Here is a 114,395-nt window from a genome sequence, read left to right as displayed (position 1 = left end):
GCTGCAGCAGCTTGCCGACCGCCTGGCGCTGCGCGGCACGCAAGCGCTGCAGCAGCTTCCCTGGTCCTGGCGCAAGCTGGCCTTTGCCGCACTCGTGCTGGTGCTGCTGTTGCGGCTGACGACCCATCTCAACCCCTTCGTCGATGTACTGGCGGTGGCCGACATCCTCTACGCGACCCCGGTGAGCAGTGAAAGCCAGGGGTCGACCGAGATCCGGCAATGGCTGACCTCCCCCGACCGCGCCGATCTCGTGTTGCTCAAGAGCCGCTTCGGCGAGCTCTTGCGTGGCGCAGCCGAGGTTGCCCTGGTGGTGGTCGCGGTGTGGTATCTCGGCGCTGCGTCCCCCTGGCGGCTGTGGCTGGCACTGCCCTTCATGGTCGTCCTGGTGGTCTATACTTTGTTGCTGCCGATGGCCTATGGCGTGCTTGTGCGTCCGAACGAGTATCCCCTGGTTGCCGTCAGCAGCGACAGCTCGCTGCTGGCTGGAGTGCGCGGTGACCTGTTCCTGTTGCGCAGGACCGGCGACGAGTTCGTCTTCTGGGACAAGGCCGCCCGCCGGGTGCTCTGGGTGCCGGCGTCACAGGTTGCCGGTGTCAGCGCGCGCGCCAGCCGCCTGCTGTTCAAGGAGTGATGCGATGACGCTGCACCGACCGTTCCGCCTGCCCCTCTTCGCCCTCGCCTGGTTGCTGCTCCTCGTCGGCGCCGCCTGCGCGCCGCTGCCCGCTGGCGATGCCGGCGGTGCGGCGATCGGCACGCTGCGCGTCGCCGGACCGAACGTCTTCCTCAACGGCGCGCGGGCGCGCGATGGCGCGAGCGTGCACGAGGGCGATACCGTCACCACCGGCGCCGCTTCGAGCGCTTTCGTCGCCTTCAACGGTGGCGGCTTCGTCCAACTCGACGAGAACACCGATCCGCGCTTCTCGTTTCGCGTCGAGACGCGCGGCGGGCGGCGCTGCATCCACATCCAGATCGACATCGGGCAGGTGTTCATCGACAAGGATGTGCAGTGCTTTTCGACCCCCGACGTCAACGGCAATCTCGGTAGCCGGGTCAACATCCGCGTCAGTGGCAAGGAGACGATCGTCACCGTCCTCGCCGGCCGGGCGCTGATGTTCGGCGAGCGCGAGCAGAGCGTGCCGGCGGCGGGCGAAGCGTCCTGGCAGCGCGGTCGGCAGGTTGGTCCGCTGCGCCAGCTCGACGCGGCGGAACTGGCGGCCACGGTCGGCTGGCGCGAGCGCTATCCGGGCTGGTGCTGCGTCGGCGAGCGGCTCGAGCAGCGCCTGCCGGAGCAGTGCGAGCGGCAGCAGTTCTGGTTCGACCGCCGCCAGGCCGAGGCGGGCTGCCGGCAACGGGCGGCGGCCGGCTGGTGCTGTCAGGCCGGCGGCCGGGTGGTGCAGGTGCCGGCAGGGCAATGCCGCGGCTTCTTTTCGCCCGATGAGGACGAGGCGCGGCAGCGCTGCCCGGCACCGCCCCGTTCCGGCTGGTGTTGCCAGGATGGCCGTCTGAGCGAGACGACGGCCAACCAGTGTCGCGGCTATTTCAGCGATGAACGGCGCGAGGCGCAGCGTCGCTGCCAGCCGGAGACCGGCTGGTGCTGTCTGCGCGGCAAGTTGGCCGAAATGAGTGCCGAGCAGTGCCGGCGTGCCGAGGGGCGTTTCGCCGCCGAGCGCAGCGAACTCGGAAGCTGCCGGCCGCGGGTGATCCCGCTGTTGCCCGAGCGTCAGCAGACGCGTCCGCTGCCGCCGCGGACACCAGCCGTCATCGAGTAGCCGGTCGGGAGAGATCTTGTGGCCAGGGCCTGTCCGGGAAAGTCGGTTGCGGGCGTCATCGCGGATGTTGTCGGCAAGTATTTGGCCGGCCATGGTCGCCAGGAAGAGCAGCCCGAACCAGGCCATCGTTCGCCGGAGTCGTCTGCGGCGTCTGCGGCGGGACACGAGTGCCGTCAGCACCAGCACGACAAGCGCCAGAAAAATGAAAAGCGGTGTAGCCAGAGGGCCGGACAACCCATTCCCTGAACCGCCGGCCGACCACATGTCACGGGCAAGTCAAGGCAGGAACAGCAGCGGCAGGAGGGCCGGCAACAATCCGGGCAGCCGCCATGGACGGCCATCGGGTTTTCGTTGCCGGGCGGGATTCACGACTACGCGTGCGTGGGCGCAGCAAGTGAACCTGTCAGATCCGGCAGCTTTTCAGGCCGGCAGCCAATTCGTCGGCAACGCGCTGGCGCAACGCGGCCGGCTCCACGACCGTGCAGTCGGCGCCGTACTTCATGATGTCCATGATCAACTTTCAAACGAAGAATCGGCAAAAATCTGACATCGCAGCGAGAACGGCTGCCAGAGGTGGGAAGCAATGGACGTTTTCGAGTTCAGGGAGAAGTTGGTCGGCGAATACCGCCAGTTCACGCGCAGCTTCACCCGGATCCGGAGTGATGACATTGCGCGCTTCGTCGAGTCGGCCCATGACTCGCAGCGCTACTGGCCGGAACCGCTCATCCAGATCAATCCCAACTTCAAGGCGGGGCATACGGTCGACGAACTGGCGGCGGCCGGAGCACTGCACCCTGCGTGCGGCCGCATTTTCCGGGCAGGCAAGAGCGCCGGCTCGGCCGGCGTTTCGCTCCGCCTCTTCACGCACCAGGAAGAAGCCATCAGCTTCGCCAAATCCGGTGCCAGTTATGTTCTGACCACCGGTACCGGTTCAGGCAAGTCGCTCGCCTACTTCATTCCCGTCGTCGACGCCGTACTCAAGGCCAAGGCAACTGACAACACGCCGCGCACACGCGCCATTGTCATCTATCCGATGAATGCGCTGGCCAACAGCCAGCTCGAGGAGCTTGGCAAATTCCTTGGTGACTATGGCGATGCGCCGCCAGTCACCTTCGGGCGCTACACCGGGCAGGAGGGCGACGAGGAGCGCCAGCGCCTGGCCGCCAATCCGCCCGATATCCTGCTCACCAACTTCATGATGCTCGAGCTCCTGATGACCCGTCAGGACGACAAGGACAAGGCGGTCATCGGGAACGCGAAGGGCCTGCGTTTCCTGGTCCTTGACGAGCTTCACACATATCGTGGCCGCCAGGGTGCCGATGTGGCGCTGCTGGTCCGCCGTGTGCGCGAAGCCGTGGCCGACAACCTGCAATGCATCGGGACCTCGGCGACCATGGCAACGGGGGGCAATGAAGCCGACCGCAATGCCGTCGTCGCCGAAGTGGCTTCGCGCCTGTTCGGCACCCCGATTCCGCCCGCCAATGTCATCACCGAGACCCTGCGGCGCGTGACGCCGGAAGCGACATTGGTCGAACATGTTCGCGGTCGGCTTGGGGCGGTGCTGCGCACCAGTTTGCCTGCTTCTCCGGGCTTCGCCGAGCTTGCGCAGCATCCCCTGGCGGTATGGACCGAGCTGACGCTCGGCTTGACCCGTGACGAGGGCAAGTGGCGGCGCGCTCGGCCGGTCACGCTGGCCGCCGCCGCCGAACAGCTCGCTGCCGACGCTGATATTCCGGAAGCCGAGGCGCGCAAGGTACTCGCCGATTTCCTGTTGCTCTCGTACCGGACGACGGACAAGCCGGCAGCAGAGGGCGGCCGCAGCCTCTTCGCCTTCAAGCTTCACCAGTTCATTTCCGGCGGTGGCAAGGTGTTTTCGACGCTCGAGGCCGCGGGCAAGCGCTACCTGACGCTCGACGGTAGCCAGTACGTTCCCGGCGACCGCGCCCGCAAGCTCTACCCGGCGCATTTCTGCCGCGATTGCGGCCAGGAATATCTTCCCGTCTGGGACGAGAACGGCGCTGCCGGCCGGCAGTTTGTGCCGCGCAACCTTGAGGACCGGGCGCACGAGGACGAAGAGGTGCGCAATGGCTTTTTCATGCCCGACACGACCGGCATCTGGGCGGACACCGTCGACCGCTACCCGGAAACCTGGCTCGAAGCGGCCGGCGACGATCTCCGCCTCAAGGCGGCCTACCGCAAGCGGCGACCGGTCCCGGTCACCCTCAACGGCGAAGGCGCACTCGACAACGGAGGCGTGCGTGGGTGGTACATCGCCGGCACGTTCGCCTTCTGCCTGAACTGTGGCGTCACCCACAGCACGTCCGGCCGCGACTACCTGCGCCTGGCCGGCCTCTCCGGCGAGGGGCGCAGTTCGGCGACGACCATGCTCACCCTCGCATCGCTGCGCTACCTCTACGAGCAGGATGCCCAGCTGAGTGCGGAGGCCAAGAAGGTTCTCGGTTTTTCCGACAACCGGCAGGACGCCGCGCTGCAGGTCGGCCATTTCAACGACTTCCTGCAGATCTTGCTGCAGCGGGCGGCGCTTCTGGCTGCCGTCCAGGCCAGGTCGGGCAGGGAGATCGACGAGAGCAGCATCGCGGCGGCCGTTTTCGCGGCACTGGGCTTCGACCGCGACGATCCCGGCGTCCGCGCCGAGTACATGCAGGACCCCGATGTACGCGGCAACGCCCGGCGTCAGGTTCAGGACACCCTGCGCAATATCCTCGGCTACCGCATCCATTACGATCTGCGTCGCGGCTGGCGCTTCAACAACCCGAACCTCGAGCAACTGGGCCTGGTCCGCATCGCCTATCGTGACATCGGGGACCTCGCCGCGGCCCCCGACATGTGGCAGGACGCGCCCCTCATCCTGCAGGCGGCATCCCCTGCCGTGCGCCAGCGCATCCTGGAAACCCTCTTCGACGCCATGCGCCAGGGCCTATGCCTGGCATCGCGCTACCTCGACCGCGCTGAGCTCGACCGGCTTCGCATCGCCAGCTACGCCAATCTGCGCGAGCCCTGGGGTTTCAGCGAAGACGAGCAGCCGGTGGCCTCGAACTGGTTCATCACGGTCGGCAAGCCGCGCGATGAAGACCGCCGGAACGTCGATTACCTGGTTTCCGGGAGTGCCCGCTCGAAACTGGGCCGTCTGCTCAAGCAACCGGCTAGCTGGCGCGAGCCGGATGAGCGCGATAACCCGCACGCCGCGCGGATCAAGGACGAGCATTATCAGGAGATCATCACCGCGCTGCTCAAAGCCGCCCGCACTTATGGTTTGGTCTTGTCCGAGGAAACTGAGTTCGGTATGACCGGCTACCAGCTCAACGGCACCGCTGTCGTCTGGCGCCTGAGCGACGGTCAGAGCCGCCGCGGCGCCGATGACAACGCCTTCTTCCGTGGCCTCTATGGCAACGTCGCCGCGCTGCTCGCCAACCCCGCGCACCGCCTGTTCGACTTCGAGGCGCGCGAGCATACCGCCCAGGTCGAGCAGGACGACCGCCTCGAACGCGAGGCGCGCTTCCGCTTTACCCGAAAGGATCGCGACGCATGGCTCCAAAAGACCGGCAAGCCGCTCGAATGGCTGCCGGTCCTGTTCTGCTCCCCGACCATGGAACTCGGCGTCGACATTTCGTCCCTCAACACCGTTTACCTGCGCAACGTGCCGCCGACGCCGGCCAATTACGCGCAGCGCAGCGGCCGCGCCGGGCGGGCCGGGCAGCCGGCGCTGGTCATTACCTACTGCGCTGCCCAGTCGCCGCACGACCAGTATTTCTTCCGCGACCCGGTGCGCATGGTCCACGGCCAGGTCAATCCGCCGACCCTCGATCTGGCCAACCGGGAACTCATCCAGAGCCACCTGCACGCCGTCTGGCTTGCCGAAACCGGCGTCAAACTCGACAGCAGCATCCGCGGCTTGCTCGACATGGGGACTGACGGGGCGCCACTGGCTGCGCATCTGCGCGCCGGACTCGACGCCGACGCGCCGCAGCGGCGGGCGCACGAACGCGGCTTGCGCATCCTCGGCATGCTGTCGGGCGAGCTGGCGCCGGCCAAGGCGCCCTGGTACGACGAGCGCTTCGCCGAACGTGTGTTTGCCACTGCCTTCGCCTCCTTCGACCAGGCGCTCGGCCGCTGGCGTGACCTCTTCGCCGCGACCAAGCGGCAGATGGAGATCAACCAGCGGATCATGAACAATCCGGCCGCGAGCGAGCGTGAGCGGCGCGATGCCAAGCAACGCCACGACGAAGCCTTCCGCCAGCAGTCCCTGGTGCTGCAGGAGTCGGGGAGTGCCAACTCGGACTTCTACACTTACCGTTATCTCGCCAGCCAGGGATTCCTGCCCGGCTACAATTTCCCGCGCCTGCCGCTGATGGCCTATATTCCGGCGCGCAAGGGCAAGATCGGGCGCGAGAACTTCCTGACCCGGCCGCGGTTCTTGGCTTTGAGCGAGTTCGGCCCGTACAGCCTGATCTATCACGAGGGCAGCCAGTACCGAGTCGTCCGCGCCATGCTGGCGGTTTCCGGGGACGACCAGGTCAAGCACGGCGCCAGTCTGCCGACCGAGGTTGCACGGCTGTGCCCGGCCTGCGGCTACGGACACTTCCGCAGCCAGCGCGATGCCGACCGTTGCGTGTCGTGCAATGCGCCCCTCGCTGATGCACGCGCGGTCCAGAATCTCTACCGCATCGAGAACGTATCCACCCGCCGCGCCGAGCGCATCACCGCCAACGAGGAAGAACGTACGCGCCAGGGCTACGAAATGCAGACCACCATCCAGTTTGCCGAGGCCGACGGTCGGCTCCAGCGCCTCGACAGCATTCTCGCCGATGGCGAGGGAACGGTCCTTGGCTTGCAGTACGGCGCCGCGGCAACGGTCTGGCGCATGAATTTCGGCTGGCGCCGGCGCAAGGAAAAGAGCGTCCTCGGCTTCATGATCAACCCGGTCACCGGCCATTGGGTCGGCGGTGCCGAAGAGAGCGGCGAGCCGGATCCCGACGCGCCGCCCGACCGCACGCCGCCGCAGCGCATCGTTCCCTACGTCGAGGACCGCCGCAACGTGCTCATCGTGCGCCCGCCCGAGACCCTCGATGAGGCGACGATGGCAACCCTGCAATACGCCCTCAAGCGCGGCATCGAGGCAGTCTACCAACTCGAGGAGAGCGAACTGATGGCCGAGCCGCTGCCGGGTCGCGACAACCGCCAGGCCATCCTCTTCTACGAATCCGCCGAAGGGGGGGCCGGCGTGCTCACCCGTCTCGCTACCGAGCCGGGAGCGCTTGCCCGGGTTGCCGACGAGGCGCTGCGCATCATGCACTTCCTGCGCCCGGATGACGGACGGTGGGACCGTGCACGCCTCGCCCAGGAAGTCGACGGAACAGGCAAGCCACTCTGCGAGGCCGGTTGCTACAAGTGCCTGCTCTCGTACTACAACCAGCCCGACCACACCGTCATCGACCGCCAGGATGCCGGCAACGACGGCAAGGCTCTCGACATCCTCTGCCGCCTGACGTGGGCGCAGGGGGTCACCGGCTCCTTCGGGCGCACCCCGGAACAGCAGGCCGGCGAACTGTCGCGCCTGTCGGGCAGCAGCCTCGAGCAGGCCTGGCTGGCGCACGTCGATGCCCACGGCTACCGGCGCCCGGACCGAGGCCAGGAGAGCATCCCGGAGTGCTTGACCTGTGCCGATTTCTTCTACGCGGACTGGAAAGCGACGATATTCATCGATGGTCCGCAGCACGAGGAAGCGACGCAGCACGAGCGGGACGAGGAAAGCAACCGAAAACTGTCGGCAGCCGGTTACTACATCGTCCGTTTCCCGAAGGAGCAGGAGCGCTGGCCGGCAGTCTTCGCCGCCCACGCCGGACTCTTCGGCAGCGGCAGCCGCGGCAATTGACCCGAGAATGATGAACACCCAGACCCGCTTCCAGCCTGGCAGCCTCGTTTCCGCCCGCGGCCGCGAATGGATCGTCCTGCCGCAGTCCGACAGCGACACCCTGCACCTGCGCCCGCTCGGCGCGGCCGAGGACGATGCGACGCTGATCTTCCTGCCGATCGAGCGTCAGCCGGTGACGCCTGCCAGCTTCCCCTGGCCGACCGTGGCGCAAAGTGCCAGTTACGCAGCGGGCCAGTTGCTGCGTGACGCCCTGCGGCTCAGGCTGCGCAGCGGCGCCGGGCCGTTCCGCAGCTTCGGCAACATCGCCGTCGAACCGCGTGCCTACCAGCTCGTGCCGCTGCTCATGGCCCTCAAGCAGGAAGTCGTGCGCCTGCTCGTCGCCGACGACGTCGGCATCGGCAAGACCATCGAGGCGGCGCTGATCGTCCGCGAGCTGATGGACCGCGGCGAGATCGGCCGCCTGAGCGTCCTCTGCCCGCCGCACCTGTGCGAGCAGTGGCAGCGCGAGCTCAAGGAACGCTTCCACATCCAGGCGGTCGTCGTCCGCAACACCACGGCGGCGCGCCTCGAGCGCGGCCTGCCGGCCAACCAGTCGGTTTTCGAGGCCTACCCGTACACTGTGGTCAGCCTCGACTACGTCAAGTCCGACCGCCGCCGCGACGAATTCCAGCGCGCCTGCCCGGAATGCGTGATCGTCGACGAAGCCCACACCTGTACCGTCAGCGGCCAGGGCCGGCAGCAGCGCCATACGCTGCTCAAGGGGCTCGCCGAGAACGCGGAGCGCCACCTGATCCTGCTCACCGCAACGCCACACTCCGGCGACGAGCAAGCCTTCTTCAACCTGCTCGGCTTGCTGAACCCGAGTTTTCGCGAGTTGCAGGATGCCGCACCCGGCGCCCGCCAGCCGCTGCGCGAGCAGCTCGCCCGTCACTTCGTCCAGCGCCGCCGGCCGGACATCGAGGAATGGCAGGACCGTCAGGTCTTCCCCGAGCGCCTGACCGCCGAGATCACCTATCAGCTCACCGGCGCCTGGGGCCGTCTCTTCGACGAAGTGCTCGCCTACGCCCGCACCCTGGTCGAGCGCGCCGAGGGCCAGGGTGCCCTGCGCCAGCGCATGAGCTGGTGGGCGGCGCTCGCGCTGCTGCGCTGCATCTCGTCGTCGCCGGCGGCTGCCGTCAACGCCTTGCGTACCCGACTTGCCAGCGGCACGCTCGGGGAGGGCGAAGACGCCGCTCAGAGCCTCGAAGAGGCTGAGGCGCTGGGCCGCGAGCGCGTGCTCGACGGTGCCGAGGACGACCTCAGCACGCAGGACATCGAGCCGGCCGCCCGCACGGAAGACAGCGCGCTGCTCAGCGAGCTGATCGACGAGGCCGAGTCATTGTCCGGGCCGGGACAGGACCCGAAGCTCAAGCGCCTGCTCGACCACCTCGGCGAGCTCACCGGCGCCGGCTTCCAGCCGGTTGTCTTCTGCCGCTACATCGCCACGGCGCATTACGTTGCCGAAGCTCTGCGCAAGGCGTTCAAGAATTACCGGGTGCAGGCGGTCACCGGCGAATTCGCGTCCTCCGAGCGCGAAGCGGCGGTCGACGCCATGGGCGAGGCAGAAAAGCGCATCCTCGTCGCCACCGACTGCCTGTCCGAGGGCATCAACCTGCAGCACCTGTTCACCGCCGTCGTCCATTACGACCTGTCGTGGAACCCGACCCGCCACGAGCAGCGCGAGGGCCGCGTCGACCGCTTCGGCCAGAAGGCGCGCGAGGTGCGCAGCACGATGCTCTATGGCCGCGACAATCCGGTCGATGGTGCCGTGCTGCAGGTCATCCTGCGCAAGGCCGAGAGCATCCGCAAGGAACTCGGCGTGCTGGTGCCGATGCCCGACGACGAAGGCAAGCTCACCCAGGCACTGGTCGGCGCCGTGCTGCTCAGGAAGGGCAGCGTCGCCAGCGTTTCGCCGCAGCGAACGCTCGACTTCGGCCAGCCGGCGCTGGAGATCGAAACCGCCTGGCAATCGGCCCGTGAGCGCGCCGCGCGCAACCGTACCCTGTTTGCGCAGCGCCGCCTGAAGCCCGAGGACGTGCTGCCGGAATGGCAGAAGACCGTCGCCGTCCTCGGCGGCGAGGAGGACGTTGCCCGCTTCGTCCGCCGTGCCGCCAGCCGCCTTGGCGCGCCACTGGAAGCGACCACCGGCGCGGTCGCCGGCCACTGGAAGCTGCACGCCGGCAGCCTGGCCTCGCCCGCGCTGCGCGAGCGCCTCGCCGGCGAGGGGCTGGTTGGCACCCTGCGCATCGACTTCCACCAGCCACCGGCGCCGGCCGCGCGTTTCATCCACCGCACCCATCCGCTCGTCGCCTGCCTCGCCGATCACCTGCTCGAGCATGCCCTCGACGACGAAGCCGTCGCCGATGCCGCGACCGACATCGCCCGCGCCGGCGCCATCTTCACCGCCGCCGTCAGTGTCCGCACCACGGTCCTGCTGCTGCGCCTGCGCCACCAGCTCACGGTCACCCGGCGCCAGCGCTCGCGCCTGTTGCTGTGCGAGGAGACGGTCACCGTTGCCGTTGCCGAAGGGCAGGGCGACGGCCTGTTGGCCGGCGATGCCGTGCGCGAACTGCTTGCGGCCGAACCCGACCGCAACATGCCGCCACCGCTGCGCGATCACCACCTGCAGCAGCAACTCGACCGCCTGCCCGCCCTGCAGCCGGCCCTCGAAGGTCTCGCCCGCGACCGTGCCCAGGCATTGCTCGACGACCACCGCCGCGTGCGCGAAGCTTCCGGCAGCACCGGCGACTACCGCGTCACGCCGAGCCTGCCGGTCGACGTGATGGGGGTCTTCGTGCTCGTTCCAGCCTAGCGCCCGGTCCGATCACGACACGACAAGGCCATGAATTCTTGGGTGTTTCAGGTGGCGGTCAGGTTGAGCGTCGACCGCCGTGCCTAATCCGACGGAACAGTACAACTCCCCGGGCGGGCTTTCGGCATCCCGAATTGGTTTTGCAACAAACGGTTTTTAAAGGGATTTTTGAAATAGACTGGATAGCGTAAGAAAAATTACGTAAAAGAGATTTATGACATCCTGGAAGTTCTACGGCCGCCGCGACGAACTGGAGGCAATCAAGCTGCTGCTCACACGCGGGCGCTGGTATTTCTGCGCGATCAGCGGCCGCCGGCGCATCGGCAAGACCTCGCTGATCCGCGAGGCGCTGCTGGCAGCGGGGGGTGAAAGCGGCTCGGCCGCGGCGCTTTACGTGCAGATTCCCGATAGCGACGAGCGCGATGTCGTATCGGTCTTTGCCGATGCGCTCGCCGCCTTTGCCGATGCCAACCCCGGTCGTCTGCCGGCTACTCTGGCGCTCGACCGGCTGCGGCGCTTCTCGGACATGGCACGTGCCATCGGGGTGCTCTGCCGAGCCGGCATCTTTGTCGTCGTCGACGAATTCCAGTATTTCAACCGCAAGTCGCTCGCGGCATTCACCTCCTTGCTGCAGGCCGAAGTCGACGCGCTCACCGGTTCCGCCAGCGGTGGCATCTTCGTTCTCGGCTCGATCCATACCGAGATGACCGCGCTGCTCGAGGATCGTGGTTCGCCGCTCTATGCCCGCGTGACCGACCGCCTGACGCTCGACCACTGGGATTTCGCCACGCTCTTTCAGGTCTTTGCCGACCAGGGGCTGGACAGCCCGCGCGACTGGCTGACTTTCTGGGCAGTCTTCGAGGGTGTTCCCAAGTTCTACCGCGACTGTGCCTATCAGGGCACTTTCGCGGCCGATGGCCGCAGCGCTGCCGACCGGATCATCGACACCCTGTTTCTTTCGGCCCGCGCGCCGCTGCTCGAGGAAGCCGGCACCTGGTTCCTGCGCGAACTGCGCGGCGCCGGGGTCTCGCTGCTGCGCCTGCTTGCACGCCAGCAACCCTGCGCCCATCAGCAACTCTCCGCCGCCTATGCTGAAAGCCTTGGCGACAGCCGCTCCTTCGCCACCTATCTGGCGACGCTGATCGACCGCTACCGCCTCGTCGAACGGCTCAATCCGGTATTCGCGCCGGCGAGCAATCGCCAGGCTCGCTACCAGATCAGCGACAACTTCCTCGCCGCCTGGCTGGCGGCCATCGAGCCGGCGGTGCAGGCGGCGCGCGTCCAGCCACCGGGGCAGGCGCTGCGCATTGGCGAAGTTCGCCTCGAAAACCACGAGGGCCCCACCTTCGAGCGCATGGTCCGCAAGCTGATGGCCGAAGCGTCACGGCGCGGGGTCGCCGATTTTCCGCTCACCGAGTTGGTGCACGGCTACTGGAACCGGCCGCGCGATGCCGCCCGCCTAGTCGAGATCGACATCGTTGCCGTCAATGAAAACGACCGGCGTGTTCGTTTCGGCAGTTGCAAGCGCGCTGCCGCCAAACACACTCCGGCAGCACTCGCCACCTTCGGGCAGCACGTCGACGATTTTCTCGCCACCGCCACCGGCCGCCGTTTCAAGGGCTGGCAACAGGAGCGCGCGCTGTACTCCCCGGTGTTCGCCCCCGCCGAGCGCCAATCCCTGGCAGCCCAGGGCTACGCCTGCGTCGACCTCGCCGACTATCACCGCTGGCTGACGCCGACCGATTCCCGCTGACTTTCTCCACGCCAGGACGACCATGGCCCGCCGTACCAACGAACTCGCCTTCACCGCCCTGAGCATCGAGGGCGCACTGCTGGCGCCCGACTTCCTCAACAGGATCGCCCACCTCGAAGCCGCCGGGCAGGGCGAGGCCGACTACGACATCCCGCGCGGCCTCAAGCTGCGCGACGAGATCGGCCGTTACTGGAAGATCGCCGAGAACCTCTGGCAGGACTTCGCCGCCCGCCGCGCGCGTGCCGACCGCGATCCGTTCACGACCACCGCGCACCATTTCCTCGTACCCTTCTGCCGCCAGGTGCTCGGCTTCGGCGACATCCGCCGCGTCGGCGCGGTCGACCTCGCCGGGCGCAGCTTTCCTGTCGGCTGGGCCGCCGCCGACGGCCGCGTGCCGCTGATCTTCGCCGGCCACGACCAGCCGCTCGACAAGCCCGGCCCGCGCCACGGCGACGGCAGCCGCCGCCGTTCGCCCTTCCAGCTCGCGCAGGAGTACCTCAATGCCCATCACGCCTCGCTCTGGGCGTTGGTCGGCAACGGCCTCCGGCTGCGTGTCCTGCGCGACAACCCGAGCCTGACCCGCCCGGCCTACGTCGAGGCCGACCTCGAAGCCATCTTCAGCGAAGGCCTCTACCCCGATTTCACCGCTCTCTGGCTCTTCGCCCACGCCAGCCGCTTCGGCCAGGCCGGCGCCGAACCTGCTGACTGCCCGCTCGAAAGCTGGCGCAACGCCGCCCAGGAAGACGGCATCCGCGCCCGCGACCGCCTGCGCGACGGCGTTGCCGACGCCCTGCGCGCCCTCGGCACGGGCTTTCTCGCCCACCCGGCCAACTTTGAGCTGCGTCGCCGCATCGAAGCCGGCGAACTCGCCACCCAGGCCTTCTTCGAGCAACTGCTGCGCCTCGTCTATCGCTTCATCTTCCTCGCCACCATCGAGGACCGCGAACTCGTCTTCGCCCCCGACGCCAGCGCCGAGGCAAAAGCCCGCTACCTCGCCGGCTACAGCCTCGGGCGGCTGCGCCGGCTCGCCGCACGCCACCGCAGCTACGACCGCCATGCCGACCTCTGGCAGGCGCTGACCATCACCTTCGCTGGCCTCGGTTCCGGCCAACCGGCGCTGGGTTTGCCCGCCCTCGGCGGCCTCTTTCACGCCGCCCAGTGCCCGGAGCTCGACGCCGCCCAGCTCGACAACCATGCGCTGCTCAGCGCGCTCTTCGGCCTCTGCTTCTTCCGCGAGGGCGCCGCACTCTCGCGCGTCAATTACCGCGACATGGATTCCGAGGAACTCGGCAGCGTCTACGAAAGCCTGCTCGAATTGGTGCCGGAGATGACGTTGAGCGCAAGCGTCCGCCGTTTCGGCTTCGTCGGTGACGCCGAGGCCGGCTCGAGCCGCGGCAACGCGCGCAAGCTCACCGGCTCCTACTACACCCCCGACAGCCTGGTGCAGGAGTTGATCAAGAGCGCCCTCGACCCGGTCATCGCCCGCACCCTCGCCGACAACCCGCAGGCGCCGGTCAGGGCGCTGCTCGAGCTCACCGTCTGCGACCCCGCCTGCGGCTCCGGCCACTTCCTGCTCGCCGCCGCCCGCCGCATCGCCGAGGAAGTCGCGCGCCTTTCCGCCACCGATGGCAACCCGCTGCCCGCCGACTATCGCCATGCCCTGCGCGACGTCGTCGCCCACTGCATCCACGGCGTCGACAAGAACCCGATGGCCGTCGAGCTCGCCCGTACCGCGCTCTGGCTCGAAGCCTACTCGCCCGACCGCGCGCTCACCTTCCTCGACCACCACCTGCGCTGCGGCGACGCGCTGCTCGGTATCGTCGACCCCGCCGTGCTCGACGCCGGCATCCCGGACAAGGCCTTCGACGCCCTTTCCGGCGACGACAGGGAAGCCGTCAAGGCGCTCAAGAAAGCCAACCGCGACGCCCGCAAGGCCATCGACAAGGCGCGGGCGCAGGCTGCGGTCAACCTCACCCTGGGCCTCGAATCCGCCGCCGACGCCGCGGCGCTCGACGCCTTGCCCGACGCCACGCTGGCCGAGCAGGAAGCCAAGCGCGCCGCTTTTGCCGACGCCGAGGCGAAAAGCTACGCCTCGCGCGCCCGCCTGGCGGCGGACATCTTCGTCGCCGCCTTCGTCCTGCCCAAGACGGCGGTCACGCAAGCGACGGTGCCGACCAGCCAGGACCTCTGGCTGGTGATGAATGGCGGCGACCCGCGGCCCGGTGTTGCCAAGACGGCCGGCGATGCCGCGCGCTCGGCGCAGGCCTTCCACTGGTGGCAGGCTTTTCCGCAGGTCAAGGCCAAGGGCGGCTTTTCGGTGCTGCTCGGCAACCCGCCGTGGGAGCGCATCAAGCTGCAGGAGGAGGAATTCTTCGCCAGCCGCAGCCCGCTCGTCGCCGAAGCGCCGCACAAGGCCGAGCGCGGGCGGCGTATCGAACTCCTGCGCGAGGGCCGGCTGCTGCATGTGCTCTACCCGGAGGTCGAGGCGGCGCAGGGGCTGCAGCCGCCCAATGCCGCCGAACAGCAACTGCACGCCGATTTCCTCGCCGCCCGGCGCAGCGCCGAAGCGGCCAGCCTGTTCGCGCACGACGCCGGGCGTTACCCGCTGACCGGCGTCGGCGACGTCAATACCTATGCGCTGTTCGCCGAGACCTTCGCCCAACTGGTCGCGGATACCGGGCGAGCGGGGTTCATCGTCCCGACCGGGATCGCCACCGACGACAGCACCAAGGCCTTCTTTGCCGACCTGACCCAGAGCGGCCGTCTGGCCAGCCTCTACGACATCGAGAACCGGGAAGCGGTATTTCCGGCGGTCGATAGCCGCATGAAGTTCTGCCTGCTCACCCTCGGCCGCGCCGCCGCCGCTGACTTCGTCTGCTTCGCCACTCAGGTCGCGCAACTGGCCGACCCGCGCCGCCGCTTCCGGCTGACGCCCGACGAATTCCGCCTGATCAACCCCAACACGCTGACCTGCCCGGTCTTCCGCAGCGAGCGCGATGCCGAGCTGACCAAGAAGCTCTACCGCGCCGCGCCGGTGCTGATCGCCGAAGGGCCGCCCGAGCGCAACCCGTGGGGTCTTTGGCTCCATTCTCGGTTGTTTCATATGGCTGAAGACAGCCAGCACTTTATTGACTCCGCAGGTTCAAATCGGCTGCCCCTCTACGAGGCGAAGATGGTTCACCAGTTCGACCATCGCTGGGCGACCTACGGTGCTGACGGCACCAGCGGCGATGTCGCGGTCGACGCCAAAAGAGACCCGAATTTTGCGGTAACGCCGCGTTACTGGGTCGACGCGGCAGAACTCGAATCCCGCCTCGCTTTAAGAAGATGGCAGCGCGGCTGGCTGATGGGCTGGCGGGACATCACCAATGCGACCAATGAGCGCACGGTGATCGCGTCGGTGGTGCCGCGGGTTGGGGTGGGGAACAACCTGCCGCTGATGTTTTTTTCGCCGCGCCAGGATTGGCGTCCATGTGCCGCGCTGCTCGGCAATCTCACCTCGCTAGTCTTCGATTTCGTCGCCCGCCACAAGACTGGCGGTACGCACATGAACTATTTCATCTACAAGCAGTTGCCGGTGCTCCCGCCCGACCGCTACAGCGCATCCGACGTCGCCTTCATCGTCCCGCGTGTCCTCGAACTGAGCGACACCGCCCACGACCTCGCGCCGTGGGCCGCCGACCTCGGCTACGTCGGCCCGCCCTTCGCCTGGGACCCCGACCGTCGCGCCGTCCTGCGCGCCGAACTCGACGCCTGCTACGCCCGCCTCTACGGCCTCAGCCGCGACGAACTGCGCTACATCCTCGACCCCGCCGACATCATGGGCGCCGACTACCCCTCCGAGACCTTCCGCGTCCTCAAGAACAACGAAACCCGCGAATTCGGCGAATACCGCACCCGCCGCCTGGTCCTGGAAGCCTGGGACCGGCTCGCGGCCGGCGGCTGCCAAGGTAACCAACGATGAACGAGATCAGGGATTTTGTGATGGCATCGAGTGTGTTCATCCGCCGGGTTCGGGCCAAGAATTTCAAGAGCATCGCCGCCTGCGATGTCGAACTCGGGCCGCTGAGCTATCTGGTCGGCCCGAACGGCTCGGGAAAGAGCAACTTTCTCGACGTTCTGCACTTCGTCAAGGACGCCTTGCAAGGCTCGCTCGAGAATGCGCTGCATTTGCGTGGCGGCCTTTCCGAGGTGCGGCGCCGCTCTGGCGGGCATCCGAACCATTTCGGCGTGCGTCTGGATTTTCGTCTGCCGGATGGACGGGATGGCCGTTACGCTTTCAACATCGGGCCGCGGCCAGCCGGCGGTTTCGAGGTGCAACAGGAGGAGTGCGCGATTGCCGGTCCGGGTGGCGGTCCGAGCTATCGGGTCGTGCAGGGCGCGCCGGAAAGAACGAGCGAAGAAGTCTTTCCGGTCAGCACGCCGGATCGCCTGGCCTTGGTCAACGCCGGGGGGCTGCCGGCATTCCGGCCGGTATTCGATGCCTTGAGCCGGATGACTTTTTACAACCTCAACCCGCGAGTCATTCGTGATCTGCAGAAGCCGCAGGATGGCTCGGCATTGAAGTCGCTCGGTGAGAACATCGCCAGCGTGCTCGCCTTCATGGAGCGTCAAGCACCGGAAGACAAGGCGCTGGTCGAGGACTATCTCAAACTGGTCGTGCCGTCGGTGCAAGGCGTCGAGCGAGCCGGCGTCGGGCACATGGAGACCCTGGTATTCCGTCAGGACATCGCGGGCTCGAAACAGCCGTGGCGTTTTCCGGCCAACAGCATGTCGGACGGGACCTTGCGGGCGCTGGGTATTCTCGTTGCCTTGTATCAGGGTGGAGGGAGCGGCCGCCCCAGCGTGGTGGGCATCGAGGAACCGGAGGTGGCGCTGCATCCGGCGGCGGCAGCGGTGGTGCGCGATGCGTTGACGCGGGCAGCGACGCGCAGTCAGATACTCGTCACCAGCCATAGTCCCGAACTGCTCGACGATGCTTCCGTTGCCGTGGAAAGTCTGCTGGCGGTTTCCGCGCGTGCGGGCGTTACCAAGATCGCGCCAGTTGACCAGGCGTCGCGCATGGCTATTCGCGAAGGCTTGTTCACGGCCGGCGAATTGCTGACCCTGAACCAGCTCGAACCCGATCCGAGCCGTCTGGCCGATCCGGAAGGGCGGCAGCTGAAGTTGTTCGGGGCCGAGCAATGAGCCACATCGTCTGTATCGTCGAAGGTGACGGGGAGGTCAAGGCGGTTCCCCTGTTGCTGCGCCGGATTGCCGAGGCGAGAGGGGTATTCGACCTGAACGTGAGTCCGCCCATCCGCGTGCATCGGCATCGCTTCCTCCAGCGTGAGGAAGAGTTCCACCGTCATGTGCGGCTTGCCGCGGCCAAGGCCGGGGATGGAATGGTACTGGTTCTGTTGGATGCCGATGACGATTGCCCGGCCGAACTTGCGGCGGCGATTGAGACACGGGCCCGGGAGGTTGCGGGACCCGTCCGGCTGGCGGTCGTGCTGGCCAATCGCGAGTATGAGGCCTGGTTTCTTGCCGGTGTGGCTTCCCTGGCGGGCAAGCGCGGGTTGCCGGAAACGCTGCAGGCGCCGGTTGCTGCCGAGGCGATTCGCAACGCCAAAGGATGGTTGGGTGAGCGCATGGCGAGCAGGGGCTATCACCCAGTGAGTGACCAACCGGCCCTGAGTGCCATGCTCGATATCGATCTGGCGTGCGCCCACAGCCGTTCCTTCCGCAAATTCGTGAAGGAATGCGAACGGGCGCTTGCCGAATGAGCATCGAAAACAAGGGGGGTTGAGTGGATCTAACGAGGACCGAGGGCGATCGTCAGGCGCAGGACTTGCTTTGGAACAGCTTCCTTGCGAAATTTCCGCTGGCAAGCTTGTCATCGCTGACGCTGAGCGAATACACCCAGGCTGGCGATCCCGATTCCTTCACCAGCTGGATCGAAAGCCGGCTGGACGGGATGGGCAGCATCTGGGGTGGCTCCGCCTTCAAGTTCGGCATCTATTCGCGCAAGGACAAGAGCGACAAGGCCGGGGGCGAAGGCAACAGCTACTCGGAGGGCTACGGCTGGTATTCCAAGTACGGGGTGGATGAGGAAGCCGCGTTCGGTCAGATCCGTAGCCTCGTTGCCGGGGTGGCCGCGGCGGCGGCAAGGGGCGATCTGGCGACGATCGAAGCGGCCGATCTCGGACAGGCGTTCAAATGGAAGATCGCGTTCCATTATCAGGACCGCCAGAACCCGCGCATCGTCGCCATCTTCACCACCGCGCCGCTCCTGGCGTTTCTCGGCTCATCCGACACGTCGCAGAGCATGGCCGACCTGCAGGCGGCGGTCATGGCGCAGAAGGGCACAGACGAGGAGGTCCTGGATTTCGGCGCGCGCGTCTGGAAGGTCTGGAGCGAGAAGGCGATCAAGGTGTTCAAGCTGTCGCACGGCAACGATGGCAGCTTCGCGCCGGGGGAACGCGAAAAGCTGGCCGAACAGCGCATTGCGGTGCTGCATCGCGACACCGGGGCAGGGCAGGCGAAGAAGTTCCGGGAGGCGGCGGAAGGCTCCGTGTTCTATCTCTGTTACGGCAACGACGTTCGCGCCCTGGCACGGCTTGCCGGACCGGTCCGCCCGTCGGCCAAGGGCGAGGAGTGGATCGAACGGCCCTATGAGCTTCTGCTGCAGTGCCAGGGAAACACTGCTGATGCGGGGGCCAGAAAGAAATGGGCGCCGGGCGGTAACTCGACGTTCTGGCAGGTGCCGCCGGATCAATTGATGCCCTTCGAGGAAACACTGCTCAAGCCTTGCTTCGGCATCAAGCTGGAGGATATTCCGGAGCTGCAGCCGATGGGGCCCGGCGGAACAGGCGGCCAACCAGGAAAAATGGAGCAAGAAATGCAAGGACCATTGAACCGCATCCTCTACGGCCCGCCGGGCACCGGCAAGACCTACCGCGCGGTGGCCGAGGCGGTGGCGATCATCGAGGAGAGACCGGTTCACGAACTGAAGGCGGTCGACGCGTATCCCGGAACCAAGAAGCGCTTCGACGAGTACCGCGCCGGCGGCCAGGTCGAGTTCGTGAGCTTTCACCCGTCCTACACCTACCAGGATTTCGTGGTCGGCATCCGGCCTTCGACCGAGGGAACGAGTGTGGTCTATTCGGTCGAGCCGGGGCCGTTGAAGCGCCTCGCGGATGCCGCCGAGGAGAACTGGCGGGCTTCGCGGCTGACGGCGGGCAACGCGCTCACCGACATGCAGCGCTTCGACCGGGCCTTCGACCGACTGCTCAAGGACATCTCGAATGCGTCGGAGCAGTTCGTCGAGATGACGCTGCACGGCGGCAAGAAGACACAGGCGCGGGCCGGCAAGCAGGGCAAGGGAGTGATCCTGAGCAAGACCGAGGAGAGCCTTCGCTACAACGTGGCGCGCCAGAGGCTGGCGGCGCTGTGGCCGCAAAGGGAGAAATTCAAGGCGCCGGGCGACATGGAGACGTGCACCTACAATCAGTCCTTCTTCTTTGCGGTGCTCAAGCATCTGGAAGCGCTCGACGGCAAACTGGGTGTGCCCGAGGAGCGTTCCCCGGAGCCCTTGAGAAACTTCGTACTGGTCATCGACGAAATCAACCGCGGCAACATCGCCAAGATTTTCGGCGAGCTGATCACGTTGATCGAGGACGACAAGCGGCTCGGGGCGGCCAACGAACTGAGCTGCTGCCTGCCCTATGTCGACCCGGAAGAGGAACCGGCATTCGGTTTGCCGCCCAATCTCTACATCGTCGGGACGATGAACACGGCCGACCGCTCGATCGCGCTGCTCGATACGGCGCTGCGCCGCCGCTTCGTGTTCGAGGAACTGATGCCGGATTTCAGCGTGCTGTCGTCTGCTGCGGTAGACGGCGTGGAATTGCCCAGATTGCTCGACACGTTGAACCGGCGCATCGCCTACCTGTTCGACCGCGACCACACGCTGGGCCACGCTTACTTCATGGGCATCAAGGCGTTCGCCGATCTCGAGCATTGCCTGCTGCGCAAGGTGATCCCGCTGCTGCAGGAATATTTCTTCGAGGACTGGTCGAAGATCAGGCTGATTCTTGGCGACACGCACAAGAGGAAGGAGGCACAGATCGTCCGCGTGCTTGACGTCGATGCGGCGAAGCTGTTCGGCGATGGCGCGGAAATCGGCGATGGGCGGTCGATGTTCGAGGTGGCGCCCAAGCTGACGCCGGGCATGGTCAAGGCGATCTACGAATGAGCCTGGTCAGCTTCCGGGAGTACGAAAGAATCCCGGTCGTTGAGCGCTTGGCGTCGCCTGCCGAACGGAAGTTGTCGGTCGCCGAAATCGATGCGCTGGATGCGCTCGCGGCGCGACTGAAAATTCCGCTCATCGAGCACCTGTCGCGCAGCCGGGTGCGGCCGGCGCAGTACGTCGGCGCCGTGTTCGTGGCGGGGCGGACGATCGAGCTGCTGCCCAAGATCGAGCGGACGGAGGGCGAATGCGAACTGCCCACGGTGCGCCAGAACCTGCTGAAGATGCTCCTGGTGGCCTGCGACCTCGACGGGGCGACGCCCGGTCAGGCGGCGCTGGAGCATTCCGACGATGGCTGGCTGGACATCCTTCTGCGCCTCTTTGCGCGGGCGCTGGCCGACCAGCTGCGGCGCGGGCTGATCCGCCGCTACCGCGCGGAGGCGGACGACCTGCCGGCCGTGCGCGGCCGCCTGCAGATCGAGGAACAGCTGCGGCGCAACCTCGTCCATCGCGAGCGCTCGGCCTGCGAGTTCGACGAGTTCGACGAGGATCATGCGTTGAACCAGCTGTTCCGCGTGGCGATCCGGCGGATGTTGCGCGTGGCCTCGAACACCGTGACCCAGCAGGCGCTGCGCGAATTGCTGCCGGCCTTCGAGGGTGTTTCGGATGTTGAACCGACCGGCGACTGGCTGGCCCGCGTGACGCTCGACCGCATCGACGAGCGCTTCGGTCTCTGCCTCGGCATGGCCAGGCTGTTCCTGCAGGGAACGACGACCGGCCTCTATGCCGGGGGCCGGAGTTCGTTCGCCTTGCTGTTCGACATGAACGACCTCTTCGAGAAATTCGTCGCCCGCACCCTGCGCCGGCAATTGCGCGGTTCCGGGCTCGAGCTGTCGATTCAGGACGTGCGTTTCCATCTGGTGCGCGATCCGCAGACCGAGCAGCGCCTGTTCCGCCTGCGGCCGGATATCGTCGTGCGCCATCGGGAGGCGGTCTGCTGCGTCGTCGATACGAAGTGGAAGCGGTTGTCGCCGGAGGAACGCAAGCTCGGCATCGCGCAGGGCGACCTCTACCAGGTGCTGGCCTACGCCGAGGGCTACGCGAGCTCGGCGGTGCTGTTGCTTTACCCTTGGGACCCGACCGGCGGCGCCCATGAGAGCGTGCGCAAGCGGCTGGTTTTCGAGGGCGGGCGACGGTCGACCGTGACCATCGGCGAAGTGGCGCTGGATGAGCTTGCCGCAGTTGGCGAACGGCTGGAGGATTTGCTGCGGCGCGCGGCGATGCTTGAGGAGGTTTCGCTATGAATGGTGAGTATGAACAGCTGATCCGAGACGCGTTCGATGGGCTCGGTAGTTACTCAAAGCTGGCGAATGGCTTCAGATTGAAGTCCCGGCACGGGCAGACCTGCGCGGTGTATTTTTCCGGCAATGCGCCGGGCAATGCGGTCGAGATCGGCCTTGCTCCCACGGCGCTGGCGCCGTTGCTCGGACGGACGCGGGGGGAATTGGCCGAGTGGCTGGGCAGCCAGCCTGCCGCCGGCCGGGAACGAACGGTCTCGGGCCAGCGCGGCAGCTACCCGGTCGGGCTGGCGTTTGCTTCGCGCCGCGATCTGTCAGCTTTCCTTGCCGCTTGGGAAGCCTTCCGCCACAGTCGTGGCGACGCGGTGGCCGCCGCGCCCGGCGGACTGCTGGCGACGCGCATCGAGAAGGCGGCGCAGGACGCGGGTTTCGACCGAACGCCTGAGGCGCGTGACGGCTGGCTGGTTTTCCGCGCGACCGCCTTCGCCGAAGAGCTGGGTGTCCACGCGCTGGCGGCGGATGCGTTCCGGGTCGGCTTTTCCTCCACCGCCTGGGCGGAAAAGGTGGCGGCCGACTGTGGTCTCCCCCTGTCGCGGTCGACCGGCGGCTGGCTGGCCTTGGTCGACGGGGTCGCTGGCTACGCGGCGCTGCACGATTTGCTGCAACGGGCCGGTACGGTGGCGCGTCTGCTGGCCTGGGAGGGCGCCGCAGCCTTCCGGCGCGCGACGCAGGGGCTGCCGGCGACTACCGAAGCCGAGCGGCTGACCGTGCAGCGGGTGGGCCAGGATCTCTTCCGCCAGGCGCTGATCGACTACTGGCAGGGCCGCTGCGCCGTCACCGGGCTGGACATCGTGCCGCTGCTGCGCGCTTCCCACATCAAACCCTGGGCCGACTGCGCGACCGATGCCGAGCGGTTGGACGTGTTCAACGGCCTGCTGCTGGCGCCGCATCTCGATGCACTGTTCGATGGCGGCTGGATCGGTTTTGACGACGCTGGCCGGGTGATTGTTTGTTCAGGGCTATCCGACGCGCAGCGTGCGCTGCTCGGGGTGGACGCGGCGTGGCGGTTGCGCGGGGTCGCGGATCGCCACAAGGCATATCTGGCGTGGCACCGCAACCGGTGGAATCGGAGTCGCCGCTCAGGTTGACCGCGAGACAGATGCCTTCCTCCAGGCTGTAGACGCGCAGGCCGCAGCAGAGGGCGATGGCAAGCGCTTCTTCGCCGACCCAGCCCTGGCCGAGCCGGCGCAGCGCCCGAGCGTGACGACTTCCCACTGGTCTTGATGGCGGGCACGGTTGGCGAAGCTGATGCGACCCGCAACGGCGCAGTGCTTGATGTAGAGATTGCTGGTCAGGTCGTCCGACAGAAGGGTATGCTTTGCAGACGTCGGCAGCGGCGTAGAACGGTTTCGGTCGGCTTCATGGCCCGTCCTTCCTGTGTGTCGCTGTGCGGCGCATTGAACCGTTGTCGTTGGCAACTTGCCGTCTTGACTTGCCGCCAACCGTTGGATTCTGCGGGGTGTGTATGCCGTATCGCGTGCTTTTCGTCTGCATGGGCAACATCTGCCGTTCGCCGATCGCCGAAGCGGTCGCCCGCACCCTGGCGCAGCAGCAGGGTCTCGGGCGCGCGCTCGACTTCGATTCGGCCGGCACGCACGGCCACTATCACGCCGGCGAGGCGCCCGACCCGCGCGCGCGGCGGGTCGCAGCGCGCCGCGGCTACGATCTTTCGCGCCTGCGGGCGCGGGCGGTCATCGACGCCGATTTCGAGCGTTTCGACCGTATCCTGGTGATGGACGAATCCAACCTGGCTGCGTTGCGGCGGCAGTGCCCGGCGGCGAACCGGGGCAAGCTTGGCCTGTTCCTCAACTACGCCACCGGCCTCGGCATCTCCGAAGTTCCCGATCCGTACTATGGCGCCGAATCGGGTTTCGAGCGCGTGATCGACCTTTGCGAACTCGCGGTGCGCGGCCTGCTCGCCGATCTCGCCGGTCGCCGCGACGGTTGCTGAAAGCGGCGGGCGATCAGGCGGACGCCGGCGGCGCTTCGCCGGCGAGCGACCAGCGCGCACGCACCGCTTCGCGCTGGCCGGCAAACCAGAACAGCGCAAGCAACGGCCACGCCGAGTCCGTCTTCCCCTGTTGCGCGAGCAGCAAGGCCTCGGCCGCCGGCAGGCGGACGACGCGGATGTCCTCGCCTTCCTCTGCCAGTCCGTGGATGCCGCCGGCGTTCGCGCTGTCCACCCGGCCGAGGAAGAGGTGGGTGCGCTGCGAGGTCTTCGCCGGGCTGGTGTAGAAGCTGCTGATCGGCAGCAGGTCGAGCACCGTGCAGCCGGCTTCCTCGAGCGCCTCGCGCCGCGCCACCTGTGCCGGCGTTTCGCCGGCTTCGATCAGGCCGGCGACGATTTCGAGCAGCCACGGACCGCGTGCGTCGTTGCGCGCGCCGATGCGGAACTGCTCGATCATCACCACCTCGTCGCGCAGCGGATCGTAGAGCAACACCGCGGCGACGTCGCCCTTCTCGATCACCTCGCGGACGATCGGCGGGCCCATGCCGCCGGCGAACAGCCGGTGCCGCAGGCGCAGCCGCTCGAGGCGGTAGAAACCCTGGTAGCAGATTTCGCGTTCGATGATCTCGACTTCGTCCTGGCGCATGCGTCGCTCCTTTCCGGATGGGGCGAAGTGTAGCGCAGGCGGAGGCGCTGGCCGACGCCTGCCGTGCCAGCGGCAAGACGCGGCGAAACGAATTGACGGCGCCTGCTCGGGTCCATAGCATCAGCAGTCCCGGGCGGCAGCCCTTTTGTTGGTGATGTGAAGCATCGATGGCATCGTTCCGTTCCCGGCTCGGCGAGCTTAAGCAACTGGTTGCCAGGCGTGCCCCGGCCCTTGCCGCGCGCCTCGGCAGCAGCGTCGACGCCCTCCGTCACCCGACGCGGCGCGGGGTGGTCCGCGCGCTGCTGGCGCTGCCGGCGCTGCTGCTGCTCTACGTCCTCATCCTGATTCCTTTAACGCCGGGGATCAGCGACATCCGCAAGGTGTCGTCGGAGCAGCCGGCGCAGATCCTTTCGGCCGACGGCCGGAAGCTGGCCGAGTTCAAGCAGTCCAATCGCGAGTGGGTGCCGCTGGCCGGGATCTCGCCGCACGTCATCGACGCCCTGATCGCCACCGAGGACCACCGCTTCCGCGAGCATTTCGGCCTCGACTGGCGACGCACCATCGCCGCCGCGCTCAACACTTTCAGCGGCGACCGCCAGGGCGGTTCGACGCTGACGCAGCAACTCGCGCGCAACCTGTACCCGGAGGCGATCGGCCGTGATCCGACGTTGATGCGCAAGATCAAGGAGGCGATCACGGCGTTGAAGATCGAGGCCGTCCACAGCAAGGACGAAATCCTCGAGACCTACCTCAACACCGTCCCCTTCCTGTACAACGCCTACGGCATCGAGATGGCGGCGCGCACCTATTTCGACACTTCGGCCGACCGGCTCGACGTCCTGCAGGCGGCGACGCTGGTCGGCATGCTCAAGGGCAACAGCTACTACAACCCGGTTCTCAATCCGGAGCGCTCGCTGCAGCGCCGCAACATCGTGCTGCAGCAGATGGTCCGGCGCGGGAAACTGGACGCCGAGCGGTTCGACGCGCTGCGCGAGAAACCGCTGCGCATCGACTTCGAGCGGCAGAGCGAAGTGCCGGGACCGGCGCCGCATTTCGCCAGGCAACTGCGCAAGTGGCTGATCGCCTGGGCCGACCGCAACGACTACAGCATTTACGGCGACGGGCTGATCGTGCGCACGACCATCGACTCCCGCCTGCAGGCGGCGGCCAACCAGGCCGTGTTCCGCCAGGGCAACGCCCTGCAGAGGATCGCCGACGCCGCCTGGGGCAGACGCTCGGCGTGGAGTCCCGACGTGGACCTCGTGCAGTCGTTCATCCGCGAATCGCCGGAGTATCGTGCCGCGATCGGCAAGGGCCGCACCCCGCAGCAGGCAATGCAGGACCTGCAGGCCGACAAGGCCTTCATGCGCGCGCTGCAGCGACAGAAGACCCAGATCCAGATCGGCTTCCTGGCGATCGATCCGCGCAACGGCCACGTCAAGGCCTGGGTCGGCAGCCGCGACTTCGAGCAGGACGCCTTCGACCATGTGCAGCAGGCGCGCCGCCAGCCCGGCTCGACCTTCAAGCCCTTCGTCTATGGCGAGGCGTTTCGCCAGGGTGCCAAGCCCGGCGACCGGCTGATCGACCAGGAGGTGGCGATCGCCGTCGGCGGCAGCGAGATCTGGCGGCCGACCGATGGCGGGCCGCCCAGTGGTGAGTCGATGACTCTCGCCGATGCGCTCGCCCGCTCGAAGAACACGATCACCGCGCAGCTCATGCAGCAGGTCGGCGCCGCCAGGGTCGCCCGGCTCGCCCGCGACATGGGCGTGCGCGAGAGCAGGCTCGAGGCCGTGCCTTCGCTTGCCCTTGGCACCAGCCCGGTCACCCTGAAGGAAATGGTCAGCGCCTACGGCACGATCGCCAACGCGGGCGTCTACCGCGAGGCACTTCTGGTCAGCCGCATCGAGGACCGCGACGGCCGGGTCATCGAGGAATTCGGCCCGCCAGAGGCCGAGGCGGTGCTCAAGCCCGCGGTCGCCTACACGCTGCTCGACAGCATGCGCGGCGTGATCGACCGCGGCACCGGTCGCGCCATCCGCAATCGCTACGGCATCCGCGCCGACGTCGCCGGCAAGACCGGCACGACGCAGGACAACGCGGATGGCTGGTTCATCCTGATGCACCGGCAACTCGTCGCCGGCGCCTGGGTCGGTTTCAACGACGGTCGCGTCACGCTGCGCAGCGACCATTGGGGGCAGGGCGCGCACAGCGCGTTGCCGGTCGTCGGTGACTTCTTCCGCAACGTCCTGCGCGCACGCATCATCGACCCACGGCTTCGTTTCTCGCCGCCGGAAGAGACCGGATGGTGGGCGCGCATCAAGCGCTGGTGGCGCGAGCTGTTCGCGCCCGAGCCGGCCGTCGCGCCCGAGCGCCGCCGCCGGCCGGTCGAAGCTGCGCCAAGGCCGCAGGCGCCCGACCTACCGCCAGAGCCCGCAACCCGCGGCGTGCCGGAGCCACTCGGGAGCGATCCGCTGCAGGAGAAGATCGACCAGATCCTGCGCGAGAGCGAGGAAGGCGAAGGGCCGCGCGAGGATTCGCCGGCGGCGGCCGAGGCGGCCGGTTCCCGGTGAGGTGGGCGGTGCGTTGCTTGCGGAGGCGATCGGGGCGATCCGCGTCGGTGTCGTGGCGCAGCACCCGAGGCGAAAGCATCGAGCACGCCTTGCCGTTTATCGCCGGGCGATGGCGCTTGCCTGCCGTCGCCCGGTTGCCTCGGCAAGCGGAGGTCGAGGGCGTTGTTTTGTTCCATCAGTTGCACGTTGGCCCCCCCAAGTGGCGAGAGCAAAGGAATCGGGAATGTTCGAAGAGGTTCTGACCTTCTGGTTCAAGGAAATTCAACCGAAGCAGTGGTGGATCGCTGATCCGGTATTCGATGACCTGATCAAGGAGCGCTATCTGGGTCTGTTGCAGCAGGCCGCGGCGGGAGAGCTTGATGAGTGGCGTGTCCGGCCACATGGACGCTTGGCCGAGATCATCGTGCTGGACCAGTTCTCGCGGAACATTCATCGCGGTACGCCGCAAGCCTTTGCCCAGGATCCAATGGCGCTGGTTCTGTCGCAGGAGGCCGTTGCCGCAGGGGCGCTTGCTGTTCTCGGCAGCGATGAGCGCAGCTTCTTGCTCATGCCGTTCATGCACAGCGAGTCGCGTGTGATCCATGTGCGGGCCGAGTCCTTGTTCAAGGCGTACGCACCGCCGGGCAATTACGAGTTCGAGCTTCGCCACAAGTACACCATTGATCGGTTTGGGCGGTATCCACACCGCAATGCAATCTTGGGCCGGTCCTCCACAGCAGAAGAGGTTGAGTTCCTCAAGCAACCGGGGTATGGTTTCTAGAGCCTTCGTCAGTTCAACTTGGCTGTGGCCAACAATTCGCTGCAGGCACGATGTCCCTGACGGGCCGCGGCCTGGGTTCACGCGTTAGCCCTTTTTCTGACAAGGAGGCTACCATGCCCTTCGACATTTCTGTTCTGCCTGTTTTCCTTGCGGCGTCCTTGGTTCTGCTCCTCACCCCCGGACCTGATGTGGCATTCATCGTCGCAACTGGAGTTTCAGAAGGTCGGAGGCCTGCGCTTTGGGCTTCTGCCGGTATTTCATTGGCCATGTTTGCTCATTCCGTTCTTGCTGCTGCCGGGGTTGCGGCAATCGTAGCCACGTCGCCCATTGCTTTTGATGTCATCCGCTTTGGGGGCGCCGCTTACCTGATCCTTCTCGCTTACAAATCCTTTCGCTCAAAGCCTTTCGTCGCAGGCAGTCAAGTCACTGCTCGCTCGCCGGTCGAAAATTTCCGCCGTGGGTTCATGACGAATCTGCTGAACCCAAAGGCCATCTTGTTTTCTGGTGTGTTTCTTCCGCAATTCGCTGCCCCATCCTTCGGGCCGATCTTCCAACAAATTGTCGGCCTTGGTGCTCTCTTGGCTCTGCTTGGCCTGCTATTTCAGGCGGCTTTGTCAATAGCCAGCGGTAGCCTTGGCCAATGGCTCTTGTCGAGTCCTCGCCGTCAGTTGCTGCTTGAACGACTGATGGGTTTTGTCTTTCTCGGCCTCGCTGCAAGGCTTCTTGCCATGGAGCGAAAGGGCTGACCCGGCAGTCGAGACCATGGGCCAGGAGACCCGTCAGCGGTCGTGTTCCCTTCGTTCAGCATGCCCGTAGCCAGTGCGTCGACGCGACAGGTGCTGCGGCACCCGGCGCGCTTCGTGCTGCGTGCGCTGCGCCGCTTCAGCGGCAATCAGGGGCTGCTGCTGGCGGCGGCGATTGCCTACTATGCGTTGCTGTCGGTCGTGCCGCTACTCATCCTGTCGGTGATCGTGCTGTCGCACCTGGTCGACGAGGCGGAACTGCTGGCGACGATCGGGCGCTACCTCGAATGGCTGGTGCCCAGCCAGTCGCACGCCTTCCTTGCGGAGATCGCGAAATTCATGGAACAGCGGGCGGCGGTCGGCGCGGTCCTGCTGCTGACGATGCTGTTCTTCAGCTCGCTGGCCTTTTCGGTCCTCGAGAAGGCGATGGCGGTGATCTTCGCCCATCGCAACGCCGGCGGGCAACGCCACTTCCTGACCTCGGCGCTGCTGCCTTACTGCTTTGTCCTGCTGCTGGCTGTCGCCCTGCTCGGCGTCACCATCGTTTCGATCACCCTCGAGACGGTCGCCGCTGCCAACCTGCACTTCTTCGGCTGGGAGTGGTCGCTGCGCGGGCTGGCAGGCAATCTCCTCCACCTCGTCGGCCTCGGTGCCGAAGTCTGCATCCTGACGGCGATCTACCTGATCATGCCGGTCGGACGGGTGCGCCTGCGCCATGCGCTCTCCGGCGGCATCGCTGCGACGCTGATCTGGGAGGTGATCCGCCGCATCCTGGTCTGGTTCTTCACCACTCTGTCGAAGGCGAGTGTCGTCTACGGGCCGCTGGCGACGGCGGTGGTGGCGATGTTCAGCATGGAGATCGCCGCCACCTTGCTGCTCGTCGGTGCGCAACTGATCGCCGAGTACGAGTGCCTGGGCCGCGAACGCGCGGCGGCGAACGCGACACCGGCCGCGACTGGCTGAACGCCGGTGTGCGCCGGGGCATTGACCCCGGCTCGCCGGCGCGGCGATACTGCGCTGCGGTGGCGGCCTCGGCCGCTGGTCGCGAGCAGGCGTCAGAAGGGTGAGGATGATGATGAGTGCAGACACGGATGCAGCAGGCGGTGCCGACGGGGCACTGCGCGCGGCCTACGAGCTGGCGACGGCCTTTCTCGCTTCGCTGCCGCAGCGCGCGGTGAGCCGGGTGCCAACACCGCAGGAAATGGCCCTGGCCCTCGATGAGGCGTTGCCCGAGAACGGCTGCGACGCCGCAGGCGTCGTCGGCGAGTGGTTCGCCCGCGCCGAGCGCGGCATCACCGCTTCGCCAGGGCCGCGCTTCTTCGGTTTCGTCAATGGCGGTGCGACGCCGGCGGCGCTCGCCGGTGACTGGCTGGCCTCCGCGATCGACCAGAACGCCGGCCTGTGGGCGGGCAGCCCGGCGGCGGCGCAGACCGAACTCGTCGTTCTGCGCTGGCTGCAGGAGCTCTTCGGCCTGCCAGGGGCCTGGCAAGGCGCGCTGACCAGCGGCGCGACGATGGCCAATCTCGTCGGACTCGCCACGGCGCGGCAGTGGGCGGGTCGGCAGCTCGGTTTCGATGCGGCCGGCGATGGCCTCGCCGGCCGGCCGCCGATCGTCGTCGCCGGCAGCAGTGAAATCCATCTCAGCGCCGTCAAATGCCTCGGTACGCTGGGCTTCGGTCGCAACCAGGTGCGCCGGGTGGATGCCCGCCACGGCGAGGTGGACCTCGATGCACTGGCCGGTCTGTTGCGCGACGTCGACGGTCCGGTGATCCTCGTCGGCAATGCCGGCGAGGTCAACAGCGGCCACTTCGACGACCTTGCGGCGCTGGCCGACCTGCGCGACGGGCATCCGGGCGGCGCCTGGCTGCATGTGGACGCAGCCTTCGGGCTGTTTGCAGCCGTTTCACCGCGGCTGGCGCACCTCGTCCGCGGCATCGAGCGCGCCGACTCGGTGGCGGCGGACGGCCACAAATGGCTGAACGTGCCGTACGACTGCGGCTTCGCCTTCGTCCGTGACGGCGCCCTGCTGCGTGAGGCTTTCGCGGTTGCCGGTGCCTACGTTGCCGCTGGTGCGGGTTGGGATCCCTTCACCCATGTCCCCGAGATGTCGCGTCGCTTCCGCGGTCTTGCCGCGTGGTGTGCACTGAAGGCCTACGGTCGCGCCGGCTATCGCGCGCTGGTCGAACGCTGCGTCGACAATGCCGCCGCGTTTGCGCGCTGGGTCGAGGCGACGCCGGGGATCGAACTGATGAATCCGGCGCCGCTGAACATCGTCTGTTTCCGGCTCGTCCGCCCCGGGCTCGACGGCAGCGCGAACGACGAACTGAACCGGGCGGCGGTGCGTGCGATCCAGGCCGATGGCCGTGCCTTCGTCACCGGCACCGTCTGGCAGGGCCGCGCCGCCATTCGCGCCGCGTTCGACAACTGGCGGACGACGGCTGCCGATGTCGGCCTGCTGCAGGAAGCGGTGGCGCAGGCTGGCGCTTCCCTGTCCGCCTGACGCGGGCGCCGGCCGAGCCCCAGCCGAGCCCTTTCGTCGTCGCCGCCTCGGTGCTATACAGTCGGCTACCAACAACTGCGAACCAGGAGATCCTGATGAGAACGAAGATGAGCGGTCTTCTGCCGCTGGCGGCAGCACTGGCGAGTGCCGGCATCGTGCCGGTGGCCATGGCGGCGCCGGTGAGCTACGAGATGACGCTGAGCACGCATTCCGGCTTTGCCGGTGGCGGCGGAATGAGCGGCATGCTCGGCATGATGAGCGGGCGTGGCAGCAGTGTCAGCCGGATGATGGATCTGCGCCTGACGAGCCCGGTTGATCTCGCCGGCGGGGCAAGCGCCGAGCACATCGTTCCCGAGGCGATGCGCATCGGGCCGGTGCTGCCGCTGCGTGGCGAGCGGCGCGGCAAGGGCGAGGGTGGCGCGGCCGATGATCAGGGCGGCAAACTGCTCCTCTACTGGGGTTGCGGCGCCAGTGTGCCAGCCGGCCAGCCGGAAGTGATCGACCTGCGCACGATCGACAGCCGCGTCTCGCCAGAGGTGGCGGCGATGGCGCGCCACAGCCGGCAGGGCAAGGGTGGCGCCGACGGCGGCGAGAGCCTGCCGCCGCGCACGCTGTGGTGGCCGCAGGGCGATCCGTCAGGCGGTACCGTGCCGGCCGACGCCTCGGCGGTCGGCGAGCATCTGGTGCGGACGAGCTTCATGCCGCAGGAGATTCGCTATGCGCTCGACCAGCAGATGGACTTCCTCGAGCCGATGGGCCTGCGCGCCGGCAGCGGCAGCCTGAGCGCGGCGATTCCCCTGCAGTGGGCGGCCCTGGCGCGTGCCCGTGGCTACAACCTGAACGCCGTCGGCGCCGCCAACGAGCGCGAGGTGATCATCTGGATGGCGTCGAGGAACCAGGCGCCGATGCTGCCGGCGAGCCAGAACACGTGCACGATTCCGGCGGGCATCTTTGCCCGGACGCAGGGCGCGATGCTGATGGGCGAGGCGCTCGGTCCGACGCGCAGCTTCGCCCATCCGCCGCAGAAGGCCGGCGAGAAAAAGCCGCCGATCTGGACCGCCCGCGTGCGCGTCAACAGCTTCGACTCGGCGCTGCTCGGCATGGGCGACATGGCGCGGGAGGCGGCGGGAGACGCGGCTGCCGATTCGGTGGTGCCGGGCGGAGCGACGATCATGAAGTCTCTGAAGGGCCTGTTCGGCAACTGAGTGCAGGAAGGAGCGGCGCTGCTGGTGACTCGCTGCCTTCGCCGGCGGTCGCTGCCCCGTGCGGTTGCAGGAGTATCATCACGTCGTGCCGGCGACGGTCGGCACGGATGCCGCAACCACCTTTCTCGTGAGGTCCCAACATGAACCCGAATGTCTTCCAGCGGCTTGGCCGCGCTGCACACGTCCTTCTCGTCGTCCTGATCGCCGGCCTTGCCGGTTCCTTTTCCGCCGTTGCCGCCGACCGGACCGCGCTCGAGCGGGACGCGCGGCAGGCCTACCAGAAACTGACGGCGCGAGTGCCGGCGGCGAAGGCTCTGGCGCGCGATGCGGTGGCCGTGCTCGTCTTTCCGAAGATCACCAAGGCCGGTTTCGTCGTCGGCGGTCAGTACGGTGAAGGCGTGCTGTTCCGCGGCGAGGCCGTCGTCGGCCACTACAACACGGCCGGTGCCTCCTTCGGCCTGCAGGCCGGCGCCCAGGAGTACGGCTATGCGATGTTCTTCATGAACGAGAGGTCGCTGGCGGCGTTGACCGAGACCGACGGTTTCGAGGTCGGCGTCGGTCCGTCGGTGGTGATGGTCGACCAGGGAATGGGCAAGTCGCTGACGACGATGAACGCCAAGGAGGACATCTACGCCTTCGTCTTCGGCCAGAAGGGACTGATGGCCGGCATCGGGCTGCAGGGCAACAAGATCACCCGGCTGAAGGACTGAGCGGCCTCGGCCGCGGCTGCAGGCGCGCGCGGGCAGGGCGCGGGCCGCCTCGAGCGGTGGCTGACGGCGAGTCGCAGTCGAACTGCTCGGGCGGCGGGAAATGCTCGGCGTAGCGGCATATCCACTCGATCGCCGCGCCGTCGGCGTCGAGCCGGCGCCCCTCGTGGCGCAGGACGTCGACGCGGTAGCGTTCGATCAGCGCGATCTGGGCGAGCATGCGGGCAGCAAAGGGATCGATCGGTGGCATCTCTCGGAGTTTCCTGGAGGGGCTGCAGGTATCTCAAGCAAGGGCCGTGCCGGCCCACATGGGGGACGAGAAAGCATGATGAATCAGCAGGATGCGTGCATCTGCCGGGAGGTTCCGACGGGCAGGTGTAAGTTTGCTCGACACCCTCCGGCAGTTTCCGGCGGGTGTGCACCGGACATCTGCCCGTCGCCGGGCCGGCGGGCTGGCGGTGCTATAATCGCGCCTCCGTCTTCCGGGTGCAGCCGATGCTCATCACCCGTCGCCTCGAGTTCGACGCGGGCCACCGCATTCCCGACCACAGGAGCCAGTGCCGTCACCTGCACGGCCATCGCTACGCGCTCGAGATCACCCTTGCCGGCGACATCATCAGCGAGGCGGGCGACCCGGCCAATGGCATGGTGATGGACTTCTCGCAGGTGAAGGCGCTGGCCATGCAGCATCTGGTCGATGCCTGGGATCATGCCTTCCTGGTCTACCGCGGCGACCGGCCGGTGGTCGATTTTCTGGCTTCATTGCCGGAGCACCGGACGGTGGTTCTCGATTGCGTGCCGACGGCCGAGAACCTGGTGCGCACGGCGTTCGCGATTCTCGATCCGGTGTACCGCGACACCTACGGCAACCACTTGCGCCTCGAACGCCTGCGCCTCTATGAAACACCCAACTGCTGGGCCGAGGCCGTTCGCTCCTGACGTATGGCGTCGCCGGCTGTCGCGCGGGAGGCGGGGCAACGGCCGGCATGGCGGGCACGGGCCGGCTTGAGCTACCGTTTCCTTTCCCTTGGCGATGCCGCGCTGACCATCGAGTTCGGTGATGCCATCGATCGCCGCCTGCTGGCCGAAGTCGCGGCAGCCGATCAGGCGCTGCTGCAGGCGCTTGCCGATGGGCAGTTGCCCGGGGTCGTCGAGACGGTGCCGACCTTCCGTTCGCTGACGGTGATTTACGATCCATTGCGCAGCACGCGGACGCGACTCGAAGCGGTGATCGACGCCGCGCTGCGGCAGGCTTTGCCGCTCGTCGTGGCGCAGCAGCGGCGGGTCTGGCAGCTGCCAGTCTGCTACGGCGACCAGCTCACCGAGTGCGGGCCGGATCTCGACGGGTTGGCGGCGGCCTGCGGCCTCAGAGCCGCCGAGGTGGTCCGCTTGCATGCCGGCGGCTGCTACGAGGTGTACATGCTGGGCTTCCTGCCGGGCTTCGCCTTCATGGGCGATCTGCCGCCGGCGCTGGCGTGCGCGCGTCGCAGCGAGCCGCGGACGCTGGTCCCCGCCGGCAGCGTGGCGATCGCCGGCAGGCTGACCGCGATCTATCCCTGGCAAAGTCCGGGCGGCTGGCAGCTGATCGGCGCCTGCCCGTTGCCACTGTTCTCACCGTCGTGGACGCAGCCGGCGCTGCTGCAGGTCGGCGACCGGGTGCGGCTGCGCGCCATCGATGCCGGCGAGTTCGCCGCGCTGCAGGCGGCGGCGCCAGCGCTGCGCCGAGCGACGCAGCCGCCGCTGGCCTTCCTGGCGGCGGCCGCGGAGTGAACCTGCGTGCCGTGCTCGAGGTGCTCAGCCCGGGGGCGATGGCATCGATACAGGATCGCGGGCGCTTTGGCTGGCGGCGGATCGGGGTGCCACGCTCGGGGGCGCTCGAACCGGGCTGGCTGCGCCTGGCCAACGCGCTGCTCGGCAACCCCGAGGACGCGCCGGCGATCGAGTTCCTCACCGGCGGGCTGGCGGTGCGAGCGCTGCAATGGCCGCTGCAGCTGGCCCTCGCCGGCCATTTCACGGCTGAACTGCGGTACACCGGCGGTCGTCGCCGCATCGCTTCGTGGCGCAGCGTCTGCCTCGCGCCGGGCGAGACGCTGCACTGCGGCAGCATCGCTGCGGGCCGCGTCGGCTACCTGGCGCTGGTCGGTCTGGTGGTGCTGCGGCATTTTGGCAGCGCATCGACCTACGCCCGAGCCGGCCTCGGCGGCGTCGACGGTCGCCCGCTGGTGCCGGGTGTGCGGCTGTCGGTGGCGGCCGGCGGCGGCGGTGAGCGGATGCTGTGGCGCCCGCCGGCGGTCGACGAGGCGGCGATCCGGGTCGTCGCGGGACCACAGGACGACCACTTCGATGTCCTGGCGATGCCGACCCTGGTCGGCGAGGCTTACCGCATCTCGCCAGCCGCCGATCGCATGGGCATCCGTCTCGACGGACCGCTGCTCGGACACCGTCCGGAGAAGGGTGCGGAGATCGTTTCCGATGCGACGGTGCCGGGATCGATCCAGGTGCCGGGCAACGGGCAGCCGATCGTCCTGCTCGCCGATGGCCAGACCGCCGGCGGCTACCCGAAGATCGCCACCGTCATCAGCGCCGACCTGCCACGGCTGGCGGTCATGGCGCCGGGACAGGCGGTCCGCTTCGCCGCCGTGTCGGTGGCGGCGGCCGAGGAGGCGGCGCGCGCGCGGCAAGCGGAACTGCAGGCGCTGCTCGCCGGCATCGGGCCGCTGGTCGAACCTGGCGAACACGATCCGCAGGCGCTCTACACCGCCAACCTGATCAGCGGCGCCGTCGATGCCACAGCAGCAGACGGCTCGCCGATGTCGGCCTACCACTTGCCGGGCGAGCCATGATGGCGCAGGCGATCAACCTCAACGCCGACCTCGGCGAAAGCTTCGGTGCCTGGCGGATGGGCAGCGACGCCGAACTGCTGCCGATCATCGCTACCGCCAGCATTGCCTGCGGCTTCCACGCCGGCGATCCGCTGGTGATGCGGCGGACGCTGCGGCAGGCGCTGGCGGCGGGCGTCAGCATTGGCGCGCACCCGTCGTACCCCGACCTGCAGGGCTTCGGGCGGCGCGTGATGCGGCTGCCGGCGGACGAGCTCGAGGCGCTGCTGATCTACCAGATCGGTGCCCTTGCCGGCATGGCGCAGGCGGAAGGTGCTCGCCTGACACACGTCAAGCCGCACGGCGCGCTGAGCAACATGGCATGCGCGGAAGCGGCGATCGCGGCTTCGGTCGTCGCGGCGATCCGCTGCTTCGATCCGCAGCTGATTCTCCTCGCGCCCGCGCTGTCGCAGCTGGCGCTGGCCGGGGCAGCAGCGGGTCTGCGGGTGGCGAGCGAGATTTTCGCCGACCGGACGTACACTGATGCCGGCAACCTGCTGCCGCGCGGTCAACCGGGCGCACAACTGCATGCGGCCGCCGATTGCGTGGCGCACGTGCTGCGCATGCTCGACGCCGGGGGCATCGTCAGCACCCGTGGCAAGCGCATCGCGAGCGAGGTGCACAGCATCTGCGTACACGGCGATGGGGCGCAGGCGGTGGCTGTGGCAACCGCCATCCGCAGCGCGTTGCTCGCTGCCGGCATGCGGCTGCTGCCGCTGCCGCAGGTGCTGGCGTCGGCCGAGTCCGTTCCGCCGTCGACGATGGTTTAGAATCGCGGCAGCGATGCGGTGATGCTGGCGCCCGGCGCGGCAGCGGCGGCTGCCGCGGTCGCCCGGCCCGCCGCGGCAGCGCGTGGGTTTGCCTGCGAAGAGCGGAAGGACGCCGATGCCTCACAGAGTTCTCAAGGTCCCCGAGCGGGGAATGATCGAAGCCTACGAGCGACTGCTCGCGGCGCGCGGTTTTCAGGCCGATTCGGCGCAACGGGCCGCTGCCGAGCGTCTGCAGCGGCTCTATTACGAACTGCTGTCGTTCAAGGTCGGGCGCCGCAGCACGCTGCGGCGGTTCTTCTCGCCGCCGCCGCTGCCGACTGGCGTCTACTTCTGGGGTGGTGTCGGTCGCGGCAAGAGCTTCCTGATGGATTGCTTCTTCGATGCCGTTCCCTACCGGCGCAAGCGGCGCATCCACTTCCATGCCTTCATGCATGGCGTGCATCGCCAGCTGAACGAGCTCAAGGGCGAGAGCGACCCTTTGCTGAAGGTGGCCGAGCGCATCGCGAGCGAGCTGCGGCTGCTCTGCTTCGATGAATTCCACGTTTCCGACATCGCCGACGCGATGATCCTCGGTCGTTTGCTGGAAGCGCTGTTCGCGCACGGCGTCGTCTTCGTCATGACTTCGAACTACCCGCCGGACGGTCTCTATCCGAACGGGCTGCAGCGCGAGAACTTCCTGCCGACGATCGCGCTGATCAAGTCGCGGCTCGACGTCCTGGTTATCGACGCCGGCATCGACTACCGGTTGCGCACGCTCGAGCAGGTGGAGATCTTCCACCACCCGGTGGATGCCGCCGCCGAGCTGAAAATGGCGGAGTACTTCAGCGCCATAGCCGGCGACGCCGGCACACAGGGCGGCAGCATCGAGGTGCTCGGGCGCGACATCCCGACCTTGCGGCGCGGCAACGGCGTCATCTGGTTCGATTTCAAGTCCTTGTGCGGTGGGCCGCGTTCGCAGAACGACTACCTCGAACTCGCCCGCGGCTATCACACGGTGCTGCTGTCGGCGATCCCGAAGATGTCGGCGAGCATGTCTTCCGAGGCGCGCCGTTTCACCTGGCTGGTCGACATCTTCTACGACCACAAGGTGAAGCTGATCGCGACCGCGGATTGTGGTCCGGATTTGCTATACACCGAAGGGACGCAGGCGAGCGAGTTCTTCCGCACCGCCAGCCGGCTGACCGAGATGCGCTCGCGCGACTACCTCGGGCTGCCGCACCTCTCGTGAGCCAGCGGCGGGGGGGTTGCTCCAAACACTGGCGACCGCTGCTGTGGCTGCTCGTCCTGTTGCCGGCGCTGGCTGGGGCGCAGCAGGAGTTGGAGATCATCAGCCTGCGTCATCGTCCCCTCGATCAGGTGCTGCCCGCGTTGCAGCCACTGCTCGAAGCCGGTGGCACACTTTCCGGGATGGGCGATCAACTGTTCCTGCGCGCGTCGCGCGCCAACCGCGAACAAATCAGGCAGGCGCTGGCGGCGATCGACACGCCGGCGCGGCGTCTGCTCATTCGCGTCAGCCAGGATCGCCAGGCAGTGAGCCGGGAACAGGGCGGCGGAATATCCGGGCAGGTGGTGTTCGACCGCAACGGACGGATCGTGCAGCCCGCCGCCGGCAGCGGTGGCACGCGCATCGAGGTCCGCCGGGGAGATTCGGTCCTCGTCGGCGAGGCCGGCGATTGGCGCGGCTCGGGCAGCAGCGGCAGTACGCAGGTGGTGCAGGTGATCGACGGTGGACGGGCGTTCATCCACGTCGGTCAGTCGCTGCCGGTGCCGCTGCGGCAACTCGTCGTCGGGCGGCATGGCGCCGTTCTCAACGAGACCGTCGTCTATCGCGATCTAGGGCAGGGCTTCTACGCGCAGCCACGGGTGGTCGGCGAGCGCGTGACGCTGGAGATCAGTCCGCAGGCCGACCTGCTGCGATCGCGTGGCGATGGCAGCAGCGACACGCAACGCCTGACGACCACCGTCTCCGGACGCCTCGGTGAGTGGATCGAACTCGGAGGCAGCAGCCAGCAGGCGGATTTCGCGCGGCAGGGCAAGCTGCACGGTGCCGTCGGCCAGGCGAGCGAGCGGCGCAGCGTCTGGCTGCAGGTCGAGGAGATGCGTTGAAGCGCGCTTGCGAGTCGGCCTAGAACAGGTCGAGATCGACGCAGAGACGGTTGCAGCCGGAGTCGCGTGCGCTCGCCAGCAGCGACTCGAGGCGCTCGATCAGGGCGGGCTGGTCCTCACCGCTGTACTCGCTGACGCCGCCGCTGATCGTGATGCCGGCGTCGCCACCCTGCGTGCTGCCCACTTCGATCGTTTCGCGCAGGCGCTCGAGACCGACCATGGCTTCGTTGACCCGTACGTTGGGCAGGATGATCAGGAATCTGTCGGCGCCATGGCGACCGATCATCTCGAATTCACGCAGGCTGTGGCGCAGCAGGCGTGCGGCGCGCGCCAGCACGCGCTCGTCGCCCTCGGCATGGCAGCGGGTCGGGAAGTGGTCGATGGCGATCAGCGCAACGGCGAAGGGGGTGCCGTAGCGTTGTGCGCGGCGTCTTTCGTCGTCGAGCAGGACGTCGATGTAGCGCTGGGTGAAGACTCCGGTGTGCGGGTCGTGTGCCGGCAGGTGGTGCCGGTCGCCGGCGATGCGGCCGCGGCGCGGCCCGTCGGCGAGGAGCAGCAGGATGCGGCGCAGGCTGCCGTCGGCGGCAAAGACCGGAAAGGCGCTCGCGCGGCACCAGATGACCGCGGCCGTGGCCTGCGTCCGGATGCCGACCGCCCGTTGATGAACCGGCCGCAGTGTCGCGCGCACCTGCAACTCGGGACGCTCCTCGTCGCGTAACGGCCGCCCGTTTTCGTCGATCCACTCGGGCGTGCCGTCGCCGAGCAGCTCTTCGGCGCGGGCGTTGTGCTGGCGTGGCGTGCGGTCTTCGGCGAAGGCGATGAGTGCGACGCCGAGGCTGTCGAGCAGCGCGGCGTAGTGCTCGATTTCTGCGTCATCGGCACGCAGATCGACGAGCGGCAGGTGCTGCAGGCTAGCGGACATTCGCGGGCGGACAGGACGGTCAGCGGTATGTCTATGCTATAACGAAAATACTGTCCTGGGCCGACGGCGGGGCGCGGCTGGTGGCCGCGGCGGGCAGCTCGCGCTGCCCGCACTGGCGATCAGACCGTGGCCAGCGCCTGCTCGAGGTCGGCGACCAGATCGTCGATGTGCTCGATGCCGATCGATAGCCGGATCATCTCTTCCGACACCCCGGCCTTCGCCAGTTCGGTCGCACCGAGCTGGCGGTGGGTGGTCGATGCCGGGTGGCAGGCGAGCGATTTGGCGTCGCCGATGTTGACCAGTCGGGTGAACAACTGCAATGCGTCCTGGAAGCGGGCGCCGGCCACCGATCCGCTGCAGTCGGTTCCCTTGACGCCAAAGGTGAGAATCCCCGACGCCTTGCCGTCCATGTACTTTTGCACCAGCGGATGGTCGGGATGATCGGGCAGGCCCGCGTAGTTGACCCACGCCACCTTGGCGTGCGCGCGCAGGTATGCGGCCACCTTCTCGGTGTTGCTGCAGATGCGGTCCATGCGCAGCGGCAGCGTTTCGAGGCCCTGCAGGATGAGGAAGCTGTTCAGGGGCGAGATGGCGGCGCCCATGTTGCGCAGTGGGACGACGCGCGCGCGGCCGATGAAGGCGGCCGGTCCGAGCGCCTCGGTGTAAACGACGCCGTGGTAGGAGACATCGGGTTCGTTGAGACGCTTGAACTTCGACTTGTGCTCGGCCCAGGGGAAGCGGCCGCTGTCGACGATCATGCCGCCGATCGAGTTGCCATGCCCGCCGATGTACTTGGTCAGCGAGTGCACGACGATGTCGGCGCCATGCTCGAAGGGGCGGCAGAGATAGGGCGAGGGAACCGTGTTGTCGACGATCAGTGGCACCCCGTGGCGGTGCGCGATCTCGGCCAGCGGCTCGAAGTCGGTGACGTTGCCGAGCGGGTTGCCGACCGATTCGCAATACAGCGCCTTGGTCCTGCCGTTGATCAGTTTCTCGAAACTCGCCGGATCGGCGTGGTTGGCGAAGCGGACGTCGATGCCATACTGTGGCAGGGTGTGCGCGAACAGGTTGTAGGTGCCGCCGTAGAGCGTCGACGCGGAAACGATGTTGTCGCCGGCCTCGGCGATGGTCATGATGGCATAGGTGATCGCCGCCTGTCCGGAGGCCAGTGCCAGTCCGCCGATACCGCCTTCCATCGCCGCCACCCGCTTCTCGAGGACGTCCTGCGTCGGGTTCATGATGCGCGTGTAGATGTTGCCGGCGACCTTGAGATCAAAGAGGTCGGCGCCGTGCTGGGTGCTGTCGAAAGAATAGGAAGTCGTCTGGTAGATCGGCACGGCGACGGCCTTGGTCGTCGGCTCGGGGCTGTAGCCAGCATGGACGGCGAGGGTTTCGAGTTTCATGTGGAGTCTCCGGGGAAGGTAGGCGCGCTGCCTGAGTGGGCGAATCTTAGCATTTCGCCCGACCCGCAGCAGGCCGGCGCAGCGATCTCCGGGCCTACTCGCCGAAGCAACGGAGGCTGGCAGGGACCGGTTGAACGGCAGGCTGTGGTCGAGCAGGTACTGGAAGCGGCTGCGCTTCATGTCCAGGCCGTCGATCACACCCAGCCAGTGTTCGACCGCCTCTCCCTTCATGCACACGTAGCCGCCGGTCGCGACCCGGCGCACGCTGGCGTCAGCTCGCACGTGCGACAGTTCGGCGCTGCTCGGCTGGCGCGCCGAGGGCGAGTTTCGCAGCGTTTCGTCGAGTGCTTTGGGGCACGCCGTGGTCATCGCAATCCCGGAGATGGATGCCAGAATGTCCTGCAGAAGACAATCACAGGCGGCAACATCGCCTAGACTACGCTGTAGATCCGTTTCAGGAAGCTGCCTGCGCGTGCCGGTGATGCTGCAGCAGGTGACGACAAGCACCGAAACTGGATTAGAATCGAAGTGTACCGACACAAGACAAGGGCACGCCGCGCGCACGGAGCGGTCGATGCACCGGAGGAGACAAGATGCCGGAGTTGGTTTCCCGGCAGGCTCTGGATACCTTTCCACGCCTGCTGGTCGAGCATGCACGGGTACGCGGCGGCAAGCCGGCGATGCGCGAGAAGGACCGGGGTATCTGGCAGTGCTGGACCTGGGCCGAGGTCGCTGGGGAGGTGCGCGCGCTGGCCAGTGGTCTCGCCGAGATGGGTCTGCGGCGCGGCGACAATCTGGCGATCGTCGGCGACAACCGGCCGCGCATGTACATGATGATGACCGCCGTGCAGTGTCTCGGCGGCGTGCCGGTGCCGCTCTACCAGGATGCGGTGGCGAGCGAGATGCTCTTCGCCCTGCTCGACGCCGAGGTACGCTTCATCTTCGTCGAGGATCAGGAGCAGGTCGACAAGGTGCTCGAGATCCGCGAGCAGTTGCCGCTGCTCGAACACCTCTTCTACGATGATGCGCGCGGCATGCGCCACTACACGCTGCCGTACATCCACGACATCCGCGAGCTGATGGCGATGGGGCGGATCCACGATCGCAACCATCCCGACCTGCTCGACGGCGAGGTCGCTGCCGGCGCCGCCGACGACGTCAGCGTCATGCTCTACACCTCGGGCACCACCGGCAAGCCGAAGGGGGTTCGCCTGACGCATGCGGCTTTCATCAGCGCGGCGCGTGGCGGGGCGGCATTCGATCATCTGGGCGCTGACGACGACATCCTGTCGTACCTGCCGATGGCGTGGGTCGGCGACCACCTTTTTTCCTTCGCGCAGGCGATGGTGGCCGGGTTCACGATCAACTGCCCGGAGTCGGCCGAGACGGTGATGAACGATCTGCGCGAGATCGGTCCGACCTACTACTTCGCACCGCCACGGGTGTTCGAGAATCTGCTGACGCAGGTGATGATCCGCATGGAGGACGCCAGCCGCATCAAGCAGAGGATGTTCCATTTCTTCATGGCCGTTGCCCGGCGCAGTGGCGCGGAGATTCTCGACCGCAAGCCGGTCGCGCCGCTCGACCGCATCCTCTACGCGCTCGGCGACCTGCTCGTCTATGGCCCGCTGAAGAACGTTCTCGGCATGAGCCGCATCCGCGTCGCCTACACCGCCGGCGCCGCGATCGGGCCGGACCTGTTCCGCTTCTATCGCTCGCTCGGCATCAACCTGAAACAGCTCTACGGCCAGACCGAGACCTGCGCCTACGTCTGCCTGCAGCCCGACGGACAGATCAGGTTCGACAGCGTCGGCAAGCCGGCGCCGGGCGTCGAGGTGCAGATCGCCGACAACGGCGAGATCCTGGTGCGCGGTCCGATGCTGCTCAAGGAGTACTACAAGCGTCCCGACGCGACGGCCGAGGCGATCAATGCCGATGGCTATTTCATGACAGGCGACGCGGGTCTGTTCGATGCCGACGGCCACCTGAAGATCATCGATCGCGCCAAGGATGTCGGCAAGCTGGCCAACGGCGCGATGTACGCGCCGAACTACATCGAGAACAAGCTGAAGTTCTTTCCGCACATCAAGGAAGCGGTGGTCTTCGGCGACCGGCGCGAGATGGTCTGCGCCTTCATCAACATCGACATCGGTGCCGTCGGCAACTGGGCCGAGCGGCGCGGCCTTGCCTATTCGGGCTATACCGACCTGGCCGCCAAGCCGGAGGTCTATGGACTGATCCAGGAATGCATCGAGAAGGTGAACGCCGAACTCGTCGGCGAGGGGCCACTTGCCGATTCGCAGGTGCACCGCTTTCTCATCCTGCACAAGGAACTCGACCCGGACGACGACGAACTGACGCGGACGCGCAAGGTCCGCCGCAACTTCGTCGCCGAGAAGTACGCGCCGCTGATCGATGCCCTCTACTCCGGCCGCAGCAGCCAGTACATCGAGACCGCGGTCAAGTTCGAGGACGGGCGGCAGGGCAAGGTCGCCGCCGACCTCGCGATCCGCGAGCCGAAGACCTTCCCGATCGAGCGGAGGGCCGCCTGATGAGCCGTGAATTCGGCGACGCCATCCTCGACCTGCGCAACGTCTCGCTCGCGTTCGGCGGTGTCAAGGCGCTCACCGACATTTCCTTCGACGTCCGCGAACACGAGATCCGCGCCATCATCGGCCCGAACGGCGCCGGCAAGAGTTCGATGCTGAACGTCATCAACGGCGTCTATCGCCCGCAGCAGGGTGAGATCATCCTGCGCGGTCAGCGCTTCACGCGCATGAGTCCGTACAAGGCTGCGCGTGCCGGCATCTCGCGGACCTTCCAGAACATCGCGCTGTTCAAGGGGATGAGCGTCATCGACAACCTGATGACCGGGCGCAACCTGAAGATCCGCAGCAATCTGCTGCAGCAGGCGTTCTGGTGGGGGCCGGCACGGCGCGAGGAACTGGCGCACCGGGCGAAGGTCGAGGAGGTGATCGATTTTCTCGAGATCCAGCACATCCGCAGGACACCGGTCGGGCGCCTGCCCTACGGGTTGCAGAAGCGCGTCGATCTCGGTCGCGCGCTGGCGATGGAGCCGAACATCCTCCTCCTCGACGAGCCGATGGCCGGGATGAACGTCGAGGAGAAGCAGGACATGTGTCGCTTCATCCTCGACGTCAATGACCAGTTCGGCACGACGATCGTCCTCATCGAGCACGACATGGGCGTGGTGATGGACATCTCCGACCGGGTCGTGGTGCTCGACTACGGGCGCAAGATCGGCGATGGCATTCCCGACGACGTCCGCGCCAACCCCGATGTGATCAGCGCCTACCTGGGCGCCAGCCACTGAGGAGACAAGCGCATGGGCTTCTTCATCGAAACCTTGATCGGCGGCCTGATGGCCGGCATGCTGTACTCGCTGGTGGCGCTGGGGTTCGTGCTGATCTTCAAAGCGTCGGGTGTGTTCAACTTCGCGCAGGGTGCGATGGTGCTCTTTGCGGCGCTGGCGATGGCCCGCTTCGCGGCCTGGATCCCTGGCTGGCTCGGCATCGACAGCGCGTGGCTGGCGAACGGCATCGCTTTCGTGCTCAGCGGTGCGCTGATGTTCGTCGTCGCCTGGCTGATCGAGCGCCTGGTCTTGCGGCACCTGGTCAACCAGGACGGGGCCACGCTGCTGATGGCCACGCTGGGGATCGCCTATGTCCTCGAGGGAATCGGCACCAGCATCTTCGGCAGCGACATCTACAAGATCGACGTCGGCATGCCGAAGGAGCCGGTGATGATCCTCGAGGGGAGCTTCGAGGGTGGGCTGCTGATCAACAAGGAGGACTTCGTCGCCGCGCTGATCGCGGCCCTGCTCGTCGCCCTGCTCTCGCTGTTCTTCCAGAAGACCGCCACCGGCCGCGCCCTGCGGGCAGTCGCCGACGACCATCAGGCGGCGCAGTCGGTCGGCATTCCGCTCAACCGCATCTGGGTCATCGTCTGGTGCGTCGCGGGACTGGTGGCGCTGGTTGCCGGCATCATCTGGGGATCGAAGCTCGGTGTCCAGTTCTCGCTGGCGACGGTCGCGCTGCGCGGCCTGCCGGTGGTGATACTCGGTGGCCTGACGTCGATCCCCGGTGCGATCATCGGCGGCCTCATCATCGGCGTCGGCGAGAAGCTCTCGGAAGTGTATCTCGGCCCGTTGATCGGTGGTGGCATCGAGATCTGGTTCGCTTATCAGCTGGCGCTGCTCTTCCTGCTGTTCAGGCCGCAGGGGCTGTTCGGCGAGAAGATCATCGACCGCGTCTGAGCGGGAGGCAAGAGCGTGCTATACAGGGAAAACGGGCAGTTCAAGACTTCCTACGCGGCCGATCAGCAGATCTTCCCGATCGCCCAGGACCGCTGGGCGATTCTCGCCATTCTCGCCTTCGCCTTCATCGGCGTGCCGCTGCTGGTCGATGAATACCTCTTCCGCGCCATCCTGATACCGTTCCTGATCCTCTCGCTGGCGGCACTCGGGGTCAACATCCTGGTCGGCTACTGCGGCCAGATCACACTCGGCGCCGGCGCCTTCATGGCCGTCGGCGCCTATGCCGCCTACAACTTCCACATCCGCATCGACGGCCTGCCGCTGCTCGTCTCCTTCCTGCTCGGGGGCATCACCGCGGCTGCCGTTGGCATTCTTTTCGGCATCCCGAGCCTGCGTGTCCGCGGGCTCTATCTGGCGGTGGCGACGCTCGCCGCACAGTTCTTCACCGACTGGGTCTTCCTGCGCGTTCCGTGGTTTACCAACAATGCTTCGTCCGGGTCGGTGTCCGTTGCCAATCTGCAGGTCTTCGCCTGGCAGATCGATTCGCCGGTGGACAAGTACCTGCTCTGTCTGATGATCCTGGTGCTTTTCGCGCTGCTGGCGAAGAACATGGCGCGCTGCGCCATTGGCCGGCAGTGGATGGCGATCCGCGACATGGACGTGGCGGCCGAGGTGATCGGCATCCGGCCACTGTTTGCCAAGCTTTCGGCCTTTGCCGTCAGTTCGTTCTTCGTTGGTACCGCCGGCGCCCTCTGGGGTTTCGTCCACCTGGCGTCATGGGAACCGGCGGCGTTCTCCGTCGAACGTTCGTTCCAGCTGCTGTTCATGGTGATCATCGGCGGCCTCGGGTCGATCATGGGCAGTTTTTTCGGTGCTGCCTTCATCGTCATCCTGCCGATCGCGCTGAACCAGTTCCTGCCGGCGATCGGCAGCGTCTTCGGCATCAGCATCTCGACTGCCGGTGTGTCGCACGCCGAATTGATCATTTTCGGCGCGCTGATCGTCTTCTTCCTGATCAAGGAGCCGCACGGCATCGCCCGCATGTGGTCGACCGCCAAGGAGAAATTGCGGCTCTGGCCTTTTCCGCATTGAGGGAGCTGATCCGCTCTCACCCGTTGCAGCGCCACCCTGGCGCATCTTGCTGGACGTACCACGGTCAATACAACCAGAGGAGACATTGATGAAACTGCAGCAACTCGTTCGGATGGCGTCTGTGTCGGCGCTGGCGCTCTCTGCGTCACTGGCTGCTGCGCCGGTTCTGGCGCAAGCCAAGGAGCAGTTCTTTCCGGTCCTGGTCTACCGCACCGGCGCCTACGCGACCAATGGCCAGCAGTGGGCGAATGGTTATGTCGATTACCTCAAGCTGGTCAATGCCAAGGGGGGCATCAACGGCGTCAAGATCAGTTTCGAGGAATGCGAGACCGGCTATGCGACCGACCGCGGCGTCGAGTGCTACGAGCGTCTCAAGGGCAAGGGTGGCGGCGCGACGGTGTTTCAGCCCCTGTCGACCGGAATCACCTTCGCCCTGACCGAGAAGGCGCCGGTGGACAAGATCCCGCTGATCACTGCCGGTTACGGGCGCAGCGAGTCGCAGAACGGCGCCGTCTTCACCTGGAACTTCCCGCTCCTCGGCACGTATTGGGTCGGCGCCGACGTCGCCATCCAGCACATCGCGAAGAAGGAGGGTGGTGTCGGCAAGCTCAAGGGCAAGAAGATCGCACTGGTGTATCACGACAGTCCCTACGGCAAGGAACCGATCCCGATCCTGCAGGAGCTGGGCAAGGCCTATGGCTTCGACGTGCAACTGCTGCCAGTGGCGCATCCCGGCGTCGAGCAGAAGTCCACCTGGCTGCAGATCCGGCAGCAGAAGCCCGATTACGTGCTGCTCTGGGGCTGGGGCGTGATGAATTCGACGGCACTCAAGGAGGCGCAGGCGACCGGCTACCCGCGTGACCGGATGCTCGGCATCTGGTGGGCTGGCGCCGAACCGGACGTCAAGGATGTCGCCGACGGAGCCAAGGGCTACAGCGCGATGACCCTGCAGCACGGTGCGGAACCGGGCTCGAAAGTGGTCAAGGAGATCCTCGACCTCCTCTATGCCAAGGGGCAGGGTACCGGGCCGAAAGACGAGGTCGGCAACGTGCTCTACATGCGCGGTCTGATCTCGGCGATGCTCGGCGTCGAAGGCGTGCGCAAGGCGCAGGAGCGTTACGGCAAGGGCAAGGTGATGACCGGCGAGCAGGTGCGCTGGGGTCTGGAGAACCTCAACCTGGACCAGAAGACGCTCGATGCGATGGGTTTTGCCGGCGTCATGCGGCCGGTGCAGACCTCGTGTCTCGACCACATGGGCTCGTCGTGGGTGCGCGTGCATACCTGGAACGGCAACAAGTGGGAGTTCAGCTCGGACTGGTATCAGGCGGACGAGAAGAACCTGCGGCCGATGGTGATGCTGGCTTCGGGCAAGTACGCCGACGAGAAGAAGATCAAGCCGCGCACGCCCGAGGAGTGCAAGAAGTAGTCCGCAGACTCGCCCGGTCGCGGTTCGCTGGCCGGCCCGCCTGCGTGGCAGGCGAGCCGTGCCGCAATTCCGGCGCAGGAGGCTCATGAGCACCGACAACACACTTCTCCGCGTCAACAGCATCGAGGTGATCTACAACCATGTCATCCTCGTCCTCAAGGGGGTCTCGTTCAGCGTTCCGGAGGGCGGTATCGTGGCCCTTCTGGGCGGCAACGGCGCTGGCAAGACGACGACGCTGCGCGCCGTCAGCAACCTGCTGCGCGGCGAGCGCGGCGAGGTGACGAAGGGCACCATCGACCTGCGTGGCGAACGGATCGAGGCTCTGACGCCGGCCGACCTGGTGCGGCGCGGTGTCATCCAGGTGATGGAGGGGCGCCACTGTTTCGCCCACCTGACCGTCGAGGAGAACCTGCTCACCGGCGCCTATGCGCGCCGTGATGGCAGGGCAGCGATCCTGCAGACGCTGGAGAAGGTCTATTCGTATTTCCCGCGACTGCGCACACGACGCAGCAGCCAGGCCGCCTACACCTCGGGTGGCGAACAGCAGATGTGCGCCATTGGTCGGGCGCTGATGGCGAATCCGCGCATGGTCCTGCTCGACGAACCGTCAATGGGACTGGCGCCGCAGATCGTCGACGAGGTCTTTGGCATCGTCAGGGATCTCAACCAGAAGGAGGGAGTGACCTTCCTGCTCGCCGAACAGAACACCAGCATGGCGTTGCGTTATGCCGATTTCGGCTATATTCTCGAGAACGGCCGTGTCGTCATGGAGGGCGCGGCCAGGGATCTGGCGGCCAACGAGGATGTCAAGGAGTTCTACCTCGGTCTGTCGTCGGGTGGGCGGAAGAGTTTTCGCGACGTCAAGCACTATCGCCGACGCAAGCGCTGGCTGTCGTGACGGGAGGAGCAGTACGGAAAAGGCAACGAGTGCGGTTCTCTGCGTCCTCCTGCTGTTCACTTCGCTCATCGCCGGTGCCGCACCGCCCGCGTCCGGCGAGCGTCGGCTGCCGCAGCCGGGCGACTGCGTGCTTCTGCGCGAGGGCGGTGACGGCTGGGTGCTGCGGGCGCCGACCTACTGGCTGCGGGGTACCATCGCCGCGCTCGTGCCACAGCGACGCAGGGCTGAGCTCTGCCCGCAGATCGGCAAGCCGCTGGCGGCCTACACGCGTGCCGACCATGCGCGCACGGCGGCGACGACGCCCTGTGTGCTGACTGCGGCTGCCGTCGGCGAGGTCGACGTGCTGCGGGTGCACGTGCGGGTCGATTCCTGGGAGACGCCCTGGTCCCACCAGCACAGGCCCCCCGGCTGGCTGTTCCGCGGGCAGTTTCTCGACCAGACGCTGCACAAGGGAATGGTGATCGACATGGATGCCAGCTGGCTCGAGCCCTGCGAGGCCGGATCGTGAGCGGTGCGCCGCTCGGCGGCGTGCGCGTTCTCGACCTGACGCGCCTGCTCCCCGGCCCCGTCGCGACCCTGCATCTCGCCGACCTCGGCGCCGACGTGATCAAGATCGAGGACCATGCGGCCGGCGACTACGCGCGCATTCTCGGCGATGGCCCGGACGGCGTCAGCGTGTTCTACCGCTGCGTCAATCGCAACAAGCGCGGGCTGCGCATCGACCTCAAGCAGGCGAAGGGAAGACAGGTCTTCCTGCGCCTCGTGCGCGACGCCGACGTCGTCGTCGAGAGCTTTCGGCCGGGGGTCAGCGACAAGCTCGGAATCGGCTACGCTGCCCTGCGGGCGATCAATCCGCGCCTCGTGTACTGCGCGATCACCGGTTACGGACAGACCGGGCCGCTGGCGATGGCTGCCGGCCACGACCTCAACTACATCGGCCTCGCCGGCGTTCTCGACCAGATCGGCGTCGCCGGTGGCCAGCCAGCGATTCCCAACCTGCAGGTGGGTGACCTCCTCGGCGGCGCGCTGACGGCGGTGATGGGCATCCTGGCGGCGCTCTTCGATGCGCAGCGCAGTGGTCGGGGTCGCTTCGTCGATGTGGCGATGAGCGAGGCGGTGCTGGCACACAACCTGTTTCCCTTCTTTGCCCTGCAGACCGCCGGGCGCGTACCCGAGCGCGGCGGCGACCAGCTCAGTGGCGGCGATGCCGGTTATGGCGTCTATGCCACCGCCGATGGTCGCTTCATGGCCGTGGCGCCCCTCGAAAGGAAGTTCTGGGACCTGTTCTGCGACGCCGTCGGGCGACCCGACTGGCAAGCGCGGCACGCGGCGCGTGGCGCCGCGGCTGCCGCCCTGCGCAGCGAGCTCGCGGCGCTCTTCGCCAGTCGGGACCAGGCGAGCTGGAGCGATTTCTTCGCCGGCATCGACTGCTGCGTGACGCCGGTGCTGGATGTCGAGCAAGCGCTGCGCCATCCGCATTTCACCGCCCGCGAGATGGTTGTCGAGGCTGACGGAGTGCGCCAGTATGCGCCGCCATTGAAGCTCTCGGGCTGGGTCTTCGCCGTCGAGCGCGCAGCCCCGGCACCCGGCGAGCATGCACGCGAGATCCTGCGCGCTGCCGGTTACAGCGACGAGGAGTTGGCTGCACTGCAGCAGGAGTCGGTGATCTGAGGCTGGCAGCGCCGGCGCGCCGCGGCGTGGACGGGCTCGTCTCGTGCCACTCGCCGCCGGCGCCCGGCGACCGCCGGGGTCTCAGGTCTTTGGCGGGTCTTCCTGCACCTGCCTGGCCTGCACGGCTGCCGTCGCGGCCTTCTGCATCTGCTCCTGCATCTGCTGCAGCAGCGTCAGCGGCCAGAGCGCGGCCTGTTTCAGCGCCTCATTGCCGCTGCCGGGCTCGGCCAGGCTGCTGCCCTGGGCCTCGTCGCCGACGGCGGCCGTACCGTAGCTGCTCGCCATCTGGCCCATCGCGCGCACGGCGTTGAGGGTCACGCATTGCATCTCGAGACCCTGGATGGTCATCTGCAGCATCGACAGGTTCATCTTCAGCCAGTTCTCGACTGCCTTGAGGTCGCGGATCTTCTTCTCGATATCTTCGACGTTGAGGCTCGGGGTGACCATGCCGGGCAGGGAGACGCCCATGCTGCCCCACATTTTCCTGGCAAAGCTCAGGGGATCGGGTACGGAATTGAGGTTCGACATTGTTCTTTCTCCGGTGTGATGGGGTGAGCCATCTTAACAAAGTTGTACCGCTGGGGCTTCAAACACGGTAACAGAAAAGGCGGCTATGCCGGCGGTCGCCGACATCGACCTGGTGCGTGACGGCGACTCCGGGCACGGCGAAGCTGTTGCTGATGAACAGGCTGCCGGGGCGCATCTCCCGGACCACCTTCTCCCACAGGGCCGCCATCGGTGCTGGCGAGAGGAAAGCGTAGACGACGTCGTAGGCGGCAAGATCGGCTTGCCAGAGGTCTCCCCAGCGCCAGGAACAGTTGGCGATGGCTGCCGTACGCACGCGGCCGACCAGCCAGGTGGCCGGCGCGTTCTCGATACCGGTGAAGCAGGCGTCCGGTCGCGCGACCGCCAGCGGCTGCACGATGCTGCCAATGCCGGCGCCGAGGTCGAGGAAGCGCAGGTCGTGGCAATCGCGCGTGAGCGCGGCGAGTGCGTCTACGGTCTGCCGGCTGGAGAAGTAGAGGGGGATCTGGCCGGACAGGGCGCCACGATAGACGAGCAGCAGCAGCATGAAGCCGAGGAGGAACCAAGCGGGGTCGAGTTGCAGCAGCGAGACACCCCAGGCGAGCGGCGCGAAGAGCGCGTGCACGACTCGCCACCACCAGGGCTGGCGGCTCAGCGTGGCGAGCAGCAGGGCGACGCTGCCAATGGCGACAGCGGTCTGCGGCCACGGCAGTGGCTCGCCGCGAATGCCATAGTACGGCCAGGCGAGCGAGAGCACGGCGAGTACGGCGGCGAACTGCAGCGCCAGCTGCCGCCGCGGCCCGTCCAGGGCCCCTGCCGGCTCGTCGGTGCGCTCTGGAGATGGTGCGGGCAGAAGGGACAAGCAGACGTTCCTCGAGGTTGAGCGGCGCATTGTATTCCGGGTGCCGGGTTGCGCGCTCAGTCTGCCGTCGCTGCGGTGGCCGGATCCGGCAGCAGGAGGCCTCGCAACTCCTCGCGCCGGGGCCGCATCCGGCGCACCGCGGCCGCCTTGACGTGGCCGAAACCGCGCAGCTGTTCGGGCAGCGACGCGAGTTCGATGGCGGTGGCGAGCGTCGTCAGGTCGAGGCGGGCGAGCAGCAGTTCGATGTCGGCTTCGTAGTCGGCGAGGAGTTGTCGTTCCATCTTCCTTTCCTGGCTGCCGCCGAAGGGATCGAATACGGTGCCGCGAAGAACCTTGAGCCGGCTCAGGACGCCGAGTGCGTGCATCATCCACGGTCCGTAGCTGCGTTTCGCAACCGTGCCGGTGGCTGGATCGGGTTTCGCCAGCAACGGCGGCGCGAAATGGAACCGGATCCTGAAGTCGCCCTCGAACTGCTCTGAAAGTTGCTGCCTGAAAGCGGGGTCGGAGTGCAGTCGTGCGACCTCATACTCGTCCTTGACTGCCAGCAGCTTGAAGTAGCCGCGCGCCACCGCTTCGCTCAGGCGGGTCGAGCGCAGAGGCCGTTCGCTTGCCCGCACACGTTCGACCAGCCGGCGGTAACGTTCGGCGTAGGGCGCGTCCTGATAGTCGGTCAGGGCTTCGATGCGGCGCTCGATCAGTTCGTCGAGGCTGGCCGAGAGCCGTCGGCTGACTGTCCGGCTCGGCGGAACCGCCAGCCGTTGCACCGTCTGTGGATCGTGCGCCGTTCGCCTGCCCCAGAGGAATGCCTGGCGGTTCTGCTCGACGGCCGTGCCGTTGAGTTCGATGGCACGGTCGATGGCCGCCAGCGACAGCGGCACCAGTCCCTTCTGCCAAGCGACGCCGAGCAGGAAGAGGTTGCCATGGATGCCGTCACCGAGCAGGTTGCGCGACATCTCCGCGGTGTCGAGGAACAGTGGGGTGCCCTTGCCACAGGCCTCGTCGATCAGTTCCTGCAGGCGCTGTTGCGGGAGCTGCCAGTCGGGGTTGCGGGTGAACTCGGCGGTAGGGGTGCCGGCGACGTTGATCACCGCCCGTGTCTTGCCGGCGAGGAGCTTCGAGAGTGCTTCGGCGCTGGCGCTGACGACGAGATCGCCGCCGATGAGAGCGTCCGCCTCACCGGTGGCGATGCGCGCGGCGTGGATGTCCTGCGCCCGGTCGGCAATTCGCAGGTGCGAGAAGACGGCACCGAACTTCTGCGCCAGGCCGGTCATGTCGAGTACCGAGACGCCCTTGCCGTCGAGGTGGGCAGCCATGCCGAGCAGCGCGCCAAGCGTCACCACGCCGGTACCGCCGACGCCGGTGATGAGGATGTTGAATGGCCGCGTGGTATCGGCCAAGGGTGGGTCGGGCAGGGTGGTGAGCGCTTCGCCGTCGACGGCGATGGCGCTGCCACGGCGCAGCCTGCCGCCCTCGACGGTGACGAAGCTGGGGCAGAAGCCGTTCACGCACGAATAATCCTTGTTGCACGAAGACTGGTCGATCGCCCGCTTGCGACCGAACTCGGTTTCCACCGGGACGACCGACAGACAGTTCGACTGCACGCCGCAATCGCCACATCCCTCGCAGACGGCCTGGTTGATGAACACTCGCCGGGCCGGGTCGGCAAGCTTGCCGCGCTTGCGGCGGCGGCGCTTCTCTGTGGCGCAGGTCTGCTCGTAGATCAGGATCGACACGCCGCGGTGCTCGCGCAGCTCGCGTTGCACGGCGTCAAGCTGGTCGCGGTGGCGTACCGGCGTGTTCGGCGCCAAGTCGCGCACTCGCCGGTACTTTTCCGGCTCATCGCTGACGATGACGATGCGGCTGATGCCTTCTGCCTCGAGCTGGCGGGTCAGCTGGCCGACACTCAGCTGGCCGTCGACCGGTTGGCCGCCGGTCATCGCGACGGCGTCGTTGTAGAGGATCTTGTAGGTGATCGAGACGCCGGCGGCGACTGCCTGGCGGATCGCCAGCAGGCCCGAGTGGAAGTAGGTCCCGTCACCGAGGTTGGCGAAGATGTGGCGGTCGCCGGAAAACGGCGCCTGGCCGACCCAGGTGACGCCTTCGCCACCCATGTGGGTGAAGGTGGATGTATTGCGGTCCATCCAGGTCACCATGTAGTGGCAACCAATGCCGGCAACGGCGCGCGAGCCGGTCGGCAGGCGGGTCGAGGTGTTGTGCGGGCAGCCGGAACAGAAGTAGGGCGTGCGCTGGACGGTGTTGCCACTGGCCGCCAGCGTGGTCGTGGCGGTGAGGCTTTGTTGCTTGGCTTCGAGCAGTCGCAGGCGGGCCTCGATGGCCGGCGAAGTGAAGAAGCGGCCGATCCGCGCCGCCAATGCGCGCGCCACCTGCGCCACCGACAGCTCGCCGGCTGCCGGCAGCAGCCAGTCGCCCTGGCGCAGGTGGCCGCTGCCGGTTGGCAGCAGCGACCATTCACCCTTTTCGTCGAACTTGCCGACGACGCGCGGCCGGACGTCCTCGCGCCAGTTGTACAGTTCCTCCTTCAGCTGGTATTCGAGCAGCTGCCGCTTCTCCTCGACTACCAGGATCTCCTCGAGGCCCTCGGCGAAGCGGCGCACGCCGTCGGCTTCGAGCGGCCAGACCATGCCGACCTTGTACAGACGGATGCCGATCCGCGCCGCGAGTTCGTCATCGATGCCGAGCTCGTCGAGCGCCTGACGGACGTCGAGGTAGGCCTTGCCGGCGGTGATGATGCCCAGGCGGGCGGGGTTGTCGGGATCGTTGCTGTCGATCAGCACGCGGTTGAGCTGGTTGGCCCGGCAGTACGCGAGCGCCGCGTACAGCTTGTGGTTGAGCAGCCGCGCTTCCTGTTGCAGCGGCGGATCGGGCCAGCGGATGTTGAGACCGTGCGGGTCGCCGGCCGGCATTTCGTAGTCGTCGGGGACGCGAATGACGGTTGCCGCCGGGTCGATGAGCACCGATGCTGACGTTTCGACGGTGTCGGCAAGCGCCTTCATCACCACCCAGCAGCCCGAGTAACGGCTCATTGCCCAACCGTGCAGGCCAAAGTCGAGATACTCCTGGACGTTGGCCGGATAGAGCACTGGCATCATCACCGCCTTGAAGACGTGCTCGGTCTGGTGCGGCAGCGTCGATGATTTCGCTGCGTGATCATCGCCGGCGATGACCAGGACGCCACCCTTGCTGGCTGTCCCGGCGGCATTGGCGTGGCGGAAGACGTCACCGCAACGGTCCACACCGGGGCCCTTGCCGTACCACATGGCGAAGACGCCGTCGTATCTTGCTCCGGGGAAGAGCCCGAGTTGCTGCGTTCCCCAGACCGCGGTCGCCGCCAGGTCCTCGTTCACCGCCGGCTGGAAGACGATGTGGTGGGCGTCCAGATGTGGCTTTGCCTTCCACAGTGCCTGGTCGAGACCGCCGAGCGGGCTACCGCGGTAGCCGGCGATGAAGCCCGCCGTGTTCAGTCCCGCGGCACGATCGCGCAGCGCCTGCAGCATCGGCAGCCGCACCAGTGTCTGCGTGCCGCTGAGGAAGACGCGGCCCGAAGTCGCCGTGTACCGGCTATCGAGGGTGACGGACAGATCACTCATGGGGCTTCCTCCGCATCCGATCGATTGTCTCCAGCCTTCTCGCCGGCGCGCGCGGCGGCTGCCACCTGCTCGCCACGGGCTACCTCATCTGACCGTTGGCCGGGGCGCTGGTTGCCTCCCGGCACGCGTTTTCGTTGTTCAGGCGGGCGGCAGCATCTTGCCCGGGTTGAGCAGGTGGTCGGGATCGAGTGCGTCCTTGATCGCCCGCATCACGGCCACTGCTTCTTCACCATGTTCGCGCAGCATGAAGCGTGTCTTGCCGAGGCCGATGCCGTGTTCGCCACTGCAGGTGCCGGCCATCGCCAGCGCCCGCTCGACGACGCGCTCGTTGATCCAGTCGGCTTCCTGCAGATGCTGTCCGTTTGCCGGGTCGACGAGCACGACGAGGTGGAAGTTGCCGTCACCGACATGGCCGAAAAGCGCCACCGGGATCGAGACACGGGCAATGTCGGCGCTGGTCTCGCCGATGCATTCGGCGAGGCGGGAGATCGGCACGCAGACGTCGGTCGGAAAGGCGCGATGTCCCGGCCTGAGCTGCAGGCACGCGAAATAGGCATGGTGGCGGGCTTGCCACAGGCGCGTACGCTCCTCGGCGTGCGTGGCCCAGGAGAAATGCTCGCCGCCGTGGTCGCCGGCGATGGCCTGCACCGCCTCCGCCTGTTCCCTGACCGAAGCAGGGCTGCCGTGAAACTCGAAGAACAGCGTCGGCAGTTCCTTGAGCGCCGTACCGCTGTAGCGGTTCACCGCTGCCAGCGTCAGTCGGTCGAGCAGCTCGACGCGCGCCACCGGGATGCCCGCCTGGATCGTCTCGATGACCGTATCCACCGCGCCTGCGATACTGCCGAAGGTACAGACCGCGGCTGACATGGCTTCCGGCAACGGCTGCAGGCGCAGGGTCAGTTCGGTGATGATGGCGAGCGTGCCTTCAGAGCCGATCAGGAGGCGCGTCAGGTCGTAGCCGGCGGAGGACTTGCGGGCGCGGCCACCACAGCGCAGGATGCGGCCATCGGCGAGCACGGCTGTGAGGCCGAGGACGTTCTCGCGCATGGTACCGTAGCGGACGGCGTTGGTCCCGGAGGCGCGGGTCGCCGCCATGCCGCCCAACGAGGCATCGGCGCCCGGGTCGATGGGGAAGAAGAGCCCGCTCCCTTTCAGGGCCGCGTTCAGCTGCAGGCGGGTCACCCCGGCTTCGACCGTGGCGTCGAGGTCTGCGGCGCGCGTCGCGAGGATCCGGTTCATCCGCCCCAGGCTGATGGTGATGCCGCCAGCGGTGGCCAGCACCTGTCCTTCGACCGAGCTGCCGCTGCCGAAGGCGATCATCGGGACGCGATGCTGCCGACACAGTTGGGCGACCTCGACCACCTCCTGTGTGCTCTCGACGAAGACCACGCCATCGGGTGGGGCGGTGGGGTGTATCGACTCGTCGCGCCCGTGCTGCGCGAGGATCGACTCGCCCTGGGTGAAGCGCGCGCCGAAGCGCTGCCGCAGGCTGCTGCTGACTGCCGGCGGCAGGGGGTTCCGGGCGTGGGGGCTGGTGTGGCGCATCGTGGTCCGATCCAGGCAACGGGATGCGGAACGATTCTACGCTGTTGGCCACCAAGAGGGCAGCGGTCGTGGTCGCCCATGCCGCTGCTGGTGCCCGGCTGATGCCGGAGCGCCAGCCCTGAAGCATGACCCGCGCAGCCCAGTCGTAGCAAGGCTTGACGGCCACCGCAAAAAAAGGCTTTCGCAAAGGAGGGCTAGACAATTTTCGAGGCCTTTGGCAGAATAGGCTGAGGTTAGCGGATCTGCGTTTCTGGTGAAGGTTGTGCGATGGATGCGATGACGCCGAGCAGTTGGGTGCACTGCGGCCGGGAGTTCAGTGCGCGAGAGGTTGCCGACATCTGCGCGACGGTGGCGTGGCTGCCCGGGTTGGCGCGCCATGAACTGGCGGCGACGCTGTGCGAGCATCTGGGCTGGGTGACGCTGACGGGGACGGCGAAGACCGGCGCCTGCCTGGAGTTCCTGCAGCGCTTGCAGGCGGCCGGCCTGCTCGTCCTGCCCGCACAGCGGGCCGCGCGGGTATCCCGTTCGACGCCACGCTGCCCGGCGCAGCCCCGGGCCGTTGCCGAGCCGATGGTCGAGCCGACTCCGGTGGAGGTTTCGCTGTCGGCCCTGGCCCCGGTCCGCCTGGAAGTGATCCACGACACCGCCTTGGCGAAGCAATGGGATGATCTGATGGCGCGCTGGCACCCGCTCGGTTTCCAGGGTGCCTTCGGCTACCGGTTGCGTTACTTCATCACGGCGGGCGAGCTGCGGCTCGGTTGTGTCCTGTTGTCCGGTGCCGCCCGGGCAGTGGCCGTGCGCGACGACTGGATCGGCTGGACCGCTCAGACCCGGCGCCACAACCTGCCACGGGTACTCAACAACAGTCGCTTCCTGATCTTCCCGCACGTTCGCGTACCGCATCTGGCCAGCCAGGTGCTCGGCCAACTCGCGCGTCGTGCGCGCAGCGACTGGCTCGAACATTGGGGCTTCGAGCCCCTGCTGCTGGAAAGCTTCGTCGACCCGCGCCAGCATGCCGGCACCTGCTACCGGGCTGCCGGCTGGCAATTGCTCGGAGAGACCAGCGGCCGCGGACTGGCCCGCCCGGGCCGGACCTATCACAGCACGCCGCGGCAAGTATGGGTCAAGCCGCTCGGCAGCGACGGTCGCGACCGGCTGTGCGCCGTGACCGAGCCCACCCGGCGATGAGCAAACCCTGCCGTCGTCCGACGCGTGCCGACATCCGCGCGCAACGACGCGACAAGAGGCGGCAGGAGAAGGCACTGAACGCCAGGCAGCGCGCGATCGGACAACGGCCCCAGTCACCCCCGCCGCTGCCCAACCGATGCTCGAGCTTCGCGACCATCGACGAAGAACGCGCAGCCCGCGAGGACGCCGTGAGCAAGCAGGCACGCCTCCTGCGCCAGGAGCTGCCGGCCTTGCTCGACCAGCTGGAACGGATTCCCGACCCGCGGGCCCCCAGGAAGCGCCGGCACAAGCTGACCGCGCTGCTGCTCTATGGGCTGCTGATGTTCGTCTTCCAGTTCGCCTCCCGGCGCGAGACCAACCGCGAAATGACCCGTCCGCAGTTCCTCGCCAACCTGCAATTGCTGTTCCCGCAGATCGACGCCCTGCCGCACGCCGACACCCTCTATCGGCTGCTGCGCGACATCGACCTGACTGAACTCGAACAGGCGCACGTCGACCTGGTGCGCCGCCTGATCCGCGGCAAGAGCTTCCGGCGTTATCTGATCAACCACTGCCATCCGATCGCCATCGATGGCTCGCAGAAGCTCGCCGGCGACACCCTCTGGGCGGAGGAACTCCTGCAGCGCAGCGTCGGCAAGGACGAAAACCGCCACACCCAGTACTTCGTCTACGTGCTCGAAGCCAGCCTCGTCTTCCACGGCGGTCTGGTCATCCCGTTGCTCAGCGAGTTCCTCGAACACGCGCTGGGCGACAGCGAAGCGCAGAAGCAGGATTGCGAGCTGCGCGGCTTTGCGCGCTTGAGCGACCGGCTCAAGAGGCTGTTCCCGCGCCTGCCGATCCTGCTCGTGCTCGACGGACTCTACGCCAACGGGCCGGTGATGCAACGCTGCCGGCGCGCCGGCTGGCAGTTCATGATCGTCCTCCGGGACAAGGATCTGCCCTCGGTCTGGGAGGAGTTCCGCGCGCTGCAGCCCCGGCAGTCGCAAACCCGGCAGCTGGACTGGGGCAAACGCCAACAGCACTTCAGCTGGGTCAATGACATCGAGTATGCCTTTGGCGCGAACGGTCGTTGCCGGCTCAAGCTGCACGTGGTCGTCTGTGAGGAAAGCTGGCAGCGGGTCGACCAACAGGCCGCCATCGTGACCGAGACGGCACGCCACGCCTGGCTCTCCAGCCGGCCGCTCAGCTGCGAGAACGTCCATGTGCGTTGCAATCTCGGCGCCCGCCACCGCTGGGGCATCGAAGCGGGCTTCCTCGTCGAGAAACACCAGGGCTACCACTACGAGCATGCCTTTGCCCTCGACTGGAATGCGATGCGCGGCTACCACCTCCTGATGCGGCTGGCGCATGTCTTCAATACCCTGGCGCGCTTCACGCGACAGCTGCGCGATCTGTTCGACCAACTCGGCGTGCGCGGGGCCATCGCCTTCATCCGAAATTCCTGCGCTGCGCCCTGGCTCGATTCCGCGCGGATGCGCGTGCTTCTCGCCAAACCCTTTCTGCTGCAACTCGAGTGACCTCTCCAGGACGGCCCCAGGAACCACCCCGCGCGGTGCGCTCCGTGCAGGGAGAGGCTCGCCCAGAGATCACAACGGAGTTCCTGCCACCGATCGACACCCTCTTCACGGACCCCACACCACCCACGCATCCAGCCCTCACCTGCCACCAGCCTCCAGCAATCTGACCGCTTCAGCGCCGAAAACGGGGGCTTCCGGCAAGCGGGGCCGATTCAGCAGGGTCATGCTTCAGGGCTGCCGGAGCGAAAAACCATTTGACAATCCGTCCTTCGGGCTTCAGAATCGCGGGTTCTTGGCTGGAGGGATACCCAAGTGGCCAACGGGATCAGACTGTAAATCTGACGGCTCCGCCTTCGAAGGTTCGAATCCTTCTCCCTCCACCACAAGCGCCGCTGTCGGTGATGGCGTTCAATCGTTCTTCGGGTAATGGTTTTGCGGGTGTAGCTCAATGGTAGAGCTGAAGCCTTCCAAGCTTATGACGAGGGTTCGATTCCCTTCACCCGCTCCAGGCTGCGGCCGCAGAATTGCTTCAGGCCCCTCGATCATCGATGCCCATGTAGCTCAGCGGTAGAGCACTCCCTTGGTAAGGGAGAGGTCGACAGTTCAATTCTGTCCATGGGCACCAGGGATTGGTGCTGTAGATTCATTGTTAACTTCTAACGTCTTGAGGTACCGTTAATGGCCAAGGGAAAATTTGAGCGCACGAAGCCGCATGTGAATGTGGGCACGATTGGGCACGTGGATCACGGGAAGACGACGCTGACGGCGGCGATCACGACGATTCTGGCGAAGAAGTTTGGTGGGGTGGCGAAGGCGTACGACCAGATTGATGCGGCGCCGGAGGAGAAGGCGCGGGGGATCACGATCAACACGGCGCACGTGGAGTACGAGACGGCGAAGCGCCACTATGCGCACGTGGACTGCCCGGGTCACGCGGACTACATCAAGAACATGATCACGGGTGCGGCGCAGATGGACGGAGCGATTCTGGTGGTGTCGGCGGCGGACGGGCCGATGCCGCAGACGCGGGAGCACATTCTGCTGGCGCGTCAGGTTGGGGTGCCGTACATCGTGGTGTATCTGAACAAGTGCGACATGGTTGATGACGCGGAGCTTCTGGAGCTGGTGGACATGGAGGTTCGCGAGCTGCTGTCGAAGTACGAGTTTCCTGGCGACGACATACCGATCATCCAGGGTTCGGCGCTGAAGGCGCTGGAAGGGGATACTGGGGAGCAGGGCGAGGGTTCGGTGATGGCGCTGGCGGATGCGCTGGACGCGTACATTCCGACGCCGCAGCGGGCGGTGGACAAGCCGTTCCTGCTGCCGATCGAGGACGTGTTCTCGATTTCGGGTCGCGGGACGGTGGTGACGGGCCGTGTCGAGCGTGGTGTGGTGAAGGTTGGCGAAGAGGTGGAGATCGTCGGCATCCGTCCGACGGTGAAGACGACGTGCACGGGAGTGGAGATGTTCCGCAAGCTGCTGGATCAGGGGCAGGCTGGGGACAACGTGGGAGTGCTGCTGCGGGGCACGAAGCGTGATGACGTGGAGCGTGGTCAGGTGCTGGCGAAGCCGGGTTCGATCAAGCCGCACACGCACTTCACGGGCGAGGTTTACTGCCTGTCGAAGGAAGAGGGTGGTCGCCACACGCCGTTCTTCAACAACTATCGTCCGCAGTTCTACTTCCGGACGACGGACGTGACGGGCGCGATCGCGATGCCGGAAGGGGTCGAGATGGTGATGCCGGGCGACAACGTGCAGATGACGGTGAAGCTGATCTCGCCGATTGCCATGGAAGAAGGGCTGCGCTTCGCGATCCGCGAGGGCGGCCGCACCGTCGGCGCCGGCGTCGTCGCCAAGATCATCGAGTAGTTCCGGTCGAGGTTCATGGGCGGCGCCGGCGAACGGCGGTGCCGCCGTAGTTCTGCCGCAGGGGTATAGCTCAACTGGCAGAGCGTCGGTCTCCAAAACCGAAGGTTGGGGGTTCGATTCCCTCTGCCCCTGCCATACCTGCAACCGAAACCGACAAGATGGCCGATAAATTCAAGTTTGCGCTGGCGGTCCTGCTGCTGGTGGCCGGTATCGCCGGCTTCTACCTCCTCGCGGAGCAGGCGATGATCCTGCGTGTGCTCGCCGTCATGGCGGGTACCGCCCTCGCCGTCGCGGTCGCTTGGAGGACCGAGCAAGGACAGCGTTTCTTCGTCTTCGCGCGGGAGTCCGCGACCGAGGCGAAAAAAGTCGTCTGGCCGTCCCGCAAGGAGACCATGCAGACGACTGGCATGGTGTTCGCCTTCGTCGTCGTGATGGCCGTCTTTCTCTGGCTGACCGACAAGAGCCTGGAATGGCTGATGTATGACCTGGTTCTTGGCTGGAGAAAATCATGAGCATGCGCTGGTACGTGGTACACGCCTACTCGGGCTTTGAGAAGAGCGTGCAGCGCGCCTTGCTCGAGCGTATCCAGCGGCAGGGAATGGCTGAGCGCTTTGGTCGCATCCTCGTCCCGGTGGAAGAGGTGGTCGAACTGAAGATGGGCCAGAAGAGCATTTCCGAGCGCAAGTTCTTCCCCGGCTATGTGCTGGTGGAAATGGAGATGAACGACGAGTCCTGGCATCTTGTCAAGAGTACACCGAAGGTCACCGGTTTTGTCGGCGGTACCGCCAACAAGCCGAGCCCGATTTCCGAGAAGGAAGTCGCGAAGATCATGCAGCAGATGCAGGAGGGCGTGGAAAAGCCACGGCCGAAGGTGCTCTTCGAACCCGGCGAGGTGGTGCGCGTCAAGGAGGGGCCGTTCACGGATTTTCATGGTGCGGTCGAGCACGTCAACTACGAGAAGAACCGGTTGCGCGTTTCGGTGACGATCTTTGGTCGGCCGACGCCGGTCGAACTGGAGTTCGGGCAGGTCGAGAAAGCCTGACCGCGGGCTCTTTCGCGGGCCGTCGAGTGCCCTCGGCGGCCCGTAGCAGTGCGGCTCTCGGGCCGCGTTTGTCGTTTGGGGAGCGCTCGCGTGAGCGCGTTCGAACCCGCTCACAGGAGTCGTACGGTGGCAAAGAAAATCACTGGTTACATCAAGTTGCAGGTGCCGGCCGGGAAGGCAAACCCGTCGCCGCCGATCGGTCCCGCGCTCGGCCAGCGCGGACTTAACATCATGGAGTTCTGCAAGTCCTTCAATGCGCAGACGCAGGGGCTGGAGCCGGGTTTGCCGATACCGGTCGTGATCACCGCCTTCGCCGACAAGAGTTTCACCTTCATCATGAAGACACCGCCGGCGGCGGTGCTGATCAAGAAGGCCATCGGCATCCAGAAGGGCAGCGCCAAGCCGCACACGGCCAAGGTCGGTACGCTGACGCGGGCCCAGTGTGAAGCGATTGCAGCGCAGAAGTTGCCCGACTTGACGGCGGCTGACATGGAAGCGGCGGTGCGCACCATCGCCGGCAGTGCCCGGACGATGGGCGTCACGGTGGAGGGGGTGTGAGATGGCACGCTTGAGCAAACGTCAGAAGGCCCTGCAGGGCAAGGTCGACCGTACGCGGAGCTATCCCGTCGCGGAAGCGCTGCAGCTCGCCAAGGAGTGCGCCGTCGCCAAGTTCGACGAGTCGATCGATGCCGCGGTCTGCCTTGGCGTCGATCCACGGAAATCCGACCAGATCGTTCGCGGCTCGGTGGTTCTGCCGGCCGGTACGGGCAAGACGGTCCGCGTCGCGGTCTTCGCCCAAGGCGAGAAGGCGGCAGCGGCCAAGGCAGCGGGTGCGGATATCGTCGGATTCGAGGATCTGGCGGCGGAGATCAAGTCGGGTGTGATGAACTTCGATCGCGTGATCGCAACACCGGATGCGATGCGCGTCGTGGGTCAGCTCGGCCAAATCCTCGGTCCTCGGGGCCTGATGCCGAACCCGAAGGTGGGGACGGTGACCATGGATGTCGCGACGGCGGTACAGAACGCCAAGGCGGGCCAAGTCCAGTATCGTACCGACAAGGCCGGGATCATCCACAGCACGATCGGTCGCGCGTCGTTCGATGGCGAGAAACTGGCGAGCAATCTCAAGGCGCTCGTCGACGCACTGATCAAGGCGAAGCCGGCGACCTCGAAGGGACAGTATGTGCGCCGCATAGCCGTTGCCAGCACGATGGGACCGGGTGTCCGCGTCGACGCCTCGACGCTCTAGAAGAGGAAACATGGTCGGGACCGTGCGCCGCCCGCGCGGCCCCGATCGAGGGCTTTGTAGGGCTACTGGCAGGGCGTCACGCCCTGGCGGTAGATCGTCAAAGACCGCAGGTGCCGACGACGATGCCTGTCGTGGGTTTAAGTGTGCAAGCGGCCTGCGTAGACGGTGTGCCCGGAAAAGGATTCTGCAGCAATGGCCTTCAGGCCTCTGCTGCCAACCCCTGATCATGGTCGCCGTGGGTGCGGTGCATCCAGCCGGATGTGCCGTTTGTTGACTTGATGGGAGGAAGGACCTGTGGGTCTCAATCTTGATGATAAGAAGGTCGTGGTGGCCGAGGTGGCGGCAAAGGTCGCGACCGCGCAGACCATCGTGCTCGCCGAATACAGTGGTTTGCCGGTGGCCCATCTGACTCGTCTGCGCGCCCAGGCACGTGCTGCTGGCGTTTACCTGCGTGTGGTGAAGAACACGCTGGTGCGGCGGGCCGTCGAAGGCACGGCCTTCGCCGGCTTGGCCGAGCAGATGACCGGACCGCTGATTTACAGCATGTCGGAAGATCCGGTTGCTGCGGCAAAGGTGCTCAATGATTTCGCCAAGACCAACGACAAGCTGATTCTCAAGGCCGGCAGCTTCGCGGGTGAGGCGCTCGACAAGGCCGGTGTTCAGGCGCTGGCGTCGATCCCGAGCCGCAACGAGTTGCTTGCCCAGTTGCTTGGAGTCATGCAGGCGCCGGTCACCGGCTTCGCCTGTGCACTTTCCGCCTTGGCCAAGCAGCGCGAGGAAGCCGCCGCCTGAGTGCAACCAGCTTTTTTTGTTTCCAGATCCAGGAGTGAGTAATCATGGCAATTAGCAAGCAGGACATTCTCGATGCCGTCGGCGCGATGACTGTCATGGAACTGAACGACCTCGTCAAGGCGTTCGAGGAGAAGTTTGGCGTTTCGGCAGCATCGATGGCCGTCGCAGCTCCGGGTGCGGCCGCACCAGTGGTCGAGGAGCAGACCGAGTTCACGGTCGTCCTCGCCGGTATCGGCGAGAAGAAGGTCGAGGTCATCAAGGTCGTTCGTGCGGCCACCGGCCTCGGTCTGAAGGAAGCCAAGGACTTGGTCGACAGCGCCCCGAAAGCGGTCAAGGAGGCGATCTCCAAGGCCGATGCCGAAGCGCTCAAGAAGCAGCTCGAGGACGCTGGAGCAAAGGTCGAGGTCAAGTAACACCGGTAAGGCAGGCTGGGCTGGCGGCTTTCTGGTCGCCAGCCCTTTTCTGCTTTTCCGGCGATGGCGGCGCATCCGCGGTATCCGGGGATGTGTTGCCTGCAGCGTGCAAACGCAAACACGACTGGCGATGGCTGGAGCGGTGCCCGTTCCCGCCCGCGCGCCGGCCAGCCATGTTGCGTTTGTCCGTTGCGAACCGGCGGATGTGGCACCTCGCCGGAGCGCTAGAGGATTTGCCTTGTGAGTTCGGAGCGACCATGACCTACTCCTATACCGAGAAGAAGCGTATCCGCAAGAGTTTCGCCAAGCGCGCCAGCGTGCTCGAGGTGCCCTTTCTGCTGGCGACACAACTGGAATCCTTCACCGCCTTCCTGCAGGCCAGCGTGCCAGCGGGCCAGCGCCGGAACCAGGGGCTGCAGGCGGCCTTCTCCTCGATCTTCCCGATCGTCAGTCACAGCGGCAACGCTCGGCTGGAGTTCGTGAGCTACACGCTTTCCGAACCAACCTTCGACGTGACCGAGTGCCAGCAGCGCGGACTGACCTTCGCCTCGGCGCTGCGGGCGAAGGTTCGTCTGGTGATACTCGACCGCGAGGTACCGGACACGATCAAGGAAGTGAAGGAACAGGAGGTCTATATGGGCGAAATCCCGTTGATGACTTCCACCGGCTCATTCGTCATCAACGGTACCGAGCGCGTGATCGTCTCGCAACTGCATCGCTCGCCTGGCGTGTTCTTCGAACACGACCGGGGCAAGACGCACAGCTCGGGCAAGCTGCTGTTTTCGGCACGGGTGATCCCCTATCGCGGTTCTTGGCTGGATTTCGAATTCGATCCGAAGGATCTGCTCTTCTTCCGCGTTGACCGCCGCCGCAAGATGCCGGTGACCACCCTGCTGAAGGCCATCGGCCTGACGTCGCAGCGAATCCTCCTCGAGTTCTTCGAGTTCGACACCTTCTACATCGGCAAGCGGGTCACCGAGTTTGCGCTCGTTCCCGAGCGGCTGCGCGGCGAGGTTGCCCGTTTCGATTTCAACGACCCAACGGGCAGGCTGATCATTGCCAAGGACAAGCGGATCACCGCCAAGCATATCCGTGAGCTCGACGCCGCCGGCATGAAGCAGGTGGCTGTTCCCGACGATTTCCTCATCGGGCGCGTGATCGGTGAAGACGTGATTGATCAGGCGACCGGCGAGATCCTCGCCAACGCCAATGACGAGGTCACGGAGACGCTGCTGGCGAAGCTGGTCGAGGCAGGCGTCGAGTCTTTGCATACGCTGTATGTCAACGATCTCGATCGCGGTGCCTTCATCTCGCAGACCTTGCGCACGGACGAAACCACGTCGCGCGGGGCGGCGCGCATCGCGATCTACCGCATGATGCGGCCGGGTGAGCCGCCGACCGAGGAAGCCGTCGAGATCCTCTTCAACGGACTGTTCTACTCCGATGACCGCTACGACCTGTCGGCGGTTGGGCGAATGAAGTTCAACCGCCGGGTCGCACGCAAGGCGGTCGTCGAGTACAAGGTGATGGTCCGGCAGGCGCCGGCCAAGCGTGATGCCATACTCCGACTGATCAACGATACCGTTGGCGAAGCGGTGACCTCGGTGGAGCAGGCGCTTGCCGAGCTGAACCACGGACCGCGGGCAGTCGCCGAGAACCTGACGCATGAGGCCGCCTCGAGCCTGCTGGAGTCACTGAAGGGGCTTGGGGTCGTCGGCGAGGTGCGCGAACAGCTCACCCTTTCGCCGCGCGATGTCGTCGAAGTGATCCGGCTGTTGGTCGAGCTGCGCAACGGTCGCGGCGAAATCGACGACATCGACCACCTCGGCAACCGGCGGGTGCGTTCGGTCGGCGAACTGGCTGAGAACCAGTTCCGCGCCGGGCTCGTGCGCGTCGAGCGTGCGGTCAAGGAACGGTTGTCGCAGGCCGAGTCCGACAACCTGATGCCGCACGACCTGATCAACGCCAAGCCGATCAGCGCCGCGGTGCGCGAGTTCTTCGGCTCGAGCCAGCTGTCGCAGTTCATGGACCAGACCAACCCGCTTTCCGAGATCACCCACAAGCGCCGTGTTTCGGCGCTTGGCCCCGGCGGCCTGACACGCGAGCGCGCCGGCTTCGAAGTGCGTGACGTACATCCGACGCACTACGGCCGCGTCTGTCCGATCGAGACACCCGAGGGCCCGAACATCGGCCTGATCAACTCACTGGCGCTCTTTGCGCGCACCAACGAGTACGGCTTTCTCGAGACCCCCTATCGCAAGGTCGTGGACGGTCGGGTGAGCGATCAGATCGAGTACCTGTCGGCAATCGAGGAGGGCGCGTACATCATTGCCCAGGCGAACTCCGAAATCGGCGACGAAGGTGCTTTGCTCGATCAACTGGTCACCTGTCGCGAGAAGGGCGAGACGATTCTGGCGGAGCCGGCACGCGTGCAATACATGGATGTGGCGCCGAGCCAGATCGTGTCGGTGGCGGCGTCTCTGATCCCCTTCCTCGAGCACGACGACGCCAACCGTGCGCTGATGGGAGCCAACATGCAGCGGCAGGCGGTGCCCTGTCTGCGTCCGGAGAAGCCGCTGGTCGGAACCGGTATCGAGCGAACGGTGGCGGTCGATTCGGGTACCGCAGTACAGGCACTGCGCGGCGGACTGGTGGACTACGTCGACGCGTCGCGTGTCGTCGTTCGCGTCAACGACGACGAGACTGGACCCGGCGAAGTCGGCGTCGACATCTACAACCTTGTCAAGTATACGCGGTCCAATCAGAACACCAACATCAACCAGCGGCCGCTGGTTCGCGTTGGCGATGTGATCGCCCGTGGTGACGTGGTCGCCGACGGGGCTTCGACGGACAAGGGCGAACTGGCGCTCGGCCAGAACATGCTGGTCGCCTTCATGCCCTGGAATGGCTACAACTTCGAGGATTCGATCCTGATTTCCGAACGCGTCGTCGCCGAGGACCGTTTCACCTCGATCCACATCGAGGAGCTGACGGTGGTCGCGCGCGACACCAAGCTGGGGCCCGAGGAGATCACGCGCGACATCGCCTCGCTGGGCGAATCGCAGCTCTCGCGCCTCGACGAGTCCGGCATCGTCTACATCGGCGCCGAGGTCGAGGCTGGCGATGTCCTGGTGGGCAAGGTGACGCCGAAGGGAGAGACGCAGCTGACGCCGGAAGAGAAGCTGCTGCGGGCGATCTTTGGCGAGAAGGCATCCGATGTCAAGGATACTTCGCTGCGGGTGCAGTCGGGGATTTCGGGTACGGTCATCGACGTGCAGGTCTTCACGCGTGAAGGCATCGAGCGTGACAAGCGGGCGCAGTCGATCATTGACGATCATCTGCGCAGCTACAAGCTCGATCTGGCCGATCAGTTGCGCATCGTCGAAAGGGACGCCTTTGCGCGCGCCGAGAGAATGATCATCGGCAAGTCGGCGAACGGTGGTCCGAAGCGGCTGGCCAAGGGGACCCTGGTCAACGCCGAGTACCTCGAGGGTATCGACCCGCATCACTGGTTCGACATCCGCATGGCTGACGAGGACATTGCGCAGCAGCTGGAGTCGCTGCGTGAAGGCCTCGAACAGACCCGCAAGGGCTTCGACGTCGCTTTCGAGGAGAAGCGCAAGAAGCTGACCCAGGGTGACGAACTGCCGCCCGGTGTGCAGAAGATGGTCAAGGTCTACGTGGCCGTCAAGCGCCGCCTGCAGGCGGGCGACAAGATGGCGGGCCGACATGGCAACAAGGGCGTGGTTTCGCGCATCGTCCCGGTCGAGGACATGCCCTACATGGCCGACGGACGCCCAGTCGACATCGTCCTGAACCCGCTCGGCGTACCTTCGCGGATGAACGTCGGCCAGATTCTTGAGGTCCATCTCGGGCTTGCTGCCAAAGGTCTGGGAACGCGAATCGGTGACATGCTGCGTCGCCAGGCCGCGGTCGAAGAGGTGCGGGGCCTGCTGGCACAGATCTACAACGGGACCGGCAAGCCGGAGCGTCTCGACGAGCTCAATGACGCCGAGATCCTCGAGATGGCGGGCAACCTCGAGGCGGGCGTGCCGTTTGCGACGCCGGTCTTCGATGGAGCCAAGGAATCGGAGATCAAGGCGGTCCTGGAACTGGCCGGCATGCCGCAGTCCGCACAGATGACGCTCTACGACGGTCGCACCGGTGAGCGCTTCGAGCGGCAGGTCACGGTGGGCTACATGCACGTGCTGAAGCTGCACCACCTCGTCGATGACAAGATGCATGCCCGCTCGACCGGACCTTACTCCTTGGTCACGCAGCAGCCGCTCGGTGGCAAGGCGCAGTTTGGTGGCCAGCGTTTCGGCGAGATGGAGGTGTGGGCCCTTGAAGCCTACGGTGCCTCCTACGTGCTGCAGGAGATGCTCACGGTCAAGTCGGACGATGTCAATGGGCGCACCAAGGTCTATGAGAACATCGTCAAGGGTGACCACAAGATCGATGCCGGCATGCCAGAGTCGTTCAACGTCCTCGTCAAGGAAATCCGTTCGTTGGCGATCGATATCGATCTCGAGCGTTTCTGATTCGTTGGCAAGGGTGGGTGGGCGCCGGGGCGTCATCCTCACCCCAGACAGCTCACTCCTCACTGGAGCAAAAGATGAAAGCATTGCTTGATTTGTTTAAGCAGGTGACGCAGGAAGAGCAGTTTGACGCGATCACCATCGGCCTCGCCTCGCCGGACAAGATCCGCTCCTGGTCCTACGGCGAAGTCAAGAAACCGGAGACGATCAATTACCGCACCTTCAAGCCGGAACGGGATGGCCTGTTCTGCGCCAAGATCTTCGGCCCGATCAAGGACTACGAGTGTCTCTGCGGCAAGTACAAGCGGCTCAAGCATCGCGGCGTGATCTGCGAGAAGTGTGGCGTCGAGGTGACGCTGGCGAAGGTGCGTCGCGAACGCATGGCCCATATCGAGCTGGCCAGCCCGGTGGCGCACATCTGGTTCCTGAAGAGCCTGCCCAGCCGACTCGGCATGGTGCTCGACATGACCCTGCGCGACATCGAGCGCGTTCTCTACTTCGAAGCCTTCGTCGTCTTCGATCCGGGCATGACGCCACTCGTCCGCGGCCAACTGCTGACTGAGGATGATTATCTCGCCAAGGTCGAGGAGTATGGCGACGACTTCTCCGCCGCCATGGGCGCGGAAGGGATCCGCGAGTTGCTGCGTTCGATCGACCTCGCGCGCGAGGTCGAGGGATTGCGCGGCGAACTCGAAACCACGAGCTCGGAGACCAAGAGCAAGAAGTTCTCGAAGCGGCTGAAGGTCCTTGAGGGCTTCCAGAAGTCCGGTATCAAGCCCGAGTGGATGGTGCTTGAGGTCCTGCCGGTGCTGCCGCCCGATCTGCGTCCGCTGGTGCCGCTGGACGGCGGTCGCTTCGCGACTTCGGATCTCAACGATCTCTACCGGCGGGTGATCAACCGCAACAATCGCCTGAAGCGGCTTCTCGAGCTGAAGGCACCAGAGATCATCGTCCGCAACGAGAAGCGCATGCTGCAGGAGGCAGTCGATTCACTGCTCGACAACGGTCGCCGCGGCAAGGCAATGACGGGTGCCAACAAGCGCCCGCTGAAGTCGCTGGCGGACATGATCAAAGGCAAGGGCGGCCGTTTCCGGCAGAACCTGCTCGGCAAGCGTGTCGATTACTCGGGCCGCTCGGTGATCGTCGTCGGTCCGCAACTCAAACTGCACCAATGCGGGCTGCCGAAGCTGATGGCGCTCGAGTTGTTCAAGCCCTTCATCTTCAATCGCCTGGAGGTGATGGGTCTGGCGACGACGATCAAGCAGGCGAAGAAGATGGTCGAAACGCAGGAGCCGGTGGTTTGGGACATCCTCGAGGAGGTGATTCGCGAGCACCCGATCATGCTCAACCGGGCGCCGACGCTGCACCGGCTCGGCATCCAGGCGTTCGAGCCGACGTTGATCGAGGGCAAGGCGATCCAGTTGCACCCGCTGGTTTGCGCAGCTTTCAACGCCGACTTCGACGGTGACCAGATGGCGGTCCATGTCCCGCTCTCGCTCGAAGCGCAGATGGAGGCACGGACGCTGATGCTGGCATCGAACAATGTCCTCTCGCCGGCAAACGGAGAGCCGATCATCGTGCCGTCGCAGGACATCGTTCTCGGTCTTTACTACGCGACACGGGAGCGCATCAACGCCCGCGGCGAGGGGATGATCTTTCCCGATCTCGCCGAAGTCACACGTGCCATGCAGGCGGGCGAGCTCGACCTGCATGCACGGATCGTCGTGCGCATCACCGAGCACGAGCAGGACGAAACCGGCGGCTGGCTGGAGAAGACGACGCGCTACCAGACGACCGCCGGGCGCGCGCTCCTGTCAGAGATCCTGCCACGTGGGCTGCCATTCAGCCTGATCGACAAGACGCTCAAGAAGAAGGAGATCTCGCGGCTGATCAACGCGGCCTTCCGCCGCTGTGGTCTCAAGGAGACGGTCGTCTTTGCCGACAAGCTGATGCAGAACGGTTACCGGCTGGCGACCCGCGCCGGCATCTCGATCTGCTCCGACGACATGCTGGTGCCGGCACAGAAGCGCGCGATCATCACTGCTGCGGAAGCGGAGGTGAAGGAGATCGAGAGCCAATACACCAACGGCCTGGTGACCAACGGCGAGCGTTACAACAAGGTGGTCGACATCTGGGGCCGCACCGGTGATCAGGTTGCCAAGGTGATGATGGATCAGCTCGGCCACGAGGAGGTGCGCAATCGTCGGGGCGAGCAGGAGAAGCAGGAGTCCTTCAACTCAATCTTCATGATGGCAGACTCGGGCGCTCGCGGTTCCGCGGCACAGATTCGCCAGCTGGCTGGCATGCGTGGCCTGATGGCGAAGCCGGACGGATCGATCATCGAAACGCCGATCACGACCAATTTCCGCGAGGGCCTGAACGTTCTTCAGTACTTCATTTCCACCCACGGTGCGCGCAAGGGTCTGGCGGATACCGCGCTGAAGACTGCCAACTCCGGCTACCTGACGCGCCGCCTGGTGGACGTGACGCAGGACTTGGTCGTCATCGAGGACGACTGCGGGACGGGCAACGGGGTCACCATGAAGGCTCTGATTGAAGGTGGCGAGGTGATCGAGGCTCTGCGCGAACGGATTCTGGGTCGCGTCACGGCCACCGATGTCGTTCACCCGGACACGCAGGAGACGGTGATCGAGGCCGGCACGCTGATCAGCGAGGACCACTGCGATCTGATCGATCAGTTGGGAATCGACGAGGTCAAGGCGCGTACGCCGTTGACCTGCGAGACCAGGTATGGCCTGTGTGCGAAGTGTTATGGGCGTGACCTTGGTCGCGGAACGCTGGTCAACGTTGGCGAGGCGGTGGGTGTGATTGCCGCGCAATCGATCGGTGAGCCGGGAACCCAGTTGACCATGCGCACGTTCCACGTCGGGGGTGCCGCCTCACGCGCCGCGGTTGCCAGTCACGTCGAGACGCGCAGCGCCGGGGTGGTTCGCTTCACCTCGACGATGCGCTATGTCACGAGCGCCAAGGGCGAGAAGATCGTCATCACGCGCTCGGGTGAGATCCTGATCACCGACGACAACGGTCGCGAGCGCGAGAAGCACAAGCTTCCCTACGGTGCCACCCTGCTGGTCGAGGATGCGCAGTCGGTCAAGGCGGGGGCGCGTCTGGCCAGTTGGGATCCGCACACGCGACCGATCATCGCCGAGTACTCGGGGCTGGTGAAGTTCGAGAACGTCGAGGAGGGCGTCACCGTTGCCAAGCAGATCGACGAAGTGACCGGGCTGTCGACGCTGGTGGTCATCGACCCGAAGCGTGGTGGCAAGACCCCGAGCAAGGGACTGCGGCCGCAGGTGCGGCTGTTCGAGCCTGACGGCGAGGAAGTCCGGATGCACGGCAGCGATCACCCGGTGACGATCACCTTTCAGGTCGGTGCCATCATCAACGTTCTCGATGGTCAGCAGATTTCGGTTGGCGATGTCCTCGCGCGTCTGCCGCAGGAGTCGGCGAAGACGCGCGACATCACCGGAGGTCTGCCGCGTGTGGCGGAGCTGTTCGAGGCGCGTACTCCCAAGGATGCTGGCATGCTGGCGGAGTTCACGGGTACCATGTCGTTCGGCAAGGACACCAAGGGCAAGCAGCGACTGGTGATCACCGATCTCGAGGGAATTACGCACGAGTACCTGATCCTCAAGGACAAGCACGTCCTGGTGCACGACGGGCAGGTGGTCAACAAGGGTGAGCTGATCGTCGATGGCGCGCCCGATCCGCACGACATCCTGCGCCTGCTGGGGGTCGAGGCGCTGGCGGTGTACATCACCGATGAGGTTCAGGACGTCTATCGTCTGCAGGGCGTAAAGATCAACGACAAGCACATCGAGGTCATCGTTCGGCAGATGCTGCGCCGGGTGAACGTGCTTGAGCCCGGTGACACGAGGTTCATCAAGGGCGAGCAGGTCGAGCGCGCCAATCTGCTCGACGAGAATGACCAGATGTTCGCCGAAGGCAAGCTGCCGGCCACCTACGAGCATGTACTACTGGGCATCACCAAGGCCTCGCTGTCGACCGATTCGTTCATCTCGGCGGCTTCCTTCCAGGAGACGACACGTGTCCTGACCGAAGCCGCGATCATGGGCAAGCGCGACGAGTTGCGCGGCCTCAAGGAGAACGTCATCGTAGGTCGCCTGATCCCAGCCGGCACCGGCCTTGCCTACCACAATACGCGGCGGAAGAACGCCGCTGGCGAGGACATCGCGGGTGGCGGGGAGCTCGAGGAGGACGAGGTCCCGCCGGCGAGCGAGGAGAGCGCACAGGATGTGCCGGTGGCTTGACTTGCCGCGCGTTAAAACCTAGAATCGCCGGTCTTTGTCGCCGACGCCACGCGCTTGCGGCGGCTTGTGGAATTCGCCAAGGCGGCCTTTGGTCCGCCTTGGTTTTTTGCAGATGGTCCGATCCGGGCACCGCGGGCGCTGCACTGAACTTGAGGGTGGAAACATGCCAACCATAAACCAGCTGGTGCGCAAGCCTCGCGAGGCCATCCGCACCAAGAGCAAAGTCCCCGCGTTGAGCAACTGTCCGCAAAAACGTGGCGTCTGCACTCGCGTCTATACGACCACGCCGAAGAAGCCCAACTCCGCTTTGCGCAAGGTGTGCAAAGTCCGTCTGACGAACGGCTTCGAGGTCATTTCGTACATCGGTGGTGAAGGTCACAACCTGCAGGAGCACTCGGTTGTCCTCATACGCGGTGGTCGCGTCAAGGACCTGCCGGGTGTGCGCTATCACACCGTTCGCGGGTCGCTCGATACGCAGGGCGTGAAAAAGCGCAAGCAGGGTCGTTCCAAGTACGGCACCAAGCGCCCGAAGGCCGCCTGAGTTCCGCCTGATTGAGGGCCGCTCCGGATGGGCGGCCCGGGAAGGGGACGGCTGGTGTCGGTTCCTTCCTCCGATTGTGACTATGAGAGGTTGCCATGCCCCGTCGTCGTGAAGTGCCCAAGCGCGATATCCTGCCGGATCCGAAATACGGCAATGTCGATGTATCGAAGTTCGTCAATACGATCATGAAGAGCGGCAAGAAATCGGTCGCCGAGCGTATCGTCTATGGTGCCTTTGACCAGGTCGTCAGCAAGAGCGGCAAGGATCCCCTGGAGGTTTTCAGCGCGGCTCTCGGCAACATCAAGCCTCTGGTCGAAGTCAAGAGCCGGCGCGTCGGCGGCGCCAATTATCAGGTCCCGGTCGAGGTCCGCCCCAGCCGCCGGATGGCGCTCGCCATGCGCTGGCTGCGCGACTATGCCCGCAGGCGCTCCGAAAAGTCGATGGGGCAGCGTCTTGCCGCCGAGATGCTCGAGGCTGCGGAAAGCCGCGGCGCAGCCGTGAAGAAGCGCGACGAGGTGCATCGCATGGCCGAGGCCAACAAGGCCTTTGCGCATTTCCGTTTCTGATCGTACCGCAGCGGCGCCGCTCCCGCCGGCGCTGCCTATCGTTCTTTATTAGTGAAGGTCCATTACTGTGGCACGGAAAACCCCCATTGAGCGGTACCGGAACATCGGTATCAGCGCCCACATCGATGCCGGCAAGACGACGGCGACCGAGCGCATCCTGTTTTACACCGGGATCAACCACAAGATCGGTGAAGTGCACGACGGCGCCGCGACCATGGACTGGATGGCGCAGGAGCAGGAGCGCGGCATCACCATCACTTCGGCGGCGACAACGTGCTTCTGGAAAGGCATGCAGCTCGACCGTCCCGAGCATCGCATCAACATCATCGATACGCCGGGACACGTCGACTTCACCATCGAAGTGGAGCGTTCGATGCGTGTCCTCGATGGTGCGTGCATGGTCTACTGTGCCGTAGGTGGGGTGCAGCCGCAGTCGGAGACTGTCTGGCGGCAGGCGACCAAGTACAAGGTTCCGCGGCTGGCCTTCGTGAACAAGATGGACCGACAGGGGGCCGACTTTTTCAAGGTCGTCGAGCAAATGCGCGCGCGCCTCAAGGCCAACCCGATACCGATCGTCATCCCGATCGGCAAGGAAGACTACTTCGAGGGTGTCGTCGACCTGGCCAAGATGAAGGCGATCTACTGGGACGAAGCCTCTCTGGGAATGAAGTTCGACTATCGCGAGATTCCGGCCGAGCTGCAGGCGGAGGCGGAGGAGTGGCGGAGCAAGATGGTCGAGGCGGCGGCCGAATCGTCCGAGGAACTGATGGACAAGTACCTCGAAGAAGGTGACCTGAGCGAGGCGGACATCATCCACGGCCTGCGCCAGCGCACCATCGCCTGCGAGATTCAGCCGGCACTCTGCGGCACGGCCTTCAAGAACAAGGGCGTGCAACGCATGCTTGATGCGGTCATTGATCTCCTGCCGTCGCCAGTGGATATTCCAGCCGTCACCGGTGAAAGCGAGAGCGGCGAGCCGGCAACGCGTGACGCGGCCGATACGGCCAAGTTCTCTGCCCTTGCCTTCAAGCTGATGACCGACCCCTATGTCGGGCAACTGACCTTCATCCGTGTCTATTCCGGCGTGCTCAAATCGGGCGATACCGTTTACAACCCGACCAAGGGGCGGCGCGAGCGCATCGGCCGCGTCCTGCAGATGCACGCCAACAACCGTGAGGAACTGAAAGAGGTCTTGGCTGGCGACATCGCCGCCTGTGTCGGTCTCAAAGAGGTCACCACCGGCGAGACGCTCTGTGATCCAGCAGCTCCCATCACCCTCGAGCGCATGGTGTTCCCGGAACCGGTGATCCACGTCGCGGTGGAGCCCAAGACGAAACCCGACCAGGAAAAGATGAGCGTCGCGCTGGGTCGGCTGGCACAGGAAGATCCGTCGTTCCGCGTCCGCACCGACGAGGAGTCGGGGCAGACGATCATTTCCGGTATGGGCGAACTGCATCTGGAGATCATCGTCGACCGTCTCAAGCGCGAGTTTGGCGTGGACGCCAACGTCGGTGCGCCGCAGGTCGCCTATCGCGAGTGCATCAAGAAGGCGGTCGAGCAGGAGGGCAAGTTCGTCAAGCAGTCCGGAGGCCGCGGCCAGTATGGGCATGTCTGGCTGAAGATGGAACCGAACGAGCCCGGCAAGGGATACGAATTCGTCGACGCGATCAAGGGTGGCACCGTGCCGCGTGAGTACATTCCAGCGGTTGACAAGGGTTTGCAGGATGCCATCACCAGTGGCGTCCTTGCCGGTTTCCCGGTGGTCGACGTCAAGTTCACCCTTTTCGAGGGTTCCTATCACGATGTCGATTCGAATGAGAACGCGTTCCGCATGGCCGCAGCCATTGCCTTCAAGGATGGCATGCGCCGGGCGTCGCCAACACTTCTCGAGCCGATGATGGCGGTCGAGGTCGAGACGCCGGAAGACTACATGGGCAACGTCATGGGGGACTTGTCGAGTCGCCGTGGCATGATCCAGGGCATGGAAGATTTGCCGGGCAACATGAAGGCAATCAAGGCCGAGGTACCTCTGGCAGAGATGTTCGGTTATTCGACCACGCTCCGTTCGTTGAGCCAGGGTCGCGCGACCTACTCGATGGAGTTCAAGCACTATGCCGAGGCGCCGAAAAACGTCGCCGAAGCCGTCATCAACAAGAAATGACCCTGTTTTGAGGATACGTTAATGGCCAAGGGAAAATTTGAGCGCACGAAGCCGCATGTGAATGTGGGCACGATTGGGCACGTGGATCACGGGAAGACGACGCTGACGGCGGCGATCACGACGATTCTGGCGAAGAAGTTTGGTGGGGTGGCGAAGGCGTACGACCAGATTGATGCGGCGCCGGAGGAGAAGGCGCGGGGGATCACGATCAACACGGCGCACGTGGAGTACGAGACGGCGAAGCGCCACTATGCGCACGTGGACTGCCCGGGTCACGCGGACTACATCAAGAACATGATCACGGGTGCGGCGCAGATGGACGGAGCGATTCTGGTGGTGTCGGCGGCGGACGGGCCGATGCCGCAGACGCGGGAGCACATTCTGCTGGCGCGTCAGGTTGGGGTGCCGTACATCGTGGTGTATCTGAACAAGTGCGACATGGTTGATGACGCGGAGCTTCTGGAGCTGGTGGACATGGAGGTTCGCGAGCTGCTGTCGAAGTACGAGTTTCCTGGCGACGACATACCGATCATCCAGGGTTCGGCGCTGAAGGCGCTGGAAGGGGATACTGGGGAGCAGGGCGAGGGTTCGGTGATGGCGCTGGCGGATGCGCTGGACGCGTACATTCCGACGCCGCAGCGGGCGGTGGACAAGCCGTTCCTGCTGCCGATCGAGGACGTGTTCTCGATTTCGGGTCGCGGGACGGTGGTGACGGGCCGTGTCGAGCGTGGTGTGGTGAAGGTTGGCGAAGAGGTGGAGATCGTCGGCATCCGTCCGACGGTGAAGACGACGTGCACGGGAGTGGAGATGTTCCGCAAGCTGCTGGATCAGGGGCAGGCTGGGGACAACGTGGGAGTGCTGCTGCGGGGCACGAAGCGTGATGACGTGGAGCGTGGTCAGGTGCTGGCGAAGCCGGGTTCGATCAAGCCGCACACGCACTTCACGGGCGAGGTTTACTGCCTGTCGAAGGAAGAGGGTGGTCGCCACACGCCGTTCTTCAACAACTATCGTCCGCAGTTCTACTTCCGGACGACGGACGTGACGGGCGCGATCGCGATGCCGGAAGGGGTCGAGATGGTGATGCCGGGCGACAACGTGCAGATGACGGTGAAGCTGATCTCGCCGATTGCCATGGAAGAAGGGCTGCGCTTCGCGATCCGCGAGGGCGGCCGCACCGTCGGCGCCGGCGTCGTCGCCAAGATCATCGAGTAGATCGGCCAAACCCCCACAGCGGCACCTTGGCGCCGCTGATCGTTCTTTGGAAATCGAAAATGCAAAGCCAGAAAATCCGTATTCGCCTGAAGGCCTTCGACTATCGCCTGATCGATCAGTCGGCGCAGGAGATCGTGGACACCGCCAAGCGCACGGGAGCGGTTGTCCGCGGCCCAGTGCCCTTGCCGACGCGTATCCAGCGCTATGACCTGCTGCGCTCGCCGCACGTCGACAAGACCTCGCGCGACCAGCTCGAGATTCGCACGCACCTGCGCCTGATGGATATCATCGATCCGACCGACAAGACTGTCGACGCCTTGATGAAACTCGACTTGCCAGCGGGTGTGGACGTGGAAATCAAGTTGCAGTAAGGGCTTCTTGCGGCTATAATCGCCGCCTTTCGCCGGGCAGACCGAGGCTGGAGCTGCCCGTTCATTCAGCAGTGCTCGCCGGCCAATCGTAGCCGGTCAGAGGAGAATAAGCATGAGTCTAGGCCTTGTAGGGCGCAAGGTCGGCATGACGCGCATCTTTACCGACGATGGAGCCAGCATCCCGGTAACCGTGCTCGACGTGTCGAACAATCGCGTTGCCCAGATCAAAACGCCAGCAACGGATGGCTATCCTGCCGTCCAGATCGCTTTCGGCAAACGCCGTCCGTCACGTGTCAACAAGCCAATGGCCGGGCATCTTGCCAAGGCTGGCGTCGAGGCCGGGCACGTTCTCAAGGAATTTCCCGTCTCGGTCGACGACCTCGCGGCGCTGAAGGCCGGCGATCAGATCAGTGTGACGATATTCACCGTTGGTCAGAAGGTCGACGTCACTGCACAAACGATCGGCAAGGGTTTTTCGGGGTCGATCAAGCGGCACAACTTCAAGTCCCAGGGTGCCGCGCACGGCAACTCGGTGTCGCACAGGGCACCGGGATCCACCGGCATGGCGCAGGATCCGGGGCGGGTGTTTCCCGGTCAGAAGATGGCGGGTCACTTTGGCGACGTCAAGCGCACGCAGCAGAATCTGGAGGTCGTCCGCGTCGATGTCGAGCGTCAGTTGCTCCTGCTCAAGGGTGCCGTACCGGGTGCCAAAGGGGCAGACGTGATCGTGCGGCCTGCAGTCAAGGCGGGGGCATAAATGGAACTCAAGCTGATCAACGAACAGGGCCTGGAGGCGAGTCGCCTCGAGGCATCGGATACGCTCTTTGGCCGCGAGTACAACGAGGCGCTGGTACATCAGGTGCTGGTTGCCTACCAGGCTAACGCCCGTGGCGGCAATCGCGCCCAGCGCGACCGCCACGAAGTTGCACACACCACCAAGAAGCCGTGGCGCCAGAAAGGTACCGGCAGGGCGCGGGCTGGAATGTCGTCGTCGCCGATCTGGCGCGGTGGTGGTCGGGCATTCCCGAACCTGGCGGATGAGAACTTCCGCCAGAAGCTCAACCGCAAGATGTATCGCGCCGGAATGGCTTCAATCCTGTCGCAGCTGGCACGGGACGATCGTTTGGCCGTTGTCGAAAGCCTGACGGTCGAGGCTCCGAAGACCAAGCTCTTTGCTAACAAAATCAAGAGTATGGGCTACGACTCGGTGCTCGTGATCACCGATGCGCTCGACGAGAATGTCTTCCTGGCGGCGCGCAACCTGCCGAATGTTCTCGTGCTGGAGGTCCACCAGGCCGATCCGGTCTCCCTGGTCCGCTTCGGCAAGGTGCTGATGACGCGCGCGGCGGTGGCGAAGTTTGAGGAGATCCTGGGATGAACGAACAACGTCTGATGCAGGTGCTGTTGGCGCCGCAGATCTCCGAGAAGGCGACCTTTGTTGCCGACAAGCATGACCAGGTGATCTTCCGCGTCGTGTCCGATGCGACCAAGGCCGAGGTCAAGGGTGCTGTCGAGCTGCTCTTCAAGGTTTCGGTCGACTCAGTGCAGATGGCCAATGTCAAGGGCAAGAAAAAGCGCTTTGGCCGCGTTGCCGGTCGCCGCAGTGGCTGGAAGAAGGCTTTTGTCTGTCTCAAGCCCGGTCAGGAAATCAACTTCGTCGATGGAGGGGGCGTCTGATGGCTCTCGTCAAAGTCAAACCGACTTCGCCCGGCCGGCGTGCCGTGATCCGCGTCGTCAACGCGAATCTGCACAAGGGCGCTCCGGTCGCCCGGCTCATCGAGCAACAGTCGAAGAAGGCGGGCCGCAACAACAACGGTCACGTGACGACCCGACATCAGGGTGGCGGCCACAAGCAGCATTACCGCCTGGTCGATTTCAAGCGTACGAAGGATGGCGTGCCGGCGAAGGTTGAGCGGCTCGAGTACGATCCCAACCGCACCGCCAACATTGCCCTGCTCTGCTATGCCGACGGCGAGCGTCGGTACATCATTGCCCCGAAGGGTCTGACGGTGGGTCAGCAGGTGACAAGTGGCTCAGAGGCACCGATCAGGGTCGGTAACGCGTTGCCCATCCGCAACATCCCGGTCGGCACGACCATCCATTGTGTCGAGATGGTCCCTGGCAAGGGTGCGCAGCTTGCGCGATCGGCCGGAACCTCGGTGCAGCTGCTGGCGCGCGAAGGAGTGCACGCGCAGTTGCGGCTGCGCTCCGGCGAGATTCGCCGCGTGCATGTCGAGTGTCGGGCGACGATTGGCGAGGTCGGCAATGAAGAGCATAGCCTCCGTTCCATAGGCAAGGCGGGTGGCACCCGTTGGCGCGGTGTTCGGCCGACGGTGCGCGGCGTCGCCATGAACCCGATCGACCATCCGCATGGTGGTGGCGAAGGGAAGACGGCATCGGGCATGCATCCGGTCAGCCCGTGGGGTACCAAGACCAAGGGCTATCGTACTCGTCGCAACAAGCGTACGACTTCGATGATCGTGCAGCGCCGGCAAAAACGCTAAGGGATAGAGAACCATGGGACGTTCCGTTAAAAAGGGCCCGTTTGCTGATGCCCACCTGATCAACAAGGTCAGCGCAGTCCGTGCGACTGGCGACAAGCGCCCGATCAAGACTTGGTCGCGCCGCTCAACGGTTCTGCCGGACTTCGTCGGCCTGACGATCGCCGTCCATAACGGCAAACAGCACATACCGGTGTACATCACCGAGAACATGGTCGGGCACAAGTTGGGCGAGTTTTCGCTGACTCGTACCTTCAAGGGCCATACGTCTGGCAAGAAGGCCAAGAAGTAGGGGAATGAATATGGAAACTCGTGCTGTGTTGCGCGGTGTGCGACTGTCGAGTCAAAAGGGCCGGCTGGTGGCAGACCAGATTCGTGGTCTGCCAGTGGACAGGGCGCTGAACATCCTTGCTTTCAGTCCCAAGAAGGGTGCCGGCATCATCAAGAAGGTGCTCGAGTCGGCGATCGCCAATGCCGAGCACAACGATGGGGCCGACATCGACGAACTGAAGGTGAAGACGATCTTCGTCGAAAAGGGCGTGGTGCTCAAGCGCTTCACTGCGCGGGCGAAAGGGCGCGGCAACCGGATCGTCAAGCCGACGTGTCACGTCTTCCTGACTGTCGGCAACTGAGGAACAAGAATGGGACAAAAGATTCATCCTACCGGCTTTCGTCTTTCAGTCACCCGTGATTGGTCGTCACGTTGGTACGCCAACAGCAAGCAGTTTGCCGGCATGCTCAACGAGGATCTGCGTGTTCGGGAGTACCTCCACAAGAAGCTGAAACACGCCTCCGTCGGTCGCATCCTCATCGAGCGTCCAGCGAAGAATGCACGCGTGACGATCTTCTCGGCGCGGCCTGGCGTCGTTATCGGCAAGAAGGGCGAGGAGATCGACAACCTGCGCGCTGCCTTGCAAAAGATCATGGGCGTGCCGGTGCATGTTGGTATCGAGGAGATCCGCAAGCCGGAACTGGATGCGCAACTGATTGCCGATTCGATCACCCAGCAGCTGGAAAAGCGGATCATGTTCCGCCGGGCGATGAAACGAGCGATGCAGAACGCGATGCGCCTCGGTGCACAGGGGATCAAGATCATGAGTTCGGGCCGTCTCAACGGGGCCGAGATCGCCCGCCGCGAGTGGTATCGGGAGGGTCGCGTGCCGCTGCACACTCTGCGGGCCGACATCGACTACGCCACCTCCGAAGCGCTGACGACCTACGGTCTGATCGGCGTCAAGGTATGGGTGTTCAAGGGTGAGATTCTTGCTCGCAGCGAGCAGGCGGCGACTGCGGACAGCGCGCTCGAAGAACAGAGGCGGCCGCGGCGCCTCGGTGCCCGGCCGGCTGACGGCGCAGACAGAGGGCGCCCAGCGAGAGGAGCGGACGAGGTTGCCAGGGTAGAAGGCGCGCCCGGGGAAGCCAGGGCGCCCGTGAAACGAGTGAGAAAGGCAGGAACGACAGATGCTGCAGCCAGCTAGAAGAAAATACCGCAAGGAGCAGAAGGGCCGCAATACGGGCCTTGCGTTGCGCGGGGCCAAGGTGAGTTTTGGCGAGTATGGGCTGAAGTCGATTGGCCGCGGGCGGCTGACTGCCAGGCAGATCGAGGCCGCGCGGCGCGCCATGACCCGCCACATCAAGCGCGGCGGCCGCATCTGGATTCGCATCTTCCCCGACAAACCGATTTCGAAGAAGCCGGCAGAGGTCCGCATGGGCAGCGGCAAGGGAAGTCCCGAGTACTACGTCGCCGAGATCAAGCCGGGCAAGGTCCTCTACGAGATGGATGGGGTAAGTGAAAGCCTGGCCCGCGAGGCCTTCTCACTCGCGGCCGCGAAGCTGCCGATCCCGACGGTGTTTGTCACACGCATGATGGGGTGATCATGAAAGCCAGTGAACTCAGAGCAAAATCGGTCGATGAGCTGAACCAGGAACTGCTCGCCCTGCTGAAGGCGCAGTTCGGATTGCGGATGCAGCTTGCTACCCAGCAGCTGACGAACAACAGCCAGGTCGGCAAGGTGCGCCGTGAGATCGCGCGCGTGCGGACGCTTCTTCGTGAAAAGGCGGTTCAATGAGCGAGACCAAGAGCAGCAAGCGCACCCTGATTGGGCGCGTCGTCAGTGACAAGATGGAAAAGACGGTGACCGTCTTGGTCGAGCGTCGTGTCAAGCACGCGATGTACGACAAGATCATCGTCCGCTCCAGCAAGTACCACGCCCAGAACGAAAACAACGAGGCGAAGCTCGGCGACACGGTGGAAATCCAGGAGTCCCGACCGCTGTCGAAGACCAAGTCTTGGGTGGTCAGTCGGCTGCTCCAACGAGCGGTCGCGATATAGTTCTTGCGTTTGTTTGCGCTCCGGATATAATCGGCGGTTTTCCTGCGCCCGACGGCAGTAACCGGTCGAGCGTTTCTCCCCTAGCGGGTTCCAAGACTGACCGCCGTTGCGGGCCAAGTTGGAGTGACACATGATTCAAGTACAGACTACTCTCGACGTTGCCGACAATACCGGTGCGCGCTCGGTGATGTGCATCAAGGTGCTCGGTGGTTCGAAGCGCCGTTACGCAGGTGTTGGTGACATCATCAAGGTGGCGATCAAGGATGCCGCGCCGCGCGGACGTGTCAAGAAGGGCGACGTTTACAGTGCCGTCGTGGTACGCACGGCGAAGGGGGTCCGTCGGGTCGACGGATCGCTCGTCAGGTTCGACCACAACGCCGCCGTCCTGCTCAACAACAAGATGGAGCCGATCGGTACGCGCATCTTCGGGCCGGTGACGCGCGAGTTGCGTGGCGACCGCTTCATGAAGATCGTCTCGCTGGCCCCGGAAGTGCTGTAGGAGGACCATGGAAAAGATTCGTAAGGGCGATGACGTCGTGGTCCTCGCCGGCAAGGACAAGGGAAAGCGGGGAACCGTCCTCGCTCGTTCGGGCGCTGAGCATGTTCTCGTCGAAGGGGTGAACCGTGTCAAGAAGCACGTCAAGCCGAATCCGGTGAAGGGCGTCGTCGGGGGCATCACCGAGAAGGAAATGCCGCTGCACGTGTCGAATGTGGCGCTTTACAACCCGGCCACTAGGAAAGCGGACCGGGTCGGCTTCAGGAAGCTTGAGGATGGTACGAAGGTACGGTTTTTCAAGTCGAACGGTGAAGTCTTGGGGGTATAAGGATCAATCATGGCGCGTTTGCTGCAGTACTACACGGATACGGTGGTTCCCGAATTGACCCAGAAGTTTGGCTACAAGTCGAAGATGGAAGTGCCGCGGATCACCAAGGTGACGCTCAACATGGGTGTCGGGGAAGCCGTGGCGGACAAGAAAGTCCTGGAAAACGCAATGGGCGACATGGTCAAGATCGCCGGTCAGAAGCCGGTGATGACCAAGGCCAGGAAATCCATTGCCGGCTTCAAGATTCGCACGGGCTATGCGATCGGTTGCATGGTTACCTTGCGGGGCCCGCGGATGTTCGAGTTCATCGATCGCTTGGTCTCTGTCGCGTTGCCGCGCGTTCGTGATTTTCGCGGCATTTCCGGAAAGGGCTTCGACGGTCGCGGCAATTACAGCATGGGTCTCAAGGAACAGATCATCTTCCCGGAAATCGAGTACGACCGGATCGACGCTCTGCGCGGCATGAACATCAGTGTCACTACTACCGCCAAGACCGATGAAGAGGCGCGTGCCCTGCTTGGCGCGTTCAAATTCCCTTTCAGGAACTGAGACGAAATGGCGAAAATCGCTGTGATCAACCGCGGTGAAAAGCGGCGCAAGGTTGTCAAGAAATATGCCACGAGACGTGCCGAACTGTTGGCTGTGATCGCCGATCAGAGCCGGTCGATCGAAGATCGATTCGATGCCCGTCTCAAGATGCAGGCGTTGCCGCGCAACGCCAGCCCGGTCAGGCTGCGCAACAGATGCCAACTCACTGGCCGTCCGCGCGGCGTCTTCCGCAAGTTTGGCCTCGCTCGCGGCAAGCTGCGCGAGTTCTTCATGCAGGGCGAAGTGCCAGGCATGGTCAAGGCTAGCTGGTAGCAGGAGAGAACAGAATGAGTATGAGCGATCCGATCAGCGACATGCTGACCCGCATCCGCAATGCCCAGATGGCGAGCAAGGCGTCCGTCGCCATGCCATCATCGAAGGTGAAAGTCGCCATTGCCCAAGTTTTGAAGGACGAGGGGTACGTCGAGGGCTTTTCGGTTGATCCCAACGCTGGCAAGCCGTTGCTCGAAATCGGGCTCAAGTACTATGCGGGCCGACCGGTGATCGAGCGGATCGACCGCGTTTCCCGACCTGGGCTTCGGATTTACCGGGGCGCTGGGGATATTCCACAGGTGATGAACGGTCTTGGAGTAGCCATCGTGTCGACTCCCAAGGGCGTGATGACCGACCGCAGGGCCCGCGCCAACCATGTTGGCGGCGAGGTTCTGTGCTTTGTCGCGTAAGGTGTAGCCATGTCCCGAGTCGCAAAGAAACCCATCGCCCTGCCGCCAGGGGTTGTCGTCGCCTTGACCAGCGAGCGGATTTCAGTCAAGGGGCCGCTTGGCCAGCTCGAGTTTGCCGCCAACCCGGCGGTGAGCATTGAAGAGGAAGGTGGCAGCCTCCACTGCAGGCCGGTTGCGGGAGCACCGGAGGCCGACGCCCTGTCGGGAACGATGCGCGCCGTGGTCGCCAACATGGTGACGGGGGTCAGTTCCGGCTTCGAGCGGAAGTTGACTCTGGTTGGGGTTGGCTATCGCGCGCAGGCTCAGGGCGACACGCTCAACCTCTCGCTGGGCTTCTCGCATCCGGTCGCCTACAGGTTGCCGGCCGGAATCACGGCGGTGACACCGACGCAGACGGAAATCGTGATCAAGGGCGTTGACCGCCAACTCGTTGGCCAGGTCGCGGCGGAAGTGCGCAGCTATCGCAAGCCGGAACCCTACAAGGGCAAGGGCGTTCGCCATGCGGACGAAGTCGTCGTGATCAAGGAAACGAAGAAGAAGAAATAAGGGTGCTCAGATGATTGACAAGAAACAGGCGCGTTTGCGCCGGGCCCGCATGACCCGGGCCAAGATCGCCGAACTCAAGACCGTGCGCTTGTCGGTGCATCGCACCAATTGCCACATCTACGCGCAGGTTCTCTCGCCATGTGGATCGCGGGTTCTTGCTGCTGCCTCGTCGCTGGAACCAGCTGTGCGGAGCATGTTGCCCAATGGCGGCGACATCAACGCGGCGAAGACGATCGGTCTGCTGATCGCCGAGCGAGCGAGAGAGGCGGGAATCGAAAGCGTCTCGTTTGACCGCGCTGGTTTCCGCTACCACGGCCGGATCAAGGCGCTGGCCGACGCAGCGCGTGAAGGCGGTCTCAAGTTCTGATCGCAGAGTGCAAGGAATTGGAGTAATCAATGGCTAAACCGCAAAGCAGGAAACCACAGCAAGCCGAGAAGCCCGATGATGGCATGCGGGAGAAGATGATCTCGATCAACCGTGTGACTAAAGTCGTCAAGGGCGGTCGGATACTCGGTTTTGCCGCACTGACCGTCGTTGGTGACGGCGACGGGCGTGTCGGGATGGGCAAGGGCAAGTCGCGCGAGGTGCCGGTGGCGGTGCAGAAGGCGATGGAGGAGGCGCGGCGCAACCTGATCCGCGTCAGCCTGAAGAACGGCACGCTGCAGCACACGGTGTTTGGTCGACACGGCGCTTCGAGAGTGATGATGCAGCCGGCACCGGAAGGTACCGGGATCATTGCCGGCGGCGCGATGCGGGCGGTTTTCGACGTTGTCGGCATGACCAACGTCGTCGCAAAGGCGCATGGTTCCACCAATCCGTACAACATCGTCCGCGCCACGATCAACGGGCTGCGCTCCATGACGACGCCCGCCGAGGTCGCTGCGAAGCGTGGCAAGTCCGTTGCCGAGATCCTGGAGTAACAGATGGCTGAGAAGACAGTGAAGGTGACTCTGGTGAGGAGTCTCATCGGCACCAAGGAGTCGCATCGGGCGACTGTTCGTGGCCTCGGGCTGCGACGCCTCAACAGCAGTTCGGTGCTGGAGGACACGCCGGCGGTACGCGGAATGATCAACAAGGTGTCCTACCTTCTGAGGTGCGAGCGCTGACATGGAACTCAATACCGTACAGCCGGCCGAGGGTTCTCGGCCGGAGAGAAAGAGAGTGGGCCGGGGCATCGGGTCCGGTTTCGGCAAGACCTGCGGTCGCGGCCACAAGGGGCAGAAGTCGCGTGCCGGCGGGCTGCACAAGGTCGGCTTCGAGGGGGGGCAGATGCCTTTGCAGCGTCGCCTGCCGAAGCGTGGCTTCAAGTCGCTGACCAGGTCGCGCAACGTCGAGGTTCGTTTGTCTGAAATCGCCCGTCTGCCGGTCGATGAGATCGATCTCGCGACATTGGTCCACGCCAGCTTGGTGGCGCAGGACGCGCTGTCGGTAAAGGTCATCCTGTCGGGGACCATCGACCGCAAGGTCATGCTTCGCGGCGTTGGAGCGACGGCCGGTGCTCGGGCTGCGATCGAAGCAGCGGGCGGCAGCGTTGCGGACTGAACCAGGTTCAGGGGTGAGTTCTCTTGGCAACTAGCGCAAATACGGTCAGCAAGGGCGGCAAGTTCGGCGACCTCAAGCGCCGGCTGTGGTTCCTCGTGGGCGCCTTGATCGTGTATCGCATTGGCGCTCACATCCCGGTGCCTGGGATCGACGCGCGGGTTCTCAGCGAACTGTTCAACCAGCAGCAAGGCGGCATCCTGGGCATGTTCAACATGTTTTCCGGGGGGGCGCTGTCACGCTTCACGATCTTTGCCCTGGGAATCATGCCGTACATTTCGGCCTCGATCATCATGCAACTGATGACACACGCCAGTCCCCAGCTCGAGGCGCTCAAGAAGGAAGGCGAGGCTGGGCGGCGCAAGATCACGCAGTACACCCGTTATGGCACCGTCTTCCTGGCGCTGTTCCAGGGTATTGGCATTGCGGTTGCCGTCGAGGCTCAACCCGGGTTGGTTCTGGAGCCAGGAATGATGTTCCGCCTCGTGACGGTCGTCACACTGGTGACCGGCACGATGTTCCTTATGTGGCTCGGAGAACAGGTGACGGAGCGTGGTCTCGGCAACGGCATCTCGATCATCATCTTTGCTGGCATCGCCGCCGGCTTGCCGAACGCCATTGGCGGGCTTCTGGAACTGGTCCGCACGGGTGCGATGCATCCGCTGACTGCGCTTGTCATCTGCGTCCTGGTGGTTCTCGTTACGGCCTTCGTCGTCTTCGTCGAGCGTGGCCAGCGGAAGATTCTGGTCAATTACGCCAAGCGGCAGGTGGGGAACAAGATTTATGGTGGGCAAAGCTCGCACCTGCCACTGAAGCTGAACATGGCAGGGGTGATTCCGCCGATTTTCGCCTCGTCGATCATTCTCTTCCCGGGTACGCTCGCCGGGTGGTTTGGCTCGGGGGAATCCGTGCGCTGGCTGAAGGACGTTGCCGGAGCCCTTTCGCCGGGGCAGCCGATCTACGTCATGCTCTATGCGGCCGCGATTGTCTTCTTCTGCTTCTTCTATACCGCCCTCGTCTTCAATTCCAAGGAGACGGCTGACAACCTCAAGCGCAGCGGCGCGTTTGTTCCCGGCATCAGGCCGGGAGACCAGACTGCGCGTTACATCGACAAGATTCTGATGCGCTTGACCCTGGTCGGCGCCGTCTACATCACCATCGTTTGCCTGCTGCCGGAGTTTCTCATTCTCAAGTGGAACGTGCCGTTTTATTTTGGCGGGACTTCTCTGCTGATCATTGTCGTGGTGACCATGGATTTCATGACCCAGGTGCAGGCCTATGCCATGTCGCACCAGTACGAGAGCCTGCTGAAGAAGGCGAACTTCAAAGGCTCCGGCCTACCGGCGAAATAGGATGGCAAAGGAAGACTTGATCGAAATGCAGGGAGAGGTCGTCGAGAACCTCCCCAACGCCACCTTCAGGGTGAAGCTCGAAAACGGTCACATGGTGCTCGGTTTCATTTCCGGGAAGATGCGGATGCATTACATCCGGATACTGCCGGGCGACAAGGTGACGGTGCAACTGACTCCCTACGATCTGAGTCGCGCGCGCATCGTCTTCCGCGCCAAGTGAAGAATCTCTACGCAACCATTCGGCGAAAGGCTGGCTGCGCCTGGGTCCGGACAATCAGGAGTCGATCATGAAAGTGCTGGCATCCGTCAAGCGCATCTGCCGCAAGTGCAAGATCATCCGCCGGCACGGCATCGTGCGGGTGATTTGTACCGATCAGCGGCACAAACAGCGGCAGGGTTGAGCGCGACGAGTCACCGTGGTGAGTCGTCAGACGTTCGAACTATAATTTCAAGTTTCGTTTTTTTTGGGGTGAAACGATGGCCCGCATCGCAGGCGTAAACCTCCCTAACCACCAGCATGCCGAGATCGCGCTGACCGCCATCTACGGGATCGGGCGTTCGCGCGCACAGAAGATTTGTGATGCTGCTGGGGTTGTCCGTTCAACCAAGATGAAGGATGTCAGCGAGGCCGAGCTGGAACGGCTGCGTGACGAGATCGGCAGGTACACCGTCGAGGGGGACCTCCGCCGCGAAGTGACGATGAGCATCAAGCGACTGATGGACTTGGGCTGCTATCGTGGCCTGCGCCATCGCAAGGGGCTGCCGTCGCGTGGCCAGCGCACGCGCACCAATGCGCGGACGCGCAAGGGCCCACGCAAGCCGATCGCCGGCAAGAAATGATCAGCAACTAGGACCCGAAGATGGCCAAGACCGCAACAAAAGTTCGCAAGAAAGTCAAGATCCGGAAGAACGTGGCTGAGGGCGTCGCCCACATCCACGCTTCGTTCAACAACACGATCATCACGATCACCGATCGCCAAGGGAACGCCCTGTCATGGGCGACCTCGGGTGGGGCCGGCTTCAAGGGCTCGCGCAAGAGCACACCCTTTGCGGCTCAGGTCGCGGCCGAGGCCGCGGGCCGGGTGGCGGTCGAGTGTGGTGTGAAGAACCTCGAGGTGCGCATCAAGGGACCTGGCCCCGGGCGGGAGTCATCGGTCCGCGCGCTGAACGCATTGGGGATGAAGATCACGGCGATCACCGATGTCACGCCGATCCCGCACAACGGCTGCCGGCCGCCCAAAAGGCGTCGGATTTAAGGAGAAGAAAAAGTGGCTCGCAATCTCGATCCGAAATGCCGCCAGTGTCGCCGTGAAGGCGAGAAGTTGTTCCTCAAAGGCGAAAAGTGCTTCACCGACAAGTGCGCCATCGAACGGCGCTCCTACGCACCCGGGCAACACGGCCAGAAGTCGGGCCAGCGCTTGTCCGACTACGGCGTCCACCTGCGCGAGAAACAGAAGATTCGGCGTATCTATGGTGTTCTCGAGGGGCAGTTCCGCAAGGTGTATCAGGAGGCTGACCGACGCCGTGGGGTCACGGGCGAAGTGCTGCTGCAGCTGCTGGAGTCGCGTCTGGACAGTGTGTGTTACCGCATGGGTTTTGCCGCGTCACGCTCGGAGTCGCGTCAGGTGGTCCGACACAACGGCGTTCTGGTCAATGGCAGAAGAGTCAACATCCCTTCGTATCAAGTGCGCCCGGGTGATGTGGTCGAGGTCTGTGACAAGACGAAGGGGCAGTTGCGGGTCAAGGCTGCTCTGGCGGCGGCCGAGTCCCGCGGCTTTCCGGCTTGGGTCGAGGTGGACGCCAAGGCCGCGAAGGGGACTTACAAGGCCAATCCCGAGCGGAGCGAGTTGCCGCCGACCATCAACGAGAGTCTGGTGATCGAACTGTACTCGAAGTAAGGGCGTCAGGGCTCGAAGGACTCAGGCAAAGGACTGTACATGCAAAGCAGTGGACTGTTTAAACCGCGCATCATCGATGTGCAGAGCTTGTCGCCGGTGCATGCACGCGTGGTGATGGAGCCGTTCGAGCGCGGCTACGGGCATACCTTGGGCAATGCGTTGCGCCGGATTCTGCTCTCGTCGATGCCCGGCTACGCGCCGACCGAAGTCAGTATCGAGGGGGTGTTGCACGAGTATTCGACGATCGATGGCGTACAGGAAGACGTCGTGGACATCATGCTCAACCTCAAGGGGGTGGTTTTTAAGCTCCACAACCGTGAAGAGGTCGTGCTGCACTTGCGCAAGGAGGGCAAGGGTGTGGTCAGGGCTGGTGACATCGAGGTCACACACGATGTCGAGATCATCAACCCCGAGCATGTCATTGCCCATCTTTCGGCCGGTGGCAAGCTGGCCATGGAGATGAAGGTGGAGCGTTCTCGCGGCTACCTGGCAGGCAATCTGCGCGACATCGGTGATGGTTCGAAGAATATCGGCAAGCTGGTCCTCGACGCTTCCTTCAGCCCGGTTCGTCGGGTCAGCTACGCGGTGGAGAGCGCTCGCGTCGAGCAGCGCACCGACCTCGACAAGCTGGTCATGGACATTGAGACGAATGGGGCCATCGAGCCCGAGGAGGCGATTCGTACCGCAGCGCGGATCCTGATGGAGCAGCTTTCGGTGTTTGCCGATCTTGCCGGGACGGCGATGCCCGTGGAGTACCAGAAGACGATCCAGGTCGATCCGCTGCTGCTGCGACCGGTGGACGACCTCGAGCTGACGGTCCGCTCGGCCAACTGTCTGAAGGCCGAAAACATCTATTACATCGGTGATCTGATACAGAGAACCGAAAACGAGTTGCTGAAGACACCCAATCTCGGACGCAAGTCGCTCAATGAAATCAAGGAAGTGTTGGCTGCCCGCTGCCTGACCCTGGGAATGAAGCTCGAGAACTGGCCACCGGCCGGCCTCGACAAGTGAGCAGCCGGAAAAGAACAGGAAGGAACTGATATGCGTCACCGTTTGGGTCTTCGCAAACTGAACCGGACCAGCTCTCACAGGCTGGCCATGCTGCAGAACATGAGTGTGTCGCTTTTGCGCTCAGAGGTCATCAAGACGACGCTGCCAAAAGCCAAGGAGCTGCGGCGCGTGGTCGAGCCGATCATCACCCTGGGCAAGAAGCCGAGCGTGGCCAACCGCCGGTTGGCGTTTGCTCGCTTGCGCGACCGTGACATGGTGGTGAAGGTCTTCGATGAACTCGGCCCGCGCTACGCGACACGCAACGGTGGTTACCTGAGGATTTTGAAGTGCGGCTTCCGCGAGGGGGACAATGCGCCGATGGCTCTTGTCGAACTGCTCGACCGGCCGATCGACGCAGGTGAGTCCTCGGCGGCGAAGGGCGACTGATCGCTGGGCAGGCGGTACGTCAACCGAGCCAGGCCGCGCGCCTGGCTTTTTTTGCGGCGGCTTCAAGTGGTGGTCGCTCTGCCCTCTGGCGGCGCCCCACCACCCGCTTCCTCGAGTTGCTGCAGCGTCCACATGTGGGCGTAGGTGCCGGCGGCCTCGAGCAGCCGCTGATGCGTTCCACGTTCGACGATGCGGCCCATGTCCATGACGAGTATCTCATCGGCGTTCATGATTGTTGACAGGCGATGCGCGATGACCAGAGTCGTGCGGCCGTGCGCGGCACGGTCCAGACTCGCCTGGATCGCCTTTTCGGTCTTCGAGTCGAGGGCTGACGTCGCCTCGTCGAAGATCAGCACGGGCGGGTTCTTGAGCAGTGCCCGGGCGATGGCCACGCGTTGCTTCTCGCCCCCCGAAAGCTTCAGGCCCCTCTCGCCGACGCGCGTTTCGTAACCCAGTGGCAACTGGTCGACGAAGGCCGCCAGCTGCGCTGCTGCCGCGGCTGCGAGAACCTGCTCGCGGTCGGCACCAGGGTTGCCGTATTGAATGTTGTAGTAGATGGTGTCGTTGAACAGCACCGTGTCCTGTGGCACGATGCCAACCGCCGCGCGCAGGCTGGCCTGAGTCAGTTGGCGGAGGTCGCTGCCGTTGACCAGAATGGCACCAGCAGTGACATCGTAAAAGCGGTAGAGCAGGCGCGCAAGCGTCGACTTGCCAGAGCCGGATTCACCAACGACGGCGACGGTTCGGCCGGCAGGAATCGAGAAGTCCACTTGGCGCAGGATCTGCCGGTTGGCTTCGTAGGAGAAGTCTACCGCTGCGAAGCGGATCGTCACGGGTCCGTCGGCGAGGCTGGTTGCATCGGGTGAATCGGCGACCTCGCGATTCACCGCCAGCAGGTCGAACAGCCGCTCGATGTCGGCGAGCGCCTGCCGAATCTCGCGATAGACGACGCCGAGGAAGTTGAGCGGCATGTAGAGCTGGACGAGAAACGCGTTAACCAGTACCAGATCGCCGAGCGTCATGCTGCCTTCGACGACGCCGGCGGCAGCTCGCCACATCATTGCCGTCACGCCGAGTGCGATGATTCCCTGCTGTCCCAGATTGAGCCACGAGAGTGACAGCTGGCTGCGTGTGGCTGCTTCTTCCCAGAGTTGCATTTGCTGGTCGTAGCGTCGGGCCTCGTAGTCTTCGTTGTTGAAGTACTTGACCGTTTCGTAGTTCAGCAGGCTGTCGATTGCCCGCGTGTTGGCTGCCGAATCGGTTTCGTTGAGCTTGCGGCGAAGCATGATCCGCCAGTTGCTGACGCTCACCGTGAAAATGATGTAGGCAACCAGCGAGGCGCTCGTGATCAGGGCCAGGCTGATGTCGTAGCGCAGCAGCAGGATGGTGAGAACGATGCTGATCTCGACCAGAGTGGGCAGGATCGAGTAGAGCGTATAGCTGATCAGGCTGGAGATCGAGCGGGTGCCACGTTCGATGTCGCGTGAAACGCCTCCGGTCTGCCGTTCCAGGTGAAAGCGCAGCGACAGGTCGTGCAGGTGACGGAAGACCTCGAGAGCGATGCGCCGGACGGCGCGTTGGGTGACGCGGGCAAAGAGAATCTCGCGCAACTCGGCGAACAAGGAAGCGGAGAAGCGCAAGGTACCGTAGAGCAGGAGGAGCCCGGCCGGCAGGATGAGCGCCTGTTGTGGGCCTGTGAGACCGTCGATCATCTCCTTGAAGATCAGCGGCACGCTGACGTTGGCCATCTTGGCTCCAACCAGGCAGGACAACGCCAGCAGAAACCGCCACTTGTGTTGCCAGAGGTAGGGCAGCAGCCTGCGGAGCGTCGCTGCGACATGCGCATCACCGGCCGCTGGCCTGTTGCCAGCCGGGTAGTCAGAAGCAGTACGGCGCATGGGCAGGTGGCTCGATCGGGTTGTCAATGACCCCGGCAGTATGCCTTGTTGCCGCGCATCCTCTCAAGCGGCAGACGGTCGGGAAAAAAAGCTTGCATTCGCGAAGCGCTCACCCTAGAATTAAAACGAACGTTTGAACTAGCGTTGTGGCCGATGAGCCCAGCATTTTCCAGAACCCCATCCAGCGACCAGTCAGCAGATGCCCGAGCAAAAGACCAACAGTGATACCCGCGATCGGATCCTCGATGTCGCCGAGCGCCTGTTCATGGAGAACGGCTACGAGGCGACCTCGATGCGCATGATCACTGGCGCGGCCGAGGTCAATCTGGCAGCCGTCAACTACCACTTTGGTTGCAAGGAGGCGCTGCTGCGCGATGTCTTCCGACGGCGCCTGGGGTGGCTCAACGACAATCGCCTGCAGGCCCTCGACCGTCTCGAGGCGCAGGCCGGCGGCGGGGCGCTGAAACCTTCGCAGATCCTCGAGGCGTTCTTCGGCACGCTGCTGCGCATGGGTGAGGACAAGACCCTTGGTGGAATGACCTTCCTGCGGCTCCTCGGTCGCACGTTGACCGAACCGGCGGAGTTCATCCGCACCTTCTTTGCCGGCGAATATGCCGAGGTGATCGATCGCTACAAGCAGGCGCTGTACCGGGCTTTGCCCGACGTGCCGCAGGCGGAGATCGTCTGGCGCCTGCACTTCATGCTCGGGGCCATGTCCTACGCCATCGCCGGCACCGACGTCCTGCGCGTGGTGACCGGCGTCGAAGTCGACGACCTGGCTGGCGAGCGTCCGGTTCAGGAGGACGATACGATTCGCGCCAGGCGCCTCGCGCAGAGGCTGATGCCCTTCCTGCTCGGCGGCCTGCGGGCTCCGTTGCCGCAGTTCGACGAGCCAGCAGCAAACCAAAAAGAGTTGCCGAGCAAGGCAGCCGGAGAAAGCAGACCCGGGACCTAGAACCCAAGACCAATCACAGGAGAAGCAGCCATGATCGCGACGATCATCTGGAGTGTCATAGGTATCACGCTGGCGAGCGTGGTCGTTCTGTTCGGCTTCCGTCCTCTGCGACGGGCGTTCGTCAGCCGGCCAGTTTTCAGGACCTACAAGCGGATTCTGCCGCAGATGTCGGAGACCGAGCGCGTCGCGCTCGAGGCCGGTACCGTCTGGTGGGACGGCGAACTGTTCCGCGGTGACCCGGACTGGAGCAAGCTTCTTGCGTACCCGGTTCCGAAGCTGACGGCAGCGGAGCAGTCGTTCCTGGAAAACGAGGTCGAGCAGGCCTGTGCGCTGGTCGACGACTGGCAGGTGACCAGCGAACTCCACGACCTGCCGGCAGAGGCTTGGCAGTACATCAAGGACAAGGGCTTCCTCGGCATGATCATCCCGAAGCGCTACGGTGGTCTCGAGTTTTCCGCCTATGCGCACTCACAGATCGTCACCAAGCTGTCAACGCGCTGTTCGGCTCTGTCGGTGTCGGTGATGGTGCCGAACTCGCTCGGGCCAGCCGAATTGCTGCTGCACTATGGCACCGAGGCGCAGAAGAACCACTACCTGCCGCGCCTGGCGAAAGGCCTGGAGATTCCCGCTTTCGCCCTCACCAGTCCGTGGGCGGGTTCCGATGCCGGGTCGATCCCGGATGTGGGCATCGTCTGCAAGGGGATGTGGCAGGGCAAGGAAGTGCTCGGCATGCGCGTGACCTGGGACAAGCGCTACATCACGCTCGGGCCGGTTTGCACCATTCTCGGCCTGGCCTTCCACCTTTACGACCCTGATGGACTGCTCGGCGGAAAGAAGCACGTCGGCATCACCTGCGCGCTCGTACCGCGCGATACGCCCGGTGCTGAGATCGGCCGCCGGCATTTTCCGCTCAACGCCATGTTCATGAACGGTCCCACTCGTGGCAAGGACGTCTTCATGCCACTCGACTACGTGATCGGCGGTCCGGCGATGGTTGGCCAGGGCTGGCGGATGCTCATGGAGTGCCTGGCGGCGGGGCGTTCGATTTCGCTGCCCTCGTCCAATACCGGCATGGCGCAATTGACCGCGCGCACCGTCGGTGCCTATGCACGCGTGCGCAGCCAGTTCAAGATGGCTATTGGTCGTTTCGAGGGGGTCGAGGAGCCGCTGACCAGGATCGGTGCCTACACCTACATGATGGACGCTGTGCGCAAGATGACGGCCGGCGCCATCGATCTCGGCGAGAAGCCTTCGGTGGTATCGGCGATCGCCAAGTACCACGTCACCGAACGCGCGCGGCAGGTGGTCAATGACGGCATGGACATCGTCGGCGGCAAGGGCATCTGCCTTGGCCCGTCGAACTTCATCGGCCGCGCCTATCAGCAGATCCCGATCGGTATCACGGTCGAGGGCGCCAACATCCTGACGCGCAGCATGATCCTCTTCGGCCAGGGAGCCATCCGCTGCCACCCGTACGTCCTGAAGGAAATGAAGGCCGCCTTCAATCCGGACGCGCGACAGGGTCTGGACGATTTCGACCGCGCTCTTTTCGGTCACGCCGTCTTCACCATCCGGCACGCTTTCAGCGCCCTGCGCAAGGGGCTCACCGGTTCGCACTTCGTATCCGTACCGGCCAACGTCGCACCGGAGACGCGGCGTTACTATCAGCAGCTGACCCGCTTCTCGTCGGCGTTCGCCTTCCTTGCCGACATCTCGATGCTGGTGCTCGGCGGCGAACTCAAGCGTCGCGAGAAGCTCTCGGCGCGTCTCGGCGACATCCTGTCGATGCTCTACCTGTGTTCGGCGACGCTCAAGCGCTATGAGTCGGAAGGGCGCCAGCAGGCCGACGCCCCGCTCATGCACTGGGCGATCTGGGACGCGATGTACAAGGCGCAGATGGCTTTCGACGGTGCCATCGCCAATTTCCCGGTACGCTGGATCGGCCGCCTGCTCTACCGCATGGTGTTTCCGCTGGGGCACCCCTACGATGTTCCGTCCGACCGCATCGGTCACCGGGTGGCCAAGCTCCTGATCGAGCCGTCTGCCGCGCGTGACCGTCTGACCGCCGAAACCTACTTGCCGAAGGGCGAGTCGGAAGCCGTCGGTGCCCTCGAACTCGCGCTCCTGGCGACGATCGAGGCCGAGCCGATAGAGGCAAAGATCCGCGCAGCGGAGAAGAAGGGTGTGCTGGTCGACAACCCCGACGCCAATGTGCGCGATCTGGCGCACGCCGCGTTCGCGGCCGGCATCGTCACCCCCGCCGAGTATGCGGCCCTCAAGCGGCGCAACGATTTGCGCGACATCGTGATCCGCGTCGACGATTTTCCGCATGACCTCGGTCGCATGCGGCAGGAGCCGTTGCTGCACAAGGCTGCCGCCTGAGGCGATGGCTGCCGCAGCGGTGCGCGGCAGGAGGCGGCATCCGCTGCCGCGCGCCACTGTCAGGGAACCGCAGGAAGGAGAAGGTATTGGAATCTGAGCCGGTATATGTCGTCGATGGCGCGCGCACCCCGTTTCTCAAGGGGCGCAGTGCTCCCGGCCCGTTCGCTGCCAGCGACCTGGCGGTGCAGGCGGGGCGGGCGCTGTTGATTCGTCAGCCGTTCGCTGCCACCGACCTTGATGAGGTCATCCTCGGTTGTGCCAGTCCGTCGCCAGACGAGGTCAACATCGGTCGCGTCGTCTCGCTGCGGCTCGGTTGCGGGCAGCAGGTGCCGGCGTGGACGGTCATGCGGAATTGCGCCAGCGGCATGCAGGCGATCGATTCGGCAATGGCCAACATCCGCAGCGGGCGTTCGCAGCTGGTGCTTGCTGGTGGCGTAGACGCGCTGTCGCGTGCGCCGCTGCTCTACAACGATGTGATGGTGCAGTGGTTTGCCCGGATGATGCAGGCCAGGAGCATCAGCCAGAAGATCGGCATGTTCAGCCGGTTGCGCCCGGCGCAGCTGTTGGCACCGGTCATCGGCCTGCTCAAGGGGCTGACCGATCCGGTCGTCGGGCTGCTGATGGGCCAGACGGCGGAGAACCTCGCCTGGCGCTTCGCGATCTCGCGCCAGCGGATGGATGAATTCAGCGTCCGCAGTCACCAGCGCGCCGTTGCTGCACGCCAAGCGGGGCGTCTTGGCGAGATCGTGCCGCTGGTCGATGGCCAGGGCCAAGTGTATCTCGATGATGATGGGGTGCGTCCGGACTCGAGCATGGTCGGGCTGGCCAGATTGAAGCCGTTCTTCGACCGCCGCTACGGTCGGATCACCCCGGGCAACAGTTCGCAGATCACCGACGGGGCGGCGTGGCTGCTCCTCGCTTCGCAGGCAGTGGTCGAGAAGTGGCAACTGCAGCCGCTTGGCCGGATCGCGGACAGCCAGTGGGCCGGACTCGACCCGGCAGAGATGGGTCTGGGGCCGGTGCATGCGGCAACACCGATCCTGCTGCGGCAGCAACTCGGGCTCGACGACATCGACCTGTGGGAGATCAACGAGGCCTTTGCCGCGCAGGTACTCGGCTGCATTGCCGCCTGGGAGTCGGATGCCTGGTGCCGCGAGCAGCTCGGTTTGCCGGCAGCGCTCGGTTCGTTGGCAGGAGACCGTCTCAACGTCGATGGCGGCGCCATCGCCATTGGCCACCCGGTGGGTGCATCCGGCGCGCGCATCGTCCTTCATCTGCTGCATGCCCTGCGCGCCGCCGATGCCCGTCGTGGCATCGCGGCGATCTGCATCGGCGGTGGTCAGGGCGGGGCGATGCTGGTCGAGAACCTGCGGGCAGGTGTCGCATGAAACTGATGACGGAAAACGAGTATCAAGGGAAGGTCATGAACCCCGACACACAAGCTTGGCGGCACTGGCGGCTCGAGGTCGACGCGCAGGGCCTCACCTGGGCGATTCTCGACAAGGCGGGCGAATCCACCAACTCGCTGTCGAGTGCAGTCATGGCGGAACTGTCACAGCTCCTCGATGAGCTCGACCGACAGCGGCCGAAGGCTCTCATCTTCCGCTCCGGCAAGGGCGCCGGCTTCATTGCCGGCGCCGACATCCAGGAGTTCACCCAACTCGATACGCCGGCCAAGGGCGTCGAGATGGTGGCACGTGGCTGGCAGTTGTTCAATCGCCTGGCGGCGGTGCCCTACCCGACGCTGGCTCTCGTCCGCGGACACTGCCTCGGCGGTGGCCTCGAACTGGCGCTCGCCTGTCGTTACCTGCTCGCCGTCGATGAACCCTCGACGCGCATGGGGCTCCCGGAGGTGATGCTGGGCATCGTTCCGGGTTGGGGCGGCATGCTTCGCCTGCCCGAGCGAACCGGTCCCCAGGCTGCGCTCGACATGATGCTGACGGGCAAGACGATCGACGCGAGGAAGGCGAAGCGACTGGGCCTCGCCGACGACTGCGTACCACCGCGCGTGATGGATGCGGCGGCGGCCATGCTCGTCCTGAGCGGCCAGGCGCGGCGGCGTCCGCCTTTCCTGCATCGCCTGCTCAACGGGCCGCTCAAGAGCATCGTCGCCATTGGTGCGAGAAAGCAGGTTGCGCGGCGCGCTCGGCGCGAGCACTACCCGGCACCCTACGCGATCATCGACATCTGGGCACACCATCACGGTGATGCGCTGGCGGCACCGGAACTGATCGACAGCATCGTCCGCTCGCCAACGGCACGCAACCTCGTGCGCGTCTTCTTCCTGCAGGAGCGGCTGAAGAGTTTCGGCAAGGCTGGCGGCTTCACGGCCCGGCGCGTCCATGTCGTTGGTGCCGGCGTCATGGGTGGCGACATCGCCGCCTGGTGCGCCTTGCGCGGCTTGACCGTGACCCTGCAGGATCAGGGCATCGAGCGGATCGCCCCGGCCCTGCAACGGGCCTACATCGCCTGGGGGAAGCGCATCCGCGATGCGCGCGAGCTGCGCGCGGCGATGGACCGCCTGATCCCCGACCCGGAAGGGCACGGGGTCGCCCAGGCCGACGTCGTCATCGAGGCGATCGTCGAGAATCTCGAAGCCAAGCACGCCCTGCTTGCCGGTCTGGAAACGCGGATGCGGCCGGACGCGGTGCTTGCCAGCAATACGTCGAGCCTGCGCATCGAGGATCTTTCAAGTGTGCTGGCGCGACCGGAGCGCCTCGTCGGCATCCATTTCTTCAATCCGGTGGCGAAGATGCCGTTGGTCGAAGTCGTCGCGGCTGCCGGGACGGAGGTCGACACGGTCCAGTGCGCGACGGCCTTCGTGCGCCAGATCGACCGGCTGCCGTTGCCGGTGAAAAGCGCGCCCGGGTTTCTCGTCAACGCCGTCATCGGTCCCTACATGCTGGAGGCGATGCGTGCGGTCGACGAGGGGATCGCGCCTGCGACCATCGACGAGGCGATGCTCGCCTTCGGCATGCCGATGGGGCCGATCGAGCTCGTGGACATGGTCGGCCTCGATGTTGCCATGGCGGCTGGCAGGAGCCTTGCCGGGAGCGGGGCGGCACCGCCGCGCTGCCTGCTCGAGCGCTTCAACGCCGGCCACTTGGGCCGCAAGAGTGGTCGCGGCTTCTATGAGTACCGCGCTGGCAAGGCGGCCAAACCTCCCGCCACGGCCGTGCCGGACGGCCTCGCCGAGCGGCTCGTGCGGCCTCTGCTCGAGCGAACGCAGGATCTGGTCGACGAGGGCGTCGTCGCCGACGCCGACCTGGCTGATGCCGGCGTGATCTTCGGCACCGGCTTCGCCCCTTTCACCGGTGGGCCGCTCAACTACCTGCGCAGCCAACATGCCTGAGGTGCTGACGGTGCTGCCTGACCGGCAACCCATCCTGCGAGTCGTGCCGATGCCTTCGGAGGTGAATCCGCAGGGAGACGTCTTCGGTGGCTGGATCATGGCGCAGGTCGACGTCGCCGGTGCGATACCGGCGATGCGGCGCGCGCGTGGTCGTGTGACCACCGTGGCGGTCAATTCCTTCCTTTTCAAGCAGCCAGTATCGGTCGGTGACGTCGTCAGCTTCTTTGCCGAGGTGGTCGGCACCGGCCGCACTTCGATCACGGTCCGGGTCGAGGTCTACGCGGAGCGTCACCCGGCGCAACCGATCACGGTAAAGGTGACCGAGGCGGTGCTCACTTACGTCGCGATCGATCAGCACGGCGGCAAGCGGGAACTGCCTGCGCCGGTCTGAGCGTTTCCGCGTCGATGGACCGGTGGACCGGTTTCGACCAGGCCACGCCAAGGCTCGTGACGGTGCTGCACTGCGGGCCATTCGGGCAATGCTCGGGCGGGCGCTCCGCACCCGGAGTTGACGCGGGCCACAGCCAGGGTATAATTCAAACGTTCGTTTTACAGGCTTGGTGCAGGGCCATAGCGGGGCATTCCCGGCGGACACAGTCGACCCATAACAGGAGAACAGCTTGAGCAACTTCATAGTACGCAAGGCCGCCGTACTCGGAGCGGGCGTCATGGGCGCGCAGATCGCCGCGCACCTCGCGAATGCCGACGTGCCCGTGGTCCTTTTCGATCTGCCGGCTGCCACGGGCGATGCCAACGGAATCGTCCGCAAGGCCATCGACGGGCTCAGGAGACTCGAGCCGTCGCCGCTGGCGAGCAAGGACCGTGTCGCTTACATCGACGCTGCCAACTACGGGGCGGATCTGGAGCAACTCCGGGATTGCGACCTGATCATCGAAGCGATCGCCGAAAGGATGGAGTGGAAGGATGACCTCTATCGCAGGATCGCACCCTTCATCGCGCCGACGGCGATCATCGCCTCGAACACCTCCGGCCTGTCGATCAACCGCCTTGCCGAGGGTTTGCCGGAGGTGCTGCGGTCGCGCTTCTGCGGCATCCACTTCTTCAATCCTCCACGTTACATGCATCTGGTCGAACTGATCGCCACGCGGGGCACCGCTCCGGCGCTCCTCGACGATCTCGAGTCCTGGCTGGTGTCGCGTCTCGGCAAGGGAATCGTGCGTGCGCTCGACACCCCGAACTTCGTGGCCAATCGCGTCGGCGTCTTCTCGATCCTCGCCGTGATGCACCACACACAGCGGCTCGGCCTCGGTTTCGACGTCGTCGACTCGCTCACCGGGCCGATCATCGGCCGGCCAAAGAGCGCCACCTATCGTACCGCCGACGTCGTCGGTCTCGATACCCTGGCGCACGTCATCAAGACCATGCAGGACACACTGCCGGCAGACCCCTGGCACGGCTACTACGGCGTGCCGGTCTGGCTGGCGGCGCTGATCGCCAAGGGCGCGCTGGGGCAGAAGACGCGCGCCGGCATCTTCCGCAAGGAGGGTCGCGCGATCAAGGTGCTCGACTTGGCCCTGCAGGACTACCGCGACAGCGCCGGGGAGATTGACGGCGGCGTCCTGGCGATCCTGAAGCAGCGGGATCCGGCAGTCCGCTTTGCCCAGTTGCGCGCCAGCGAGCATCCGCAGGCGCAGTTCCTGTGGGCGATCTTCCGCGACATCTTCCACTACACCGCTTTCCATCTCGCCGACATCGCCGACAATGCGCGCGACCTCGATTTTGCGATGCGCTGGGGCTTCGGCTGGGCGCAGGGTCCATTCGAGACCTGGCAGGCAGCAGGCTGGCGCTCGATCGCCGAGGCCGTGCGGGCGGACATCGAGGCCGGTCGAGCGATGAGCCAGGCGCCATTGCCGGCGTGGGTCTTCGGCCGTGTCGCCGACGAGGGTGTGCACGGCCCGCAGGGCTCGTACTCTGCCAGCGCCGACGCCTATCGTCCGCGCTCGACGCTCCCGGTCTATCGGCGCCAGCTGTTTCCAGAGCGGGTGCTGGGCGAGACGGCCATGGTCGGCGAAACGGTCTGGGAAAACGACGGCGTGCGTCTGTGGACGCTGCCGCAGGTAGACGCCGGAATCGCCATCGTCAGCGTCAAGTCGCGCAACCATACGCTCGGTCGCGACGTCATCGTCGGCATGCAGGAAGCGGTTGCCCGCGCCGAGGCCGGTTATCAGGGGCTGGTCGTCTGGCACGAGGCGCCGTTCGCCTTCGGTGCCAATCTGAAGGAGGTTGCCGAGGCGATCAAGGCCGGCGACTTCGCGCTGCTCGAGAAGTACGTCGCCGAGTTCCAGAACACCTCGATGGCGCTCAAGTATGCCCAGGTACCGGTGGTCGCGGCGGTCCAGGGAATGGCGCTCGGCGGTGGCTGCGAGTTCCTGATGCATGCTGCGAAGCGGGTGATCGCGCTTGAGAGCTACATCGGTCTCGTCGAGGCCGGCGTCGGACTGATTCCCGCGGGCGGTGGGTGCAAGGAGTTCGCCATCCGCGCCGCACAGGCAGCGACGCGGACCGGCGGCAACGATCCCTTCGAGTTCATCCAGCCGGTGTTCATGACCGTCGCCATGGCGACGGTCTCGAAAAGCGGCGCGCAGGCGAAGGAACTCGGTTTCGCCGTCGAGGCGGACAGGATCGTCTTCAACGCGCACGAACTGCTCTACGTCGCGCTGCGCGAGGCGCGCGGCCTTGCCGAAGCCGGCTACTACCCGCCTCTCTCGCCGCGCGGGGTCAAGGTCGCCGGGCGCACCGGCATTGCCAACTGCGAAATGATGCTGGCCAACATGAAGGAGGGCGGCATGATCTCGGCGCACGACTACACCGTGGCGCGAGCCGCTGCGACCGCCCTGTGTGGTGGCGAGGTCGAGACCGGCTCACTGGTCGACGAACGGTGGCTGTTGACGGTCGAGCGCAAACTTTTCGTCGAGCTGCTGCAGAACCCGAAAACCCAGCAGCGCATCCAGCACATGCTGGAAGCCGGCAAGCCATTGCGCAATTGAGCGCGCCAGGAGAACAGAACATGAGCAAACAGATTCAGGACGCCTACATCGTCGCCGCGACGCGACTGCCGGTCGGTCGGCGCAAGGGCATGCTCGGTCACGTGCGACCGGACGACATGCTGGCGCATGCCATCGGGTCGGTGATGGCGCAGGCGCCGGGGCTCGATCCGGCGCTGGTCCAGGATGTCATCGTCGGTTGCGCGATGCCGGAGGCGGAGCAGGGGATGAACGTCGCGCGTATCGGCCTGCTGCTCGCCGGAATGCCGAACAGCGTGCCCGGTGTCACGGTGAACCGGTTCTGCGCTTCCGGTTTGCAGACCGTCGCCATGGCCGCCGACCGCATTCGTCTCGGCGAGGCTGAGGTGATGATTGCTGGCGGTACCGAAACGATGTCGCTGATGAACCAGATGACCGGCAACAAGACCGCGTTCAACCCGGCCATTTTCGAGAAAGAGGAAAACTACGCGATCGGCTTCGGCATGGGAATCACCGCTGAGAAGGTGGCCGCGCAGTGGCAGGTGTCGCGCGAGGATCAGGATGCCTTTGCCGTCGACTCGCATCGCAAGGCCTGTGCGGCGATTGACGCCGGTCACTTTCGCTCCGAGATCACGCCTTATGCGGTAAAGAGGCGGGTTCCCGACCTCGCCAGTGGCGAGGTGACGGTCCAGGAGTATCTCGCCGCAGACGACGAGGGACCACGTCGCGACAGCAGCATCGAAGGCCTTGCCCGACTGCGGCCGGTCTTCGCCGCCCGTGGCTCGGTAACTGCCGGCAACAGTTCGCAGATGTCCGACGGTGCGGCTGCCGTGTTGCTGGTTTCGGAAAGGATCCTGAAGCAGTTCGACCTGCGGCCGCTGGCGCGCTTCGCCGGCTTTTCGGTGGCTGGCGTCGCGCCGGAGATCATGGGCATCGGCCCGGTCGAGGCGATCCCGCGCGTCCTCCGGCAGGCTGGAATCAGCCAGCACGAGGTGGACTGGGTCGAACTCAACGAAGCCTTCGCGGCGCAGGCACTGGCGGTGATGCGGACGCTCGATCTCGATCCGGCGAAGGTCAACCCGCTCGGTGGCGCCATCGCCCTTGGTCACCCGCTCGGTGCGACCGGTGCCATCCGCACGGCGACCCTGCTGCATGGATTGCGTCGTACGCGACAGCGCTACGGCATGGTGAGCATGTGCATCGGCACCGGCATGGGCGCGGCAGGGCTGTTCGAGTCGATCCAGTAACTTTCTCGCAGCGCTCGCCGCGGGCCTCGTCCGGCAAGCCGGGCGAGGCCCGTTTCCGTGACGGTGTGAGCGATGCGCAGGGCCAATGCACAGGCCGGGCCGTGCGGCGGAGTCTGGCATAATGTCGGTCGGATACCGACATGAGGCGCGCCATGGATCTCGATCTACTGGGCAGGTTGGGCTGGCGAGAAGGCCTGATCGCGATCATCGTCTTGCTTGTCCTGTACATCGTCGTTCTCTTTGTCCGCATGCGTCGCCTGCGGGATTCCGCGGTGGCCATGCCGTCCCCGGCAGGGCAGTCGGCAGTGGCCGCTTACACGGCCATCCAGGAATCCGAGTCGGGCGCACCGTCGGTGCAGGATCGTTCGGCGGTGCCGCAGCAACCTGCGGACGCACTGCCGGCGGCGGCTGCAGAACCCGCAGCCGCAGTGCGCGCCGATGCGGCTAAACCCAGCTTTCCCTGGAACGAGCCGCCGCCCCAGATTCCCGGCCAGGAAGTGATCGATGCCCTGCAGCGCGACGTCTATCGGTTGCGTTGTGAGGTCGATGAGTTGCGTGCCGAAGTCCTTGCTGCACGAGAGGATTTCCGGCAGGCGGCGAAGGGGACGGCGCCGAGCGCGCCGCCGCTGTACAACGATGCCATGCAGATGGCGATTCAGGGCCATGACGCCACCGCCATCGCGCATCGCTGCGGCATTGCACGCGCCGAGGCCGATCTGGTTGTCGCGCTGGCGCGCAATCGGCGTGATGGCCTCTAGTCCGCAGAAAGACGGTCGATGACCATGAGACTGCGCAGCAACCCGGTCGGACGTGCCGCGAAAGCGACGGCGCAGCTCGGCCGGGCCGTGGCAGTAGACGAGGGAAAGGCGGCGATTGAACGCCAGTTGCGTCGACGGATTGGTCTTGCGGGGTTGCTGATCGTGCTCCTGTCGGCGGCGTTGCCATTGCTGGATGACCTGGCGCCGTCCGAAGAAGCGGCGAACTCCGGCCCGCCCTACACCGAACCCGTCCCGGTGAGGAAGAAGGAGTCGACGCCCCTGCCTGCCGTCCTGCCCGCTGCCGAGACACCGGCGGTGGTGCCGCTGATTGCCGAACCACAGGCCAGCGGTGCGGCAATCGAAGCTTCGCTGGCGGTGGCCGACGCGGCGTCGCCAGGCGGTGTCCTCGCCGACGAAACGCCGGCCGCCGCAGCCGCTGCAGCATCGCGGCCGCCGTCGGGACCCACACTGCAGACCAGCTTCCTGCCCGACTGGCGCCGCGCCGAGGAACTGCAGGCCAGTCTGGCTCAGGCTGGCATTCCGGCAAGCGTCGAAACCCGCCTGCAGGTGGGCCCGTTCCGGACGCGCAGCGAGGCCGAGGCAGCGCGCCGGGAAATACAGAAGCGTGGCGTCGACGCCGTCATCGTGCCAAGCCACGGCGGCAAGCCATAGCCGCTCAGTGTTCTGCTGCCGGTAGCTGGCGGCGCAGGCGGCGGGCAAAGACGCTCATTTCGCGCGCGGCCTGGATGTCGCCCCGCGCTTCGGCAACGGCGATCCCCTGTTCGTACGCAGCCAGCGCTTCGTTGCCCTGACCGCCTTCGGCGAGCGCCTTGCCGAGCAGCTTCCACGCTGCCGAGTATCCGGCGTCGCGTTCGACCGCTTCACGCAGGCGGACTGCCGCCTGCGCAAAGTCGCCTGCCCGCAGATGCTCGTTGCCCAGCGCGTAGCGCAGGAGGGCGCCGTCGCGCGGCCCACCAAGCAGCTTTTCGAGGTTGGTGATGACTGGTGTCGTCATGACGGGAGAAGGTCGGCAAAGCCGGGTACCGGCCGTGAAGGGCCGGCGCTGCGCGTCGCGGGCAGCAATCTGCGGGCGAAAAAAACCGCGACGGCTCCGGCGGTCGCGGTTCCAGAATGGCTAGAAACTGTAGCTGGCCTGTACGGCAAGGACGTTCACGTTGTTGCTGTAGTTGCCCTTGAGCCAGCCGTAGGACGCCACGTTGGCTGCCTGGGTCGCGTTCATGCCGCCGCTGTCGTTGATCGAGGAGTCCTTGACCCAGATGTACGTGTAACCGGCATCGAACACCAGATCCTTGGTGGGCTTGTACTGCGCACCGATTGCCAGCCAGGTACGGTCGTTGTCGGGCAGCCGCGGCGTGCGGTACTCCGAGCTGTCCACCGGCGACTGGTCGTAGGCGATGCCGGCACGCAGCTTCCACTGGTCGTTGAATTGATAAGCACCGCCGAGCGCCACCCGCCAAGTGTTGCGCCAGTTTTCCTCGGTACTCGACAGCGTGCTTCCGGCAGCGGCGCCATCAGTACGGACGAACGTCAGATCCTGGATCTTTGCCCAGCCGGTCCAGGAGATGTCACCCATCATTTCCCAGCGGTCGCTGAGGCGCTGCCAGGCGCTCAGAATGGCGGTGTCGGGCAGTTTGATGTCGGCCTTGACGTTGCCGTTGTAAAGTCCGCGGGCAAGTGCCGCGTTGGCGGCAGCGTTGCCGCCGGGTGTCAGGGTGGTGACGGTCGGTCGCCAGAATTTCACGTCACCGGTGACCTTGAAGTCGATCGCCGAGCGATACGACAAACCGACCCTGGTCGACGGAGAGGGCTGGAACATGGCGCCCAGATTGTAACCCCAGCCCCAGTCGTCGCCGTTGATCCTCGCCCAGCTCTCCAGGTTGCGGAGCGCCCCCGCCGGGCCGCACAAGGCCGGAGCGCCCAACCCGGCACAGAGGGCACCGCTGGCGTTGACATTGTTGCTGAAGGTACCGTCGAGCTTCTGTGCGCTGAAGCCGAGGCCGAAAGACCAGGCTTCGTTCGGCTTGAACGAGATCGACGGGTTGATGTTCATCGTCTGGACGTCCGAGTTGAGGGCGCGGAAGCGGCCAGTCCAGCCCTTGTCATACTCGGTGGCCAGTCCAAAGGGGGCATTGATGCCGAGGCCCAGGCTGATCTGATCGTTGATCGGCATGGCGAAATACATCGCCGGGACAAAGGCCCAGCCACCCGCGTCACCACCGTTGCCCGCAGCGCCATAAATCCCGACCGGGTTGATCGAACCGTCGTTGCTGAACTTTGCCGACGGGTTAATGGCGCTCAGGACGCCGACGACCTGCATCTTCCCCTTCGGCAAATAGGCCATTCCGGCAGGGTTCCAGAAAATGGTGCTGGCGTCTTCCGCCACCGCTGCCGATCCGGCAAAGGCGACGCCGAGGCCACTGGCATTCTGCTCCATCAACTGGAAGCCCGAGGCACCCGCATAACCCGACAAGGACACGGCGATCAGCGCCGGTATCGTTCGAACCGCAAAAAGCCTGCTCTTCAACATTCCCAAGTCTCCCCAAAGAAGAATCATCGACGGTGGCCATGCCCCGGCCTCTGCTCCATGCACCGCTCGTGGGATTGTACACACGAACGACACACGAACTGCGGCCGATGTTTCAGATGGTTACGTCGAGTGTCGCTTTCATGCAACACGGAATGGGTGCCGGTGCATCGATCGTGACGATGGTCCTCTCGTTGTCGGCGGTTTATCATCCCCGCTTTCAACCCGACACGTGGTGGAGGACCGCAGCATGAAAAGAGCGATCATCTCGACGCCGCTGGCGCCGGCAGCGATTGGCACGTACTCGCAGGCGGTGCGCGCCGGCGACACCGTCTACCTCTCCGGGCAGATCGGCCTGGACCCGGAGACGATGAAGCTGGCTGAGGAGATCGACGCGCAGATCGTTCGCGTCTTCGACAACCTGAAGGCGGTTGCGGAGGCTGCCGGCGGCTCGTTGGCCGATGTCGTCAAGCTCAACGTCTACCTCACCGATCTCGTCGACTTTGCGACGGTGAACGAGGTGATGGGCCGCTATTTCGTTGCGCCCTTTCCGGCCCGTGCCGCGGTTGGCGTCGCCGCGCTGCCACGCGGCGCTCGGGTCGAGGCGGACGCCATCATGGTCATCGGCGGCTGATGTCGGCGGCGGATGCGATCGATGCTCCGCCAGCGATCCGCAACCGGCTCCGCAAGCTCGGCCTGGAGCGGCCTGCGGACCTGGTCCTGCATCTGCCGTTGCGTTACGAAGACGAGACGCGCGTCACCGCCATCGCCGGGGCGCCAACGGGGGTACCGCTGCTCGTCGAGGCAGAGGTGCTCGATCTTGCCGTCGGACGGGAGCCCCACCGTCAGCTCGTGGTTCGGGTTGGTGACGCGAGCGGCGGCATTCTCGTCCTGCGCTTCATCAGCTTCTACGGCAGCCAGCAGCGGGCGCTCGAAGCGGCCTGTGCCGCAGGCAGCAGGTTGCGCGTCTTCGGCGAAATCCGGGATGGCTTTCACGGACCCGAGATGATCCATCCCCGCTATCGAATCGTCGCCGTCGGTGAGCCTCTGGCGCAGTCACTGACACCCGTCTACCCGACGACCGCCGGTCTCGGCCAAGCGACGCTGCGGCGGCTGATCGCCCGTGCGCTGCAGGCTGCCGATCTCAGCGAACTGCTCGACGCGGACTGGTGTCGGGCACAGGCGCTGCCTTCGTTTGCCACGGCAGTGTCGCTGCTGCACGCGCCGCCACCGACGGTCGCCGAATCGACCCTGCAGGATCGCAGCCATCCCGCCTGGCGACGCATCAAGTTCGACGAACTCCTGGCACAGCAGTTGTCGCTGCGCCGCGCCTATCTCGCGCGGCGCCGACAGCGTGCGCCCGTCCTGCCGGCGGCCGGGCAACTGGCGCGGCGCCTCGAGCGATCGTTGCCCTTCGCCTTGACCGCCGCGCAGCGCCGGGTCGCCGGAGAGATCGCCGGCGATCTGGCGCAGCCCAGCCCGATGCAAAGGCTGCTGCAGGGTGATGTCGGTTGCGGCAAGACGATCGTCGCGGCCCTGGCGGCGTGTCAGGCGATCGAGGCGGGTCATCAGGTGGCGCTGATGGCGCCGACCGAAATCCTCGCCGAGCAACACTTCCAGAAGTTGCGCACCTGGCTGGAGCCTCTGTCCGTCGAGGTGCTGTGGCTGACCGGCAGCCTCGCTGGCAAGCTCAAGCGGCAGCGACGGCAGCAGGCGGCAACGACTGCGCAGTTGGTCGTCGGCACGCATGCGCTGATCCAGGAAAGCATCGACTTTTCCCGTCTCGGGCTGATCATCGTGGACGAGCAACATCGTTTCGGCGTCCGGCAGCGCCTCGAGTTGCGGCGCAAGGGCGGCAATCCGCACCAGTTGATGATGTCGGCGACGCCGATTCCGCGCACGCTGGCAATGAGCTACTACGCCGATCTCGATGTCTCGCTGATCGACGAGATGCCAGCGGGGCGTTCGCCGGTGAGGACCCGCCTGTTCTCCGCCGATCGCCGTGGGCAGGTCGTCGCCGCGGTGCGCGCTGCGGTCGCCGGTGGTCGGCAGGCCTACTGGGTTTGCCCGTTGATTGAAGAATCGGACAAGGTCGATCTGCAGGCGGCGCTCGACACGCATGCGGCGCTCGGCGCCGAACTCGACGGCCTGCGCATCGGGCTGATCCATGGTCGCCTGCGCAGTGAGGAGAAGGCGGCGGTGATGGCAGCATTCGTTGCCGGCGAGATCGACTTGCTGGTGGCGACGACGGTCATTGAAGTGGGTGTCGACGTGGCCAACGCCAGCCTCATGGTCATCGAGCATGCGGAGCGCTTCGGACTCGCGCAACTGCACCAGTTGCGCGGACGTGTCGGCCGCGGCGCACAGGACTCGGTCTGTGTCCTGCTCTACCAGCCGCCACTCTCCGCCAGCGCGCGTGCGCGCCTGAAGATCATCTTCGAACACAGCGACGGCTTCGAGATCGCCCGCCAGGACCTGCGCCTGCGCGGCCCCGGCGAATTCATCGGCAGTCGGCAGTCGGGGGAACCCTTGCTGCGCCATGCCGATCTGGAGAGGGACGCCGACCTCGTCGAACTGGCACAGTCGATGGCGGCGCGCATGCTGCGTGATGGTACGGACCGGGCTGCGCGTCATCTGCAGCGGTGGCTGGGCGACCGCGAGGACTTGCTGCGCAGCTGAGGGTCTCGGGCCGCGGCAGGCGCATGGCTGGCGCGGCGGCTGGCGGCGACCTGAGCCGACGACTGGTGTGTTTGCCCAGCTTGCATGCGGGTTGCCCAGCCGCAGTCACTGCGCTGACGCTCAGCTGACGCGAAAGCGGGCGACGACCTCGCGCAGCCGGCCGGCCAGTTGTTCCAGTTCAGTGACAGCGACGGTATTGGCATGCATGGTTGCCCTCGTCTCCTCGGTCATCGAGGCGATGTGCTGCAGGTGGCGGGCGACGTCTTCGGCGACCGTCGCCTGTTCGCGCGTCGCCACCGCCACTTCATGCACGCGCTCGCTCGACTTGTGCGCCTGACGCAAGATCGCCTCGAGCACGTCGCTCGCCTCGCGCGCCTTGTCAAGGCCGCGCGCAACCTGTGGGGCCGCCTCACTCATGGCTGCCACAGCCGATTCGGTATCGGCCTGGACGCTGACGACCATCGCGCTGATCTCGCTCGTGGCCTTCGTCGTTCTCTCGGCCAGCTTGCGCACTTCATCGGCAACGACGGCAAAACCCCGCCCTTGCTCACCTGCACGTGCGGCCTCGATGGCGGCGTTGAGGGCCAGGAGGTTGGTCTGTTCAGCGATTTCCTTGATCGCGGCGGCGATGCCGCCGATCTCGCGTGAACGGCCTGCCAGTTGACCGATCTGGGCTGCCGAGCGGCTGACGATGGCAGCGATCGCCTCGATCTCGGCCGCGGAGCTGCTCACCAGTTGTCGACCCTGTTCGGCGCAGCCGGCAACCTCGTCCGAGCTCTCGCCACTTGCGTGGGCGCTTTGCGCGACCTCGTTGATGCTGACCGTCAGTTGTTCGATCGACGCTGCCGTGGTGGCAGTCGAATCCGCCTGTGCATCGGCGGCGCGGCTCGTTTCCCCGGTGGCGACGGCGATCTCGCGGGCGCGGCCGGCGAGTACGCCGGCGAGGCGATCGATCTCGGCAATCATCGCCCGCAGCTGGGTCTGCATCTCGGCAAGCGAACGCATCAGGCTGTCGCCAACGAGACTTCCGGCATTGATGTCCAGCGCCAAGTCGCCGGCCGCAACACGGCGGGCGATGGCTGAGGCTGTCGCGGGCTCGCCGCCAAGCTGACGCAGCACGCTGCGGCCAATGGCCAGCGACACGGCAACCAGGACGCCGACGGCCAGGGCGACGATGCTCAGGGACTCGATGGCCTTCTTGCGGAACGCGGCAGAGACATCATCGACATAAATGCCGGTCCCGTAAACCCAACCCCAGGGCTTGAACTCGGCGGCGTAACTGATCTTGGGCGCCGGCTTGTCGCTGCCGGCGCGGGCAAACACGTATTCGACGAGGCCACCGCGCTCGCTGGCCAGCGCAGTGCGCACCAGTTCCTGGATCAGCGCCTTGCCGTTCGGGTCGCGCATTTCGGCGCCGCTCCCGCCCTCGAGTTCCGGCTTCAGCGGATGCATCACGAAGCGGTGTTGCGTATCGAGGATGAAGAAATACTCGCCGTCGCCGTAGCGCATGTGACGCAAGGCCTCGGCCGCTCCCTTGCGCGCCTCGTCGTCGCTCAGCGTACCCTTGCCAACCAGCTCATGGAAGCGCGCGATGACGCCGCCGGCCACCTCGACGAGGACCTGCGTCTTCTCCTTTCTGTCCTGCAGCATGCTGCTGCGCAGTGTGCGCAGCGAGTCGACTCCGAGAGCCGCAAAACCGGTGATCGCCACGACCGAAATCATGATCAGGCGCTTCCTGATCGTCCACCTGTTCGCCTGCATGTCGCTCCTCCCTCGAGTGCTCACTCGCCTGTGGGGTCAGGGTTCGCGCCGCGCCGCGAATGCCGGGTCGCGGCCGCAGTCCCCGATGCGTCATCTGCGCGCCCAACTGGCAGCCCGCTCGCCCACCCGGCGGGCAAGCATTATATCCGAGCGATACACCGGGAATCCGTTCCGGCGACGGCCGCTGCGGTGGGATGCCATTGCCAGGGAGCCGGACAGTTGCAGGGGCTTGCGCACGCCGGATCATGCATATAGCCTACGAAGCCCTTTGCCCGATCAGGATGCGTGTCGATGCTCGATGATCCAGCTCTGACGGTGGGCCCGCCGGCGGCCTCGATCGATCCCCGTCGTCTCGACTGCAGCGAGCAGCGGGCGTTCGGCAACCCGGAGCGGCTGCGAGGCACGTTCGACCACGGCGTGCTTGTTGTCGTCGCGCACTGTATTCTGGCGTTGCTGGCTCACCGTCTTGCCCTGAACATCTTCAAGGCGCGCGGCTTCTTCGCTCCGCGAGAAAGGAATCCCGCATGAGTTCCCAGTTTGGCCTGCTGAAGGCACGTCGCTTCGGTCCGTTCTTCGCCACCCAGTTCCTCGGCGCCTTCAACGACAATCTCTTCAAGAACGCTCTGGTCGTCCTGCTGACTTTCCAGGCGGCGAGCTGGACGGCGATCCGGCCGGAGGTGCTGACCAATCTCGCTGCCGGAACATTCATCCTGCCGTTCTTTCTTTTCTCGGCAACTGCCGGCCAGCTCGCCGACAAGTACGACAAAGCCCGGCTGGCGCGTCTGGTGAAACTGCTCGAGATCCTGATCATGGGCATTGCGCTGCTGGGTTTCGCCATCCACAGCCTGCCGATCCTGTTTGCGGCACTGTTTCTGTTGGGCCTGCACTCGACCCTCTTCGGTCCGGTCAAGTACGCCATACTGCCACAGCATCTGCGTGAGAGCGAACTCGTTGGCGGCAATGCGCTGGTCGAGGCGGGCACCTTCGTCGCCATCCTGATCGGCACGCTTGCCGGTGGGCTGCTCGCCGGTGTCGCCCATCAGCCGACGTGGGTCGCCATCGCCGGGCTGCTGATCGCCGTCGTGGGTTACCTTTGCAGCCGTGGCATTCCGGCTGCAGCGGCGCCGGCGCCAGAGCTCGTGGTCAGCCTCAACCCGATATCCGAGACTTGGCGCAACGTCGGCTTTGCGCGCCAGAACCGCACCGTCTTCCTGTCGATCCTCGGGATTTCATGGTTCTGGCTGTACGGCGCCCTGTTCCTGGCGCAGTTCCCGGCGTACGCCAGGTTCGTCCTTGGCGGCGACGAAGCCTCGGTGACGCTGCTGCTGGCGGTATTCACCGTCGGCATCGGCGTCGGCTCGCTGCTTTGTGAGCGGCTCTCCGCCGGTCAGGTCGAAATCGGGCTGGTGCCTTTCGGCTCGATCGGTCTCACCCTCTTCGGCATCGATATCGCTTTCGCATCG

At 65.3% G+C, this 114,395-nt stretch carries 102 protein-coding genes, 4 tRNA genes and 1 pseudogene (2 of these 107 running past the window's edge); 94 read left to right on the top strand and 13 right to left on the bottom strand.

The window, feature by feature from the left end:
- From V5B60_RS01570 to V5B60_RS01515, 11 genes are all read left to right on the top strand, one after another.
- Positions 1 to 631, top strand: partial view of a hypothetical protein gene (locus tag V5B60_RS01570; protein WP_332345281.1) — the 3' portion only. Its footprint begins 308 nt before the window's first position; 631 of the gene's 939 nt are visible here — the last part of the coding sequence; its start codon lies beyond the left edge, outside the window; its stop codon occupies positions 629 to 631.
- Positions 632 to 635: 4 nt separating this feature from the next.
- Positions 636 to 1,769, top strand: a complete 1,134-nt coding sequence (locus V5B60_RS01565; RefSeq protein WP_332345280.1) for a hypothetical protein — start codon at positions 636 to 638, stop codon at positions 1,767 to 1,769.
- A 583-nt stretch (positions 1,770 to 2,352) separates the two neighbouring features.
- Entirely contained in the window at positions 2,353 to 7,662 is a 5,310-nt protein-coding gene (locus V5B60_RS01555; protein WP_332345278.1) for a DEAD/DEAH box helicase, read from the top strand.
- 10 nt (positions 7,663 to 7,672) lie between these two features.
- Positions 7,673 to 10,513, top strand: a complete 2,841-nt coding sequence (locus V5B60_RS01550) for a helicase-related protein (protein ID WP_332350380.1) — start codon at positions 7,673 to 7,675, stop codon at positions 10,511 to 10,513.
- A 214-nt stretch (positions 10,514 to 10,727) separates the two neighbouring features.
- Positions 10,728 to 12,266, top strand: a complete 1,539-nt coding sequence (locus V5B60_RS01545) for an ATP-binding protein (RefSeq protein WP_332345277.1) — start codon at positions 10,728 to 10,730, stop codon at positions 12,264 to 12,266.
- Positions 12,267 to 12,288: 22 nt separating this feature from the next.
- Entirely contained in the window at positions 12,289 to 16,230 is a 3,942-nt protein-coding gene (locus V5B60_RS01540; protein ID WP_332345276.1) for an Eco57I restriction-modification methylase domain-containing protein, read from the top strand.
- Positions 16,231 to 16,250: 20 nt separating this feature from the next.
- The gene (locus tag V5B60_RS01535) at positions 16,251 to 17,453 is read left to right on the top strand and encodes an AAA family ATPase (protein ID WP_434735355.1); all 1,203 of its coding nucleotides are present in this window, start codon (positions 16,251 to 16,253) and stop codon (positions 17,451 to 17,453) included.
- Positions 17,450 to 18,031 carry a DUF4276 family protein gene (locus V5B60_RS01530; RefSeq protein WP_332345274.1) on the top strand — a complete coding sequence of 194 codons (582 nt, stop codon included), beginning with the start codon at positions 17,450 to 17,452 and terminating at the stop codon, positions 18,029 to 18,031. The genes V5B60_RS01535 and V5B60_RS01530 overlap by 4 nt, the downstream gene beginning before the upstream one ends.
- A 23-nt stretch (positions 18,032 to 18,054) precedes the next feature.
- Positions 18,055 to 20,502, top strand: a complete 2,448-nt coding sequence (locus tag V5B60_RS01525) for an McrB family protein (RefSeq protein WP_332345273.1) — start codon at positions 18,055 to 18,057, stop codon at positions 20,500 to 20,502.
- Positions 20,499 to 21,800 (top strand): McrC family protein, encoded by a 1,302-nt coding sequence (locus tag V5B60_RS01520; RefSeq protein ID WP_332345272.1) that lies wholly within the window; start codon positions 20,499 to 20,501, stop codon positions 21,798 to 21,800. Before V5B60_RS01525 ends, V5B60_RS01520 begins: the two co-directional genes overlap by 4 nt.
- Positions 21,797 to 22,942, top strand: coding sequence for an HNH endonuclease (locus V5B60_RS01515; RefSeq protein ID WP_332345271.1), 1,146 nt, complete (start codon positions 21,797 to 21,799; stop codon positions 22,940 to 22,942). Before V5B60_RS01520 ends, V5B60_RS01515 begins: the two co-directional genes overlap by 4 nt.
- Here V5B60_RS01515 and V5B60_RS01510 read toward each other — a convergent pair.
- Positions 22,911 to 23,123 (bottom strand): annotated as a pseudogene (locus V5B60_RS01510) (ADP-ribosylglycohydrolase family protein); the annotation flags it as partial. The gene V5B60_RS01515 and the pseudogene V5B60_RS01510 overlap by 32 nt on opposite strands.
- A gap of 196 nt (positions 23,124 to 23,319) precedes the next feature.
- Between V5B60_RS01510 and V5B60_RS01505 the strand changes: the two are divergent.
- Positions 23,320 to 23,805, top strand: a complete 486-nt coding sequence (locus V5B60_RS01505) for a low molecular weight protein-tyrosine-phosphatase (RefSeq protein WP_332350378.1) — start codon at positions 23,320 to 23,322, stop codon at positions 23,803 to 23,805.
- A 13-nt stretch (positions 23,806 to 23,818) separates the two neighbouring features.
- Here V5B60_RS01505 and V5B60_RS01500 read toward each other — a convergent pair whose 3' ends face one another.
- Positions 23,819 to 24,448: an NUDIX domain-containing protein gene (locus tag V5B60_RS01500; RefSeq protein ID WP_332345270.1), complete on the bottom strand. Its 630-nt coding sequence runs from the start codon at positions 24,446 to 24,448 to the stop codon at positions 23,819 to 23,821.
- A 167-nt stretch (positions 24,449 to 24,615) separates the two neighbouring features.
- Here V5B60_RS01500 and V5B60_RS01495 point away from each other — a divergent pair, with 167 nt between their 5' ends.
- From V5B60_RS01495 to V5B60_RS01465, 7 genes are all read left to right on the top strand, one after another.
- Positions 24,616 to 27,018, top strand: coding sequence for a penicillin-binding protein 1A (locus V5B60_RS01495; RefSeq protein WP_332345269.1), 2,403 nt, complete (start codon positions 24,616 to 24,618; stop codon positions 27,016 to 27,018).
- A gap of 223 nt (positions 27,019 to 27,241) precedes the next feature.
- Complete coding sequence (locus V5B60_RS01490; protein ID WP_332345268.1) at positions 27,242 to 27,778, top strand: DUF924 family protein; 537 nt, start codon at positions 27,242 to 27,244, stop codon at positions 27,776 to 27,778.
- 113 nt (positions 27,779 to 27,891) lie between these two features.
- On the top strand, positions 27,892 to 28,524 hold the full coding sequence (locus tag V5B60_RS01485; protein WP_332345267.1) for a LysE family translocator: 633 nt from the start codon (positions 27,892 to 27,894) through the stop codon (positions 28,522 to 28,524).
- Positions 28,525 to 28,566: 42 nt separating this feature from the next.
- A complete protein-coding gene (locus V5B60_RS01480; protein WP_332345266.1) occupies positions 28,567 to 29,484 on the top strand; it encodes a YihY/virulence factor BrkB family protein in 918 nt (305 codons plus the stop codon).
- A gap of 106 nt (positions 29,485 to 29,590) precedes the next feature.
- The gene (locus V5B60_RS01475; protein ID WP_332345265.1) at positions 29,591 to 31,021 is read left to right on the top strand and encodes a pyridoxal phosphate-dependent decarboxylase family protein; all 1,431 of its coding nucleotides are present in this window, start codon (positions 29,591 to 29,593) and stop codon (positions 31,019 to 31,021) included.
- Positions 31,022 to 31,116: 95 nt separating this feature from the next.
- Positions 31,117 to 32,226 carry a hypothetical protein gene (locus V5B60_RS01470; protein WP_332345264.1) on the top strand — a complete coding sequence of 370 codons (1,110 nt, stop codon included), beginning with the start codon at positions 31,117 to 31,119 and terminating at the stop codon, positions 32,224 to 32,226.
- Positions 32,227 to 32,366: 140 nt separating this feature from the next.
- Entirely contained in the window at positions 32,367 to 32,936 is a 570-nt protein-coding gene (locus V5B60_RS01465; RefSeq protein WP_332345263.1) for a lipid-binding SYLF domain-containing protein, read from the top strand.
- Here the strand turns inward: V5B60_RS01465 and V5B60_RS01460 are convergent.
- Complete coding sequence (locus V5B60_RS01460; RefSeq protein WP_332345262.1) at positions 32,917 to 33,183, bottom strand: hypothetical protein; 267 nt, start codon at positions 33,181 to 33,183, stop codon at positions 32,917 to 32,919. The two genes, V5B60_RS01465 and V5B60_RS01460, sit on opposite strands and share 20 nt — an antisense overlap.
- A 245-nt stretch (positions 33,184 to 33,428) precedes the next feature.
- Here V5B60_RS01460 and queD point away from each other — a divergent pair, with 245 nt between their 5' ends.
- The 6 genes from queD to V5B60_RS01430 all read left to right on the top strand — a co-directional run bounded on the left by queD (position 33,429) and on the right by V5B60_RS01430 (position 38,688).
- Positions 33,429 to 33,872 carry a 6-carboxytetrahydropterin synthase QueD gene (gene queD / locus V5B60_RS01455; RefSeq protein ID WP_332345261.1) on the top strand — a complete coding sequence of 148 codons (444 nt, stop codon included), beginning with the start codon at positions 33,429 to 33,431 and terminating at the stop codon, positions 33,870 to 33,872.
- 66 nt (positions 33,873 to 33,938) lie between these two features.
- Positions 33,939 to 34,703 (top strand): 5-oxoprolinase subunit PxpB, encoded by a 765-nt coding sequence (gene pxpB / locus V5B60_RS01450; protein ID WP_332345260.1) that lies wholly within the window; start codon positions 33,939 to 33,941, stop codon positions 34,701 to 34,703.
- Positions 34,700 to 35,776 carry a biotin-dependent carboxyltransferase family protein gene (locus V5B60_RS01445; RefSeq protein ID WP_332345259.1) on the top strand — a complete coding sequence of 359 codons (1,077 nt, stop codon included), beginning with the start codon at positions 34,700 to 34,702 and terminating at the stop codon, positions 35,774 to 35,776. Before pxpB ends, V5B60_RS01445 begins: the two co-directional genes overlap by 4 nt.
- A complete protein-coding gene (locus V5B60_RS01440; protein WP_332350376.1) occupies positions 35,776 to 36,582 on the top strand; it encodes a LamB/YcsF family protein in 807 nt (268 codons plus the stop codon). The genes V5B60_RS01445 and V5B60_RS01440 overlap by 1 nt, the downstream gene beginning before the upstream one ends.
- 115 nt (positions 36,583 to 36,697) lie before the next feature.
- On the top strand, positions 36,698 to 37,810 hold the full coding sequence (gene zapE / locus V5B60_RS01435) for a cell division protein ZapE (RefSeq protein WP_332345258.1): 1,113 nt from the start codon (positions 36,698 to 36,700) through the stop codon (positions 37,808 to 37,810).
- Entirely contained in the window at positions 37,807 to 38,688 is an 882-nt protein-coding gene (locus V5B60_RS01430) for a hypothetical protein (RefSeq protein ID WP_332345257.1), read from the top strand. Before zapE ends, V5B60_RS01430 begins: the two co-directional genes overlap by 4 nt.
- 19 nt (positions 38,689 to 38,707) lie before the next feature.
- Here V5B60_RS01430 and V5B60_RS01425 read toward each other — a convergent pair whose 3' ends face one another.
- Together V5B60_RS01425 and V5B60_RS01420 are read right to left on the bottom strand one after the other, a co-directional pair.
- Positions 38,708 to 39,610, bottom strand: a complete 903-nt coding sequence (locus tag V5B60_RS01425) for a sensor domain-containing diguanylate cyclase (RefSeq protein WP_332345256.1) — start codon at positions 39,608 to 39,610, stop codon at positions 38,708 to 38,710.
- A gap of 119 nt (positions 39,611 to 39,729) precedes the next feature.
- A complete protein-coding gene (locus V5B60_RS01420) occupies positions 39,730 to 41,013 on the bottom strand; it encodes an O-acetylhomoserine aminocarboxypropyltransferase/cysteine synthase family protein (protein ID WP_332350374.1) in 1,284 nt (427 codons plus the stop codon).
- A gap of 593 nt (positions 41,014 to 41,606) precedes the next feature.
- On the opposite strand from V5B60_RS01420, the gene V5B60_RS01415 reads away from it, so the two are divergent.
- The 8 genes from V5B60_RS01415 (at position 41,607) to V5B60_RS01380 (ending at position 50,376) form a co-directional block, all read left to right on the top strand.
- On the top strand, positions 41,607 to 43,565 hold the full coding sequence (locus V5B60_RS01415; RefSeq protein WP_332345255.1) for an AMP-dependent synthetase/ligase: 1,959 nt from the start codon (positions 41,607 to 41,609) through the stop codon (positions 43,563 to 43,565).
- Entirely contained in the window at positions 43,565 to 44,347 is a 783-nt protein-coding gene (locus V5B60_RS01410; protein ID WP_332345254.1) for an ABC transporter ATP-binding protein, read from the top strand. Before V5B60_RS01415 ends, V5B60_RS01410 begins: the two co-directional genes overlap by 1 nt.
- 12 nt (positions 44,348 to 44,359) lie before the next feature.
- Entirely contained in the window at positions 44,360 to 45,289 is a 930-nt protein-coding gene (locus V5B60_RS01405) for a branched-chain amino acid ABC transporter permease (protein ID WP_332345253.1), read from the top strand.
- Positions 45,290 to 45,304: 15 nt separating this feature from the next.
- Positions 45,305 to 46,381 (top strand): branched-chain amino acid ABC transporter permease, encoded by a 1,077-nt coding sequence (locus tag V5B60_RS01400; RefSeq protein WP_332345252.1) that lies wholly within the window; start codon positions 45,305 to 45,307, stop codon positions 46,379 to 46,381.
- An 88-nt stretch (positions 46,382 to 46,469) separates the two neighbouring features.
- Positions 46,470 to 47,807: an ABC transporter substrate-binding protein gene (locus V5B60_RS01395; RefSeq protein ID WP_332345251.1), complete on the top strand. Its 1,338-nt coding sequence runs from the start codon at positions 46,470 to 46,472 to the stop codon at positions 47,805 to 47,807.
- 85 nt (positions 47,808 to 47,892) lie between these two features.
- Entirely contained in the window at positions 47,893 to 48,705 is an 813-nt protein-coding gene (locus V5B60_RS01390) for an ABC transporter ATP-binding protein (protein WP_332345250.1), read from the top strand.
- A gap of 127 nt (positions 48,706 to 48,832) precedes the next feature.
- Entirely contained in the window at positions 48,833 to 49,213 is a 381-nt protein-coding gene (locus tag V5B60_RS01385) for a hypothetical protein (protein WP_332345249.1), read from the top strand.
- Entirely contained in the window at positions 49,210 to 50,376 is a 1,167-nt protein-coding gene (locus V5B60_RS01380; RefSeq protein WP_332345248.1) for a CaiB/BaiF CoA transferase family protein, read from the top strand. Before V5B60_RS01385 ends, V5B60_RS01380 begins: the two co-directional genes overlap by 4 nt.
- 81 nt (positions 50,377 to 50,457) lie before the next feature.
- Here the strand turns inward: V5B60_RS01380 and V5B60_RS01375 are convergent, their stop codons facing one another.
- The 4 genes from V5B60_RS01375 to V5B60_RS01360 all read right to left on the bottom strand — a co-directional run bounded on the left by V5B60_RS01375 (position 50,458) and on the right by V5B60_RS01360 (position 56,916).
- On the bottom strand, positions 50,458 to 50,904 hold the full coding sequence (locus V5B60_RS01375) for a PhaM family polyhydroxyalkanoate granule multifunctional regulatory protein (protein WP_332345247.1): 447 nt from the start codon (positions 50,902 to 50,904) through the stop codon (positions 50,458 to 50,460).
- Between the two features lie 58 nt (positions 50,905 to 50,962).
- On the bottom strand, positions 50,963 to 51,763 hold the full coding sequence (locus V5B60_RS01370; protein WP_332345246.1) for a class I SAM-dependent methyltransferase: 801 nt from the start codon (positions 51,761 to 51,763) through the stop codon (positions 50,963 to 50,965).
- A 56-nt stretch (positions 51,764 to 51,819) separates the two neighbouring features.
- Entirely contained in the window at positions 51,820 to 55,371 is a 3,552-nt protein-coding gene (locus V5B60_RS01365; RefSeq protein WP_332345245.1) for an indolepyruvate ferredoxin oxidoreductase family protein, read from the bottom strand.
- Between the two features lie 138 nt (positions 55,372 to 55,509).
- A complete protein-coding gene (locus tag V5B60_RS01360) occupies positions 55,510 to 56,916 on the bottom strand; it encodes an FAD-binding oxidoreductase (protein ID WP_332345244.1) in 1,407 nt (468 codons plus the stop codon).
- A gap of 267 nt (positions 56,917 to 57,183) precedes the next feature.
- Between V5B60_RS01360 and V5B60_RS01355 the strand changes: the two genes are divergently transcribed.
- From V5B60_RS01355 to rplQ, 48 genes are all read left to right on the top strand, one after another.
- Positions 57,184 to 58,104: a DUF4338 domain-containing protein gene (locus V5B60_RS01355; protein WP_332345243.1), complete on the top strand. Its 921-nt coding sequence runs from the start codon at positions 57,184 to 57,186 to the stop codon at positions 58,102 to 58,104.
- The gene (locus V5B60_RS01350; RefSeq protein WP_332345242.1) at positions 58,101 to 59,621 is read left to right on the top strand and encodes a transposase family protein; all 1,521 of its coding nucleotides are present in this window, start codon (positions 58,101 to 58,103) and stop codon (positions 59,619 to 59,621) included. The genes V5B60_RS01355 and V5B60_RS01350 overlap by 4 nt, the downstream gene beginning before the upstream one ends.
- Positions 59,622 to 59,919: 298 nt before the next feature.
- Positions 59,920 to 60,004: transfer RNA gene (locus V5B60_RS01345), tRNA-Tyr, on the top strand.
- Positions 60,005 to 60,055: 51 nt separating this feature from the next.
- Positions 60,056 to 60,129: transfer RNA gene (locus tag V5B60_RS01340), tRNA-Gly, on the top strand.
- A gap of 42 nt (positions 60,130 to 60,171) precedes the next feature.
- Positions 60,172 to 60,246 (top strand) — tRNA-Thr (locus V5B60_RS01335).
- 53 nt (positions 60,247 to 60,299) lie between these two features.
- On the top strand, positions 60,300 to 61,490 hold the full coding sequence (gene tuf / locus V5B60_RS01330; RefSeq protein ID WP_332345237.1) for an elongation factor Tu: 1,191 nt from the start codon (positions 60,300 to 60,302) through the stop codon (positions 61,488 to 61,490).
- A 59-nt stretch (positions 61,491 to 61,549) separates the two neighbouring features.
- Positions 61,550 to 61,625, top strand: a tRNA-Trp gene (locus V5B60_RS01325).
- A gap of 23 nt (positions 61,626 to 61,648) precedes the next feature.
- Entirely contained in the window at positions 61,649 to 62,002 is a 354-nt protein-coding gene (secE, locus tag V5B60_RS01320) for a preprotein translocase subunit SecE (RefSeq protein WP_034938565.1), read from the top strand.
- Complete coding sequence (gene nusG, locus V5B60_RS01315; protein WP_332345241.1) at positions 61,999 to 62,532, top strand: transcription termination/antitermination protein NusG; 534 nt, start codon at positions 61,999 to 62,001, stop codon at positions 62,530 to 62,532. The genes secE and nusG overlap by 4 nt, the downstream gene beginning before the upstream one ends.
- 126 nt (positions 62,533 to 62,658) lie before the next feature.
- Positions 62,659 to 63,090 carry a 50S ribosomal protein L11 gene (gene rplK, locus V5B60_RS01310; RefSeq protein ID WP_034938562.1) on the top strand — a complete coding sequence of 144 codons (432 nt, stop codon included), beginning with the start codon at positions 62,659 to 62,661 and terminating at the stop codon, positions 63,088 to 63,090.
- 1 nt (position 63,091) lies between these two features.
- On the top strand, positions 63,092 to 63,781 hold the full coding sequence (gene rplA / locus V5B60_RS01305) for a 50S ribosomal protein L1 (protein WP_034938561.1): 690 nt from the start codon (positions 63,092 to 63,094) through the stop codon (positions 63,779 to 63,781).
- Between the two features lie 294 nt (positions 63,782 to 64,075).
- Positions 64,076 to 64,573 carry a 50S ribosomal protein L10 gene (gene rplJ, locus V5B60_RS01300; RefSeq protein ID WP_034938560.1) on the top strand — a complete coding sequence of 166 codons (498 nt, stop codon included), beginning with the start codon at positions 64,076 to 64,078 and terminating at the stop codon, positions 64,571 to 64,573.
- A 44-nt stretch (positions 64,574 to 64,617) separates the two neighbouring features.
- The gene (gene rplL, locus V5B60_RS01295; RefSeq protein WP_034895378.1) at positions 64,618 to 64,986 is read left to right on the top strand and encodes a 50S ribosomal protein L7/L12; all 369 of its coding nucleotides are present in this window, start codon (positions 64,618 to 64,620) and stop codon (positions 64,984 to 64,986) included.
- 257 nt (positions 64,987 to 65,243) lie between these two features.
- On the top strand, positions 65,244 to 69,527 hold the full coding sequence (gene rpoB / locus V5B60_RS01290; RefSeq protein WP_332345240.1) for a DNA-directed RNA polymerase subunit beta: 4,284 nt from the start codon (positions 65,244 to 65,246) through the stop codon (positions 69,525 to 69,527).
- A 74-nt stretch (positions 69,528 to 69,601) separates the two neighbouring features.
- Positions 69,602 to 73,816, top strand: coding sequence for a DNA-directed RNA polymerase subunit beta' (rpoC, locus tag V5B60_RS01285; protein WP_332345239.1), 4,215 nt, complete (start codon positions 69,602 to 69,604; stop codon positions 73,814 to 73,816).
- A gap of 163 nt (positions 73,817 to 73,979) precedes the next feature.
- Positions 73,980 to 74,357 carry a 30S ribosomal protein S12 gene (gene rpsL / locus V5B60_RS01280; RefSeq protein ID WP_034938556.1) on the top strand — a complete coding sequence of 126 codons (378 nt, stop codon included), beginning with the start codon at positions 73,980 to 73,982 and terminating at the stop codon, positions 74,355 to 74,357.
- Between the two features lie 95 nt (positions 74,358 to 74,452).
- Positions 74,453 to 74,923 (top strand): 30S ribosomal protein S7, encoded by a 471-nt coding sequence (gene rpsG / locus V5B60_RS01275; protein WP_295372239.1) that lies wholly within the window; start codon positions 74,453 to 74,455, stop codon positions 74,921 to 74,923.
- A gap of 67 nt (positions 74,924 to 74,990) precedes the next feature.
- Positions 74,991 to 77,084 carry an elongation factor G gene (gene fusA / locus V5B60_RS01270; RefSeq protein WP_332345238.1) on the top strand — a complete coding sequence of 698 codons (2,094 nt, stop codon included), beginning with the start codon at positions 74,991 to 74,993 and terminating at the stop codon, positions 77,082 to 77,084.
- Positions 77,085 to 77,105: 21 nt separating this feature from the next.
- Positions 77,106 to 78,296, top strand: coding sequence for an elongation factor Tu (gene tuf, locus V5B60_RS01265; RefSeq protein WP_332345237.1), 1,191 nt, complete (start codon positions 77,106 to 77,108; stop codon positions 78,294 to 78,296).
- 59 nt (positions 78,297 to 78,355) lie between these two features.
- Positions 78,356 to 78,667 carry a 30S ribosomal protein S10 gene (gene rpsJ / locus V5B60_RS01260; RefSeq protein WP_034895367.1) on the top strand — a complete coding sequence of 104 codons (312 nt, stop codon included), beginning with the start codon at positions 78,356 to 78,358 and terminating at the stop codon, positions 78,665 to 78,667.
- A 112-nt stretch (positions 78,668 to 78,779) separates the two neighbouring features.
- A complete protein-coding gene (gene rplC, locus V5B60_RS01255) occupies positions 78,780 to 79,424 on the top strand; it encodes a 50S ribosomal protein L3 (RefSeq protein WP_332345236.1) in 645 nt (214 codons plus the stop codon).
- Entirely contained in the window at positions 79,425 to 80,045 is a 621-nt protein-coding gene (gene rplD, locus V5B60_RS01250; protein WP_332345235.1) for a 50S ribosomal protein L4, read from the top strand.
- Positions 80,042 to 80,344: a 50S ribosomal protein L23 gene (gene rplW / locus V5B60_RS01245; protein ID WP_332345234.1), complete on the top strand. Its 303-nt coding sequence runs from the start codon at positions 80,042 to 80,044 to the stop codon at positions 80,342 to 80,344. Before rplD ends, rplW begins: the two co-directional genes overlap by 4 nt.
- On the top strand, positions 80,344 to 81,171 hold the full coding sequence (gene rplB / locus V5B60_RS01240) for a 50S ribosomal protein L2 (protein WP_332345233.1): 828 nt from the start codon (positions 80,344 to 80,346) through the stop codon (positions 81,169 to 81,171). The genes rplW and rplB overlap by 1 nt, the downstream gene beginning before the upstream one ends.
- A 13-nt stretch (positions 81,172 to 81,184) precedes the next feature.
- On the top strand, positions 81,185 to 81,460 hold the full coding sequence (rpsS, locus tag V5B60_RS01235; RefSeq protein WP_034895357.1) for a 30S ribosomal protein S19: 276 nt from the start codon (positions 81,185 to 81,187) through the stop codon (positions 81,458 to 81,460).
- 10 nt (positions 81,461 to 81,470) lie between these two features.
- A complete protein-coding gene (gene rplV / locus V5B60_RS01230; protein WP_332345232.1) occupies positions 81,471 to 81,800 on the top strand; it encodes a 50S ribosomal protein L22 in 330 nt (109 codons plus the stop codon).
- A 9-nt stretch (positions 81,801 to 81,809) separates the two neighbouring features.
- Complete coding sequence (gene rpsC, locus V5B60_RS01225; protein ID WP_034938549.1) at positions 81,810 to 82,646, top strand: 30S ribosomal protein S3; 837 nt, start codon at positions 81,810 to 81,812, stop codon at positions 82,644 to 82,646.
- A complete protein-coding gene (rplP, locus tag V5B60_RS01220; protein ID WP_034938547.1) occupies positions 82,630 to 83,043 on the top strand; it encodes a 50S ribosomal protein L16 in 414 nt (137 codons plus the stop codon). The genes rpsC and rplP overlap by 17 nt, the downstream gene beginning before the upstream one ends.
- Positions 83,044 to 83,045: 2 nt before the next feature.
- Positions 83,046 to 83,237: a 50S ribosomal protein L29 gene (gene rpmC, locus V5B60_RS01215; protein ID WP_034938544.1), complete on the top strand. Its 192-nt coding sequence runs from the start codon at positions 83,046 to 83,048 to the stop codon at positions 83,235 to 83,237.
- On the top strand, positions 83,234 to 83,500 hold the full coding sequence (gene rpsQ / locus V5B60_RS01210; RefSeq protein WP_332345231.1) for a 30S ribosomal protein S17: 267 nt from the start codon (positions 83,234 to 83,236) through the stop codon (positions 83,498 to 83,500). Before rpmC ends, rpsQ begins: the two co-directional genes overlap by 4 nt.
- Before the next feature lie 130 nt (positions 83,501 to 83,630).
- A complete protein-coding gene (gene rplN, locus V5B60_RS01205) occupies positions 83,631 to 83,999 on the top strand; it encodes a 50S ribosomal protein L14 (RefSeq protein ID WP_295371669.1) in 369 nt (122 codons plus the stop codon).
- A gap of 7 nt (positions 84,000 to 84,006) precedes the next feature.
- Positions 84,007 to 84,324 carry a 50S ribosomal protein L24 gene (gene rplX, locus V5B60_RS01200; RefSeq protein WP_332345230.1) on the top strand — a complete coding sequence of 106 codons (318 nt, stop codon included), beginning with the start codon at positions 84,007 to 84,009 and terminating at the stop codon, positions 84,322 to 84,324.
- A gap of 9 nt (positions 84,325 to 84,333) precedes the next feature.
- Positions 84,334 to 84,873 (top strand): 50S ribosomal protein L5, encoded by a 540-nt coding sequence (gene rplE / locus V5B60_RS01195; protein WP_332345229.1) that lies wholly within the window; start codon positions 84,334 to 84,336, stop codon positions 84,871 to 84,873.
- Positions 84,874 to 84,879: 6 nt separating this feature from the next.
- Positions 84,880 to 85,185, top strand: coding sequence for a 30S ribosomal protein S14 (gene rpsN / locus V5B60_RS01190; RefSeq protein ID WP_332345228.1), 306 nt, complete (start codon positions 84,880 to 84,882; stop codon positions 85,183 to 85,185).
- A gap of 14 nt (positions 85,186 to 85,199) precedes the next feature.
- Positions 85,200 to 85,595: a 30S ribosomal protein S8 gene (rpsH, locus tag V5B60_RS01185; RefSeq protein ID WP_332345227.1), complete on the top strand. Its 396-nt coding sequence runs from the start codon at positions 85,200 to 85,202 to the stop codon at positions 85,593 to 85,595.
- A 9-nt stretch (positions 85,596 to 85,604) separates the two neighbouring features.
- Positions 85,605 to 86,141, top strand: a complete 537-nt coding sequence (gene rplF, locus V5B60_RS01180) for a 50S ribosomal protein L6 (RefSeq protein ID WP_332345226.1) — start codon at positions 85,605 to 85,607, stop codon at positions 86,139 to 86,141.
- Positions 86,142 to 86,154: 13 nt separating this feature from the next.
- Positions 86,155 to 86,508 carry a 50S ribosomal protein L18 gene (rplR, locus tag V5B60_RS01175; protein WP_332350371.1) on the top strand — a complete coding sequence of 118 codons (354 nt, stop codon included), beginning with the start codon at positions 86,155 to 86,157 and terminating at the stop codon, positions 86,506 to 86,508.
- Between the two features lie 29 nt (positions 86,509 to 86,537).
- Positions 86,538 to 87,062 carry a 30S ribosomal protein S5 gene (gene rpsE, locus V5B60_RS01170; RefSeq protein WP_332345224.1) on the top strand — a complete coding sequence of 175 codons (525 nt, stop codon included), beginning with the start codon at positions 86,538 to 86,540 and terminating at the stop codon, positions 87,060 to 87,062.
- A 3-nt stretch (positions 87,063 to 87,065) separates the two neighbouring features.
- Positions 87,066 to 87,248, top strand: a complete 183-nt coding sequence (rpmD, locus tag V5B60_RS01165) for a 50S ribosomal protein L30 (RefSeq protein WP_034938520.1) — start codon at positions 87,066 to 87,068, stop codon at positions 87,246 to 87,248.
- A 1-nt stretch (position 87,249) separates the two neighbouring features.
- Positions 87,250 to 87,684 (top strand): 50S ribosomal protein L15, encoded by a 435-nt coding sequence (gene rplO, locus V5B60_RS01160; protein WP_332345223.1) that lies wholly within the window; start codon positions 87,250 to 87,252, stop codon positions 87,682 to 87,684.
- 23 nt (positions 87,685 to 87,707) lie between these two features.
- Positions 87,708 to 89,033, top strand: coding sequence for a preprotein translocase subunit SecY (gene secY / locus V5B60_RS01155; protein WP_332345222.1), 1,326 nt, complete (start codon positions 87,708 to 87,710; stop codon positions 89,031 to 89,033).
- A gap of 1 nt (position 89,034) precedes the next feature.
- Positions 89,035 to 89,253: a translation initiation factor IF-1 gene (gene infA, locus V5B60_RS01150; protein ID WP_014235458.1), complete on the top strand. Its 219-nt coding sequence runs from the start codon at positions 89,035 to 89,037 to the stop codon at positions 89,251 to 89,253.
- A 67-nt stretch (positions 89,254 to 89,320) separates the two neighbouring features.
- A complete protein-coding gene (rpmJ, locus tag V5B60_RS01145) occupies positions 89,321 to 89,434 on the top strand; it encodes a 50S ribosomal protein L36 (RefSeq protein ID WP_332345221.1) in 114 nt (37 codons plus the stop codon).
- A 76-nt stretch (positions 89,435 to 89,510) separates the two neighbouring features.
- Positions 89,511 to 89,873, top strand: a complete 363-nt coding sequence (rpsM, locus tag V5B60_RS01140) for a 30S ribosomal protein S13 (RefSeq protein ID WP_332345220.1) — start codon at positions 89,511 to 89,513, stop codon at positions 89,871 to 89,873.
- A 20-nt stretch (positions 89,874 to 89,893) separates the two neighbouring features.
- On the top strand, positions 89,894 to 90,289 hold the full coding sequence (gene rpsK, locus V5B60_RS01135) for a 30S ribosomal protein S11 (protein WP_034938510.1): 396 nt from the start codon (positions 89,894 to 89,896) through the stop codon (positions 90,287 to 90,289).
- 12 nt (positions 90,290 to 90,301) lie between these two features.
- Positions 90,302 to 90,931, top strand: coding sequence for a 30S ribosomal protein S4 (rpsD, locus tag V5B60_RS01130; RefSeq protein ID WP_332345219.1), 630 nt, complete (start codon positions 90,302 to 90,304; stop codon positions 90,929 to 90,931).
- Positions 90,932 to 90,970: 39 nt separating this feature from the next.
- On the top strand, positions 90,971 to 91,945 hold the full coding sequence (locus tag V5B60_RS01125) for a DNA-directed RNA polymerase subunit alpha (RefSeq protein WP_332345218.1): 975 nt from the start codon (positions 90,971 to 90,973) through the stop codon (positions 91,943 to 91,945).
- A 30-nt stretch (positions 91,946 to 91,975) separates the two neighbouring features.
- Positions 91,976 to 92,371, top strand: a complete 396-nt coding sequence (rplQ, locus tag V5B60_RS01120; RefSeq protein WP_332345217.1) for a 50S ribosomal protein L17 — start codon at positions 91,976 to 91,978, stop codon at positions 92,369 to 92,371.
- A gap of 62 nt (positions 92,372 to 92,433) precedes the next feature.
- On the opposite strand, the gene V5B60_RS01115 is transcribed toward rplQ, so the two are convergent.
- Positions 92,434 to 94,269 (bottom strand): ABCB family ABC transporter ATP-binding protein/permease, encoded by a 1,836-nt coding sequence (locus tag V5B60_RS01115; protein ID WP_332345216.1) that lies wholly within the window; start codon positions 94,267 to 94,269, stop codon positions 92,434 to 92,436.
- Positions 94,270 to 94,468: 199 nt separating this feature from the next.
- On the opposite strand from V5B60_RS01115, the gene V5B60_RS01110 reads away from it, so the two are divergent.
- The 9 genes from V5B60_RS01110 (at position 94,469) to V5B60_RS01070 (ending at position 106,619) form a co-directional block, all read left to right on the top strand.
- The gene (locus V5B60_RS01110) at positions 94,469 to 95,224 is read left to right on the top strand and encodes a TetR/AcrR family transcriptional regulator (RefSeq protein ID WP_332345215.1); all 756 of its coding nucleotides are present in this window, start codon (positions 94,469 to 94,471) and stop codon (positions 95,222 to 95,224) included.
- Positions 95,225 to 95,254: 30 nt separating this feature from the next.
- The gene (locus V5B60_RS01105; protein ID WP_332345214.1) at positions 95,255 to 97,606 is read left to right on the top strand and encodes an acyl-CoA dehydrogenase; all 2,352 of its coding nucleotides are present in this window, start codon (positions 95,255 to 95,257) and stop codon (positions 97,604 to 97,606) included.
- An 86-nt stretch (positions 97,607 to 97,692) separates the two neighbouring features.
- Entirely contained in the window at positions 97,693 to 98,994 is a 1,302-nt protein-coding gene (locus V5B60_RS01100) for an acetyl-CoA C-acetyltransferase (RefSeq protein ID WP_332345213.1), read from the top strand.
- Between the two features lie 35 nt (positions 98,995 to 99,029).
- A complete protein-coding gene (locus V5B60_RS01095; RefSeq protein ID WP_332350370.1) occupies positions 99,030 to 100,958 on the top strand; it encodes a 3-hydroxyacyl-CoA dehydrogenase NAD-binding domain-containing protein in 1,929 nt (642 codons plus the stop codon).
- Positions 100,951 to 101,349 carry an acyl-CoA thioesterase gene (locus V5B60_RS01090; RefSeq protein WP_332345212.1) on the top strand — a complete coding sequence of 133 codons (399 nt, stop codon included), beginning with the start codon at positions 100,951 to 100,953 and terminating at the stop codon, positions 101,347 to 101,349. The genes V5B60_RS01095 and V5B60_RS01090 overlap by 8 nt, the downstream gene beginning before the upstream one ends.
- 229 nt (positions 101,350 to 101,578) lie before the next feature.
- On the top strand, positions 101,579 to 103,966 hold the full coding sequence (locus tag V5B60_RS01085) for a 3-hydroxyacyl-CoA dehydrogenase/enoyl-CoA hydratase family protein (protein WP_332345211.1): 2,388 nt from the start codon (positions 101,579 to 101,581) through the stop codon (positions 103,964 to 103,966).
- 20 nt (positions 103,967 to 103,986) lie between these two features.
- The gene (locus V5B60_RS01080; protein ID WP_332345210.1) at positions 103,987 to 105,189 is read left to right on the top strand and encodes an acetyl-CoA C-acyltransferase; all 1,203 of its coding nucleotides are present in this window, start codon (positions 103,987 to 103,989) and stop codon (positions 105,187 to 105,189) included.
- Between the two features lie 140 nt (positions 105,190 to 105,329).
- Positions 105,330 to 105,947, top strand: a complete 618-nt coding sequence (locus V5B60_RS01075; protein WP_332345209.1) for a DUF2802 domain-containing protein — start codon at positions 105,330 to 105,332, stop codon at positions 105,945 to 105,947.
- Positions 105,948 to 105,965: 18 nt separating this feature from the next.
- Positions 105,966 to 106,619, top strand: coding sequence for an SPOR domain-containing protein (locus tag V5B60_RS01070; RefSeq protein WP_332345208.1), 654 nt, complete (start codon positions 105,966 to 105,968; stop codon positions 106,617 to 106,619).
- Positions 106,620 to 106,623: 4 nt separating this feature from the next.
- Here V5B60_RS01070 and V5B60_RS01065 read toward each other — a convergent pair whose 3' ends face one another.
- Together V5B60_RS01065 and V5B60_RS01060 are read right to left on the bottom strand one after the other, a co-directional pair.
- Positions 106,624 to 106,962, bottom strand: a complete 339-nt coding sequence (locus V5B60_RS01065) for a tetratricopeptide repeat protein (protein WP_332345207.1) — start codon at positions 106,960 to 106,962, stop codon at positions 106,624 to 106,626.
- A gap of 120 nt (positions 106,963 to 107,082) precedes the next feature.
- Positions 107,083 to 108,495, bottom strand: coding sequence for an OmpP1/FadL family transporter (locus V5B60_RS01060; RefSeq protein WP_332345206.1), 1,413 nt, complete (start codon positions 108,493 to 108,495; stop codon positions 107,083 to 107,085).
- A 247-nt stretch (positions 108,496 to 108,742) separates the two neighbouring features.
- Here V5B60_RS01060 and V5B60_RS01055 point away from each other — a divergent pair, with 247 nt between their 5' ends.
- Positions 108,743 to 109,126 (top strand): RidA family protein, encoded by a 384-nt coding sequence (locus tag V5B60_RS01055; RefSeq protein ID WP_332345205.1) that lies wholly within the window; start codon positions 108,743 to 108,745, stop codon positions 109,124 to 109,126.
- Complete coding sequence (gene recG, locus V5B60_RS01050; RefSeq protein WP_332345204.1) at positions 109,126 to 111,171, top strand: ATP-dependent DNA helicase RecG; 2,046 nt, start codon at positions 109,126 to 109,128, stop codon at positions 111,169 to 111,171. The genes V5B60_RS01055 and recG overlap by 1 nt, the downstream gene beginning before the upstream one ends.
- A gap of 120 nt (positions 111,172 to 111,291) precedes the next feature.
- Here recG and V5B60_RS01045 read toward each other — a convergent pair whose 3' ends face one another.
- Positions 111,292 to 112,932 carry a methyl-accepting chemotaxis protein gene (locus V5B60_RS01045; RefSeq protein WP_332345203.1) on the bottom strand — a complete coding sequence of 547 codons (1,641 nt, stop codon included), beginning with the start codon at positions 112,930 to 112,932 and terminating at the stop codon, positions 111,292 to 111,294.
- A 291-nt stretch (positions 112,933 to 113,223) separates the two neighbouring features.
- On the opposite strand from V5B60_RS01045, the gene V5B60_RS01040 reads away from it, so the two are divergent.
- Both V5B60_RS01040 and V5B60_RS01035 read left to right on the top strand, forming a co-directional pair.
- On the top strand, positions 113,224 to 113,460 hold the full coding sequence (locus V5B60_RS01040) for a hypothetical protein (protein ID WP_332345202.1): 237 nt from the start codon (positions 113,224 to 113,226) through the stop codon (positions 113,458 to 113,460).
- Positions 113,457 to 114,395: the 5' portion of an MFS transporter gene (locus V5B60_RS01035; protein ID WP_332345201.1), read on the top strand. It continues 942 nt past the right edge of the window; 939 of the gene's 1,881 nt are visible here — the first part of the coding sequence; its start codon is at positions 113,457 to 113,459; the stop codon falls past the right edge of the window. The genes V5B60_RS01040 and V5B60_RS01035 overlap by 4 nt, the downstream gene beginning before the upstream one ends.

Origin of the sequence: Accumulibacter sp. (genome assembly GCF_036625195.1) — a bacterium.
GTDB lineage: Bacteria > Pseudomonadota > Gammaproteobacteria > Burkholderiales > Rhodocyclaceae > Accumulibacter.
This window is presented reverse-complemented; position numbering and strand designations above follow the sequence as displayed.

Bases quoted from the DNA above. Each gene is read 5' to 3' on its own strand.
- V5B60_RS01565 (WP_332345280.1), top strand. From the start codon at position 636: ATGACGCTGCACCGACCGTTCCGCCTGCCCCTCTTCGCCCTCGCCTGG.
- V5B60_RS01555 (WP_332345278.1), top strand. From the start codon at position 2,353: ATGGACGTTTTCGAGTTCAGGGAGAAGTTGGTCGGCGAATACCGCCAG.
- V5B60_RS01550 (WP_332350380.1), top strand. From the start codon at position 7,673: ATGAACACCCAGACCCGCTTCCAGCCTGGCAGCCTCGTTTCCGCCCGC.
- V5B60_RS01545 (WP_332345277.1), top strand. From the start codon at position 10,728: ATGACATCCTGGAAGTTCTACGGCCGCCGCGACGAACTGGAGGCAATC.
- V5B60_RS01540 (WP_332345276.1), top strand. From the start codon at position 12,289: ATGGCCCGCCGTACCAACGAACTCGCCTTCACCGCCCTGAGCATCGAG.
- V5B60_RS01535 (WP_434735355.1), top strand. From the start codon at position 16,251: ATGGCATCGAGTGTGTTCATCCGCCGGGTTCGGGCCAAGAATTTCAAG.
- V5B60_RS01530 (WP_332345274.1), top strand. From the start codon at position 17,450: ATGAGCCACATCGTCTGTATCGTCGAAGGTGACGGGGAGGTCAAGGCG.
- V5B60_RS01520 (WP_332345272.1), top strand. From the start codon at position 20,499: ATGAGCCTGGTCAGCTTCCGGGAGTACGAAAGAATCCCGGTCGTTGAG.
- V5B60_RS01515 (WP_332345271.1), top strand. From the start codon at position 21,797: ATGAATGGTGAGTATGAACAGCTGATCCGAGACGCGTTCGATGGGCTC.
- V5B60_RS01505 (WP_332350378.1), top strand. From the start codon at position 23,320: ATGCCGTATCGCGTGCTTTTCGTCTGCATGGGCAACATCTGCCGTTCG.
- V5B60_RS01500 (WP_332345270.1), bottom strand. From the start codon at position 24,448: ATGCGCCAGGACGAAGTCGAGATCATCGAACGCGAAATCTGCTACCAG.
- V5B60_RS01495 (WP_332345269.1), top strand. From the start codon at position 24,616: ATGGCATCGTTCCGTTCCCGGCTCGGCGAGCTTAAGCAACTGGTTGCC.
- V5B60_RS01490 (WP_332345268.1), top strand. From the start codon at position 27,242: ATGTTCGAAGAGGTTCTGACCTTCTGGTTCAAGGAAATTCAACCGAAG.
- V5B60_RS01485 (WP_332345267.1), top strand. From the start codon at position 27,892: ATGCCCTTCGACATTTCTGTTCTGCCTGTTTTCCTTGCGGCGTCCTTG.
- V5B60_RS01475 (WP_332345265.1), top strand. From the start codon at position 29,591: ATGATGATGAGTGCAGACACGGATGCAGCAGGCGGTGCCGACGGGGCA.
- V5B60_RS01470 (WP_332345264.1), top strand. From the start codon at position 31,117: ATGAGAACGAAGATGAGCGGTCTTCTGCCGCTGGCGGCAGCACTGGCG.
- V5B60_RS01465 (WP_332345263.1), top strand. From the start codon at position 32,367: ATGAACCCGAATGTCTTCCAGCGGCTTGGCCGCGCTGCACACGTCCTT.
- V5B60_RS01460 (WP_332345262.1), bottom strand. From the start codon at position 33,183: ATGCCACCGATCGATCCCTTTGCTGCCCGCATGCTCGCCCAGATCGCG.
- queD (WP_332345261.1), top strand. From the start codon at position 33,429: ATGCTCATCACCCGTCGCCTCGAGTTCGACGCGGGCCACCGCATTCCC.
- V5B60_RS01440 (WP_332350376.1), top strand. From the start codon at position 35,776: ATGGCGCAGGCGATCAACCTCAACGCCGACCTCGGCGAAAGCTTCGGT.
- zapE (WP_332345258.1), top strand. From the start codon at position 36,698: ATGCCTCACAGAGTTCTCAAGGTCCCCGAGCGGGGAATGATCGAAGCC.
- V5B60_RS01425 (WP_332345256.1), bottom strand. From the start codon at position 39,610: ATGTCCGCTAGCCTGCAGCACCTGCCGCTCGTCGATCTGCGTGCCGAT.
- V5B60_RS01420 (WP_332350374.1), bottom strand. From the start codon at position 41,013: ATGAAACTCGAAACCCTCGCCGTCCATGCTGGCTACAGCCCCGAGCCG.
- V5B60_RS01415 (WP_332345255.1), top strand. From the start codon at position 41,607: ATGCCGGAGTTGGTTTCCCGGCAGGCTCTGGATACCTTTCCACGCCTG.
- V5B60_RS01410 (WP_332345254.1), top strand. From the start codon at position 43,565: ATGAGCCGTGAATTCGGCGACGCCATCCTCGACCTGCGCAACGTCTCG.
- V5B60_RS01405 (WP_332345253.1), top strand. From the start codon at position 44,360: ATGGGCTTCTTCATCGAAACCTTGATCGGCGGCCTGATGGCCGGCATG.
- V5B60_RS01395 (WP_332345251.1), top strand. From the start codon at position 46,470: ATGAAACTGCAGCAACTCGTTCGGATGGCGTCTGTGTCGGCGCTGGCG.
- V5B60_RS01390 (WP_332345250.1), top strand. From the start codon at position 47,893: ATGAGCACCGACAACACACTTCTCCGCGTCAACAGCATCGAGGTGATC.
- V5B60_RS01375 (WP_332345247.1), bottom strand. From the start codon at position 50,904: ATGTCGAACCTCAATTCCGTACCCGATCCCCTGAGCTTTGCCAGGAAA.
- V5B60_RS01365 (WP_332345245.1), bottom strand. From the start codon at position 55,371: ATGAGTGATCTGTCCGTCACCCTCGATAGCCGGTACACGGCGACTTCG.
- V5B60_RS01360 (WP_332345244.1), bottom strand. From the start codon at position 56,916: ATGCGCCACACCAGCCCCCACGCCCGGAACCCCCTGCCGCCGGCAGTC.
- V5B60_RS01355 (WP_332345243.1), top strand. From the start codon at position 57,184: ATGGATGCGATGACGCCGAGCAGTTGGGTGCACTGCGGCCGGGAGTTC.
- V5B60_RS01350 (WP_332345242.1), top strand. From the start codon at position 58,101: ATGAGCAAACCCTGCCGTCGTCCGACGCGTGCCGACATCCGCGCGCAA.
- tuf (WP_332345237.1), top strand. From the start codon at position 60,300: ATGGCCAAGGGAAAATTTGAGCGCACGAAGCCGCATGTGAATGTGGGC.
- secE (WP_034938565.1), top strand. From the start codon at position 61,649: ATGGCCGATAAATTCAAGTTTGCGCTGGCGGTCCTGCTGCTGGTGGCC.
- nusG (WP_332345241.1), top strand. From the start codon at position 61,999: ATGAGCATGCGCTGGTACGTGGTACACGCCTACTCGGGCTTTGAGAAG.
- rplA (WP_034938561.1), top strand. From the start codon at position 63,092: ATGGCACGCTTGAGCAAACGTCAGAAGGCCCTGCAGGGCAAGGTCGAC.
- rplL (WP_034895378.1), top strand. From the start codon at position 64,618: ATGGCAATTAGCAAGCAGGACATTCTCGATGCCGTCGGCGCGATGACT.
- rpoB (WP_332345240.1), top strand. From the start codon at position 65,244: ATGACCTACTCCTATACCGAGAAGAAGCGTATCCGCAAGAGTTTCGCC.
- rpoC (WP_332345239.1), top strand. From the start codon at position 69,602: ATGAAAGCATTGCTTGATTTGTTTAAGCAGGTGACGCAGGAAGAGCAG.
- rpsL (WP_034938556.1), top strand. From the start codon at position 73,980: ATGCCAACCATAAACCAGCTGGTGCGCAAGCCTCGCGAGGCCATCCGC.
- rpsG (WP_295372239.1), top strand. From the start codon at position 74,453: ATGCCCCGTCGTCGTGAAGTGCCCAAGCGCGATATCCTGCCGGATCCG.
- tuf (WP_332345237.1), top strand. From the start codon at position 77,106: ATGGCCAAGGGAAAATTTGAGCGCACGAAGCCGCATGTGAATGTGGGC.
- rpsJ (WP_034895367.1), top strand. From the start codon at position 78,356: ATGCAAAGCCAGAAAATCCGTATTCGCCTGAAGGCCTTCGACTATCGC.
- rplC (WP_332345236.1), top strand. From the start codon at position 78,780: ATGAGTCTAGGCCTTGTAGGGCGCAAGGTCGGCATGACGCGCATCTTT.
- rplD (WP_332345235.1), top strand. From the start codon at position 79,425: ATGGAACTCAAGCTGATCAACGAACAGGGCCTGGAGGCGAGTCGCCTC.
- rplW (WP_332345234.1), top strand. From the start codon at position 80,042: ATGAACGAACAACGTCTGATGCAGGTGCTGTTGGCGCCGCAGATCTCC.
- rplB (WP_332345233.1), top strand. From the start codon at position 80,344: ATGGCTCTCGTCAAAGTCAAACCGACTTCGCCCGGCCGGCGTGCCGTG.
- rpsS (WP_034895357.1), top strand. From the start codon at position 81,185: ATGGGACGTTCCGTTAAAAAGGGCCCGTTTGCTGATGCCCACCTGATC.
- rplV (WP_332345232.1), top strand. From the start codon at position 81,471: ATGGAAACTCGTGCTGTGTTGCGCGGTGTGCGACTGTCGAGTCAAAAG.
- rpsC (WP_034938549.1), top strand. From the start codon at position 81,810: ATGGGACAAAAGATTCATCCTACCGGCTTTCGTCTTTCAGTCACCCGT.
- rplP (WP_034938547.1), top strand. From the start codon at position 82,630: ATGCTGCAGCCAGCTAGAAGAAAATACCGCAAGGAGCAGAAGGGCCGC.
- rpmC (WP_034938544.1), top strand. From the start codon at position 83,046: ATGAAAGCCAGTGAACTCAGAGCAAAATCGGTCGATGAGCTGAACCAG.
- rpsQ (WP_332345231.1), top strand. From the start codon at position 83,234: ATGAGCGAGACCAAGAGCAGCAAGCGCACCCTGATTGGGCGCGTCGTC.
- rplN (WP_295371669.1), top strand. From the start codon at position 83,631: ATGATTCAAGTACAGACTACTCTCGACGTTGCCGACAATACCGGTGCG.
- rplX (WP_332345230.1), top strand. From the start codon at position 84,007: ATGGAAAAGATTCGTAAGGGCGATGACGTCGTGGTCCTCGCCGGCAAG.
- rplE (WP_332345229.1), top strand. From the start codon at position 84,334: ATGGCGCGTTTGCTGCAGTACTACACGGATACGGTGGTTCCCGAATTG.
- rpsN (WP_332345228.1), top strand. From the start codon at position 84,880: ATGGCGAAAATCGCTGTGATCAACCGCGGTGAAAAGCGGCGCAAGGTT.
- rpsH (WP_332345227.1), top strand. From the start codon at position 85,200: ATGAGTATGAGCGATCCGATCAGCGACATGCTGACCCGCATCCGCAAT.
- rplF (WP_332345226.1), top strand. From the start codon at position 85,605: ATGTCCCGAGTCGCAAAGAAACCCATCGCCCTGCCGCCAGGGGTTGTC.
- rpsE (WP_332345224.1), top strand. From the start codon at position 86,538: ATGGCTAAACCGCAAAGCAGGAAACCACAGCAAGCCGAGAAGCCCGAT.
- rpmD (WP_034938520.1), top strand. From the start codon at position 87,066: ATGGCTGAGAAGACAGTGAAGGTGACTCTGGTGAGGAGTCTCATCGGC.
- rplO (WP_332345223.1), top strand. From the start codon at position 87,250: ATGGAACTCAATACCGTACAGCCGGCCGAGGGTTCTCGGCCGGAGAGA.
- infA (WP_014235458.1), top strand. From the start codon at position 89,035: ATGGCAAAGGAAGACTTGATCGAAATGCAGGGAGAGGTCGTCGAGAAC.
- rpmJ (WP_332345221.1), top strand. From the start codon at position 89,321: ATGAAAGTGCTGGCATCCGTCAAGCGCATCTGCCGCAAGTGCAAGATC.
- rpsM (WP_332345220.1), top strand. From the start codon at position 89,511: ATGGCCCGCATCGCAGGCGTAAACCTCCCTAACCACCAGCATGCCGAG.
- rpsK (WP_034938510.1), top strand. From the start codon at position 89,894: ATGGCCAAGACCGCAACAAAAGTTCGCAAGAAAGTCAAGATCCGGAAG.
- V5B60_RS01125 (WP_332345218.1), top strand. From the start codon at position 90,971: ATGCAAAGCAGTGGACTGTTTAAACCGCGCATCATCGATGTGCAGAGC.
- rplQ (WP_332345217.1), top strand. From the start codon at position 91,976: ATGCGTCACCGTTTGGGTCTTCGCAAACTGAACCGGACCAGCTCTCAC.
- V5B60_RS01115 (WP_332345216.1), bottom strand. From the start codon at position 94,269: ATGCGCCGTACTGCTTCTGACTACCCGGCTGGCAACAGGCCAGCGGCC.
- V5B60_RS01110 (WP_332345215.1), top strand. From the start codon at position 94,469: ATGCCCGAGCAAAAGACCAACAGTGATACCCGCGATCGGATCCTCGAT.
- V5B60_RS01105 (WP_332345214.1), top strand. From the start codon at position 95,255: ATGATCGCGACGATCATCTGGAGTGTCATAGGTATCACGCTGGCGAGC.
- V5B60_RS01095 (WP_332350370.1), top strand. From the start codon at position 99,030: ATGAACCCCGACACACAAGCTTGGCGGCACTGGCGGCTCGAGGTCGAC.
- V5B60_RS01090 (WP_332345212.1), top strand. From the start codon at position 100,951: ATGCCTGAGGTGCTGACGGTGCTGCCTGACCGGCAACCCATCCTGCGA.
- V5B60_RS01080 (WP_332345210.1), top strand. From the start codon at position 103,987: ATGAGCAAACAGATTCAGGACGCCTACATCGTCGCCGCGACGCGACTG.
- V5B60_RS01075 (WP_332345209.1), top strand. From the start codon at position 105,330: ATGAGGCGCGCCATGGATCTCGATCTACTGGGCAGGTTGGGCTGGCGA.
- V5B60_RS01070 (WP_332345208.1), top strand. From the start codon at position 105,966: ATGACCATGAGACTGCGCAGCAACCCGGTCGGACGTGCCGCGAAAGCG.
- V5B60_RS01065 (WP_332345207.1), bottom strand. From the start codon at position 106,962: ATGACGACACCAGTCATCACCAACCTCGAAAAGCTGCTTGGTGGGCCG.
- V5B60_RS01060 (WP_332345206.1), bottom strand. From the start codon at position 108,495: ATGTTGAAGAGCAGGCTTTTTGCGGTTCGAACGATACCGGCGCTGATC.
- V5B60_RS01055 (WP_332345205.1), top strand. From the start codon at position 108,743: ATGAAAAGAGCGATCATCTCGACGCCGCTGGCGCCGGCAGCGATTGGC.
- recG (WP_332345204.1), top strand. From the start codon at position 109,126: ATGTCGGCGGCGGATGCGATCGATGCTCCGCCAGCGATCCGCAACCGG.
- V5B60_RS01045 (WP_332345203.1), bottom strand. From the start codon at position 112,932: ATGCAGGCGAACAGGTGGACGATCAGGAAGCGCCTGATCATGATTTCG.
- V5B60_RS01040 (WP_332345202.1), top strand. From the start codon at position 113,224: ATGCTCGATGATCCAGCTCTGACGGTGGGCCCGCCGGCGGCCTCGATC.